Raw genomic sequence first — 112,906 nt, forward strand, 5'->3', positions numbered from 1 at the left:
GCATCCACGCCACGGGCGGGCTGTGGTGCCGTGCCGCCGTCTCCGCCGTGACCGCGATGACGGGGAGCTCGATGTCGGGATCGGAGCCGAGCTTGTTCGGATTGGCGTGGTGGCGGGTGTGCTTGTGCTGCCACCAGCCGTAGCTCATCCCCACCAGCAGGTCGCCGAGGACGATGCTGACCCAGTCGTTCCATCGTCCGGACACGAAGATCTGCCGATGCGCGGCGTCGTGTCCGAGGAACGCGATCTGCGTGAACACGATCGCCAGGACGGCGGCGGTGAACAGCTGCCACCACGTGTCGCCGATCCAGACGAAGGCGATGAGCGTGACCGCCACGGCGAGAGGAGCGGCCACGAGCTTCGTCCAGTAGTAGCCGTATCGGCGGCGCAGCAGACCGAGTCCGCGGATCTGCTGCGCCAGTTCGGTGAAGGTGCTCGTCGCACGCGGGGCGCTGTCGCGCGGGCGCGTGCGGACGATCGGACGGATGCCGTCCATGATGACCTCTTCTCGGGCGCCGCCCTATGCGCGGACGGCACCGCCCTCTTCGACCCAGTCGTCGATGCGCGCGTCGTCATCGAGGGCGACCTCCGCGGTGCGACGGGTGAATGCCACCGACTCGGCCAGGGCGGCGACGGATGCCGCGCGCTCCTGCTCGCGATCGGAGGCGTCCTGGAAACGGTGGGCCGCGATCTCATGCTCCGCCTGGAGGGCGGCGCTGATCTCGGCCAGTCGCTCGGCGATCACGGCAGCGAGGCCGTCGCGGAGCTCTTCCAGGTTGGTGTTCGCGATCTCCAGACGACGATCGGCGACATGCAGCTCGACGGTCGGGAATCCGTTCGCGGACAGGTGGGCGCGCGTCTCGCTGCCCTGGATCGCGGCGACCTCGTCGCGATCGGTCTTGCGCGTGAACACCGCTTCCACGGTGTAGTGGTCGGGAGCGTCATCCGTCATCAGCGTCGCGGGGAGCGAGCCGACGAGGACGGATTCCAGACCCAGCAGGTCGGGGCTGTGCCCCGCGATCTTCAATTGTGCGTTCATGTACCGACGTTACGCCCGGTTGCTGTGTGCGCTCACAGCAACCGGGCGTGGAACGGGAAGCCTCACCGTCTCTCCGAGCGGCCTACCCGTGCGCGAGGACCTGCGGCCCGATCACGGCCAGGCCCAGTGCCGCCTCCGCGCCCAGCGCGACCAGCCGCTGATACCAGGTGAGCGGGATGCGGCGCACGGCGATCCAGCCGATCACGACGAGCGACGCGACGAGGGCGATCGTGCCCGCGCGCAGCGCAGCCTCTGCGCTCCAGACGCCGAGCCCGGCGAGGCCGAGGAAGACGAACGGCAGGGCAACCGAGCTGAGCGCTCCGAAGCTGGAGCCGAGGGCGTGGCCGAGCTCCTGGCGGGTGAAGAACCTGCCGTGCACGACGACGTGGGAGACGGCATCCGCGGTGAACACGGCGAGCAGCGTGCCGAGAACGGTGACGATCAGGGTGGTGGCGGCCTCGCCGGCGGTGACGTGGCCATGACTGGACAGCGCGAGGACGACGGCGAGTGCGGCGAAGGTGAGGTAGATCCGCTCCTTCAGATGGGCGGCACGAGCGGCGCGCTCGGTCTCGTCGATCTCTTCCACCCTGCGTCTCCCGCTCCGTGCGTGCGTTGCCCTGAGCGCGGGCGGCGGCGAACCGTTCCGCGCGATCCCGCGATCATCTCATGAGCCGGGTTCTCTTCCCGCACGCCGTCAGATTCGCGGTCCGTTCTCGTTGTGTTCAGTGGGGGGCGTCGACGAGTCGGGGCGGTCGCGCAGCGAGGGGGTCTCAGCGGCCGCGCCGACTCGTTCCGAGGGCGCGGACACAATCCGACCAGGATGCGGTGATCAGCGCATCCGCATCGTAGTGTCGGCGTTATCGGGACGGCGCGTCATCGTCCCGTCGCGTGCCGTGCCCGACGGCGCGCGAAACGGGGGTGCAGCAGGGGAGAGGAAATGACGGACGGACCAGCGCCCGCTGATCGGCGTGCCCTCGACGACGCACGCGCCCGCGCGGCGAACGAGGGAGACCGCGGTGCCGCGGGAGAGTACCTCGCCGACAATCTGCCGCACCTGCTGTACATGGCCCGATGGATCGCGAACGGCGTCATCGACCACGAGGATCTGGCGTCCGAGGCGATCACCGCGCTGCTGGGCGTGTGGGCCCAGGGCACGGGCCCGACGACGAACCCGAACACGTACGTCGCCCGCTCGATGCGCAATCGGGTGATCGACGAGTACCGCTCGCCGCGATCCCGTGTGCGCGGAGTCATCGACGCGGATGCCGAGATGACGCCCCACGTCGATTCGACGAGGGACGCCGACCTCCACCGCGAGTACCGCTACGTCACGTCCGCGCTTCGTTCCCTACCGACCGACCAGCAGCAGGTGCTCGTCGGGGTCGTCATCGACGGCCGCAAGCCGGCGGAGCTCGAAGCCGAGCTGGGCAGGCCGGCGTCGGCGATCTACTCGCTCGTGCGGCGGGCGAAGGTGGGGCTGCGCAGGGCGACGCTGCGGGAGATCCTGGAGGACGGCGCCCCTGAAGAGTGCAGACGGGCAGCCCGACGGCTCCCCGAGACGGTGACCGAACTCGTCGACGACGCGCCGGACTCGCGTGGCATGTCGCACATCCGCACCTGCGCCCGGTGTCGCGCCGCATGGGCGCGGTTCGGTGCGTTGACGACGCTCTTCGGCGTGATCCCGCTCTTCGTCGTGGGGAGCGTGCTGGATGCTCAGAGCCCTGCCCAGGCCGACGAGGGGCGCGGTCCCGATGCCGGGAGATCTCCCGATGCGCCGAGTGAGCGTCGAACGCCCCGCATGCCGAGCGCGGTGTCGGGAGCGGCGGCCCGATGGTGGTCTCGGGTGCCTGCGTCGACCTCCCGTGCTCTCGCCATCCTGTCGATCGTCACCGGAGTGGGGCTACTCGTGCTCGCCGGAGTGCAGCAGTTCCTTCCGGCCGGGGCTGATCCGAGGGGGAGCTTCAGCGTGACCTCGCACGCGGTCGAGGAGGGGCGTGCCGAGATCGACGTCGCGCTGGATCTGGAGGCAGCGGAGGACGTCCGACTGGTTCTGATCCTGCCCGCCGGGATGGCCGTCGTGGAGGTTCCGGAGGGGTGGGACTGCACCACGGACCCGGCCGGGGCCGTGTGTCTGGCCGACGGCGGCGGTGACGGGCGGTTCGTCCTCTCCGACACCCGCCCTGATGACGAGGGGCGGTACTCGCTCTCGCTGTCGGGTCTGATGGACGATCGTGACGTGACGGGTCGCGCGCAGGGGGAACTGCGCTCGACCCCGCAGACGGTGCGGGCCTTCGTCGGCTGACGCCGTCAGATTCTCGCCGCTGCCTCGTTAACCCAGGAGAGGGTGCGCTCCGTCAGACGGGCGCGCTCTGTCGGAGAGCGAACGCGCTCCGACATACCGATCCGCGGTATTCGCGTAATGGATCGCCGGAGCGAGCATCTCTCTCCTCGGGCGCATTGCGGGGATGCCGCCGGAAGAACGCTGGGGAGCATTCATGTCTGAACGAAATCGTGCGCCGTTTCGGCGCCTGCTGGGTACGGGAGCGACGGTGGGAGTGGTCCTCGCGATCACCGCATCGGGCATCGGATGGGCGGCGCCGACTCCTGATGCAGGTCCCGTCGCCGGAGGGACGACCGTCTTCATCGACTGCGTCGAGGTGTCGCCGATCGACATGTTCGCCGCCGGCGGCATGAACGCGATGATCGTCACGAAGGACGACAGGGTCCTGACCTGGGGCGCCTGGCAGTACGGCGCCAACGGCAACGGCGGTGGTTCGGGTCCCGCGCAGATCTCGCAGGGCGAGATCCCCGCGGGCGCTGACATCGTGGATGCCGACTACGACCAGTACGCCGGGTATGTGCTCGCCGCTGACGGGGGCATCTACGCCTGGGGCATGAACTCGTCGGGTCAACTCGGCATCGGCGCCTTCAACCCGTCGGAGTCGGCGACGCCCGTCAAGGTGCACCAGGGGCAGATCCCCGCCGGTGTCACCCCGGTGTCGCTCGCGATCGGATCCGGACGCGCCTCCGTGCTCGCCGACAACGGCTGGGTCTACAGCTGGGGCGAGCCGTCCAACGGCGACGGCACCGCGAGCTGGCGTCCTGAGCCGGTGGCACTCGCGCAGGGGCAGATCCCCGCCGGCGTCACCATCACGCAGATCGCGAACGGCAACGGCAACACCTACGCTCTCGGCAGCGACGGCTGGATCTACTCGTGGGGCGGCAGCTTCATGGGCGGCAACGGCGACGGAAGCGTCGGCGGCCCAGACCGGCTCTCGCCGGTGAAGCTCGCGCAGGGCGCCGTCCCCGCGGGGGTCACGTTCACCCAGGTCGCGGCAGGATCGTACGTCGGCTACGCGCTCGGCACCGACGGCAAGATCTACTCGTGGGGCAACAACGGCAACGGCTCGCTCGGCATCGGCGACCCCGCCGCGCCCGCGTCGGGCGTGCCCGTAGCGGTCGCGCAGGGCGAGATGCCCGCAGGAATCGGCATCACGAAGATCGTCGCCAGCGAATTCCACACTCTCGTCCTCGCCGACGACGGCAGCATGTACAGCTGGGGGGCCAATCCCGACGGGCAGCTCGGCAACAACACGATGACCAACGCGGCCGCCCCGGTGAAGGTCGACACGAGCGACATCCCCGCCGGAGTCACGATCACGGACATCGAGGTCGGCCTCCAGGCGTCGTTCGGGCTGGGCTCGGACGGGCGGCTCTACAGCTGGGGCGGCATGCGGCCCGACTGGGGCGGGATCTCGGGCCCGGCGCAGCTGGGCAGCTACGCGTCCGAGGGTCGGATGCGGCCGGGACTGGCGCTGAGCTTCGGAGTGACCGAGGTCACCTTCGACGGGATCCCCGGAACCGACCTTGACGCATCGGGCTGCCCGATCAGCGTCGTGACCCCGCCGCACGTGCACGGGCCGGTCGACGTCGCCGTGACCACGGGGCTGATCGCCGGCACGACGCCGACGCCGTACCAGACGTCGACCGTCTATCCCGGCGGTTTCACCTACCTCGAGCCGCCCGTGATCGTCACTCCGACGCTGCCCGGCGGAACCGTCGGCACCGGTTACACGGCCACGGTCGAGGCGACGGGCCCCGGTCCGATCACCTTCGCCGTATCCGCGGGGGCTCTGCCGCCGGGGATCGTGTTCGACGGAGCGACCGGGGCGCTCAGCGGAACCCCGACGGCGGCCGGCACCTACACGTTCACCGTGACCGCGACGAACCAGTACGGCACCGACACCCAGGAGTACACGATCGTGATCGTCGACCGGACGGTGCAGCCGACGCCCAGCCCGACGCCGACCGATCCGTCTGATGGCGGGTCCGGAGGCACGGGCGGTGGCAGCGGGGCCGGTGGCGGCTCGCACGGCGGAAGCGCATCGCTGGCGATCACCGGAGGCACCGCGTCCTTCGCGATCGTCGCGGCGGCAGTGGGCAGCATCCTCACGCTCGCGGGCGGGGTGTACCTGATCGGGTCGCGTCGCCGACGCGCATCCTGAGGAATCTGCGCAAGGACCGACAGATTCCCTCCGGACATCCGTTGGTACTCATAGCCCGTCTCCCCGGGCTGACCGTGACCTCCCCGTCACGCGGTGCACAGCACCTCCCCTGAAGGGTGGCACCCCCCACGTGCCCCCTTCAACACCTCCCCGAGGGGCGGCGCTCTCCCCGAGCGCCGCCCCTCTTCTCTTCTCCGGGCAGCGTTCCTCTCCGGAGCGTCGCGGGCGCACAATGGGGAGCATGGATCCGACGTCGACACCCGATGCCCCGCGCGTGCGGGGAGCCGTCGTCGACGGGCAGACGCGATGCGTCCACTACCGGTCCGAGCTCGACGTCGTCGCCATCCGGTTCGCATGCTGCGGGGAGTTCTATCCGTGCCACCTCTGCCACGAAGAGGCCGCCGGGCATCCCTCGGCGGTGTGGCCGCTCGACGAACGCGGTGCCGAGGCAGTGCTGTGCGGCGTCTGCGGCTCCGTGCTCACCATCGCCGAGTATCTGGAGTCCTCCTCATGCCCGCGTTGCGCGTCGGGGTTCAACCCCGGGTGCTCCCTTCATGCGCATCTGTACTTCGAGGTGGCCCCGTAGACTCTGGGCACCGCAGGGCAGCAGGCAGGGGGCGACATCGTGGACGTGATCGAGCAGTGGAAGAGCGCCGGCGAGACGGCGGATGCCGCGCTCGCCGCGGAGGTCCTCTCCGACGACGCCGTGCTGATCTCTCCGCTCACGGACGGCTTCGCCTTCCGCGGGCGTGAGCAGATCCGCGAGCTCCTCGTCTCGGCGTTCGAGGTGCTCGACGGCATCCGCTTCGACGGCGAGGTGCGCGGCGACGATGAGGTCGTGCTTTTCGCGACGACCACGGTCCGCGGGCGCACGCTCAACGAGTGCCAGCGGCTTCGCCTCGACGACTCCGGGCTGATCCGAGAGCTGACGCTGTACATGCGGCCGCTTCCGGCGGTGACCGCCTTCACGCGCGCGCTCGGGCCGGTGATCGCCCGTGCGCAGGGGCATGCGGGAACCGCACGGGTGCTGACCGCCGCTGGCGCGCTGCTCGACGGTGTGGCCTCGTCGGGAGACCGGACGTTCATGCCGATGGCGGCGCCGGGGCGCTCCGGCTAGTCGACCGAGAACACGGATTGGGCGGCGGCCTCGCCGATCCGACCCTCTGCGTCGACGTAGTGCACCGATACCGTGTGCTCGCCCTCGGGCAGCGTCACCACGAACGCGTCGGACCAGCCGAGGGCGTCCGGGGCGATCCCGATCGTCTGCGCGTCCACGACGATGGCGAGGTCGGCGTCACCGGCGCCCCACACCGCGATGCTGGCCGTGTCCTTCTTCGCGTCGGTCGTCACCCGGACGACGACGGTCGACGACCACCAGGATGAGCCCCGCGGCCCGGTCGTGAGGGCGTCGACGCGCTCGTCGTCCTCGTCGGCGTCGTTGCGCGCGGGCGTCGCCTCATCCTTGTGATCGTTGCCGAAGGCGTTGCCGCTGCCGGGTTTCCTGACGATCTCCACGGGCTTCTCGGCGGCGGATGGCGGCGTCGTCTCGACGGGATCGAGCAGCGGTGCGGCCGGCGGCACGGCGGGCGGGGGAGGCGGGGCGGGCATCGTCGACGGGGCGGCCGGAGTCGGCTCGACGGGTTCGGCGGCGGAAGGCGATGCAGAGGGGGTCGGAGCGGATGCTGGGGGCGCGGAGGCCGACACCGTGGGCGTGAGCACACCGGTCGCGTCCGGCGCCGCATCTGGGCGCACGAACAGGCTGCCCCCGACGGACAGCGCCACCGCGGTCGCGGCGGCGACGGGCCACAGCAGGGCCGCCGAGTGGCCGGCTGCGTGGAGCACCGGCTGCGCGCCGGCGGATGCTCCCACCCACCCGGACGGTCCCGTCGTACCCACGACCGCGGCTGCGGCCTGCTCGGTGGGGAAGAGCGCGGGGGCGAGCACGAGACCTGCGCCACCGGCGAGGAGTGGGCCGATGGTCATCGCTCTGGCCAGCTTCCTGGCCTCGCCCGCGGCCGAGCGGCAGGTCGCGCATCCGTCGAGGTGCGCGGTGACGAAGCGCTCGGAGCGCGGAGAGAGATCGTCGTGCGCGTACGCTCCGAGCAGCTCGATCACGCGCGCGTGGTCGGTGCCGTCGGGCGCCGCTCGAAGATGGGCCCGGATCCAGGCCTTGCGAAGGGCATCGCGGGCGCGGTAGGTGAGCGCGGCCGCCGAGTTGGGGCGGATGCCGAGGAGTTCGGCGATCTGACGCGGGGGCAGCTGTTCCACCTCGCTCAGCCACAGAGCGTGCTGCCAGCGTTCGGGGAGCGAGTCGAACGCCTCCGCCAGAGCGGTCGAATTCACCATCGCCTCGACGTCGATCGCGCCGAGGACGGACGGAGGATGCTCGGTGTCGTCCAGGGAGCTCATCAGCGGCGTGCGGCGTGCGTGGCTCATCCACGTGTTCTTGACCGTCGTGAGCAGGTAGGGGCGGAAGCTGCGCTGCGGACCCTTGCCGGCCCTGAGCTGGCGGAGGATGCTGACGAACGCGTCGGACACCACGTCTTCGGGGTCGGGCGGCGACGAGCCGAGGCTTCGCGCGTAGGCGACGGCCACGGGTGCGTGTCGGCGCCAGAGTTCGGAGAAGGCATGGCGATCGCCGTCACGGCTGCGGAGCAGAAGCTGACCGTCTGTCTCCGCGTCTGTCGTGTCGCTGGGGTCGTCCATGGAACCTCGTCTTGCCGATCGGCTTCGGGCGCCGGTCGTGAAGCGAGACTACCTCACGCCGGTGAACGGGCCGGAGGAGGAGAAGGGGCGAGCGGGGCCATGGGAGGCGGCCCCGCTCGCCGGGCCGCGAAGTGAGGGGAGATGCGGCCCAGACGCAGATACGAAGGTTATCCCCAAGATCCGTTCTTCGTCACATGAGCAAGACGGTGCGAGGGGCGGATGATGACGCGAGTTCGGCAAAGTTTCTCCGAGTGCGTCGTTCAGTGCTCCGCGTGATCGTCCTCGAGGAGCATGCCCACCGACGTCGCGCAGGCGTCTCCCTTCCACGCCTCGAGCCCTTCGCGCACCGCGAAGACGGCGATCACGAGGCCGGCGACGGCATCCGCCCACCACCATCCGAACAGGCTGTTCAGAACGAGTCCGAGGAGCACGGCCGCCGAGAGGTACGTGCAGATCAGGGTCTGCATCGAGTCCGCGACGGCGGTGGCCGAACCGATCTCCCGACCGGCCCTCCGCTCAGCGAGAGAGAGGAACGGCATCACCACCACGCTCACGGCGGTGAGGATGATCCCGACCGTGCTGTGCTCCGGGCGGGTGCCGCCGAGGAGCGTGAGAGCCGATGACACCGTGACGTAGGCCGCCAGGGCGAAGAACGCGATCGCGATGACCCGCAGAGTGGGCTTCTCCCAGCGCTCGGGGTCGCGACGCGTGAACTGCCAGGCGACCGCCGCCGCGGACAGCACCTCGATCGTCGAGTCCAGACCGAAGCCGATCAGGGCCGTCGATGAGACGGCCGAGCCGGCCGCGATCGCGATGACGGCCTCGATCAGGTTGTAGCCGATGGTCACGGCGACGATGATCCGGATGCGCCTCTCCAGGGTCGCGCGCCGCTCCGGCGCGAGTGAGACCGACATCAGCAGGTGCACCCTTCGCCGTCGCAGCAGTCGGGTTCGACGATGAGCGCCACCCGCATCAGGTCGCCGAGGGCCGGGGCGAGATGCTCGTCGGCGAGGCGGTAGCGGCTGCGGCGTCCGTCGGGCACGCTCTCGACCAGGCCGCAGCCGCGGAGGCAGGCGAGGTGGTTGGACATCACCTGCCGTGTGACGTCGAGCGTCTCGGCGAGGTCGGACGGATATGCCGGCGCCTCCCGGAGGGCGAGCAGGATGCCGGCCCGCGTGGGGTCGGACAGCGCATGTCCCAGGCGCGACACGGCTGCGGTGTGGGTGAGGGAGGCGGTGGTCGTCACGTCCTCAATGTACATGAAAGTCTGAATTCAGATCCTGCTGAACTTACGCAACAGAACGGAAATCTGCGGTGGGTAGCGTGACGGCGTATGAGTGGAGGAGCGGCGATGACGGTGTCGATCGAGAGGGTCGAGTGGGAGCATCCGGATGCCGTGCACCTGCGCGCCGCACAGCGCGCAGAGCTGGACGAGCGCTACGGCAGCGACGACCACGAACCCGGTGTGGTCCCGACGGCGCACGATGTGCCGGTCTTCCTCGTCGCGAGGGATGCGGCGGGGCTCGCGATCGTGTGCGGCGGCCTGCGTCCGCTGGATGACGGTGTCCTCGGCCCGGGCGTCGCGGAGATCAAGCGCATGTACGCCGCGCCGTCGACCCGGGGCACGGGCGCGGCGGCGGCGCTTCTGCGGGCTTTGGAGCGCGAGGCGCTGGCGCTCGGCATCCGACGGCTGGTCCTCGAGACGGGCACCGCCCAACCCGATGCCGTGCGGTTCTATGAGCGCGAGGGGTACGCGCCGATCCCGCTCTTCGGGCACTACGTCGACAGTGCTCTGTCCCTCTGCTTCGCACGCGATCTCGGTGTCCACGACCCGGCGTAGAGTCGCAGCATGTCCTCTTTCGGAACGCTGCTGACCCCGGTCGGCGTGATCGGCGTCGAGAGCTCCGGCACGGCGATCACGCGGGTGACCTGGCGGTCAGTCGCACCGGTCGGAGCGGATGCCGGGCCCGACGCCCTCCTCGACGAGGCCCTCGCGCAGTTGGAGGCGTACTTCTCCGGCGACCGTGCCGACTTCGATCTGCCGATCGACCTCGGTGTGCAGACCGACGCCACTCGTGCGGTGCTGATGGCCCTCTACGAGACCGTCGGTTCGGGGGAGACCGTGACCTACGGCGAACTCGCCGCACGCAGCGGCACGAGCATTCCGGCTCGGGGGATCGGCGCGATCATGGGCGCGAACCCGGTTCCGCTGATCGTGCCGTGTCATCGCGTCGTCGCGGGGGACGGCCTCGGCGGCTACTCCGGCGGTGACCCGGGGCAGGGCCTGCAGACGAAGCGCTGGCTCCTGGAGCACGAGGGCGCGCTGCCGACGTCGCTGTTCTGAGCCGACAGCCGCGCGTGTCATGGGCTCTCCGCCACCTGCGAGAATGGGAGTCCCGCGCCGATTCCGATCAGAGGAGCCACCGTGCAGTACATCTCGACCCGAGGCGGCATGCAGCCGCTGCCGTACTGCGAGACCCTGCTCGAAGGGCTGGCGACAGACGGAGGTCTGGCGGTGCCCGAGGTCATGCCGGCCGTCGACGGGGAGACCTTGGAGCGGTGGCGGGCCCTCACCTACCCGCAGCTCGCGACCGAGGTGCTGGGGCTCTTCGCCACCGACATCCCGCGCGAGGACCTCGCGCGCATGACCGAGGCGGCGTACGCGCCGTTCCCCGGATCCGTCGTCCCGCTGCGCGAGATCGACGGCGGCCTCACGCTCGTCGGGCTCTCCGAGGGGCCGACGCTGGCCTTCAAGGACATGGCGATGCAGTTCCTCGGCCAGGTCGTGGAGTACGCGCTGGAGCGCAAGGGCTCCGTCCTCAACATCCTCGGCGCCACGTCGGGCGACACCGGCTCCGCCGCTGAGCACGCCCTCCGCGGCAAGGATCGCATCTCGGTCTTCATGCTCTCCCCGCAGGGGCGCATGAGCACGTTCCAGCGCGCGCAGATGTTCTCCCTCGACGACGCGAACGTGCACAACATCGCGATCGACGGGGTCTTCGACGACTGCCAGAACCTCGTCAAGGAGCTCGCGGGAGACCTCGACTTCAAGCGCACCCAGCACCTCGGCGCCGTGAACTCCATCAACCTCGCGCGCATCACCGCGCAGGTCGTCTACTACTTCTGGGCCTGGTTGCGGGCGACGGATGCCGGTGGCTGGACCGAGCTGTCGTTCACCGTGCCCTCGGGCAACTTCGGCAACATCCTCTCCGGCTTCTACGCCAAGCAGATGGGGCTGCCGATCCGCAGGCTCGTGCTCGCCGCCAACGAGAACAACGTCCTCGACGAGTTCTTCCGCACGGGCGTCTACCGCCCGCGCAACGCCGAGCAGACGCTCGCCACGTCGAGCCCGTCGATGGACATCTCGAAGGCCTCGAACCTCGAGCGCTTCATCTTCGAGCTGGTCGACCGCGACCCCGCCCGCGTGGTGGCCGCGTGGCGCGACCTCGATCAGCAGGGCTACTTCGACTTCACGGCCGACCTCGCGCGTTTCACCGAGGAGTTCGGCATCGTCAGCGGTACGTCGACCCATGCCGACCGGGTCGACACGATCCGTGCCGTCTACGAGGCGGCGGAGGACATCATCGACCCGCATACGGCCGACGGCGTCTTCGTCGCCCGTCAGCACGTCGAGTCCGGGGTTCCGATGCTCGTGCTGGAGACGGCTAAGCCCGAGAAGTTCGCCGAGACGATCCATGAGGCGATCGGGGTCGAGCTGGACTACTCGTCCGATCTGCGCGCGATGCTCGACGCCCCGCAGCACGTCACCGAGATGGCCGACGACGCCGCCGTGCTGCGCGCCTTCATCGAGGAGCACGCGCTGCGCTGATCCGTCCGCGCCGAGCTCGACAGGCCCCCGCGAGCGTTCGCATGATGCCTGTGCCTGCTTCGTGCCTGCGTCGAGTTCACGTGCAATCGTCGAGTGCACGCCATCCGTGCGTCGATTTCCCGTGCGTTCGGCGACTTCACGTGCAGTCGACGACACGGAGTCGGAGTCGGAGAGTAAGAGCCAGGATGTGCGCACTGCACATCGATGAGGCATTCTCGTGCGCAATGCACATGTCGCGAGGTCTTGTCGCGTCGCTACTGTGGCCGACAAAACCCGTCCCTCCTCTCGAAGGATCCTCATGGCACGCACGGCGCACGCAGATGACTTCGCGCTCTCCCGAGTGACTCCCGAGGCCCGCAAGCCCTGGTTCGGAATCGCCGTACAGCGGTTCGGTCAGGTCTCGGCCCTCTCGCAGTTCCTCCTCGGAGCGACCCTCGGCTACAGCATGACCTTCGGCGAGGCCGTCCTCGCCTTCCTCCTCGGCTCCCTCATCCTCGAGGTGATCATGTGCGTGGTCGGCTTCATCGGCCAGCGCGAGGGACTCAACACCGCTCTCCTGGCGCGGTGGACCGGTTTCGGTGAGATCGGCGCCTCCCTCGTCGGCCTCGCCATCGGCATCAGCCTCATCGGCTGGTTCGGCATCCAGTCCGCGATCTCGGCGCAGTCGCTCGACGCCCTCATGCCCGGTGCCCTGCCGGTGTGGGCGTGGAGCCTCATCTTCGGACTCGTCGTCACGGCGATCGTTGCCTTCGGGTTCGTCGGGATGCAGTGGCTGGCGAACATCACCGTGCCGCTGTTCCTGATCCTCGTCGGCTGGTCGGTCATCTCCGAACTGAGTCGTCACGACATCGGCGAGCTGCTCACCGGACCCGCGCCCGGCCCCGCCATGAGCGTGTGGGCGGGCACCGGGATCGTGGCCGGCGGTCTGATCGTCGGGGCGATCATCACCGGAGACATGACCCGCTTCAACCGCTCCCGCGCAGACGTCGTGAAGCAGACCGTGCTCGGCGTCTCCCTCGGCGAGTTCGTGATCGGCCTCGCCGGCGTGCTGCTCGCCCACGCGGCGGGCACCGGAGACATCGTGGCGATCGTGACCTCCTCGGTCGGCTTCATCGGCCTGTTCATCGTCCTCACCGGCACCCTGAAGATCAACGACTGGAACCTGTACTCCTCGACCCTGGGCCTGGTGAACTTCATCTCCACCGCGTTCGGGCGCAACCTCCACCGCGTCACCACGACGATCGTCCTCGGCGTCGTCGGCTCGGTGCTGGCCGCGGTCGGCATCCTCGGGCAGTTCACCGAGTTCCTCATCGTGCTGAGCGTCGCCTTCCCGCCCATCGCCGGCATCATGGTCGCCGAGTACTACATCGTGCGGCGCTGGCGACCCGACCTCGACGCCACCCGCGACGAGGGAACGCTCCCCGCCACCGCTCCCCGGATCGTCCCCGCGACCATCGTGGTGTGGCTGGTGTCGGCGCTCGTCGGCTACTTCGTCACCTGGGGCATCCCGTCGCTCATCAGCCTGTTCCTGTCGATGGCGCTCTACGTGATCGCGGGCAAGCTCGGCTGGGTGCGCGGCGTGGGCGTGGCGACGACACGCCAGTCCTCTCCGGTCGAGGCCACGGCCTGACCCGTCCACTCGACACCCACCACACGGAAGCGAGAATCATGCATATCGGCATCGACGTCGGCGGCACCAACACCGACGCAGTCCTCATGGACCGGACCCGCACGCTAGCGGGGGTGAAGCACTCCACGACCCCCGACGTCACGAGCGGCATCGTCCAGGCGATCGAGGATCTGCGAGCGGGGCACGCCTTCGAAGGATCCGACATCGAGGCCGTGATGATCGGCACCACGCACTTCATCAACGCGCTCGTGCAGGCGAGCAGGCTGGCGCCGGTCGCCGCCCTCCGGCTCGGGCTGCCGGCGACGCGGGCGCTGCCTCCGCTGATCGACTGGCCGGAGGCGCTGGTCGCGGCGACGCAGGCGCGCAGCTACCTCGCGCACGGCGGCTACGAGTTCGACGGTCGCCCGATCTCGCCGCTCGATCCCGACGAGATCCGCGCGCACGCGGAGGACATGAAGGCCCACGGCATCCGCTCTGTGGCGATCTCGTCGGTCTTCAGCCCGGTCAACCACGACCTCGAAGTGCAGGCTGCGGAGATCGTGTCGTCGGTGCTCGGGCCGGATGCCGCCATCTCGCTGTCCCACGAGATCGGCCGCATCGGCCTGCTCGAGCGCGAGAACGCGACCATCATCAACGCCGCGCTCCGCGAGCTCGCGTCGGAGATCGTCGACGGGCTCACCTCCGCCGTGCGCGCTCAGGGCATCGAGGCGCCGATCTTCCTCAGCCAGAACGACGGCACGCTGATGGACGAGGAGTACGTGCGTCGCTACCCCGTCGCGACCTTCGCGTCGGGTCCGACGAACTCGATGCGCGGAGCGGCGGCGACGAGCGGGCTCGACGACTGCGCCGTGATCGACGTGGGCGGCACCACCGCCGACATCGGACTCCTCATCAACGGCTTCCCGCGAGAGACCGCCAACGAAGTCAAGGTCGCCGGCATCCGCACCAACTTCCGGATGCCGGATGTGCTGTCGCTCGGCATCGGCGGCGGCAGCATCGTCGACGAGGAGACCGCGGAGGTCGGTCCGGCCTCGGTCGGCTATCGGCTCGCGACGGAGGCGCTCGTGTTCGGGGGATCGACGCTCACCGCGACCGACATCGCCGTGGCGGCCGGACGCGCATCCGTCGGCGATCCGTCGAAGGTCGCCCACCTCGACCCCGCCTTCGTCGCGCGAGTGCTCGATCGCATCGCCGAGCGCGTCTCCGAGGCGGTCGACCGCATGCGCACCTCACCGGAGCCGATCGCCGTGGTCGCGGTGGGCGGCGGATCGATCCTCCTGCCGGACGAGCTGCCGCTGTTCGGCACGGTGCATCGCCCGGAGAACTACGCGGTCGCGAACGCCATCGGCGCCTCGATCGCCCAGGTGGGCGGCGAGATCGACAAGGTCTACGCGATCGAACCGGGCCGCAGGGACGAGACGCTCGCCGAGGTGCGCGCGGAGGCCGTGGACAAGGCGATCGCCGCGGGTGCAAAGCCCTCGACGGTGGCGATCATCGACTTCGACGAGGTGCCGATCCCGTACCTCCCCGGCAACGCCACACGCATCCGCGTGAAGGCGGTCGGCGATCTCGACATGGGGGCCTGACATGAGGTGGTCGATCACCCCCGCCCACATCGAGGGTCTCGCCCGTGGCGCCGCCGTGCTCGGCACCGGCGGTGGCGGCGACCCGTACATCGGCGCGCTGCTCGCCCGTCAGGCGCTCGCCGCCGGCGGCGAGGTCACCGTCGTCGGCCTCGACGAGGTGCCCGACGACGCACTCGTCCTGTTCGTCGCCATGATGGGCGCGCCGACCGTGATGGTCGAGAAGCTCCCCAGCCTCGACGAGGTCATCGAGCCCGTGAAGGCCCTCGGCATCCACCTCGGCCGACCGGTCACGCACATCGCGTGCGCCGAGGTCGGGGGAGTGAACTCCACCATCCCGATCGCGGCGGCCGCCGCCCTCGGCCTCCCGCTCGTGGACGCTGACGGCATGGGGCGCGCCTTCCCCGAACTCCAGATGGTGCTGCCGACCCTCTACGGGGTGACCGCCTCGCCCCTCGCGTTCAGCGACGAGAAGGGCAACACCGGCGTGCTGCAGACGGTGGACAACTCCTGGACCGAGCGCATCGCCCGCGTCGCGTGCGTCGAGATGGGCTGCTCGGTCATGATCTCCGGATTCTCGATGACGGGCGCAGCGGCCAGGGAGTCGCTCGTCGGCGGCTCGCTCTCCCGCTGCATCGCCATCGGAGAGCGGATCGCCCGCGCCCGCGACGAGAAGTCCGACCCGGTGTCGGCGGCGGTCGACCTGCTCGGGGGCCGCGAGCTCTTCGACGGCAAGGTCGTCGACGTGCAGCGTGCGACCACCACCGGCTTCGCTCGTGGCCGCGCGCGCATCGACGCCGAAGGCGGATCGTCCCTGACGCTGCGGTTCCAGAACGAGCACCTGGTCGCCGAGAGCGACGGCGCCGTGCTCGCCACCACACCCGACCTCATCATGGTGCTCGACGGCGAGTCGGGTGAGCCCATCACCACCGAAGGGCTGCGCTACGGACAGCGCGTCCGTGTGATCGCGGCGCCGGCAGACGAGCGCTGGCATTCGGTGGAGGCGCTCGCGATGGTCGGTCCGGGGTACTTCGGCTACGACATCCCCGCCCACCGATTCGACGGCGCCGTGTCGACGGGCGCGGTCGCAGGCGATGCGCCCGGCGTGAGGAGCGAGGCGAGATGAGCTGGCAGCTCACGGCGGCCGATCTTCCCGACCTCGCGCGCGGCGCAACGCTGCTGGGCACGGGAGGCGGAGGCGATCCGTACATCGGCAAGATGCTCGTGGAACGCGTCCTCGGCGACGGCAGCATCACGATCCTCGACCCGGACGAGCTCGCCGACGACCTGTTCGTGATCCCCACGGCGCAGATGGGCGCGCCCACGGTGATGGTCGAGAAGATCCCCGCCGGCACCGAGCCGACCCTCGCACTGCGCACCCTCGAGGAGCACCTCGGCCGCATGGCGGATGCCACGATGCCGATCGAGTGCGGAGGGATCAACTCGATGATCCCTCTGGTCGTCGCGGCGGAGACCGGACTTCCCGTCGTGGACGCCGACGGCATGGGGCGCGCGTTCCCCGAGCTGTCCATGGAGACCTTCGCGGTCTACGGCGTGCACGGCTCGCCGCTCGCCCTCGCGGGGGAGCGCGGGGAGCGGGTCGTCATCGACACCGGCGCCGACGACCGGCAGATGGAGTGGCTGGCCCGCGGCATCACGATCCGTCTCGGCGGCGTCGGGCACATCGCCGAGTACGCGATGACCGGCGCCGACGTGCGACGGACCGCCGTGCCGCGCACGATCTCGATGGCGCTCGCGCTCGGCCGCGCGATCCGTCTGGCACGGGAGGAGCACCGTTCTCCGTTCGAGGCGATCGCCGACACACTCGCACCCACCCTCTATCCGCATGTGCGCGAGCTCTGCGTGGGCAAGGTCGTCGACGTCGAGCGGCGCACCACAGAGGGCTTCGCGAAGGGCAGAGCGATCATCGCCCCGCTCGGCGACGCGGATGAGCCGCCCTTCGAGATCTCCTTCCAGAACGAGAACCTCATCGCGCGCAGGGGCGGGGCCGTCGTCGCGATCGTGCCCGATCTCATCTGCGTCGTCGATCACGAGACCGCGGAGCCGATCACCACCGAAGGGCTCCGCTACGGGCAGCGCGTGCGGGTGCTCGGGATATCGACGCCCGACATGATGCGCACTCCGGAGGCGCTCGCCGCGTTCGGGCCGCCCGCCTTCGGCTTGACCGAGGGCTTCGTCCCGGTCGAGACTCTCGCGGCGTCCTAGGCTGGAGCGCATGGAGCTGGCGCGCGACGACCTCACCGCGCTCGCCCGCGGCTATGCGCTCCTCGGATCCGGCGGCGGCGGGTCCACCACGATGCTCGAACTCATGCTCGGCAGCTCTCCGGAGTGGCCGATGCGCATCGCGGCGGCATCCGACCTGGACCCGGCCACCCCGTGCCTCGGCGTCGCCTTCGTCGGATCGACCATGCTGCTGGGGGAGCGGATGCCGGGAGCCGATCCCTTCCTCCCGCTCCTCTCGGCGGTCGAGCGGTGGCTCGGCCATCCCGTGCCCGCGGTCTGCTCGCTCGAGGGCGGCGGTATGAACGGGCTCGCCCCGCTCACTCTCGCCGGGACCCACGTCGTCGTCGACGCCGATTGCACGGGGCGTGCCGTGCCAGGGCTCGATCAGATGTCGCTGTTCGTCGATCACGTGCCCGGGCTGGTCTTCGCGTGCGAGACAGGGGCCGACGGTGTGGCCCTGGTCGAAGCGAAGCGCCCGATCGACGCGGAGAGGGTGGTGCGCTCGGCGATCATCCAGGCCGGCGGCGTGGGCTGCGCCGTGCTCGGCGGGTTCACGGTCGGCGATCTCCGCGAGCACGCGATCGGGGGGCACCTCGCCTACGCGCTCGGTCTCGGGCGCGCATTCCTGGAGTTCGGGCGCGCACCGCTGCCCATCCTCGCGGAGGCGCTCGGCGGCGAGCTCCTCGCGGAGGGTCGGATCGTCTCCGCGGCTCCGTCTCCGACGGATCCTCACGCGAACGCGGTGGAGATCTCCGGGCTCGGCGGCGTCGTGCACAGGGTCGTCACGCACTCCGAGACCCTCGCCGTGCTCGCCGACGGGCGGCTGATCGCCTCGGCGCCGACGATCATCGTGATCCTCGATGCGGTGTCGCGGGAGATCCTCGAGGTGACCGATCTCGGCCTCGCCCGCACCGTCGCGGTGCTCGGCATCCCCGCGCCGGGCTGGTGGCGGGAGCGCCCGGAACGACTCGCGCGTGTGCTCCCCTCGGCATACGGTCTCCTCGGGCTGGATGCCGCATGAACGAGCTGCTGCTGAGCGCCCTCCTGGCGCACGCCGAGAACGGCGGCCTTCGCCTGGTCGCGGGCCCCTCCGATGCATCGTGGTCTGCGGTCTCCGTCGAGGCGGGAGAGGCCGACCTGCGGGAGCACGGTGACGGACGTCTCGCCGTGCTGACCTCTGCGGCGCCCGCCACGACCTGGCAGCAGGACGCGATGCTGCGCCGCGTGCGCGACCGCGGCTTCACCGGGCTCGCTCTTCCCGGAGCGGCCGGGATGGATGCCGGCGCCCTGCGTCTCGCCGATCGGCTCGGACTCACCCTGCTCGACGTCGTGCGTCCGGTGCAGCTCGCGAAGGCGTGCTGGATGCTCATCGAGGCTCGCGACGCGCTCACGCTGAGCCAGGTGCGCAAGGTGGCGCAGTCCTTCGAGTACTCGGCCGACGATCTGGCCGACCTCCTGCGGCACATCGCGGCGAACCTCGGACTCGGTGTCGCGCTCGTCGAGGCGGGCACCGTGATCCACGAGGCCGGAGATCACCTCGATGAGGGGCTCCTCGCCGCCATCGGCTACGACTCCTGGATCGATCGCACGCGCACGACGGCGTTCGCGGCGGCGTCGGTGCGCGTCGACAGCCCGGGGCGCAGCGGTCTTCGTCTGGTCCTGTTCGGTCACGGGCTCAGCGACGCGCAGCTGCTCGCGCTGTCCGTCGCCGCCGAGGTGGCCATGCCGGCCGTCGCGGCGAGACTCCTCATCGACGAGGTCGCGGCCGTCAACGACGTCGCCGTGTCCTCCGGGCTCCTGCGCGACTTCGTCGACATCCGCGGGGCGGCCGACATCGAGGTAGCCCGTCGCATGGCGGAGCGGGGATGGCGAACGTCCGGACACCATCTCGGATTCCGCATGGTCGCCAGAGGCAGGCTCGATCCGTTCTCCCTGTTGCGATCGATCAGCTCCGACCTGGCCGCGGTCGATGCCGAAGCCCATGCCACCACGACGGGCCGCGGCATCGGCGGGTGGCTGACCTTCGCCGACGCGCCGAGCCCTGAGCGGGTCGAGCGCGCCGTCGCGGCCCTGCGCGAGCTGCATGCCGCGGCCCTCCGCGACTTCACGATCGCGACCGGGGTGGGCTCATTGCAGAGCGGCCCGGAAGGTCTCGCGGCGACGTTGGACGAGGCAGCCGATGCGGCGCGCATCGCCGCGGCGCGGTCGGCGACCGGATGGTTCGTGCGCGTCGACAGTCTCGGCCTGGACCAGCTCCTTCTCGCCTGGACGGGCACCGACACCTTCGTGCCGGCCGCTCAGTCCCTGCTCGCTCCGCTGCAGGAAGGCGGCGGCGAACTCCTCTCGACGCTGTCGGCGTACCTGGACAACGAATCGGGCATCGCCGCGACGGCCGCGGCGCTCGGGCTGCATCGCAACACCGTCGCCGTGCGCATCCGCCGTGTCCAGGAGCTCCTCGGGATCGATATGGCCGATCCCGAGGCGCGCCTGGCACTGCATCTCGCATGTCGTGCGGTGCAGCCGCGCTGAGCTGCGCGGATCGTATGGGATGCGGATCGTCGGAAAGGCGCGGGCGACCGGACCGCTCTACGCGGGGTCGCCGTTGAGCATCCAGTTGACGCCGAAGCGGTCGACCAGCATTCCGAACAGGCCGCCCCACGGTGCGACGTCGAGCGGCATCGTGATCGTGGCGCCGTCGGCGAGTCCGTCCCAGACCGCCCGCGTCGCGTCGGCCGACGTTCCGCTCAGCGAGACGGAGAAGCCCTGCGGGGTGACGTAGGGCATGGCGCTCGGCGTGTCCGACGCCATGAGCACGAGACCGTCTGGCGTGGTCAGCTGCGCGTGCATCACGAGGTCCTTCTCGCTCGGATCCTGAAGCATGTCGGGGAACTCCGCGAAGACGTTGACGTCGAGATCACCGCCCAGCACGCCCTGGTAGAACTCCATCGCCTCGCGCGCGTTGTCGCGGAAGGAGAGATAGGGGTTGAGATTCGCCATTGTTGCTCCCAGAGTGAGGTGTTCGACTCGGCCGGCCCCGATGTGCACGCTCAGTCTGCGCCCGTCTCCGGGCGTCTCGCAAGAGGATCAGTCAGAACGAGGTGCGCTTGACGAGGCCGCGGTTCGTGCGGATGTTCTCGTAGTCCCACTGGACCTCGCGAGACGCCGCCAGCCAGCCCGCGAGCGCCGCCGTGTCGATCTCGGTGACGTCGGTGAAGCGCACCTCGGCAGCCTGGAAGGTGCCGGACGGAGCGAGGCCGTCGACGTCGAACGACTGACCCGACCAGAACATCAGCCGCACGGCATCCTTCAGGCGGCTGTACCCGACGATCGGGTTGCCGTCGAGGAACCAGACGGGATGCGCGTGCCACACCTTGCTCACGGCCTCGGGGAGCCCCTGTTCGATCTCGCGCGCGAGCAGCTCGCAGATCTCCCGGTCGCTCGGGGTCTGCCGCGCGTGGTAGGCGTCGATCTCCGCCGCGCGGGTCATTCGCGATCCAGCCCGAAGGTGCGCTTCACGAGCGCCTGTACGTCACGGTCGAGAGCGTCGATGCGGGTGTTCACCGAGTCGAGGCGGGCGTCGACGGCATCGAACTTCGCCTCGAACTTCGCGTCCATCGCCTCGAACCGCCGATCCACCGACTCGAACCGCACGACCATCTCGGTGCGCAGTCCGCCGACCTCCGCGCGCAGGACGCGCACGAACAGCGTCGACACGACCGTCAGCATGCCGAACATCAGGGCGATGAACGCCCCGATCATCGTCCACGTCTGCGGTTCGGTCATGCTGATCACGCTCCCATTCTGGTCGGTGGTCTTCATCCTGCCAATGCTCGGCGGGCGAACACGCGGACGGTGGAGAACTTTCCCTCACAAGCGGGTGTGGAGGAGGAGTGCGCATCGGCCGTGACCGACATCCACCCCGGGGATACGATGGCCCTCGTGACAGACGCACGCCCCGGCATCGCCGAACGCCTCTCGCAGATGATCCAGCTGCCGACGGTGTCGGCCGAGCTCGACCAGCGGGGGAGGGAGCCGTTCGAGGCGTTCGTCTCCCTCATCGCCACGCAGTATCCGCTCGTCCACGAGCGGCTGACTCTCGAGCGGCACACCGACTTCGGGCTCCTGTTCCACTGGAAGGGGAGGGGCGAGACCTCCGACGGACCTCTCGTGCTGATGGCGCACTACGACGTCGTGCCCGTCGACGAGAGCGATGCCTGGACCCATCCGCCCTTCGCCGGTGTGATCGACGGCGGCATCGTGTACGGACGAGGGGCGCTCGACGACAAGGGGCCGCTGATCGTGGTGCTCGAGGCCGTCGAGAACCTGCTCTCCTCGGATTTCACGCCCGCGCGCGACGTCTACCTCAGTTTCGGCGGCAACGAGGAGACCTTCGGGCACGCGGCCGAGGAGATCGCGCGGGTGCTCCGTGAACGAGGGATCGTGCCCTGGCTCGTCGTCGACGAGGGCGGTGCGGTCGTGGCGGCTCCGCTGCCCTTCGTCCCTGGGCGGGCCGCGATGATCGGCGTCGGCGAGAAGGGCGTGATGACCCTGACCCTCACGGCGCGCGGCGAGGGTGGGCACGCCTCCGCGCCCCCGGCGCTCACCGCCGTCCGCCGCGTCGCGAGGGCCGTCGACCGGCTCGGCCCGCGGACCTTCCGTCCGCGCGCATCCCGTGCGATCGGACGGATGCTGTCCCAGCTCGCCGACCAGACCCCCGGCCCCGCCCGGCATCTGCTTCGGCTCCTCGGGGGAGCACCGGTGCTCACGGCCCAGCTCTTCGCCGCCCTGGGTGGAGAACCCGCCGCGCTCGTCCGCACCACGGTCGCTCCGACGATGCAGTCCGGCGGCACCGCGGCGAACGTGCTGCCGTCGCAGGCGTCCGCGACGATCAACCTGCGCATCGCGCTGGGCGAGACGACGCAGCAGGCGGTGCTGCGTGTGCGTCGCCGCATCGCCGACCCTCTCGTGAAGGTCGCCGTCGTCGAGGCCAGCGAGCCCTCGCCCGAATCGCCGACCGACAACGAGCAGTTCGCCCTCCTCTCCGATGCCCTGGCCGCGTCGTATCCGGGCGTCGCCGCGGTGCCGTACGTGATGATGGCGGCCACCGATTCGCGTCATTTCCACCGCTTCTCCCCGGCCGTGTACCGCTTCGCGCCGCTCGACATGTCGAACGCGCAGCGGGCGTCGATCCACGGCGTCGACGAGAACGTCGAGATCGCCGCGCTCGAACGCGGGGAGCGGTTCCATCGTGCCCTCATCGAACGGCTAGGGTGATCTCACCCGCCCTTCTGCTCGCGTCCGTGTTCCGCTCGGGAACCGGCAGGAGCGGAGATCAGACGCCTGAACAGGAGCCGCGATGACGCGCACCCGGACTCTCGGCACCCTCGCGACGGTCGTCGGCTTCCTCGCTTTCGTCGAGTTCACCAGCGGTGTGCTGCAGGGGTACTACACGCCCATGCTCAGCGACATCGCACGCCACCTCGGCATCCACGACGCCGACGTCAACTGGCTCGAGGGCACGCAGCTCATGCTCTCGGCACTCGTCGTCCCGGCTTTCGCGAAGCTCGGCGACATGGTCGGGCACAAGCGGATGCTGCTCATCTCGACGGCTCTCACCGGTGCGGCCGCGCTCGTGCTCCCCTTCACGGACTCGTTCGCGGTGTTCCTCGTCGGGTGGGCGCTCATGGGGTTCTACGTCGTCTGGCTGCCCCTGGAGATCGCGCTGATCTGGTCTCGGTCCCGCCGCATGGAGGGACGCTCGTCCATCACCGCGAAGGCCGCGGGACTCCTCGTCGCCGCACTCGAAGGCGGCGCCATCATCGGTGCACTCGTCGGCGGCGCGCTCATCGACGTGCTGCCGCTGACCGTCGTGCTGCTGATCCCCGCGCTCCTCATCATCGTCTGCTTCTTCGTCGTCCTGTTCGGGGTCAAGGAGTCGCCCGAGCCCACCGGGGGCGTCTTCGACACGGTCGGCCTCGTGCTGATCTCCCTCGCGCTGATCTGCTTCACGGGCGGGCTCAGCCTCCTGCGTCTCGACGGCGGGCTCGCGAACCCCTGGTCGTGGGCGGTCGTTGCGCTCGGCATCCTGCTCGTGATCCCGTTCGCACTGTGGGAGCTGCGCTGCGGCGACCCGCTGATCGACGTGCGGATGTTCCGCTCCCCGGCGCTCGGCCCCGTGTTCCTCACCGCGGGGCTGTTCGGCGTCAGCGTGCTGGGTGCGCAGGCGCCGCTGTCGACCTTCGCCCGCACCGACCCCTCGGTGTACGGATACGGACTCGGGACGACCGGGTTCGCGACGTCGCTCATCATCGGGGTCTACCTGGTCGCGATGATCGGCGGAGCGCTCCTCTTCCCGGTGGTCGCTCGCCTCGTGACGCCGCGACTCACCCTGATGGGGGCCTCGGTGCTGGTCGGCATCGGATTCCTGCTGTTCCTGCCCTTCCACGACTCCTATGCGCAGGTCATCACCAACATGGTCGTCGTCGGGCTGGGGTCGGGAGCGCTCGTCGCGGCCCTTCCCGCTGCGGCGGCGTCGGCCGCGCCGGCCTCGCAGACGGGCGTCGCCACCGGGCTCACCAACTCGGTGAAGACGGTCGGCGGGGCGATCGCGTCGTGCGTGTTCGGCATCGCCCTGCTGCACGGCGCCGTCGGCGCCGCGTCGGAGGGGACGGCCGGCTCCTTCGCAGGCTACGTCACGGTCTGGGTGGTGTGCGGCGTGACGGCCCTCGCCGCCGCCGTGCTCCTGGTCTTCGTGCCGAAGGAGGCGTTCACCGACCGGGCGGTCGAGACCGAGGCCGCGCCCGCGGTGTGAGCGCCCCGGTTCAGTCGCGCGGGTTGTACATGAACTCCAGGCGGATGCCGTTGGCATCCTCCACGAACGACGCGTAATAGCGCGAGCTGAAGCGCGGATACTCCTTGGGCCCGCGCACGGGGGTCCAGCCCGCGGCCAGGGCGATGCCGTGCAGACGGTCGACCTCTTCGCGGGAGTCGACGGCGTACGCGAGGTGCTGCCAGCCGATGCGGCCGTGCTCGTGCGGACCCGTGGCGTTGTCGCGCGCCGGGTACAGCAGGATCTCGGGCTCGTCGGTCTTGCGCCAGTACGCCAGGTCGTCGGCGTCGTGCGCCCGCGTGTAGCCGAGGGCCTCGAAGACCGGATGGAACTGGGCGGATGCGGCGGGCACGTCGTCGACGGTGATGCCGAGGTGATCGAAGGAGGCCATGAGGACAGTCTGTCGGATGCCCCCGACATCCGGTCGTCGGGCGGGATCTCGAGAACCCCGGGGCTCGACGAGGGGAGAGGTGGGGTGTCGAGCCCCGGGGCGGTCTCTGTTCACGTCTCAGCCGTCGTGGCTCCCGGCGTGACGACGGGCGCGGATCAGAGCGATCCCGAGAGCCAGCAGCGCGAGAGCCGCGCCCCCGGCCACGAGCGGCCCGACCAGATCCAGTCCGGTGTCGGCGAGGCCGCCGGGGCCGGAGTTCTCACCCTTCTCGGCAGGGGGCGTCGGCTGTTCGGTTCCGCCCGTCTCGTCGTCGACGTGTCCGCCGTCGCCGCGCGGTGTGGTCGCGCTCGACGGCGCCGACTCGACCGGCTCGCCGCCCGGCGTGGTGCCCGCAGAGACCGCCGTGTTGTCGATCGTGTCGAGTGCGAGATCTGCGTCCTGCGTCGTGTAGCTCGCGGTGCAGGTGATCGACTGCCCTGGCCGGAGGGATGCCGCTTCGGGCGGGCATTCCACCGCGGACACCGATCCGGTGCCGCTGAACTCCGTCTCGTCGACCCGGACGTCCGTGAGCGTCACGGTTCCGGTGTTGGTGACGACGAAGGTGTAGTCGATCGTGCTGCCGCTCCAGAACCACGCGGCATCCGTCGACTTCACGATGGCGAGCCCGGGGGCCTGCTCCGAGGTGATCACCGCCGAAGACGGGAGCGAGGTCACCGGGGTTCCGGTGAGCGTCATGCCCGATGCGGTCGCGGTGTTCTCGACGGAGCCCCTGTCGACGTCATCCTGCTGCACCACGTAAGTCGCGGTGCATGTCACGGTCTCGTCGGGGTCGAGAGCGAGCGGTCGCGAGGGACACTCCACCGGCGAGAGCGTGCCGGTGCCGGTGAACGCGGTCTCGTCGACGGTCACATCGCTCAGCGGGCTGGTGCCGGAGTTGGTGACCTCGAACGAGTACGTGACACGGTCGCCGACCTGGGCCTGCGAGACGTCCGCCGACTTCGTCAGGAGGATCTCCGCCTCGACGCGCGGCGTGTTCGTGAACGTGCAGCGCACGCCCACGCCGTCGGGACGACCCTCGGGAATCGTGACGTCGGCACGAGTGCCTCGGCCGCTCGCGATCCGATCACTGCTGGCGCCATCCAGGCAGGTCCACGACGATCGGTAGCGCTCCGGATCGGTGCCGGTGCCGCTCTCCTCGATCGTGACGACGGAGCCGGGGAGCACCGGGACGAGCACTCGCTCGCGCTGCACGCCCCGCGCAGTGCCGGTCGTCTGCGTGGCGATGTCGCCGAGACCGCTGCCGGATGCCGCGAGGCGCACCTGGTCGGTGTCATCGTCGGATTCCCGGCCCTCGGGGAAGTCCTTCTCGAGCGTGAGGTGGCTCGGGGCGGTGCAGGATGCCAGGTCGACGACGCCGGGCTTCGAGAAGGTCACCGTGCTCGTGACCTCTCCCGACATCGGGTCGATCCGCAGCAGCTCGAGCTCAGTGCTCACGACGAGGAAGCCGTCGCGGTCGAAGGCGGCCCCGTTGATGCCGAGATTCCCGGGGTCTGCGACGGTGAAGCGATGGATCAGCGTGGAGCGCACTGCCGGGGCGGGGTTCCCCTGCCCGAGGATGATGTCTCGGGCGTCCACCACGTAGATCGCCGCTTCCTTCGCGTCACTCATGACGACGTAGAGGTTTCCCTCGTGATCGAAGGCCATGTCGCCGTTCGTTCCTGGAATGGTGGACGGAAACGTGATCCGGACTCGGCCTTCGCGGGCACCGGAGTCGAGCGCGCGTGCATCCAGGTTCAGGGAGCCGCCGTTCGTCGAGCCATGGAAGTACCGTGAGGTCTTCGGGTCCGTTGCGCCGTGCGTCTGGGTGCTCGTCCAGCCGGTGGGCAGATCGACGACATCGACACTCGTGGTCGTTCCGGTCGCGAAATCGTAGGTCTCCATCGCGCCCTTGTTCGTCGTCCAGTGGTCGGAACGCATCACATAGGCGAGTCCGCCCGGATGCTCGGGGGTGACGTGCACGCCGAGGGCGTTGAACGTCGAGCGGGCATCGGCCCCCGCGGCGATCTCGCCCACTTCGGTCTGCGCTCCCGTGGCCGTGTCGATGCTCCACAGCGTGCTGCCGGCGCCGTTGGTCGAGTTCATGGCGTAGATGGCGGAGCAGTCGATCGCATCCGCGGCGAAAGCCGGTGCGGGCGAGGCGAACCCTCCGGGAATCGCCACGGCGCCGACGGCGAGGGCGGCCGCCGCGAGACCGGCGGTCCTTCCTCGTCGTGAACGGAGGCCGGGTGGGGCCGCGTGTGTCGATCTGCGGGCTGAACGTGCCATGAGGCAGTCCTCTCTGAGAGTGGGTCGGAGTGCCTCCGGTGCGCGGGGCAACCTCTCAAGGGTGCGGACGCGCGGTGCCGCGTGCGGGTCGTGATCCGTAGTGGGCGAGCGGAACTCAGTAGGCGCGATGCGCGACCGGGTACGTCACACGTCGAACCCGGTGATGCTCAGCGGGAGCGCGGCGTCTGTCGCCGTGGCTCAGAGCCAGGAGAACGCGGAGAGCTCCGCGCGACCGGAGATGCGCAGCTTGCGGAACGCCTTGAGCAGGTGGCTCTCCACAGTGCGGGTGCTGATGTGCAGGTGCTCTGCGATCTCGTGATTGGACTGGCCGTGCGCGGCGAGACGGGCGACTTCGCGCTCGCGATTCGACAGCTGCGCCTGCGTGCTCGAACGGCCCGCTGCCGACACGGAATCGAGGGGATCGCGTCGACCCCGAAGGTCGGCGAGCGCATCGGACAGCTGTGCCGCCGCCACGTCGTCACCGTGCCGCACGGCGATGTCGCGTCCCCGCTCGTACGACGTCGCCGCGTGTTCGAGGCGCTTCTGCTCCTCGAACCACGCGCCCAGGCGCGCGAGCTCCGCATGGTCCTCGCGTGCGACGGCCGCGCGCACATCGAGGATCGGAGTGACGAGGGCGCCCTCGACGCGGATGGCGTCGTCGTCGGCGCTCGCCGTGGGCGGTGCCTGCACGCCGAGCCCCCAGGTCAGCACGCGCAGCATCCCGGCCGCGAGGAGGTAGCCGCGCCTCTCGAGCTCGCTCATCTGAGCGCGGATCTCCCGTTCCGCACCCTCGGCATCGCCGGCGAGGAGTCGGAAGGTGATGTCGGGAAGCGCTGCGACCATGCCGGGCCAGGGGCCGATCGTCACCCCGGTGGCAGTGGCCTGCGCAGCGAGCGATGTCGCCGTGCTGATCCGCCCCGACCTGGCAGCGAGCATCGCCGCCAGCGCCAGTGCTCCCATCTGGCTGCCCTCCTGGCCCAGCCCCGGCTCTCCCAGGGCGAGGAACCTGCCGAGGTGGATCTCGGCGGCGCGGAACCGCCCGAGGGTGATCCCGGAGACCGCGGCGAGATAGGTGTGCCCTCGCAGATTCTCGAGGTCGAGCTCGACCCGGCTCTGCTCGATGTGGGTGACCGCCCAGTCGTGCGCCTCGGCCACATCGCCCCTGCCCAGCAGGGACCAACCGTGCAGCAGGGTGAGCACGCGTCCGAGCTTCGTGGAGGTGTCGTCCGCGTCCACGAGGAGCTCGTGCGCCGATTCGGCGCGACCTCGAAGAAGCAGCGCCGTCGAGAGGACGGACCTGATCGAGTCGTCGGTGGTGGCATCCCGTCCTGACAACGTCGCGAGGCGGTCGATCTGCGCGCGCGTCGCGCCGTCGCCGACGATCTTCAGGTGGGTCGCCCAGACCTCCAGCATCGTCTCGTAGCGGGGCTGGTCGGCGGCGGCGGCCTCGAGGATGTCGAGTGCGGATGCCGTCTCGCCCGCAGCGAGCGCATGCCAGCGCGCCTGGAGGATGCGGAACATCGCCCGCGCTCCGCCGTCCCCGATGCTGGTGGGCGTGCGCTCGAACACCTGGAGCGCCACCGAGGAGTCGTGCTTCCCGTCGAAGAGCGTGAACAGGTAGTTCGTGGCCGTCTCCACGCTCGGGTCGCGCTCCCACGCGCGCCGTCGTGCCGAGAGCTGCGCCGCGTGCCGATCGCGGATGAGCCGCACCAGGGTCATCTCCGCGGCATCCGGTTCGAGCGAGGCGTCCGCAGCGCTTCCGGGGAGGAGCTCGATGCGCGCGGCGGCGTCGTCTGCGGGGCCGAAGCGCTCCTGGATCCTTCTCAGGATGCGGGTGCGCCGCACCGAGGTCGGGCGGTTCTGGAAGTAGTCGGCGACGAGCGGGGGAGTCACGGCGACCGACAGACGTCCGAACGGCTCGATGCTCAGCAGCAGGCTCGCCGATTCGAGCGACTCGATGGCGTGACGGCCGACGAGCTCCTCTGCGGTGTCGATGTCCAGGACGCCCGCGAGCGCGAGCGTCTCGATGGCTTCGAGGTCGTCGGCATCCAGGTGGGCGAGGAGGTGCTCGACCGCTCCGGACATCGAATCGTGCCAGAGCTCGCCGATCGTGGTCCAGGTGCCGTCCTCGAGCGCGATGTGGCCGAACGCGCGCGCCGCCGTGATCATCGCCACGGCCAGGCTGGGGATGCCGGCGGATCGGGTGTACACGCGTCCGACCAGGCCGGTGTCGACGGCGCTCCCGAGCTGCTCGTGGACGAGATCGGAGACGGCCTCGAAGGTCAGCGGACGCAGGCGGAGCTCCGCGGCCTGGCTCACGATCGCATGCAGTCTCTTCGCGGCTCCGTCTCGGGGCGCCGCCGATGTCGTGACGATCGTGGCGCCCGTACGGGCGTGCACGGCCGCGATGACTCCCCACGATTCCTCGTCGACGAACGGGGCGTCGTCGACGAGGAGCACTGCGCGCGTCCCCGCCGCGCGTTCGGCCAACGCGGCGACCAGCTGTCTGGCCTGGGGCGGTGACGATCCCGTCGGCGTCTCGCCGGCGAGATCCAGTGCGTCGAAGGGGCGGCCGCGAAGCGACTCGATGCCGAGGATCCGGATGGTCGGATAGCCGCGCTGCTCCAGGTGTCCGGCGATCTCGCGCAGCAGCATCGAGCGTCCGCTGCCGTCCGGCCCCACGATGCTGACGCAGGAACCCGCGGTGATCAGCCTCAGCGCCGATGCGAGATCGTCAGTCCTGACGAACATCGCTGCTCCGTTCGGCGCCGATGACCGGCGGGCGGAGTTCGGGTCGTGGCATGAGGGCATCTCCTGGTTCGGACGTCAGTGTAATCACCGCTCCCGTGACCGCGCAGTATGCTGCTCGGCCCCGAAGACGCAGAGGTGGGCGATGGCATCGCCACCGCCCACCTCTGTGCTCAATCGCCCTTCACGTTGACGAGCTGCCGGAGCGTGTGCCGGATCGTCACCAGATCGGCGGCATCCGCCATCACCGTGTCGATCGGCTTGTACGCCTGCGGGATCTCATCGATGAAGGCATCCGTGTCCCGGAACTCGATCCCGACCATGGCCTCCCGCAGCTGATCGTGGGTGAACGTCCGCCGCGCGGCCGACCGGGAGTACTCCCGCCCTGCACCGTGCGGAGACGAGTTCAACGACAGCGGGTTGCCGAGGCCCTCGACCACGTAGGACGCGGTCCCCATCGAGCCGGGGATGAGCCCCGGCCGTCCGGCATCCGCCTGGATCGCTCCCTTCCGGGAGACCCACACCTGCTTGCCGAAGTGCTTCTCCGACTCGGTGAAGTTGTGGTGGCAGTTGATCCGCTCCTGCTCGTCCACCGTCGTCCCGAGGAACTCCGACACCTGCCGGACCACCCTGTCCATCATCTCCTCCCGGTTGAGCAGAGCGAAGTGCTGCGCCCACCGGAGCTCCCTGATGTACCGCGTGAACTCGGGCGTGCCCTCGACCAGGTAGGCGAGGTCGGGGTCGGGAAGGTCAATCCACCACTGCTTCGCCAGCCGCTGCGCGACGGCGATGTGGTGGCCGGCGATCCGGTTGCCGACTCCCCGCGAACCCGAGTGCAGGAACAGCCACACCCGGTCGAGCTCGTCGACCGACACCTCGATGAAGTGGTTGCCCGAGCCGAGCGTGCCCAATTGCAGCCGCCAGTTCCCTGCGTAGGACTCCGGATCGAATCCGCTCTTCTCCGCCAGCGCCTCGAGCTCGTCGATCCTCGGCTGCGCCGTGGCGACGATCTTGTTGTTGTAGCGCCCGGCGGAGAGCGGGATGGCCCGCTCGATCTGCTCCCGCAGCTCGGCGAGGTCGCGACCGTCGAGGTCGCTCCTCGTGAACTGTGTGCGGACGGCGATCATCCCGCAGCCGATGTCGACGCCGACGGCGGCCGGGATGATCGCGCCGAGGGTCGGGATGACCGACCCGACGGTCGCCCCCTTGCCGAGGTGCGCATCCGGCATGAGCGCCAGGTGCGGGTGGATGAACGGCATGCGCGCCGTGGTCTTCGCCTGATCGAGTGTCTTCTCGTCGATCAGCGACGCCCACGACAGCAGCCGTGCGGAGAGCCTCTCCATGATTCCTTTCCTTCGTGATGGTCAGCCACAGGTCGGGAGGCACAGAAAAATGCCCCGGACCTGACGGTGCGGGGCATGAGAGCAGCGGATGCTGCTACACGGCGCGCGCCGGAGGGTACGACTCGTGGCGGTCGTTGCGCTTCTGCTGAAGGGCATCGACCGCGGCGAAGGGGAGTTTCCGCAGGGCGGGCATCCGTCGTCTCCTCGGCTGAGTGCTGCGCCGGTCGGCACAGCTTTGCAACATTAGGGGAGATTCGCTGCGTGCGTCAAGCGTCCCGCGGCGGATTGTGCATGAACTCGATGCGGATGCCGTTGTCCTCCTCGACGAAGGAGGCGTAGTACGTGTCGCTGAAGCGCTCGTAGATCTTCGGCTCGCGCACGACCGTCCACCCGGCGGCCACCGCGACGGCGTGCAGTCGATCGACGTCTTCGCGGGAGTCGACGGCGAAGGCGAGGTGCTGCCATCCGACGCGGCCGTGCACGTGAGGACCGGAGTCCGCCTCGCGCGGGGCGAACACGATGATCTCGGTGTCGTCGCCGTGGTGCCACGAGAACCCGCCCTCGGCCTCGACTCCGAGCTCGTAGCCCAGCGCCGTCAGCACAGGATGGAACTGCTCACGTCCTCGGGCGATGTCGTTGACGGTGATACCCAGGTGATCGACGAGTGCCATACGTCCATCGTCGCGCATCGTCGGGCTCTGCCGGAGAACCCGGAGCATCCGCTCGCGTCGCGGCGTGTCGCCGGGAGGCGCGCCGCACCGGCATCCGATGCTCCGGGCTCTCCCATGAGAGCGGGCGAGAGTCTTCCGGCGAGAGCGGGTGAGGTCAGTGCGGGGCGTGGTACTCCGCCTCGCCGCGCTTCCAGTAGCCCTTGACCACGGCGTGGGCGGTGTCGACGCCCCAGCGCTCGAGGAGCGCGCGACCGGGCTTCACGATGGACTGCTCGGCGGCGATGAAGACGAACGGGTCGGCGCCGACGGCATCCGTCAGCCCGTCGATGAGGGTCGTGAGCGCGGAGCCGGAGGGGGCGTCGCCACGGTGCACCCACTCGACGTCGACCGGGGCCTCGATCTCGACCTCGCGGCTCGCCGACACCGTCTCGATGACGATGCGCGCGGGCACGTCGGCGGGGAGCAGCGCGGCGAAGCGGCGGATGGCGGGGATGGCGGTCTCATCGCCGGCGAGGAACCAGGAACCGGGCTGTCCCGAGATGACGGCGGATCCACGGGGACCGCCGACGCCGATCGAGGATCCGAGCGGTGCGGTGGCCGCCCACGGCGCGGCCACGCCCTCGTCGCCGTGCACCGCGAACTCGACGTCGAGCCAGTCCTCACCCCACGCGAGCGGCGTGTACTCGCGGCTCGGGGAGGCGCGCAGCTCCTCGACGGTGTCGACGGGACCCGCAGGGAAGAACAGGCGCATGTGGTCGTCGGAGCCGAGGGAGTCGAAGCCGGCGAGGTCACTGCCGGAGAGGCGGACGCGCACGAAATCGGGGGCCAGCCACTCCCGAGCGGTCAGCGTGACGGTGCGGAAGCGCAGCTCGAGGCCGCGACGCTCGATGGAGAAGCCGGATTTCGTATCGCTCATGAAGTAAGGCTAACCTACATTCGAGGCGAGGATAGGCAACCCTAACTTCGCCCGATCCGGCGCCCTTCGCGCGAAAACCCCCGCAGAACAGGAGTCTCTCCATGTCCATGCCCAGAATCCTCACCGCCACGAGCCTCGGGCTCGTCGGTCTGCTCGCCCTCGCCGGCTGCGCCTCCCCGTCGGCGGAGGCCCCGAACACCGAGAAGCCCGCGGCTGCGGAGGACTACTATCCGGTGACCGTCACCGACCTCGCGGGCAACGAGGTGACCATCGAGAGCGCCGACAGCGTCGCGATCACCGACAACCGCTTCTTCCAGCTCGCCGCAGACTGGGATCTCCCCGTCTCCGTCGCCCCGCTCGACCTGTTCAGCCCGAAGAATCCGCTCAAGGACTCGACCGAGATCCTCAACATCGGCCTTCACACCGAGCCCGACTTCGAGCAGATCGTCGCGGCCGACCCCGACGTCGTGGTCAACGGCTACCGCTTCGGCGGCGAAGAGAACGCCCAGGGCGTGAAGGATGCCGCCCCCGACGCGGCGTTCATCGACATGACGGGTCCGGAGGGGCAGACGGCCGACGAGTTCGTCGTCGAGAGCGTCACCCTGATGGGGGAGGTCTTCAACAAGAAGGCCGAGGCCGAGGCGCTCGTCGAGGAGCTCCACACCGCCATCGAGAAGGCGAAGGACGCGTACGACCCCGAGAAGACGGTCATGGGCCTGGTCACCTCCGGCGGCGAGATCAACTACTCGAACCCCACCGACGGCCGCGGAGCGAGCATCTTCTTCAGCCTGCTCGGGCTCACCCCCGCCCTCGACGCCGCGGGGTCGTCGGACCACACCGGCGACAACGTCTCGCTCGAGGCGCTCGCCCAGGCGAACGCCGACTACCTCCTGGTCCTCGACCGCGACGCCGCGGTGTCGGAGGAAGGCCAGACCGTCGTCCCCGCGCTCGAGCTGATCACCGGTTCCGCCGCCCTCTCCAGCGTCCCGGCCGTGAAGAACGAGGCCATCACGGTGATGCCGGCGGACTACTACCTCACCGAGGACGTCTTCGCCTACATCGCGGTCCTGAACGGGCTCACGGAGATGTTCGACGCGAGCTGACGCGCCGACGCCGACCCGCGCGCCGCTGCCCGACCGCATTCCGGACGTGGCGGCGGCGCGCCCCACTGCCCCGGAGACCCCATGACCTCGACGCCCTCCGCGCCGGTGCCGCGACGGATCACGAACACCGACGCCGTCGCCGCCACCGCGTCACCCCGACGAGACCGCTCCCGCTGGTCCCGGACGTGGCCGCTGCTCCTCGCCGTCCTCCTGACGCTCGCCCTCGTGACCGTGTCGATCTTCACCGGCGTCGCCGACATCACCGCGGCGCAGGGCGATGGCCGGGAGTTCCTCTGGATCACCCGCATACCGCGCACCGCCTCCCTCGTCCTCGCCGGGGCGAGCATGGCGATGGCGGGTCTCGTGATGCAGCTGATGACGCAGAACCGCTTCGTGGAGCCGACGACGGTCGGCACCACGGAGTGGGCGGGGCTGGGGCTGCTCGTCACCTACATCGTGCTGCCGGCATCCGGAGTCTTCACGAAGATGGTGATCGCGATCGTCTTCGCCTTCGCCGGGACGCTCGTGTTCTTCGCGTTCCTCCGGCGGGTGACCCTGAAGTCGTCGCTCATCGTGCCGATCGTCGGCATCATGTTCGGCTCCGTCATCAGCGCCGTGTCGACGTTCCTTGCGCTGCGCTTCAATCTGCTGCAGGTGATCGGCGGGTGGTTCATGGGCCGGTTCACCGGGATCGAGATCGGTCGCTACGAGCCGCTCTGGATCGTGCTCTTCGTCGCGATCGTGGTCGTGATCGCCGCCGACCGCTTCACGGTCGCCGGCCTGGGGAAGGACATCGCCACGAACGTCGGTCTGCACTACGAGCGGGTCGTGCTCCTGGGCGTCGGTCTCGTCGCGATGACCACGGGAGTGGTCACGGTCATCATTGGCGCTCTGCCCTTCCTGGGGCTGATCGTGCCGAACCTCGTGTCGATGGTTCGCGGCGACGACCTGCGCTCGAACCTGCCGTGGGTGTTCCTCACCGGAATCTGGATCGTGACCATCTGCGACCTCATCGGACGCACGATCATCATGCCCTTCGAGGTGCCGATCTCGCTGGTGCTGGGCGTCGTCGGATCGATCGTGTTCATCCTCATGCTCCTTCGGACGAGGAGGACCGGTGTCCGCTGACCTCGTGAACCGCCCGTCCGTGCGGCGCTCCGGGTCCTTCGCCGACCCCGCGCACCGCCTCCGCTACCGGCTCGTGCTGATCGGCCTGATCGTCGGCGCAATCGTCATCACCGCCCTGCTGCTGTGCTGGAACAACCCCTACGCGCTGTTCAGCGAACGGTGGCTGCGCATCTCGGGCATGCGCGTCTCGGCCGTCGTCGTCATCGCGGTCGTCACCTTCTGCCAGGCGTACGCGACGATCGCCTTCCAGACCGCGACGAACAACCGCATCATCACGCCGTCGATCATGGGCTTCGAGTCCCTCTACGTGCTCATCCAGACGGTGATCGTGTTCTTCTTCGGCGTCGCGGGATTCAGCGGCGTCACGCCGTTCGCCCGGTTCCTGCTGCAGTCGGCGCTGATGGTGCTCTTCGCCGTGCTGCTCTACTCGTGGCTGCTCTCCGGGCGGTTCGGCAACCTGCACGTCATGCTGCTGATCGGCATCATCCTCGGCACGGGGATGGGAGCCCTCTCCACCTTCCTGCAGCAGATGCTCGAGCCGAACGAGTTTGACGTTCTCGCCGCTCGCCTCTTCGGCAGCATCACCAACGCCAACACCGACTTCCTGTGGTTCGTCATCCCGGTGTGCGCGATCGCCGGAGGGGCGATCTGGATGCTGTCGCGGCGACTGGACCTGCTGTCGCTGGGCAAGGACATCAGCACGAACCTCGGGCTGAACCACAAGCGCCAGGTGATGCTGGTGCTCACGCTGGTCTCGGTGCTGATGGCGATGAGCACGTCGCTGTTCGGGCCGATGACCTTCCTCGGCTTCCTCGTCGCCACGCTGGCCTACGCGATCGCCGACACCTACGACCACCGTCTCCTCCTGCCGATGGCGTGGCTGCTCGGCTACGTCGCGCTCGGGCTCGCCTACTTCCTGCTCAAGCACGTGTTCACTCTTGTCAACGCGGTCACGATCATCGTCGAGCTGCTCGGCGGTCTCCTCTTCCTCCTCGTCATCCTCCGAAAGGGGCGACTGTGATCCGCATCAGAGACCTCGTCCAGCGCTACAGCAGCGAGACCGAGATCGGCCCCGTCTCGATCGATCTTCCGGCTGGCGGCATCGTCGCCCTCATCGGGCCGAACGGCGCGGGCAAGTCCACCCTGCTCACCATGATGGGACGGCTGCTCGCCCCGGACGAGGGGACCGTCGAGATCGACGGTCTCGACGTGCACCGGACGCCGTCGAAGCAGGTGGCGAGGATCGTGTCGATCCTGCGACAGGAGAACCACTTCGTCACCAGGCTCACGGTGCGCCAGCTCGTGGGCTTCGGCCGCTACCCGCACTCCGGCGGGCGGCTCACCCAGCTCGACGAGGACAAGATCACCGAGGCGATCGACTTCCTCGGTCTCACGGATCTCGAGCAGAGGTTCATCGACGAGCTCTCCGGCGGTCAGCGACAGCGCGCCTACGTCGCCATGGTCCTCGCGCAGGACACCGAGTTCGTGCTGCTCGACGAGCCGCTGAACAACCTCGACATGAAGCACGCCGTGCAGATGATGAAGCACCTGCGCCGCGCCGCCGAGGAGCTGGGCCGCACGATCGTGATCGTGCTGCACGACATCAACTTCGCCGGCCACTACGCCGACCACATCTGTGCGATGAAGGACGGCGCGGTGGTCGAGTTCGGGACCCCGGAGGAGATCATGACCGACGAGGTGCTCACCCGCGTGTTCGACACCCCCGTGCGGGTGGTCGAGGGCCCCTCCGGCCCTCTTGCGGTCTACTACTGACGGCCGACGTCGTCGATCTCCCGTGATCTCGCCGGGTGCACGGGATGCCGTCGTCGAGGAGCCGTGCGCGGGGCGGGCTTCCGGTGCGCTCGGCGCGGGACGCCGCCGCCGGGGAGCGGGATCGGCGGCGGGTCAGAGCTCGATGCCGTGGTCCTCGTCGTTCACGCCCTCGTTGTGCCCGCGGCGGGACTCGAAGCCGAGGAACCAGCCGAACCACACGATGACCGCGAGCAGCACTCCGAGCCATACGTTCTCGAAGATGAGGCCGACGACGACGCCGATCACCAGGAGTCCGGCGGAGATGAGCAGGCGGAAGCCGGTGCGCGGGGGCGTCTTCATGCCCTCAGCCTAGGGGGCGATCAGCGACCGCGGTGGTCCTCCGGCGAGAGCCGAGGGCCCCGCCGCGGCTCTCGCACGCCGCTCGCGGAGATCAGCCGGATCACGCGCTGGCGGTGACCAGCCCAGGGGGCGAGCAGCTCCAGCATCCCGTCGTCGTCGGTCCGAGAGCCGGTCAGGGCGTAGCCGATCTCGTGGGCCAGATGATAGTCGCCCACGCTCACGGCATCCGGGTCGCCGAGGGCGCGGATGCGGGTTTCGGCCGAGGTCCAGAGGCCGATTCCGGGGAGGCTGGTGAGCACGCGATCACGGTCGGCCCCGGTCGCTGCGGCGATCAGCGCGCGACGGATGCTGTCGCCGCGCTCCGCCACGCGGACGAGCGTCTTCGACTGCGGCGGCTGCACGCCCGCGCTGTGCCAGGCCCACGACGGGATGCGGCGCCAGCCCTCCACCGAGGGGGCGGCGTGCATCGGCCGCGGCGTCGGACCAGGAGCGGGTTCGCCGAAGCGCGTCACCAGCACGCGCCACGCGCGGAACGCCTGCAGCCCCGTCACCTTCTGCTCGAGGATCGCGCAGGCCAATGCGTCGAAGACCTGGTCCGTCCTCGCGAGGCGCAGCGACGGATGGCGGCGGGCGGCCTCGGCGACGAGGGGATGATGCGACGCGTCGAAGCCGGAGTCGTCGTCATGGGCTCCGCAGAGCGCGGGCACGGTGTCGAGGGCGGCGGCGGCGCCAAGGCCCCACGCGGTGGCCCTGATCTCGCCGGAGGATGAGCGCAGCGCGAGAGTCGCTGTGCCCGTCGCCGTGCGCAGGGCGCGCCAGATCACCGGGCCGTCGTGCACCATGGTCGGGTCGCCCGGCCCGCGGCGGAGCACGCCGACGGTGGAGCGGAGGTCGACGGGGCGCGCGGGGCGGTAGACGGTCTCGAGCGGTGCGCCGGATGCCGCGGCATCCGATTCGGGAGCTGCCGTCACGGTCATGCGATCACCCTACGCGGCGGTTCCGACGTCGTGAGTCCCGACATCGTACGCCTCGAGCTCGTGCGCAGAACTCCGGAGAATCCCGGGAAAGCGACGCGTGAACCGAACGGACCCCCGGAAGGCCTGCGCCCCGACTCAGAAGCGGTCGGGCGAGGGGGTGCCGTGGCCGTAGCGGATGACGACGTCGGCGTGCCGGTCGAAGCGGTAGCCGATGCCGCGCACGGTGCGGACGATGTCCTCGTAGCGACCGAGCTTGGCGCGGAGGCGACGCACGTGCACGTCGATCGTGCGCTCGCCGGGGGTCTCGTCGTCCTGCGCCTGCCAGAGCGCGGAGACCAGCTCGCTGCGCTCGATCGTGCGGCCCTCGCGGAGGACGAGGTACTGCAGGAGCTCGAACTCCTTGTAGGTGAAGGACGCGGACTCGCCGTCGATGAGAACGCGCTTGCGGGAGATGTCGACGACGACTCCGCCCTCTTCGTCGGTCACGTCCTCCTCGGCGGCGGCCTTGGTGCGGGCGATCGCGCCGGGCTCCTGCAGGGCGAGGCGCACGACATCGAGGTCGCGGCCGCCGGAGCCGTGCGGGGCGAGCGCCACGGTGGCGTGCGTCTCGGCGCCGGGAGCGAGCTCGGCGAGGGTGCGACGGAGGGCGTCGACCAGGAGCGGAAGGCTGACCCCGGCCTCGGCGGCCTTGATCTCGTCGAGGCCGACGTACAGGGCGAAGCCACGGGGCGAGCGGACGGCGGGGAGGTCGGCGGCCAGCGGCGCGGTGGCGGCCTGCGGGCGGACGGATGCGGCGGGACGCTCGAGAAGGGCGGTGTTCGACATGATGATGAGTCCTCAGGACGTGAGCCGATGCGGCTCTGATGCGTTGCATGAATGACCGGCGGCGCCGGGAGAGCGAGCAAGGGTGGATGCTCGGAGACACCGACCTCGCAGATCGCGAAGGGTCAGGTCAGGCGGGGTGGCTGTTCGTTCAGCGACACATTCGGCAACACATGCCAACGCGACCGGGCATCATCATCCCGGCAGTCCTGTTCGCCTCCTGGGCGGACAAAGGGCGTGCGTTGGTGGTCATGGGGGGATTATGTCGGAAGAAGTCTGCGCGTGTCAAAACGACCACCGGCCCCCGGGGCGGGCGTAACGTTGCTCAGATGGTGCTCCCGCATGCGATAAAAGGCTTCAGCTTCACGGATGAGAAGGACGCGTCGCGCTACACGCTCCTGCACGACGGCGAGCTCGTGAGCGTGCTCGACTACCGCGACGACGGGCGCACGGTCGCGCTGACCAGAGCCTTCACGATCCCGACTTTCCGCGGAAAAGGCTACGCCGCAAAGGTCGTGGAGGGCGCTGTCGCCGACCTCGAGTCCCGGGGGGATCGCAAGGTCGATCCGGTCTGCTGGTACGTCGCGGACTGGTTCGCCGCGCACCCCGAGCACGCGGATCTGCTCCGTACACGATGATCCGGCTTCTGTGACACTGTGTTACGACGCCGTCTGCACGTGCACCCCGAGGAGATGACCGGATGAAACTCGCCGAAGCGCTCACCGCGAGAGCCGATCTGCAGCGCAGGATCGAGCAGCTCCGCTCCCGCATCACCGCGAACGCGCGCTATCAGGAGGGCGAGGAGCCGGCGGAGGACGCCGCGGCGCTCATCGTCGAGGCGGACGCCGCGCTGGAGCGCCTCCAGGAGCTGATCCGCCGCATCAACGCGACCAACTCCCGGCTCGATCTCGGCGCGGACGGCACGATGACAGACGCGCTCGCGGCTCGCGACGTGCTGCGCCTGCGGCATTCGCTGCTCGCGGACGCGGCGTCGGCGGCCTCCGGGTCCGCCGGGATGTTCCGGCAGATGCGCTCCGAGCTGCGGCAGGTGGCGGCTCTTCCCGTCGCGACGCTGCGCGAGAGGGCGGATGCCGTCGCCGTCGAGCTGCGGGAGCTGGACAACCGCATCCAGCAGGCGAACTGGACGAGCGACCTGGAGGAGTAGAGCGGAAGTCGGTAGCCACGACGAAGCGGGCACAACCCCTGCCGGTGGGGCAAGACCGGCCCTTGTCGGGCGGAGGGCAGCCCAGATCCCGTATCGCGCAGCCCCGCACCCCGCACAGGTGACAGCGCACAGCGCATCTCGCATCACCGCGTGCCGATCGTCATGGCGAGGGTGGGTCAGGGGACCTTTCGCTCTCTCATTCAGGATCGCGTCCGGCACGCCTCGGACGTGATGTCGGAGGCCCTCCGTACCGTGAGGGTATGCGAATCCTGCACACCTCCGACTGGCACATCGGCCGCACCTTCCATGGCAACTCGACCATGGATGCGCTGGCCGAGGTCTTCGGGGCGCTCACGGAGCAGGTTCGCGAGAACGACGTCGACGTCGTGGTGGTCGCAGGCGACGTGTTCGACTCGGCGACGCCGGCTGCGGCCGCGTACACGCTCCTCGGCGACGCGCTCGTCGCGCTGCACGAGACGGGAGCCCGCGTCATCGTGACGAGCGGCAACCACGACTCGGCCGCGCGGCTCGGGTTCCAGGCCAGGCTCCTGCGCGACGGCATCGACGTGCTCACCGATCCCCGTGCGATCGGTGACCCCGTCACGGTGCACGATGCCGACGGCCCCGTGCACTTCTTCGGCATCCCGTACCTCGAGCCGGCGATCGTCCGCCAGCACTGGCCGGAGGCGCAGCTGCGCACTCAGGCCCAGACGATGGCGCACGCCATGGGGCTGGTGCGCGAGGGCATCGACCGGCACGAAGGGCGCTCGGTCGCGATCGCGCACTGCTTCGCGGCGGGCGTCGACGTCACCGCCGGCCTCGAGCGCGAGGTCCGCCAGGGCGGTCTCGACGTGGTCCCGCTCGAGGTCTTCGACGGTCCCGACTACGTGGCGCTCGGGCACATCCACGGTCGTCAGCAGGTGAGCGAACGCGTGCGCTACTCGGGGGCGCCGCTGCACTACAGCTTCGGCGAGCAGCACAAGCCGCGCGGCTCCTGGCTGGTAGAGCTCGACGCCGACGGCCTGGCGTCCGCCGAGTGGCTCGATCTGCCCGTGCCCCGCGCACTCGTGACGCTCACCGGTACTCTCGACGAGATCCTGTCGGTCGAGAACGTCGCCGCGCACGCCGAAGACTGGGTGTGCGCGATCTACACCGACGCCGTCGCACAGGCAGAGCCGATGCGCCGTCTGCGTGAGCAGTATCCCTTCTGCGCGATGGTGCAGCATCAGCCCTCGGTGAGCGCCGAGGTCGATGAGCGCTCCTATTCCGAGCGCCTGCGGATGGCCGTCACCGACACCGACCGGATCGAGGCCTTCCTGCAGCACGTCCGGGCAGGGCAAGGGGCGTCTGAGCGAGAGAGCGAGCTGATCCGCGAGATCCTCGACGATCGTGCGCGGACCGAAGCACTGGTCTGAGCGGGTACTGATCCGATGCAGCTGCACCGCCTGGAGGTCGAGGGCTTCGGCCCGTTCCGTTCGCGTCAGATCGTGGATTTCGACGCGTTCGCTGACGACGGCATCTTCCTCATCGCCGGGCGGACGGGCGCGGGCAAGTCCAGCATCCTCGATGCGGTGTGCTTCGGCCTCTACGGAGGTGTTCCCCGCTACGACGGGAGCGAGAAGAGGCTGAGGAGCGACCACAGCGAACCCGACGAGGTGTCCGAGGTCGTCGTGGAGTTCAGCACGCCTTCCGGGCGGTTCCGGGTCACACGTTCGCCGGAGTATCTGCGGCCGGCGAAGCGAGGCGGCGGTCTCACGAAGCAGGCGGCCGCGGTCGCTCTCGACGAGTGGACGGATGCCGGCTGGGTCGGTCGCGCCGCCCGAGCGGTCGATGTCGCCGGTGAGCTCGACGAGATCCTGCAGCTCAGCAGGGAGCAGTTCCTGCAGGTGATCCTGCTGGCGCAGAACCGGTTCTCGGAGTTCCTGCTCGCGAACAGCAGAGACCGTCAGTCGCTCCTGCGCCGCCTCTTCGGCACGGAGCGCTTCGAGGACGTGCAGTCGCGGTTCGACGAGCGTCGGCGGGAGGCGGAGCTCCGGCTCGGCACGAGACTGGCCGCCGTGACAGCGCGACTCGACGAGGCCGATCGTCTGGTCGCGAGCGCGGAGCTCGAGGCCGACGGGGCAGAGGGCTCGTCGCGCGCTGAGCGCGAAGACGTGAGCGTTGCCGGGCTGACGTCGGCGGCCTCCACGGACGAGCGGCTCGACGACCTGCGCCGCGCCAAGGCCAGGGCGGACTACCGCGTCGAGCGGCGTGCGGCCGAGCGCGACGACGCCGAGACGCGCCTCACCGCGGCCGATGCGGCGCTGGCCGCGCTGCGAGAGGATCAGCGCGCGCAGAGCGAGCGTGATCGCGCCCGTGCGGCCCTCGATCGGCTCGATGCCGAACTCCCGCAGATCGCCGACGCCCGGGCAGAGCTCGATGCTGCCCGCGCTGCCGAGGCGCTGCGTGCGACGATCGCCGCGGCGACGCGCGCGCAGGTCGCGCTCACCGTCTCGACCGATGCCGAGCAGGAGGCCCGGAGCCGCTGGACCCGATTCGGCATCGCCCTTCCCTCCGAGAGCACGGAGGAGCTCGATGCCTGGGCCTCGGAGCAGACGAAGGAGACAGGCGCCTGGGAGCACGCGCGTGAGCTCGAGCGCCGGGCGCCGCAGCTGGCTGTCGATCTCCAGGCCGCCGAAGATCGTGTGGCGGCCGTGTCCGCACGGATCGACGCAGGGGACACGGAGCGGTCGACGATTCCTGAGCGGATCGCGGCGGCCACCCAGCGACGTGACGACGCGAGACGACGGGCCGATCGGGCCGCAGATCTCCTCGTCGCGCGCGAGGCTGCGGCAGCCCGGAATGCGGCGGCTGCCGAGCGTGAGCGGGTGGAAGCGCAGGAGGTCATCGACAACGCTGCCGTCGACGATGCGGCGGCAGCGTTCGCATCGGCGCAGGCGCGGTTCGCGCAGCTGCGCAAGCGCCGTTCCGACGGGATGGCGGGGGAACTCGCCTCCGCCCTGGTCGACGGAGAGGCCTGCCCGGTCTGCGGCGCGCACGAGCATCCCGCCCCCGCCGAGCATGTCGACCCGGTGTCGGCCGACGACGTGGCCGAGGCCGAGGCCGCGCGCGACGCCGCGGCCCAGCGCGAGCGCATGGCGTCGGAGAAGCTCGCGGCCACTGTCGCCGCACTCGCTGCGGCGACAGCCCGCGCCGATGGGCGCACGGTGGAGCAGGCGACCGCAGACCTCACCGCGGCCGAAGAGGAGTACGACACGAGTGTCGCGTCGGCGTCGGCCGTCGCGGAGCTCGAGCAGGAACTCGCCGCTCTGACGGCGAGAGCAGAGGCTCTCGAGAACGGTCGCGCGGACGACACTGCCGCCCTCTCCGCCGCTCGGGAAGAGCTCGCCGTGCTTCTTCAGCGCCGCGCAGACGCCGAGGCGCAGATCCTCTCGGCCCGCGGGGAACACGAGACGGTCGCCGCGCGCCTGGAGGAGGCCGGGGAGCGCATCTCCGCCGCCCGCTTACTGTCCGAAGCGATCGCGGAGCGGGAGCGTCACGAGAAGACGACTGCCGACGCTGTCGCGGAGCGGGATGCCGCGCTCGCCGCGTCGGCCTTCGACGATGTCGCAGCTGCCGAGGCGGCGCTGCGCTCGCCCGCGGCACAGGCGGCGCTGACGGCCCGCATCGACGAGCACACGGCGCAGCGGGGCAAGGAGAAGGCGATCCTGCTCGACCTGGAACTGCGCACTCTCCCCGAGGAGCCGATCGATCTCCTGCCTCAGGAGCAGGCATCCGTCGAGGCCAGGGCGCGCTGGACCGCAGCGGTGGATGCCGCCTCCCGCGCCGAGGGCACCGCTGAGAGGCTGGGAGGTCTGATCGAATCCGCGGCATCCGAGCAGGCGCGCGTCGGCGACGACGCCGCCGAGTTCGAGGTCCTGCGGGAGCTGGCAGACACCATCGCCGGCCGCGGGGCGAACAGCCGCAAGATGACCCTCGAGACCTTCGTGCTCGCCGCCGAACTCGAGGAGATCGTCAGGGCGGCGAACCGACGGCTGAGCGACATGTCGGCCGGACGCTATCAGCTGCAGCACTCCGACGCGCTGGCCGCCAGGGGCGCGGCCTCAGGCCTCGGCATCGTGGTGTTCGACGCCTTCACCGGCCAGAGCCGCCCTGCGCAGTCGCTCTCCGGGGGCGAGACCTTCCTCAGTTCTCTCGCGCTCGCGCTCGGGCTCGCCGAGGTCGTCACGGCGCGCGCGGGAGGCATCCGACTCGACACCCTGTTCATCGACGAGGGGTTCGGATCGCTCGATGGCGACACCCTGGAGGTCGCCATGCGCACGCTCGATGAGCTGCGTCAGGGCGGCCGCACGGTCGGCGTGATCAGTCACGTCGAGGCGATGCAGGAGCAGATCCCTGCTCAGCTCACCGTCAGGGCCACGGCCGAGGGGCCGAGCGTCATCGAGGCCCGCTGACGACGCGCGGCCACAGGACCGCCTCCGGCATCCGTTTCCGGACGCTGCTCGCCGGAACGGAGCCGATCAGACCCCGTACTCCTCGCGGATGAAGGTCCGCAGCTGGGCGCTGCAGCGTGCGACGGCCTCGCGCCAGTCGGTGAGCGCACCGTCTTCTGCGCTGTCGGAGACCGCACGGAAGACGCGGATCGGCACGCCGAACTGTGCGGCGACCCAGATGTAGGCGTAGGTCTCCATGTCGACCAGAGCGGCGCCGGTCGGACGGATCACGGCGGTGACCTCCGCGTCGTCGACGAAGTGATCGCCGGTCGCGATCAGGACCCCGTCACGGCCGGTCGAGACCCGCGCGGGCAGCGAGACGTGCTGTCCGGAGATGCCGTCGAGATCGGTGACGTCGTGCTGGAAGGCCTCGCCGACCTCGTGCACGCCGTCGGCGAGGTCGGGGTCGATCGCGCCGGCGGTGCCCACGACGACGATCTCGTCATAGCTGTTCGCGTCGAGCGCGCGGGTGAGGGCGTACGTCGCCTGCAGCTTTCCGGGGCCCGTCACGAGACGGTCGAAACCGGGGAGGGTGTCGGGGAAAGCGGCGAGTTCGGAGCTCAGGGCGGCGACGAGAAGTTTCACTGCCTCATCTTTTCAGGTCGCACCTGGTAGAAGCATGTGTCATCCCCTCGTAACACGCAGGGGGGATACTGGGTCGAGAACGAGTGAGGAGTCCCCGTGTCCCTGCAGCAGCAGATCTCTGAAGCCCTCGGCGTCAAGGCCGAGATCGATCCCGAGGCCGAGGTGGAGCGGCGGGTGCGGTTCCTCGTCGACTACCTGCGCACCACCGGAGCCCGCGGTTTCGTGCTGGGCATCTCGGGCGGCCAGGACTCGACGCTCGCCGGCAGGCTGGCGCAGCTCGCCGTGGAGCGCGTGCGGTCCGAGGGCGGTGACGCGAAGTTCCTCGCGGTGCGTCTGCCCTACCGCGTGCAGCAGGATGCGGCGGATGCCGAGGCTGCGCTGGAGTTCATCTCCGCGGACTCCTCGGTCGAGGTCAACATCCAGAACGGCGTCGACGGCGTCGAGGAGGACATCGAGTTCGCCGTCACCAGCGACATCAGCGACTTCAATCGCGGCAACATCAAGGCCCGCGTCCGGATGGTGACGCAGTACGCGCTCGCCGGTCACGACGGACTGCTCGTGATCGGCACCGACCACGCGGCGGAGGCGGTGACGGGCTTCTACACGAAGTTCGGAGACGGTGCGGCCGACATCCTGCCGCTCTCGGGCCTCACGAAGCGTCAGGGACGCTCGCTGCTGCAGGTGCTCGGAGCCCCCGACCGCCTCGCATTCAAGGTGCCGACGGCCGACCTGCTCGACGGGCAGCCCGGCCGTGCGGACGAGGACGAGCTGGGTCTCACCTACGAGCAGATCGACGACTTCCTGGAAGGCCGAGAGGTCGCTCCCGACGTCGCGGGGCGCATCGAGGCGAAGTACCTCGGCACCCAGCACAAGCGGCACCTTCCGGTGACCCCCGACGACACCTGGTGGCGCTGAGCGCGTCCTGTGATGTCGGATGCCGCGGCTAGTGTCGAAGCATCCGACAGAACGGGAGCATCGTGCGGATCGACACTCAGGCGCAGCGCGTCATCTGGAGCGCGAGCGACCTCAAGGCCGCGGCCGAGTGCGAGTTCGCGTGGTGCAGAGCGATCGACGCGAAGCTCGGCCGCGTTCCCGCGGTCGAGGAGCCCGAGGACGCGACGCTGGCCCGCGCCGCCCGTCTCGGAGACGTCCACGAGCAGAAGGTCCTCGCCGACTACGTGGCCGAGTTCGGGCAGGGCGTTCACGAGGTCGCGAAGGTGTCGTCGGTGGATGCCGACGCGCTCGCCGGCGTGGTCGCCGAGACGATCGTCGCGCTGTCCTCCGACGCCCGGGTGATCTTCCAGGCGGCGTTCGCGACCGAGGAGTTCGTCGGGTTCGCCGACTTCCTGCGGCGCGATCCCGACGGCCGGTGGCGGGTGGAGGACTCCAAGCTCGCCCGCAAGGCGCGGGTCACGGCGCTCATGCAGCTCGCGGCATACGTCGACCAGCTCGACCGCCTCGGCATCCCCCGATCCGACGAGGTCGATCTCATCCTCGGCGACGGCACGCGGAGCACGCACCGGGTCGATGACCTCCTCCCGCTGTTCCGCGTGCGGCGTGCGCGGCTGCGAGCCTTGATCGCCGATCGTCGGATCGCGGAGGGTTCGGCCGGGGCTCCGCTCGCGTGGGGAGACGACCGCGGCGATCTCGACGTCGTCGCGTGCGGCCGCTGCGCCACGTGCGAGGAACAGGTGCTGGCGCACAGGGATCTGCTCATGGTGGCACGCATGCGGCCGGTGCAGCGCGCTCGTCTGCGCTCAGCGGGCATCGAGACGATCGATCAGCTCGCCGCGGCATCCGATGCGCCGGAGGGCATGAATCCCGACACGTTCGCGACGCTCCGTGCGCAGGCCGAACTCCAGCTGCAGGCAGATGCGGCGGGGACTCCCACGTTCGACGTGCACTACGCGGCGGCGATCCACACGCTCCCTGTTCCGAGCCACGGCGACATCTTCTTCGACTTCGAGGGCGACCCGCTCTACACCGAGCCGGCGCCGGCGGGGGAGTCGGAGTGGGGGATCGACTACCTCTTCGGCTGGGTCGACAACCTCGATCAGTACACCGCGCTGTGGGCGCACGACTTCGCCGCGGAGAAGAGGGCTCTGGAGGACTTCCTCGATTTCGTGAAGGTGCGCAGAGCCGCCCACCCCGGCATGCACATCTACCACTACGCCCCGTACGAGACCTCGCACCTCGTCGCGATGGCGGCCAGGCACGGCGTGCGCGAGGGCGAGGTCGATCGGCTCCTCAGAGAGGGCGTGTTCGTCGACCTCTACCCGCTCGTGCTGCGCACGGTGCGCGTCGGGTCGCGCTCGTACTCGATCAAGAAGCTCGAACCGCTCTACATGGGCGCCGACGTGCGCACGAGCGACGTGCAGAAGGGCGACGACTCGATCGTCCAGTACGTCGCGGCGCGGGAGCTCGCGGCCGCGGGGGAGCAGGCCGAGGCGGATGCCGTGTTCGCCGACCTCGCCGACTACAACCGCTACGACTGCGTGTCGACGCGGCGTCTGCGCAATTGGCTGATCGACATCGCTCGGGAGAAGGGTGTGCACCCGGCGCCGCCCGACCAGGCCGACGAGGTCATGTACGAGCCGTCTCCGCGGTCAGTCGCCCTGCTCGGCGACGCGGAGCATGACGTCGAGGCGGGCGGCGACGGTCAGGTGCACCGGATCGCCGCCGCGGCCATCGACTACTTCCCCCGGGAGGCGAAGAGCTTCTGGGTCTCGCACTTCCAGAGGCTCCGTGAGCCGGTCACGATGTGGGACGGCATGAGAGACGTCATCCGCGTCGATCGGTTCTCGTCGACCGTGAGCCGTGACTGGAGCGTGGGCGAGGGGCGTCGGGTGATGTCGCGCGACATCGAGATCCGCGGCGAGGTGTCCCCGGGCACGACGCTCGGCGTCGGATCGCAGCCGTTCGCGCTGTACGAGGTCCCCGCGCCCTTCGACACCGAAGTGCCCTCACGCGTCGTGCACGTGCCGCACACGGTGACGATCGCCGAGGTGCTCGACGACGGATATCTCGTGACCGAGACCGCTGTTCAGGGGCAGACATGGGACGAGCTCCCGATCGCGCTGACTCCGGCCGCGCCGCCGAGAGTGGTCTCGCTGCAGGGGGCGATCGACGAGTGGGCCGATGCCGTGCACCTGGCCGCACCGGGCTTCCCCGACGACGCGGCGACCGACATCCTCCGGCGGATCCCTCCGCGCACGATATCGGGAGCCCCGCTTCCGGAAGCGGGGGGCGACACGATCGATGCGATCGTGCGCGGCATCCTCGATCTCGACCACAGCTACCTCGCGGTGCAGGGACCTCCCGGTACCGGCAAGACGTACACCGGGTCCCAGGTCATCGCGCGGCTGGTGAACGAGCACGGCTTCAAGGTCGGAGTCGTCGCACAGTCCCATGCGATCATCGAGACCCTGCTCGAGCGCGTTGTCGCCGACGGCGTGTCTCCTTCGCAGGTGGGCAAGGCGCCGAAGTCCGATGACGGCGATCCGTCGTACACGGTGATCCCGAAGAGCGGGATGGCGTCGTTCCTCGCCGAGCACAGCGGTGAGGGCGTCGTGGTCGGCGGTACCGCCTGGGATTTCAGCAACACTCAGCGGGTCGGCCGCGGGGGCCTCGACCTGCTGGTGATCGATGAGGCCGGACAGTTCTCGCTCGCGTCGACGATCGCGGTGGCCGCGGGGGCGAAGCGACTGCTGCTGCTCGGAGACCCCCAGCAGCTGCCCCAGGTGAGCCAGGGCGCTCATCCCGAACCGGTCGACACCTCCGCGCTCGGATGGGTCATGGACGGTGACGCGGTCGTGAAGCCCGAGTACGGGTACTTCCTCGCGAGGTCGTGGAGAATGCACCCGTTCGTCGCCGCCCCGGTCTCCACGCTCGCCTACGCAGGCAAGCTGGCTTCTGCTCCCGGCACCGAGAAGAGATCGCTCGCCGGCATCGATCCCGGCCTTCACGTCCTGCCCCTGCGCCACCGTGGCAACGCGACGCAGTCCGCTGAAGAGGCGGAGGCGGTCGTCGCACTCGTGGCCGATCTCCTCGGCCGCACGTTCACCGACAACGACGCGGACGCCACGGCGCGCCCTCTCGTACAGTCCGACATCATCGTCGTCACGCCCTACAACGCGCAACGTCAGCTCGTGCACGACGCGCTCTCCACCGCAGGCTTCCCCGATGTCCCTGTAGGCACGGTCGACAACTTCCAGGGCAAGGAGGCCGTCGTGTCGATCACCTCGCTCGCCGCATCCAGCGGGCGAGACGCTCCCCGCGGTCCGGAGTTCCTGCTCCTGCAGAACCGGCTGAACGTGGCGATCTCGCGCGCCCAGGTCGTCGCCTATCTGATCCACTCGCCCGCGCTTCTCGACGATCTGCCGTACACGCCGGAGGGCGTTGCACGGCTCAGCGCGTTCGCCCGACTGGTCGGCGCCGGAGAGGACTGAACGATGCACACGACGGACGACATCCTTCGCGCGGCCGCCGCCTGGGCCTGGCTGCCGCGCGACAGCGAGCACGTGCGGGAAGACCTGCTGCTGGTGAGGTACCCCGAACGGTTCGGAGGCGGTGTGCGCGGCTCCCAGGTCAGCTCGCCGTCGAGCGCCGCCGCGGTTCTCGATCGTGCTGTCGAGAAGACCCGAGCATGGGGCGAGTCGCAGTTGACCTTCTGGACGAATCCGTCCGACAGCCCTGATCTCGAGGAGGAGCTGCGCCGCCGCGGCGCCCTGCACGAGGATACGGTCGCCGTGTTCGCCCTCGCGATCGATCAGCTCGCGATCGACGTTCCGAGCGGAGTCACCGCCGAGGTGGTCCGCACGCTGGAGCAGGTGCGCGAAGTGGACGCGATCAACGTGCCGGTGTGGGAGCAGTCGCCGCTCGACGAGGACGGACTGCGCATCGAGCTGGCGGAGGTGGTCGCCGGGCTTGAAGCCGCAGAAGGCGTGCGCGTGCTCGGCCGACTCGACGACGAGGCCGTGAGCACCGGCGGCTGCACGATCGTCGAAGGCTTCACCCGCCTGTGGGGTGCCGCGACCCTGGAGCGGGCTCGAGGCCGCGGCGCGTATCGGGCGGTCCTGGCGGAGCGGCTCCGAGCGAGCGCCGAGCTCGGCGCGACGACCGCGCTCGTGAAGGGCAGGATCTCGACGTCCGCGCCGATCCTCGAACGAGCGGGATTCCGGCACTACGGAGACGAGCGCGCGTACCGGCTGAGCGTCTGACTCCGGCCCCGCCCGAGCGCAGCTCTGCTGCAACGCCTCCGCCCGCTCTCGGTGCCCAGCTCTGTGGGCGTGCCCGAGCGTCTGAACCGGGCGCCGCTCTGCAGCCCTGCCCGAGCGTCGGTCTCAGACCCGGCCCGTTGGTAGCTCCGCGGCGGCGCCTCCGCCTGCTCCCCAACGCAGCTCTGCTGCGACGCGGAAGCCGCAATTGGGCCCGAGGGTCAGACGGTGCCGTACAGGCGGTCTCCGGCGTCGCCGAGACCGGGGACGATGTAGCCCTTCTCGTTGAGCCGCTCGTCGAGAGCGCCCAGCACCAGGGTGACGTCGCGGTCACCGACGAGCGCCTCGATCGCGGCGACTCCCTCGGGGGTGCCGAGCAGGCAGATCGCGGTGACATCCTTGGCTCCGCGGTCGAAGAGGAACTGGATCGCCGCGGCGAGCGAGCCGCCGGTGGCGAGCATCGGGTCGATCGCGAAGCACTGGCGGTCGCTGAGGTCGTCGGGGAGACGCTCGGCGTAGGTCGTCGGCTCGAAGGTCTCCTCATCGCGGACCATGCCGAGGAACCCGACCTCGGCGGTCGGCAGCAGCGTGACGAGACCCTCCAGCATGCCGAGGCCGGCGCGCAGGATCGGCACCACGATGGGCCGGGGCTCGGAGATCTTGACGCCCATCGTCTTCGTCACCGGGGTGGTGATCTCGATGGGGCTGACCCGCACGTTGCGCGTCGCCTCGTAGGCGAGCAGCGTCACGAGCTCCTCCGTGAGCTGGCGGAACACCGGCGACGGGGTGCGCTCGTCGCGCAGCACCGAGAGCTTGTGGGTGATGAGAGGGTGGTCGGCAACGTGAACGCGCATGGATACAGGCTAATGCGCCGCACAGCCCCGCACGACATCGGATGCCGCGGCACCCGCGCCGCGCGCCGTAGGCTCATCCCATGACCTCCGCCGACGACCGTGCGATGACGCGTGCCCTGGAGCTCGCCGCCGAGGCCGCCGCAGCCGATGAGATCCCCGTCGGAGCCGTGGTCCTCGATGCGGAAGGACGCGTTCTCGCCGAAGGGCGCAACGACCGAGAGGCCACGCACGACCCCACCGGCCACGCGGAGGTGAACGCGCTCCGCGGAGCGGCGGCATCCATCGGCTCCTGGAATCTCGACGGATGCACCCTCGTCGTCACCCTCGAACCCTGTGTCATGTGCGCAGGGGCGATCCTGCAGTCGCGCATCTCGCGCGTCGTGTTCGGGGCCTGGGACGACAAGGCCGGAGCCGCCGGCTCCATGTACGACGTGCTGCGCGACCGCCGGCTGCCGCACCGGGCCGAGGTCGTCGGGGGCGTCGAGGCGGATGCCGCGACCGGTCTTCTCCGCTCCTTCTTCGAGCAGCGGCGCTGAGCGAAGCGACGCTGAGCGCAGTACCCGCAACCACGCCGAGCGATCTGATCCCCGTGCTCTGCCCCGGCACCCGCCCGGGCTCTGCCCCGGCACCCCGCGCCAGCGTCAGAGAGCGGTCGTGACGGCGTCCGCCAGGCGAGCGACCAGCGTCAGGTACGACTGCGCGCGCTCGTCGAAATAGCCGGGGTGTCGGATGCCTCGTTCGTCGACCGCGGTCTGGGAGGCGTGGCCCTCGACGGGGACCCCCGCGACCACACCGCCGTCGATGCCCGGTGCCTCGCCGCCGTCGGAGTCGTACACGATGACGCCGCGGATGTCGCGCGGATCGATCGGGTGGTTGCCGAGCCGTCCCATCGGCGCGACGCCGTCGCCGGCGCCCTCGGTGGCGTAGACCACGACCTCTTCTCGTTCGATCGCGTCCTCGATCGCCGTGCTCGCGGCGTGGGTGACGCCGGCCGAGGCGATGCAGAACGCCGTGTGGACCTCGTCGGCGATGTTCAGCGCGAACATCTCGCCGAGCAGGGTCGTCGAGTACGAGTAGGCGACGGCGGCGATGTGGGCGCCGGGATTCCGCACGATCAGCCGATCGATGTCGACCGACAGCCGGGCGGCGCCGATGGTCGCGTGCTTCGTCGCGAGCGCCGTGACGTGTGTTCCGGAGTCCCACGCGAACCAGGCGACGGTCGCGACCTTGCGCGGCTCGCCGCGCGCCACGCACGTGCGGATGATGTCGATGCACAGTCGCTGCGCGGCATCCGCCCACTCGGGGAAGGACGCGAGGTCCGTGTCGATGCCGTGCAGCAGGTACACGACGAGGTCGGCCGTGCTCGGATCGCCGAAGGAGACGACGGCGTAGGGTCGGCCGTCGAGGATCGTGAAGGACTCCAGCCGCGCCTGCGAGTCGGCGTCCAGCACGGATTGGACGTGCTGGATCTTCGTCCGCGTCTCGACCGGCAGGTCGGGGCGCGCGAGCGCGGACCTCAGCTCGTCCCGCACCGGCACGATCAGTCCGAGGACTTCAACACGAACACATCGGTCGACGGCTGCGGGTCGATCGCCGGACGGTACACGTCGGGCTCGATGTAGATCACGCGGGCGATCGGAAGCGCCGCACGGATGCGCGCCTCGATCTCGTCGATGTCGTCGGCGACCTCGCGCAGCGGCTTGTCGGCGCTCAGCGCGATCTTTGCCGCGACCATCAGCTCGTCAGGGCCGAGGTACAGGGTCTTCATGTGGATGATCTTCTCCACCTCGGGACCCTCGTTGACGGCGTCGACGATGCGGTCGTAGTCGGCGGGGTTCGCGCCCTCGCCGACCAGCAGGCTCTTGGTCTCGATGCCGAGCACGATCGCGATGGCCACGAGAAGCAGACCGATCATGACGGTGCCGAGGGCGTCGAAGAGCGGGTTGCCCGTGATGACGGTGAGGCCGACGCCGAGCAGCGCGAACGCCAGGCCGGTGAGGGCTCCGGTGTCTTCGAGCAGCACGACGGGGAGCTCGGGGGCCTTCGCGCGGCGCACGAACGACACCCACGACTGCCCCTTCTCGCGCACCAGGTTGCTCTCCTTCACCGCGGTGCGCAGGGAGACCGATTCGAGCACGATCGCGACGAGCAGCACCACGATCGGTAGCCACCACCACACCGGGTCGAGCTCGTGCGGGTGGCGCAGCTTGTCGACGCCCTCGTAGATCGCGAAGACGCCGCCGACCGAGAACAGGATGATCGACACCACGAACGCGGAGACGTAGCGCTCCCGGCCGTAGCCGAAGGGATGCTCGCGGTCGGCCTGGCGCTGAGCCTTGCGCCCGCCGAACATGAGGAGCAGCTGGTTGCCGGAGTCGGCGACGGAGTGGATCGCCTCGGCGAGCATCGAGGCCGAGCCCGACAGCGCCCACGCGATGAACTTCGCGAGCGCGATGCCCAGGTTCGCCAGGAACGCCGCGATGATTGCTCTGCTGCCGCCGGATGCACTCATGGGACGAGTCTAGATCTCCTCCCCGAGGGATCAGCGGCGAGCCGCCGTAGGATGACGACATGACTGACGCGCTTCCCTCGATCGCTTTTCTCGGTGCCGGTTCCATGGGAGGGGCGATCCTCCGCGGCGTCGTCGCCTCGGGCATCGCGGTCGACGGCGGGATCACCGCGACCAACCGCACCGCGCAGAGCGCGGCGACGCTGGAGGGGATGCCGGGCGTCACCAGCATCGCCCTCGACGGGCATCCGACCGGGAACCTCGACGCCGCGGCATCCGCCGGCATCGTCATCGTCGGCGTGAAGCCCGCGATGGTGCCGGACCTGCTCCGCGAGATCGGGCCGCACCTGAAGCCGGAGGCGATCGTCGTCAGCATCGCCGCCGGGGTCACCCTGGAGACCTTCGCCGATGTGCTCGGCGCCGAGGCGCGTGTCATCCGCTCGATGCCGAACACCCCCGCGACCGTCGGCAAGGCGGTCACCGGACTCGCCGCCGGGGCTGCGGTCACGGAGTCCGATCTCGCCGAGGTCCGTCGCATGTTCGAGACCGTCGGCGCCGTGATCGAGGTGCCGGAGTCGCAGATCGACGCGCTCTCCACCATCTCGGGCTCCGGACCCGCGTACGTGTTCCTGTTGATCGAGAAGCTGACAGCGGCGGCGGTCGATCTGGGTTTCGCAGAGGCCGACGCGCGCCTGATGGCGGAGCAGACCTTCATCGGGGCGACCGCGCTCCTCGACGCATCGGGGGAGGACCCCGCCGAGCTGCGCCGCCGGGTCACGAGCCCCAAGGGCACGACCGAGCGCGCGATCGCGGTGCTGCAGGATGCGCACCTCGACCGGACCTTCGCCGATGCTGCCGCGGCGGCGCTGGCCCGCGCCAAGGAGCTCGCGGCCGGAGCCTGATCCACGGCTCCCTGCGACGGAGGACCGCTCGAGATCAGGGCGGTGGCCGCCGCGGCTACGCCTCGCTCGACACCTCGGCGAGGACCTGCGGCCAGCGGCCGTCGAGCACTCGTCCGCCCAGGACGGCCCCGCCCCACACGGCGGCGGCGCCGATCACGAGTCCGCACACCAGGCTCACCCAGCCGAGCGGCGGCACCCAGAACGCGGCGATCGCGAACCCGAGCGCCGGAGCGCCGAGGATCAGCGTGATCGGCGACATCACCATCATCGCGATGAGCGACTGCACGCCGCCCGACGACCCGCGTCCGAACGGGTTGGCCTCCGGGGCCGGCGCACGCCCGGGCAGGAAGCTCCCCGCCCACGCGCCGGCGCCTGCCGACACCGCCCCCAGTCCGAGCGCAGCCCCCAGGCTTCCCGGCAGCAGGTCGATACGTCCTGCCAGCACGCAGCTGGCGACGCAGAGCACGAGAGTGAGCGGCACGGCGATGATCGCGAAGCCGAGCAGTCGCCCGAAGCGGTCGACGGTGCCGCTCACCCCGGTGAGGATGTGCATGGCGACCGCATCGTTGTCGTAGGCGATCGCCATCTGCATGATGGTGCCGATCATCAGCGCGTTGATCGCGGGGACCAGCGTGATCACCGGACCGAAGCCGATCTGCTCGTCCTGCAGGCCGTTCATGAAGACGACCCCGATCAGGATCGCCGGCAGGAGCAGCATCATGACCACGTTGATGACCTGACGAGGATCACGGCGGAAGTAGCGGAGCGTGCGCGCGGCGATCGCTCCCACCGCTGTGGCGGGCAGCATCCGGTCGACGAGGCCGCCCGAGCGCACCCGGCCGCCGCCGCTGCCCTGGATCGGGGCCACCAGCCGTGCCGCGAGCAGGGCCCGCGCCGCGAACCAGAACACGACGACCGTGGCGAGGGCGATCAGCATCCGCAGTCCCGCGGTGCCGATGTCGCCGTCGACGAGCGCCGCAGGCACGCCGAACACGGCGGCGAGCGGTGTCCAGGCGAGGGCGTCCGCGGCGCCGGAGAAGGCCGATCCCACATCGCCCATCTGCCGGAAGGCGCTGAGCGCGAGGTTGATCAGCAGCCCGGAGGATGCCGCGAGCAGCACGCCGAGCGTCACGACCAGGTCGCGGGTGCGGCGCCGGGCGAGCCACCCCGCGAGGAGCCCGCTGATGACGCGCGCGCCGAGCACGCAGGTCGCGAGGGCCAGGGGGATCGTGATGAGCCCGGCGATGAGGGCGAACGCGTTGACCGACCACCCCAGCAGCATGAGCACGAGGGCGATCGCGGTGCCGATTCCGCCGATCGTGGTGGCGCCGGCGACGACCATTCCGGGGAGGAGCGCGGAGGCGGTCACCGGCAGCAGTGCGAATCGCTCGGGAGCGAGGGAGTCGTCCGCGCTCACGAGCAGCGATCCGAGCCACCAGCCGGCGACGATGATCGCGCCGGTGATGACCATGACCGTGACGGCGGTATCGGGGGCAGCGATCCGCATCGCGACGAGACCGAACGCGAGCAGCGCGAGGAACCCGAGCGCCATCATCCCTGTGATGATCAGCGTCACGATCATCCACGGGTTGCGACGGAGCTGATGACCCAGCTGGCGCCACCGCAGGCTTACGAGGAGCGCAACCATGACAGCGTCTCCGATCCGAGCTCGTGCGCGCCGACCAGCGAAAGGAAGCGCTGCTGCAGGCTCATCCCCGCGCGGACCTCGTCGAGCGTGCCGTCCGCGAGCAGACGGCCCTCCGCGACGATCGCGACCCGGTCGCACATGGACTCGACGAGCTCCATCACGTGACTCGACAGCACCACCGTGCCGCCGCCGTCCACGAAGGCGCGGAGGATCTGCCTGATCGTCTCTCCTGACACCGGGTCCACCGCTTCGAGCGGCTCGTCCAGGATGAGGAGTCGAGGGGCGTGGATCAGCGCGCAGGCGAGCCCGATCTTCTTGCGCATGCCCGCGGAGTAGTCCACGACGAGGGTGTCGCCCGCATCCGTCAACCCCAGGGCATCCAGAAGCTCCGCGGCGCGCGACACGACCTCCGCCTCCGGCATCCCCCGGAGCAGTCCGCTGTAGCGCAGGAGCTCGGCGCCGGTGAGGCGGTCGAGCATCCGGATGCCGTCGGGCAGGACTCCCATGCGCGCCTTCGCCTCCGCGGGGTTCTGCCACACGTCGACCCCGAGGATCCAGGCGGTTCCGGCGTCAGGGCGCAGCAGACCCGTCGTCATCGAGAGCGTCGTGGTCTTGCCCGCGCCGTTGGGGCCGAGAAGGCCCAGCATGGTGCCGGCGGGCACATCGAGCGACAGATTGTCGACCGCTACCTTCTGGCCGAACTGCTTGCGCAGGCCGCGGAGGGCGAGGACGGGAGGGGCCGCTGTCTGGTCGGTCATGCCCCCATCCCACCACGGAGGCGGACACAGAGGCATCCGCCGAGCGGGGGATATCCGGACCGGGCGTTCCTCCGCGCCTCGGCATCCCGCGGTCGCGACGCGGCGATCGTCCCGTTTCCGGATGAACGGCCGGGTTCCGGGATGCCGGGTGGTCGGCCGGGTTCCGGATGATCTACCGGGTTCCGGTTGGCGGGTGCTGGAGTTTACGGGTCTCGGGCGGTCGGCCGGGTCTCGGGATGCCGGATGATCGGCCGGGTTCCGTTTCCGGATGATCGGCCGGGTTCTGGTTGGCGGGTGCTGGAGTTTCCGGATTTGGGGCGGTTGACCGGGTCCCGGGATGCTGGATGGTCGTCCCGTTTCCGGATGATCGACCGGGTTCCGGTTGGCGGGTGCTGGAGTTTCCGGATCTGGGGCGGTCGGCCGGAGTTCGGGATGCCGGGCGGTCGACCGGATCTCGGGGGCCAGGGGCTCGGAGGCCATCGCGCGCGCAGCGCGGAGACCCGCTCCGGAAGGATGCCGGGGCTCAGCGGTCGAGCGCGGCGAACCGTTCGATGTCGACGTTGGTTCCCGACACGATGATGAGGTCGTGGTTCGTGACGATCGTGTTCGCCTCGGCGTAGCGGAACGGCTTGCCGGGGCTCTTCACGCCGACCACGGTGACCTTGTACTTCGTGCGGACGCCCGACTCGTTCAGTCCGACGCCGCGGATGAACTTCGGCGGGTACATCTTGGCCAGCACGAAGTCGTCGTCGAATCGGATGAAGTCGAGCATGCGACCGGACACCAGGTGCGCGACGCGCTCGCCGGCCTCGCGCTCCGGGTAGATGACGTGGTTGGCGCCGACGCGGGCGAGGATCTTGCCGTGCGACTGTGAGACGGCCTTGGCCCAGATCTGCGGCACCTTGAGGTCGACGAGGTTGGCCGTGATCAGGACGGACGCCTCGATCGAGGAGCCGACCGCGACGACCGCGACCTGGAAGTCCTGGGCGCCGATCTGGCGCAGCGCGTCGATGTTCTTGGCGTCGGCCTGCACCGTGTGCGTGACCCGGTCGGACCACTTCTGCACGAGCTCGAGGTTGTCGTCGATCGCGAGCACCTCGCGGTCGAGGCGGTCGAGCTCACCGGCGCACGCGGCGCCGAACCGGCCGAGGCCGATGACGAGGACGGGAGCGTCGCCCCGGAGGACTTCAACCAACGATCGGCCTTTCCACGGGCAGCGAATAATACTGCGATCGCGACGTCGCGGCGACTGCCGCGGCGAGAGTCACTGTACCAACGCGGCCCATGAAGATGGTCGCCGCGAGAACGTAGGAGCCCGAGTCCGGCAGCGTCTCCGTGAGGCCTGACGACAGGCCGACGGTCGCGAACGCCGAGATCACGTCGAACAGGACGTGACTGATGTCGTCCTTCGTGATCTGCGCGATGATGATCGTCGAGAGCGCGACGATCGTGGCGCCCCAGGCGACGACGCTGAGCGCGACGCGCTGCACGTCGCTCGGGATGCGGCGGCCGAACGCCTCGACCGACTGCCGTCCCTTCGCCTCCGACCACACCGCGATGGCGAGGACCGCGAGAGTGGTCACCTTGATGCCGCCGGCCGTGGATGCCGAGCCGCCGCCGACGAACATCAGCATGGATGCCGCGAGCAGCGAGGATCCGTTGAGGTCGGCCATGTCGATCACATTGAAGCCGCCGGAGCGGGTCATGGCAGACAGGAAGAAGGCCTGGAAGGTGGTGTCGGCGGCATCCATCGACCCGAACGTCTTCGGGTTGTTGTACTCGAGGATGAGGAAGACGGCCGCGCCGAGGAAGAACAGCAGCACCGTGGTGACGAGCGTGAGCTTGGTGTGCAGCGACCACTTCTTCACGTGCCACACGTGCTTGGCCAGCGTGTAGATCACGGGGAAGCCGATGCTTCCGAGGAACACGCCGGTCATCAGCAGCGTGAGCACGAGGTAGTCGTCGGCGAACACCGCGACGCCGCCGGCGTTCGGCGCGAAACCGGTGTTCGTGAACGCCATGGCCGCGTAGTACGGCGCCTCCCACAGCGCGGCGATCGGATCGACCTCCGCCATGACGAGCGCGGGGTAGAGCAGGATCGCGAGGGAGCCCTCGATGACGAGCGCGGAGATAGCGACGGTCATCAGCAACTGGCCGACCTCGCCGAGACGCACGGTCTGGCTCTCGTTCACCACGCCGCCGTGCGCGCGCATCGGATTGGTGTCTCCCGCGGCCATGAGCTTGGCCCTGAGCCCGAGGCGCTTCGAGATGAGCATGCCCATGAGCGATGCGAGGGTCAGCACGCCGAGTGCGCCGACGTTCACGCCGATGAAGACGAGCACATGGCCGAACGGAGACCAGTGCGAGGCCATGTCGACGGTCGCGAGGCCGGTCACGCAGATGGTGGACACGGCGGTGAACAGCGCGTCGCTGAGCGGGGTGACCTCGCCCTTGGCCGAGGCGATCGGCAGCGACAGCAGCACCGTGAACACCAGGATGAGCAGTGCGAACACGACGATGGCGAAGCGCGACGGCGACGAGGTGATGATGTGGCGTGCGCGGCCTGCCAGGCCTTCGAGACGACGTCGCGGGGACGAACCCGATGCGATGCCCGACATCGCCTCCCCTTCCCGTGTTCGCCCTCACCGCCTCGTGCGGGTCGAGAGACCTGCTCGACAGGCCTTCGTCATGGTACTCCGTGCCGCGGACGACTAGCCTGAACTCATGACGGACATCTTCGACGTGATCGCAGACGGTACGAGGCGCGACATCCTCCAGCTCCTTCTGCGCCGCGGCGACGAGGGAGAATCCGGCATCAGCGTGAGCCAGATCGTCGCCGACCTCGGCATCAGTCAGCCCACCGTGTCGAAGCACCTGAAGGTGCTGAGGGACGCGGAGCTCGTGAACGTGCGTGAAGACGGCCAGCGCCGGTTCTACAGCCTGGCCGTCGAGCCGCTCGGAGCGGTCGACGACTGGCTGGTCCCGTTCCTGGTGGACGCCTACGGCGACGACGCGCCCGACATCGACTACCCCGGTCAGCCCCTTCCCGACGGGGCGGCGCATGCCGCCGAGGTCGTCGGACGAGCGGCCGCCTCCGCCAAGCACGTCGTCGCGAACGCCCTCAAGAGGCTCAGCGCCTGACGGCATCCGTCGTCCTCCGAACGGCGCCGCCGATCGGAGGACTCGCCGAGACGGCGACGCCCCTGACGACAGGGGGCTTGTCATCAGGGGCGTCGTGCGGACCCCATATCCGCGGCGGTCCGAGCAGTGCCCGGCTCGGACCGTGGTGTCAGGCTCCCAGAGCTGACTGTGCGGATCCGGGACGATTCCTATGCCTTTGCTGTGGCAGGCGCGAGTGAATCCTCACCGCCGCGCGGCCTTCCGGCGGAACAGCCAGGACCCCCACAGCACGGCCACGACGAGGATGAGCAGGCACCAGCCGATCGCCCACAGCGGCTCCGCGTGCAGGGGAGCGTGGGTGAGGAGCCCGCGGAGGGAGTCCACGATCGGGGTGATCGGCTGATGCGCCGCCACCGGCTGCAGCCACGACGGCATGCTCGCCACCGGGACGAACGCGCTGGAGAGATAGGGCAGGAACAGCAGGGCGAATCCGTAGCCGTTCGCGCCCTCGGGGCTTCCCGCCGCGAGTCCGATCGCGGCGAACAGATATGTGATCGCCAGGATGTACAGCGCGATGAGGGCGGCCGCCCCCGTCCACTCCGCGAACGAGGCCTCGGGCCTGAAGCCGACGAGGACCCCGACGCCGATCACGACCGCCGTCGCCAGCAGGTTGCGGAGCAGGCTGGCGACCACATGGCCGGTGAGCACGGCGCTGGCCCTCAGCGGCATGGTCCGGAATCTGTCGATGATGCCGCTGCGCATGTCGTTCGCGACGTAGACGGCGGTGGATGCCGCTCCATAGCCCGCGCAGGTCAGGATGATGCCGGGAACGACGTAGTCGACGTAGGCGCCGGACGGATCGATCGCCCCGCCGAACACCCACGTGAACATGAGCATGAGCGTCACGGGCAGCATGATCGCCATGAGCAGCGATTCGCCGTCGCGGAGGGAGTGACGCAGGCTCCTGCCGACGAAGACCGACTCGGCGGCGAAGCCGCGCAGGGGAGGACGGGGCGCGATGGCGGGGGATGCGGTGCTCATGCGTGCTCCTCCACGTTCGCGGCTCCGGAGGTGACGGCGAGGAAGACGTCGTCGAGGGTGGGGCGACGCAGGGTGACGACCCCGTCGGCCGCGGCGTCGGCGAGCTGGTCGAGCGCTCGCCGCAGGTCGGCGACGCTGCCGTCGGTGGGGATCGCGTTCAGCAGCTCTCCGCGCTCGTCGTGAAGTTCCACGGTGTCTCCGCCGATGCGCGCCTTGAGCGCGGAGGGCGTCCCGAGTGCGGCGATCCGACCGTCGTGCAGCACGGCGATGCGATCGGCGAGCTGGTCGGCCTCCTCCAGATACTGCGTGGTGAGGAAGACGGTGGTGCCTGCGGCGGCGAGGGAGCGGATGATGTCCCACAGGTCTCGTCGGCTGCGGGTGTCGAGGCCGGTGGTCGGCTCGTCGAGGAACAGCACCTCGGGGGTGACGACGAAGCTGAGGGCGAGATCGAGCCGTCTGCGCATCCCGCCGGAGAAGGTGCGGACGACACGATCGGCGGCGTCGACGAGGTCGAACCGCGCCAGCAGCTCCTCGGCGCGCAGCCGTGCCGCCGCACGGTCGAGACCGGCGAGGCGCGCGAACATCGCCACGTTCTCGGTCGCCGTGAGGGCATCGTCGACTGCGGCCGACTGCCCGGTGAGGCTGATGCGCTGCTGCACCTCGGTGCGCTGCGTGCCGACGTCGTAGCCGGCGACCGTCGCTGTTCCGGCATCCGGTGCGATGAGGGTGGTGAGGATGTTGATGGTGGTGGTCTTGCCCGCCCCGTTGGGGCCGAGCAGGGCGAACACCTCGCCGCGCTCTACCGAGAAGTCCAGGCCGTCGACGACGGTCCTGTCTCCGAAGGCGATGCGCAGCCCGTGCACGTCGATGGCGGTTGTCATCGTGTCTTCCCTTCCGTCTGTGATGGACTCCACGCCGGGCGGAAACTGTGTATGCCCAACGCAACTGTGTATGACCATAACACACTGTTTATTTAATAAACAGAAGTAGGATGGCTCCATGACCGAGAACGAAGCACCGGAGCTGCCGCGGGGCATCGCCCTCGCCTGGGGCGTCGCGGCGAATCCGCAGCGCGGCCCGAAGCGGGAGATGAGCGTCGAGCGCATCGTCGACGCGGCGGTCGACCTGGCGGACGCCGAGGGCATCGGCGCGGTCTCCATGGCCGCCGTGGCAGCGAAGCTCGGCTTCACGCCGATGTCGCTGTACCGCTACGTCAGCGCGAAGGACGACCTGCTGCTGCTCATGCAGGAGCAGGCCACCGGCCTCCCGCCCGAGTCGCATCTCGACCACGACGGCTGGCGGGATCGCCTGCGTGCGCTGTTCGAGGCCCAGGTGCTGCTCTACCTCCGGCATCCGTGGATGCTGTCGCTGCCGATCAACGGATCGCCGATCACCCCGAACAGCTCCGCCTGGCTCGACGCGAGTCTCGCGGCCCTCGGGCAGACGCCGCTGACAGCGGAGGAGCGGCTCGCCGTCGCTCTCGCGGTCACGGGCGACGCGCGGTGGTGCGGGATCGTGCAGGCGGGGTACACCGAGCAGGCTCGGGGCACGGGGCTCTCCGCAGACGAGGTCGCCGAGCGTGAGGCGGCGCTCTACGACCGGGTCATCGACGCCGAGGGTTTCCCTGCGCTCCGTCGCGCTATCGACGAGGGGATCTTCACCTCGACGGCCGACCCTTTCCGGTTCGGCGTCGAGAGGCTCCTCGATGGCGTGGCCGCTTACATCGCGGACCTCGATCGCGGCGAACCGCACGGGGAGGCACAGGACTGGATCCACCTCGATCCTGCAGAGCTCGCGGGTGACCGCCGCCTGAAGGAGGCGCAGAAGGCGGTCAGGGAGGCGGAGAAGGCACTGCGAGCGGCCCGCAAGACCGAACGCCAGGCGCTGCGCGAGGCGGGGGAGCGTCTGGCGAAGGCGAAGAAGGTCGGCTGATCGGCCCGTCCCGATTCCCGCCTTTGCCATGATGTGCTCATGGCCACCGCACCCGTCGAGCACCGCGCCCACTTCGACTTCTCGATCTCGTTCGCCAACGGCGGGGGGATGAGCGGGGAGGGCTTCCGGCTCGACCTGCCTGGTCCGGAACTGGCCGAGGCCGAGATCGCCGCGTTGCTGGTGAAGCACCTGGGCCTCGCGCTCGTGGGCGAGGTCGAGCTCAGCGGGGTGCGCATCGTCGAGGAGCCTCATCGCGGCAGCAGAGGAGTGGATGCCGTTCCGGTCGAGGAACTGAGGGTGATCGACCTCAGCCATCCCATCGAGGCCGGTGTCATCACCTATCCCGGCCTTCCGGCGCCGACGATCACCCCGCATCTGACCCGCGAGGACTCCAGAGCGAAGTACGCGCCGGGCACGGAGTTCGCCATGGACATCATCACGATGATCGGCAACACCGGCACGTACCTCGACTCCCCGTACCACCGCTACGCCGACGGCGGAGACCTCGCCTCGCTGGAGCTGAGCGGGCTCGTCGGACTCCGCGCCGAGGTCTTCCACCTGCGCGACGCCTGGACCGCCGACCGCCGAGGGATCGGCGCGGCCACCCTCGCCGACAGGGAGCTCTCCGGAAGCGCCGTGCTCCTCGACACCGGGTGGAGCCGCTTCTTCGGCGCCCCGGAGTACGGCGCGGGCTCTCCGTTCCTCACCGAGGAGGGCGCGCGGTTCCTCGTCGACGAGGGGGTCCGTCTCGTCGGGATCGACGCGGTCAACATCGACGACACGGAGAACGGAGGGGAGCGGCCCGCCCACAGCATCCTGCTCGCCGCCGGAGTCCACGTGGTGGAGCATCTGACGAACCTCAACGAGGTCCCGGCGCGGGGTGCGCGGTTCACGGCGGCTCCGCCGGCGGTGCGTGGGTTCGGCACATTCCCCGTGCGGGCGTTCGCGACCGTGGGACCGTCCCACTGATCACAGGGGCCACATGGGTTTACACACGTCCCAGGCAACACATAGAGTGTGCACATCGAGAAAGGGGTACGTGGGATGCCCGAAGTTCCTGACGTCAAGTTCCTGACGGTGGCCGAGGTCGCCGAACTCATGCGTGTGTCGAAGATGACCGTCTATCGGCTGGTGCATGCGGGGGAGCTGCCGGCGATCCGCTTCGGGCGCAGTTTCCGCGTCCCCGAGTCGGCTGTCGCAGAGGCTCTGCAGCGTCCGATCGCCGACGTCGGATAGCACTCCGCTGGTTTGCTAGACTGTTCCGAGGCATTTTTCCGTGCCCGTACCCGGGTGTCCGCCACGTGCGACGCCCAGCCCCTGACTTAGTGAGGTTTCCGTGGGTTCTGTCATTAAGAAGCGCCGCAAGCGCATGGCGAAGAAGAAGCACCGCAAGCTGCTTCGTAAGACTCGCCACCAGCGCCGCAACAAGAAGTAAGCGGCCAGACACCGAGCGCCTGTCTCCGGACGGGCGCTTTGTGTCTCTGCCCGCGTCTCGCCACACCGCCAGGAGGATGCCATGAAGTCGATCACCGTCGCCGAGCTCGCCGCCCGTGCGAACACCCCGCTCATCGATGTGCGCGAGGCGAATGAGTTCGCCGCAGGTCACGTCCCCGGGGCCGTGAACATCCCGATGTCCGAGATCGGCAACCGACTCGAGGAGCTTCCCGCTGAGGCGTTCGACGTGATCTGCCAGCTCGGCGGGCGCTCGGCTCGCGTCGTGGAGGCGCTTGAGGGCCGCGGCTACGACGTCACGAACGTCGACGGCGGCACGGCCGAGTGGATCGCGGAGGGCCGCGAGGTCGAGGTCCCGTCGGCGTGACGACGCTGACCCTGATCGGCAAGCCCGACTGCCACCTCTGCGACGTGGCATCCGAGATCATCGATGCGGTGGTCGCCGAGCTTCCGGATGCCGCGGCCGAGAGCATCGAGATCGTCGAGGCGTCCATCGCCGACGACCCCGCCCTGTATGAGCTGTGGTGGGAGAAGATCCCCGTCGTGCTGATCGACGGAGAGCTGCACGCCCACTGGCGGCTGTCGGCCGACCGGCTGCGCGCCGCGCTCGAAGAGGCAGTGACCCGTGACGCATCGAAGGAGTCGAAATGACGATCCGCCATGTCGTGAGCTGGAAGCTCGCCGCTGAAGACGGCGCCGCGCGCGCCGAGCAGGCCGCAGAGGTCGCCCGTCGGCTCAACGCGCTCGACGGCGTCGTGCCGCAGCTGCGTTCGATCTCGGCGGGAGCGAACGTCGCGTTCGCCGACGTGAACTGGGACGTGACGCTCGTCGCCGACTTCGACTCGGTCGAGGCGATCGAGCAGTACCAGGTGCACCCTGCGCACGAGGAGGTCGCCGTGTACATCCGCTCGGTGGTGTCGTCGCGCGTCGCCGTCGACTTCGAGGTCTGAGCGCTCGCGCACTTGCAACACAAATGTGATGCGCTGAGGCCCTCAGCCGTCGTGCGGTCCGCTGACCGCATGTCAAGATGAACTCCTACCCGTACGTGGGCGTGATCCGCCCCCGACTCACAGGAGCTGACATGCAGCGTCGCAACATCTTCGCCGGGCTCGCCCTCGTGGCGACCGCCACCCTCGCTCTCGCCGGCTGTGCCGGCGGATCCACCGGTGCGGGTTCTGGCGGCGACGCGGCCGACGACCCGTACGGCCTCGTCGACGCGGGCACGCTCACCGTCTGCTCCGACATCCCCTACGCTCCTTTCGAGTTCGAAGGAGACAACGGCGAGTACACCGGGTTCGATCTGGATCTTCTTGGCGCGATCGCCAAGAAGCTGGACCTCAAGATCTCGGTCCAGGACGTGGGCTTCGAGGCGCTTCAGTCGGGTGCGACCCTGGCGGCCGGCACCTGCGATGTGGGGGCGTCGGCGATGACCATCACGGACGACCGCAAGAAGAACATCGACTTCTCCGAGCCGTACTACGACTCTCTGCAGTCGCTGCTCGTTCGCACCGACTCGGGCATCAAGAGCATCAAGGACCTCGACGGCAAGAACGTCGGCGTCCAGCAGGGAACCACTGGAGAGGCCTACGCGAAAGAGAACGCCAAGGGTGCGCAAATCGTGCAGTACCAGGGCGACGGTGACCTCTGGCCGGCCATGCAGGCGGGGCAGATCGATGCGATCCTGCAGGACCAGCCGGTGAACCTCGAGCACGAGAAGGCCGACGGTGCGTACAAGATCGTCGAGACCTACATCACCAACGAGAGCTACGGATTCGCCTTCGAGAAGGGCACGAAGACCAAACTTGTTGAGGCGGTCAACGGCGCGCTGAAGGATCTCCGCGACAGCGGCGAGTACCAGACGATCTACGACACCTACTTCACCGCGAACTGAGCGGGCGAACAGGACACGAGAGGACCTTGACAATGGCGTTGAGGCGCGCTCAGAAGAAGAAGCTGTACCGATACACCGTTTACGCGGTGCTGATCGCCGTCGTGGTCTGGGCCGCGTTCAGCGCCGATTGGGCAAGGCTCGGACCGTTGTTCTTCAATCCGGAGATCGCGGCGAAGATGTTCCCCGAGATCATCACGATGGCCTTGGTGAACACCCTGTGGTTCACGGCGGCAGCCTTTGCCGGAGGATTGTTGCTGGGCGTCGTACTGGCGCTGTTGAAGATGTCGAGCATCGGCCCGTTCCGCTGGATCGCGACCGCATGGATCGAGCTGTTCCGAGGGCTTCCGGCTATCCTCACGATTTTCGCGATCGGCATCGTGTTGCCAATCGCCACCGGCGTGAGGGCGACGCAACTCGGCGGTCCAGTGGTTCTCGGACTGATTGGTCTCGTCCTCGTCGCCTCTGCGTACATGGCCGAGACGATCAGGGCGGGTCTCCAAGCAGTCCCGAAGGGGCAAACGGAAGCGGCGCGCTCTCTCGGCATGTCTCCGATGAAGACCACCTTCTGGATCGTCGTGCCGCAGGGCTTCCGGATCATCATCCCGCCGCTGACCAACGAGTTCGTGCTGCTCTTGAAGGACACCTCGCTACTCTTCGTCGTTGGAACGTTGCCATGGTCGAAGGAACTCACGAACTTTGCGAAGGACGCGACGAGCGCGAACCAGAACGCGACGCCACTCGTCATGGCGGCGATCCTGTATCTGATCGTGACGATCCCCCTCACGCGGTTCACCGCGTACCTGGAGCGACGGATGGCGAAGCAGCGATGATCACCGACCTGATTGATGTCCACGCGCCCGCGATCGATGTGCAGGGCCTCGTCAAGACCTACGGCGACAACGAGGTGCTCAAGGGCATCGATCTCACCGTCACCGCCGGAGAGGTCGTGTGCGTGATCGGCCCCTCGGGATCGGGTAAATCGACGCTGCTGCGCTCGGTGAACCTGCTCGAGGAGCCCACGGGCGGCAAGGTGCTCATCGAGGGCATCGACATCACCGACCCCGACATCGACATCGACCGGGTGCGCACCCGCATCGGCATGGTGTTCCAGAGCTTCAACCTCTTCCCGCACATGAGCGTGCTCGGCAACCTCACGATCGCCCAGCGGCGCGTGAAGAAGCGGGGCAAGGAGGAGGCCGAGAAGGTCGCGCATGAGATGCTCGCCCGCGTGGGCATGGGGCACAAGGCCGACGCCTACCCCGGGCATCTCTCGGGTGGTCAGCAGCAGCGTGTCGCGATCGCGCGGGCCCTCTGCATGAACCCCGACATGATGCTGTTCGACGAACCGACGTCGGCTCTCGACCCCGAGCTCGTGGGCGAGGTGCTGCAGGTCATGCGCACTCTGGCTGACGAGGGGATGACGATGCTCGTCGTCACCCACGAGATGGGCTTCGCGCGCGAGGTCGGCTCTCGGCTCATCTTCATGGACGGCGGGCACATCGTCGAAGAGGGCGATCCGCGCGAAGTGCTCGGCAACCCGCAGCACCAGCGCACGAAGGACTTCCTCTCGCGCGTCCTCTGACGAGCCTCAGCAGACTCCGAGCGGGCGCATAGCGCACGCCTAGGAGTCATGCGGGGGAGCGGTCCTACGATCAGGTCAGCACGACACGTGGTCGCGGGAATCGAGGGGGCATGCTTGCTGGGCTTCTGGGTCTCGACATCTCCGGGGGCACGCTCCCGTTGATCGTGTGGAGCGCCACCGCGCTTCTGCTCGCCGCTCTTCCGATGCGGAGGACGACCATCCGGCGCGTACGCCGGATGGTCGTCGCCGTCGCGGTCGGGGCACTTCTCGGGGCGGTCGTCTGCTGGGCGATCGACGCCTTCGATGTGTTCGGCACTCCGCTGCCGGACGCGGTTCCCTGGTGGGCCGCAGGAGGTTTCGCCGCGGTCGCGCTCGGGATAGTGCACCTGTGGGACTCGGGGCTGTGGCGGAAGGCGATCGCCACCCTTGCGATCCTCGGCTCTCTGCTGTCGACCGTGTTGGGCGTCAACGCCGCATTCGGCCTCGACCGCACGCTGGGCGACCTGCTCGAGCTGTCGGCGCTGCCCCCGGCGGGGACGTTCTCCACACCGCTCCCGACGCCCAGCTTCGACCCGCCGCTCGCTCAGACCTGGCGTCCGCCGGCCGACATGCCGGCGCACGGGGAGGTCCGACAGCTGTCGGGAGCCCAGCGCATCCCCTCGACCGCCGGCTTCGAACCCCGTGACGCCGCCATCTACCTTCCGCCCGCGGCGCTCGTGAAGGACCCGCCGGCGCTCCCCGTGATGGTGCAGATGATGGGGCTGCCGGGAAGCCCGTCGCCGACCGCGATCCAGACCGCCGTCGACGCCTTCGCGGCAGCGCACCAGGGACTCGGGCCTATCGTGATCGTGGCCGATCAGCTCGGGGCCTCCGACCAGAACCCCGGGTGCGCCGACTCCCGTGCGTACGGAGGCGTGGAGACGTACATCAACACCGACATCCCCGAGTGGATCCGCACCCACCTGCGCGTTCTGCCGGGACCCGCGAACTGGACCATCAGCGGATACTCCAACGGCGGCGCGTGCTCCTTCCTCTACGGCGCGACGCATCCCGAGATCTGGGGCTCCTTCGTGAGCATCTCCGGGGAGGAGTACCCAGGGATGGAGAACCCGACGCCGGTGCTCGAGAACGCGTTCGCCGGTGACCGGGCCGCGTTCGATGCGAACAAGCCCGAGACCGTGCTCGCGCAGCACCCCGGCGCCTATGCGGGCCGTTTCGCGCTGTTCACCGCGGGTGCGGACGATCACGTGTACAGTCCAGCGGCGCAGCGTGGGGCTGAAGCGGCGAGGTCTGCCGGATTCGAGACCCAGTTCTTCTCGATCCCCGGAGCCGGTCACGTCGGGCCCGCTCTCTCCGGCGGGCTCGACGAGGCGCTGCGGGTGCTCGCGCCGCGATGGGGGCTGGTGTCATGATCGCCCGCGCGCTGAGGCACCTGCGCGCCCATCCGGTGTCGTCGTCGTTCGCCGCGACCCTCGTACTGACATCGCTCGTCTGCGGCACGCTGTGGAGGGCTCATCCGCGCTGGCTCGCGGCGAGTCCGGCAGCGATCGCCGACGGGCGCTGGTGGACGCCGTTCACCGCGCTGCTGGTGCCGGACTCGCTGATCGAGCTGATCCTGACCCTGCTGCTGATCCTCACGGTCCTCGCGTATTCAGAGCGGCTGCTGGGGACCGTCACAAGCGTCCTCCTGATCGTGGGCACCGGAGTGCTCGGGACTCTCGCGGGCATCGGCACACAGGCTCTCGCGGCATCGCAGGGCGCGGTCTGGGCGCGAACGGCCGAGCCGGTGCTCGACCCCGCGATCGGCGTCGTGGGAGCGATCATGGCGGCCAGCGCCTTCGCCCCTGCGCTCTGGCGTCGGCGTATCCGACTGCTGGGATTCTCCCTGCTCCTGATGTTCGCGCTGTACGGAGGCGACGTCGACAGCGTGTACCGGCTGTTCTCGGCGGTGATCGGAGTCTTCGTCGGAATGGTGCTCGCGCGTCGGGTGCGGCATCCGCTGTGGCACCGCAGCTCTTATGGCGAGGTGCGGGCGCTCGTCGCCGCCGCGGTCGCCGTGACAGGACTCGGGCCGCTGATCGTCCTGATCACCGGGGTGGGGGTCGGGCCGCTCTCTCCGGTGATCGCGGGGTTCCGCGGCACCGGCGTCGACGCGATCCTGACCCGCTGCGCGGCGCAGCTCTCCGATCGCTGCGTGGCCGGGCTGGGCTTCGGGACCTGGTCGCTCCTGTCGAGTCTCGCGCCGGTTCTCCTCAGCCTGATCGCGGCCATGGGGGTGCGGGCCGGGAGGAGGGCGGGGTGGATCCTCGCGCTCTTCGTGAACGTCGGGAGTGCTGCGCTCATCGGCGTGAGCCTGGGCATGGACGATCTGCGGCATCCGGCGGAGATCGTCGCCATCGACCGGGCGTTCCCCGGCTTCGCCGTCGTCGCCCTTCTCGTCCCGATCGCGATGGCCGCCGTCCTGCTGGCGACACGTCGGCGGTTCGCGGTGAGGGCCGAGGGCAGTGCAGTGCGGCGCTTCGCCGTCACCCTCTCGGTCTCCGCGGCATCCGTCCTGGTCGTCGGGGTCGTCGTGGTGCTGCTGTCCGGCGGAGACATCGGCTTCGCGCTGCTGGACTCCCTGCGGCGTCTGCTGCCTGCGGGATTCACCCACGGGCACCCGCACACGCACTTCGGCGGTGTGGCCCCACTCGTGAGGCACTTGATCGGGGTGCTGTTCTGGATCGTGACGGCGTTCGCGCTGGTGCGGCTGCTGCGTGCGCCGGCGATCGGCGCGTCCGTCGATGAGAGTGATCGCCACCGTGCGCTCCTGCACGCGCACAGCGGCACGCTCGGGTTCCTCGGCACCTGGGAGGGCAGCCGGCACTGGTTCACACCGGATGGCGGCGGGGCGATGGCCTATCGGGTGATCTCGGGCATCGCGATCGCGGTCGCCGATCCGGTCGGCGCGGACGCCGCGGCGACCGTGCGCGGCTTCGTCGATTTCTGCGATCGGCAGGGGTGGATGCCGGTGCTCTACAGCGTGCACGACGAGACGCTTCCGGTGACGCGTGCACTGGGGTGGACGGAGATCCCCGTCGGTGAGGAGACCGTGGTGCCGCTGGAGGGCTTCGGGCTCGAAGGGCGCTCCTGGACGAAGGTGCGTCAGCCCTACCGGCGTGGGGAGCGCGACGGGCTGCGCGCCGAGTGGACCACGTGGCGCGACCTTCCCGCCGCGCTCTCGGCGCAGCTGGAGGCCCTCAGCGAGCACTGGATCGCGGAGAAGGCGCTGCCCGAGATGGGCTTCACCCTGGGCGGTCTCGACGAGCTGAAGGACCCGGACGTGGCGTTGATGCTCGCCATCGGAACCGACGGCGGCCTCCAGGCCGTGACCAGTTGGTTGCCGGTGTGGGAGGGCGGCGAGCGGGTGGGGTGGACCCTGGACTTCATGCGGCGTGCGGATGACGCGATGCCCGGCGTGATGGAGTTCCTGCTCGCGTCCGCCGCGCTGCGGATGCAGGGAGAGGGTCTCGCGGTGATGAGCCTCTCCGGGGCGCCGCTGGCGCAGACCGGGGAGATCGGCGACGGCACGATGTCGGAGCTGCTGTCGTGGCTGGGGCGGGTGCTGGAGCCGGCGTACGGGTTCCGCTCGCTGCTGCAGTTCAAAGCCAAGTTCAATCCGGAGTACCGGCCCCTGTACATGGCCTACCCGGATCCCGGTCGGCTGCCGGCGATCGGGCTGGCGCTCGCCAGGGCCTATCTCCCGCACGTCACGGCGTCGGAGTACCTGGCCCTGGCGAGGACTCTGCGGCGCTGAGTCATGGATAGCGAAGACCCTCCGCTGCCTTCATCGGCCGCGGAGGGTCTTCGTCGTGATGCGGAGTCCGACGGTCAGTCGGTCTCGACGATCTCGGAGTCGGCGTTCCGGCGGATCGAGTCGATGCCGTTGAGGGCTCCCGACTTCGAGGAGTAGCCCTCGCTGGACAGCGCGATGACCTCGCCGTTGCCCGCCTTCAGACGGAACCGGTACTCGCCGGACTTGTCGGTGTACAGCTCCCACTTGCCTGCCATGAGGCGTCCTTTCTCTTCGGATCGAGGGAACGACGCCCCTCCCGGGAACACGCTAGCCCCGGGAGGCAGCGGGGGGAAGGGCGTCGTCACGAATCGTCGCGGCGGCGTTCAACCGCGCGGATGCACCGCGACGGGTTCGGGGGACACGGCGATGCGCACGCGGTCTCCGAAGGCGGGGTGGATGCCGGGGGAGTGCTGCAGACGCACGAGCTCACCCGACTCCGTGCGCACCAGGGTGCGCCGCATGCTGCCGAGGAAGGTGCTCTCCTCGACGAGGGCGTCGGTGGCGGCATCCGCCTCCGATGCGAAGTACACGTTCTCCGGGCGCAGGTACACGTCGACGGGGCCGTCCGCGGGGTTCTGGAGCGGAAGCCGCTGCCCCCACACCGTGACGTGATCGCCCTCGGCCACTCCGGAGACGACGCTGGAGAGCCCGACGAACGCGGCCACCCCTGCCGTGGACGGAGTCGTGTACAGCTGCTCGGGAGAGCCGATCTGCTCGATCCGGCCGGAGTTCATCACCGCGATCCGATCGGACACCGCGAGGGCCTCCTCCTGATCGTGGGTGACGAACACCGTCGTGATGCCGAGCCGCAGCTGGATGCGGCGGATCTCGTCGCGCAGCTGCACCCTGACCTTCGCGTCGAGCGCGGAGAGCGGCTCGTCGAGCAGGAGCACCTTCGGCTCGGTGACGAGAGCCCTGGCGAGTGCCACGCGCTGCTGCTGGCCGCCGGAGAGCTGATGCGGGAAACGGTCGGCGAAGTCTGCGAGGCCGACGAGAGCGAGGGCGTCGAGGGCCCGCGCCGCGGCATCCGCCTTGCCTGTGCCACGACGACGCAGACCGAAGGCGGTGTTGTCGACCACCCTCAGATGCGGGAACAGCGAATACGACTGGAACACCATTCCGATGTCGCGCTTGTTCGTCGGCACGCGGGAGACGTCCCCTCCGCCGAGGAGCACGGCGCCCTGGTCGGCGCCCTCGAGGCCGGCGAGCACCCGCAGGAGCGTGGTCTTGCCGCAGCCCGACGGGCCCAGCAGCGAGACGAACTCGCCCGGAGCGATGTCGAGGTCGACGCCGTGCAGCACGGTGGTGCCGGCATAGCTCTTCACGATGCCCTGCAGCTGCACGCGGGTGCCCTCTCCCGCCTCGGCGAGGAGGATGTTGTCGGCAGTCCGGGGAAGAGTCATGAGCGGGCCTTTCGGGTGCCGCGCGCGAGGCGGCCGATGAGGAGGAGCAGGGCGAAGACGAGCAGCAGCGCCAGCAGCGTGAAGATCGCCGGGGCATACGGGTCCTGCTTTCCGACCACGACCATGGCGGTCTGGAACACGGGCCGGTTCAGCAGCGATGCGATCGTGAACTCGCCGAGGACCACGGCGATCGAGATGAGGGAAGCGGCGAGCAGCCCCTGGCGCAGGTTGGGTGCGAGCACCCGGAGGACGACGGTCGGCCAGCTGGCACCGAGCGAGCGCGCGGCCTCCGAGAGGGTGCGCAGATCGGCCGCGTCGATGGATGCCTGGATCGAGCGGTAGGCGAAGGGCAGAACCGTGATGCCGTATGCGAACGCGAGTGTCCAGGTCCCGGTGCCGAGTGCCCGCCCGATCTGCAGGTAGATCGGGGCGAGGCCGACGACGAGCACGATCGCGGGGATGGAGATCGGCAACAGGGCGACGAACTCGAACACCGGCTTGAGCCTCGTGAAACGAAGATTCACGAGGATCATGGTCGGTGCGAGGATCAGCAGCACGATCACGACCGTGACGAGGGCGAGCACCAGCGAATTGCCGAGACCGATCCAGATCGGCTTGATCGCGGCGGACTTCACCGGGTCGAACAGGGCGATCCAGCGCGCGAACGAGAGCCCGCCCTTCGGATCGCGCAGCGTGTACAGCAGCGTGGAGACCAACGGGATCGCGAAGAACGCACCGACGAGGATGCCGATGATCCAGCGGGTCAGTGGCGAGGGGCCGAGGCGGTTCATGCCTGCCACCTCGCAGCCCGACGCTGGACGGACGAGTACAGCGCCATCACGATGCCGACGATGACGATCATGCCGAGAGCGAGGGCCCCTGCGAGGTTCTCGCGGCCGAGCACGGTCTCGCTGGTCAGCGCCGTGCGGATCTGCAGGGGAACGATCTGCGACCCCTGGCTGGCGAGGGCCGCCGCGGTCGCGTACGACGAGAACGCGTTGGCGAACAGCAGCAGCAGGCTGGCGAGGAACGAGGGAGCGAGCACCGGGATGCCGATGCGCAGCCAGAAGCTCGTCCTGGTGCCGCCGAGCGTGAGGTTGGCCTCGGCCCACTGCGGCTTGAGAGCGGCGAGGGCGGGCATGAAGGTGATGACCATGAGCGGGACCTGGAAGTAGATGTAGGGCAGGATCAGCCCGGGCAGCTCGTACAGCCACGTGCCGTTCTCGTAGATGTTGAGACCGAACGTGTCCTTGAGGAGGAGCGTCATGACGCCCTGGATGCCGATCGTCGCGATGAAGGCGAAGGCGAGCATGACGCCGCCGAACTGGGCGAGCACGCCGGCCGCGGCATCCACCGTCTGACGGACGATGCCCTCGGGGTTCATGCCGAGGAGCGCGTAGCAGACGAGAGCGCCGACGACCGCTCCGACGGCGGCGGTCAGCAGCGACAGCCAGGCGGAGTTGGCGAAGGTCGTGAGCACGACCGGGTCGACGAGGGCGGTCAGGTTCGTCCAGGTGAAGCTGCCGTCCTTCGTGAAGAAGCCCGAGCCGATGGAGAGCACCGTCGGGACGGCGAGGAACAGGACCACGTAGACCGCGAAGGGGACGAGTCCCAGCCAGGAGAAGGAAGGGGCGAACCGCCGGACCCGCGAGGGTCCGGCGGTCGGGGTGGGGGCGGATGCCGCGGCATCCGCCCCCGTCAGCGCAGTCGAGGTCACTGGACCGCCGCTGCCCACTTCTCGCCGAGGAGCTTTCCGGCGTCGGCGGACTGCTTCTCGGTCGGGACGACCGTCTTCTCCGGGGCCTCGGGGAGCTTCGCGAGGAGGTCCTTGTCGATCGTGCCGGCCTCGGTCATCGCGTCGACGCGGGCCGGGCGTGCGCCGCCCTTGAGCCACAGGTTCTGCACGTCGTCGCTGTACAGGAACTCCTGCCACAGGCGCGCGGCCGCCGGGTGCGGGGCGTCGGCGTTGATCGCCTGGTTGTAGTAGCTGGAGTAGCCGGTGCCCGGGAGGACGACGACCTTCCAGTTCTCGTTGTCCTTCTGGTGCGACGTGTTCAGGTAGTCCCAGTCGAAGACGACGGGCGTCTCACCGCTCGCGACGGTCGAGGTGGTCACGTCGACCTTGAGCAGGTTGCCGGCCTTCTGCAGCTTCGAGAAGAAGTCGATGCCGGGCTCGAAGTCGTCGAGGGTGCCGTCGGACTGCACGGTGGCGAGGCCGACCGCCGCGAAGGCCGCTCCGGCCTGCGTCGGGTCGCCGTTCAGCGCCACGGCGCCCTTGTAGTCGGCGCCGAGCAGGTCGTCGAGGGTCTTCGGGGCGTCGTACTTCGACGAGTCGTAGCCGATCGACATGTACCCGCCGTAGTCGCCGACGAAGAGACCCGTGGACTCCTTGAGGTTGTCGGGGATCTCGTCCCACGTCTGCACCTTGTAGGGGGCGAAGCTCTTCGTGTTCTGCAGGGCGACCGCGATGCCGAGGTCGAACACGTCGGGCGCGGTGTCGAGGCCCTTGTTCGTCTCGGCGGCCTGGATCTCCTCGGCGCTGGACACGTCGGGGGAGGCCTCGTTGATGGTGATCTCCGGGTACTTCTTCGCGAAGAGATCGAGGATCTCGCCGTAGTTCGCCCAGTCGCGGGGGAGGGCGATGACGTTGAGCGCGCCCTCGGCCTTGGCTGCGGCCTCGAGGTCGGCGAACGTGCCGAAGTCGGAGACGGAGGTCGCGGATGCCGCGTCGACCTTGTCGCCATCAGCGGCGGGAGCGTCGCCGCCGGATGCGCATCCGGCCAGGACGAGCGCGGCCGTGGCGGCGAGGGCGATGCCGGCGCCGAAGCGGGCGCGGCGGGGGAAGTGTGCCATGAGGGTCCTCTCGGTGTCCGGCGCGGGTACGCCGGGTCGGGTTGCGAGTGGACGCTACGGGGTGGAGGTTGCCGATCGTCGCGGGTCCGGTGAACGACAGATGACCGGGTGGTGGCTGACGGATGCTGCGGGTCGGCTGACGCCCCGGGGAGAGGCGCCGGGAAGAGGCCCCGGGGAGAGGCGCCGGGTCAGTCGCCGGGGTCAGTCCTGAGGGATGCGGAGCTTGAAGCCCACGTGCGAGCCCGTGTAGCCCAGCCGCTCGTAGAAGCGGTGCGCGTCGACGCGGGCCGCATCCGAGGTGAGCTGGACCATCGCCGCATCCAGCGCGGGGGCCGCGGCATCCGCCACCCAGCGCATCATCGCCGACCCGATCCCCGATGAGCGCAGATCGCTCCGGACTCGGACGGCTTCGACGAGGAGCCGCCGTGCGCCGCGGCGGGCCATGCCGGGGATGGACGTCAGCTGCATCGTGCCGACGACGCGGCCGTCGAGCTCGACGACCACCAGGTCGTTCGACGCCTCGGCGAGGATCTCGGCGAGGGCGGTCTCGTACGCGGGACGGTCCTCGGCCGAGGCCACGTCGCCCCGCGCCGCGCTGATCGGGTCGTCGGAGAGCAGAGTGATGAGAGCATCCGCATCGTCAGCCGTCGCGCGCCTCAGCGTGGCCCGTCCGGCTCGGGATTCGAAGACGTGCGGCAGCGGCAGGGCGTCGAGCATGCTCCCAGTCTGACATCCTGGGCGGATGGACATCGGCGCTGTGCTCGGGCTGGAGCAGCTCACCTGGGGCACGCTGATCCTCGTCGTGATCGCCGCGTTCGCCGCCGGCTGGATCGACGCCGTCGTGGGTGGCGGCGGTCTGCTGCAGCTGCCCGCTCTGCTCCTGATCCCCGGGATGGCTCCGGTGCAGGCCCTCGCGACGAACAAGCTCGCCTCTGTCTTCGGCACGGCGACGAGCAGCATCACCTACTACCGCAGGGCCAAGCCCGACATCCGCACGGCGGTGCCGATGGCGGTGATCGCGCTCTTCGGGTCGTTCGGCGGGGCGGCCGTCGCGACGGTGCTCCCGTCCGCCGCATTCAAGCCGATCATCGTCGTCGCGCTTTTGGCCGTGGCGCTGTTCACGGCCTTCCGCCCGCAGATGGGGGCCGCGACGCAGCTGCGCTTCAGCGGCCACCGGCATCACATCGCGGCGGGGGCGGCCGGCCTCGGGATCGGCTTCTACGACGGCATGATCGGCCCCGGTACCGGCACGTTCCTCGTGATCACCCTGGTCGCTCTCCTGGGATACGACTTCCTGCAGGCGAGCGCCAAGGCGAAGATCGTGAACTTCGCGACCAACGCCGGGGCGCTGCTGCTGTTCATCCCGCACGGCTCGGTGCTGTGGCTGCTGGGCGGCATCCTCGCCGTCGCGAACGTGGCGGGGAGCTACCTCGGGTCGCGCATGGCGATCTCCCGCGGCACGACGTTCATCCGCGTCGTCTTCCTCATCGTGGTCATCGGCCTCATCGCGAAGCTCGGCCTCGACGTCTGGAACGAGAACATCGCCCCGGCGCTCGGCTTGCCCGGTCGTTGAGCGAGGGGCGAAGCGACGAGACGAAACGCCCCATGCTCCAGGGAACATGAGGCGTTTCGTCTCGCTTCGCTCGCTCAACGACCGGGAGGCTTCGCTCGCTCAGCAACCGCGTGGCTGAGGTCGCACAACGACCGGGTGGCTGGGGTCGCTCAGTGACCGCATGGTTTCGCTCGCTCAACGACCGGGAGGATGAGGTCGCTCAGCGAGCGGGTGGTCGGGCGCCGTGCGAGGGTCAGGCCTCGACGTCCTCCGGGACGAAGTCGACGCCGGCCTCGGCGCGCTGCTCGGGGCTGATGGGCGCCGGAGCTGAGGTGAGCGGGTCGAAGCCGCCGCCCGACTTCGGGAAGGCGATCACGTCGCGGATCGACTCGCTCTTCGACAGGTGCTGCAGCACGCGGTCCATGCCCAGCGCGATGCCTCCGTGCGGCGGTGCGCCGAACTTGAACGCGTCGAGCAGGAAGCCGAACTGCTCCTGTGCGACCTCGTCGCTGATGCCCATGACCTCGAACACGCGCTTCTGCACGTCTTCGCGGTGGATGCGGATCGATCCGCCGCCGAGCTCGGAGCCGTTGCACACGATGTCGTACGCGTAGGCGAGAGCCGAGCCGGGGTCGGTGTCGAAGGTGTCCTCGAACTCGGGCTTCGGGCCCGTGAAGGCGTGGTGCACAGCGGTCCATGCCCCTGCGCCCACGGCGACGTCGCCCGAGGCGACGGCATCCGCTGCGGACTCGAACATCGGAGCGTCGACGACCCAGGTGAACGCGAACTCGTCCGGGTTCAGGTAGCCGAGGCGGCGGCCGATCTCGACGCGCGCGGCGCCGAGGAGCGCGCGGCTCTCCTTCGCCGAACCCGCGGCGAAGAACACGCAGTCGCCGGACTCGGCGCCGACGAGCGCCGCGAGCCCTGCCTGCTCGGCCTCGGACAGGTTCTTGGCGGCGGGGCCGCCGAGCGAACCGTCCTCGTTGAAGAGCACGTAGGCGAGGCCGCGGGCGCCGCGCTGCTTGGCCCAGTCCTGCCAGGCGTCGAGCTGCTTGCGGGGCTGCGAGGCTCCGCCGGGCATGCGAACGGCGCCGACGTACTCCGCCTGGAACACGCGGAACGGCGTCTCAGCGAAGTACTCGGTGGCCTCGACGAGCTCCAGGCCGAAGCGCAGGTCGGGCTTGTCGGAGCCGTACTTCGCCATGGCGTCGGCGTACGTGATGCGCGGCAGCGGGGTCTGCACCTCGACGCCGATCGTCTTCCACATGGCGACGACGAGCGACTCCATGAGGGCGATGACGTCTTCCTGGTCGACGAAGCTCATCTCGATGTCGAGCTGCGTGAACTCCGGCTGACGGTCGGCGCGGAAGTCCTCGTCGCGGTAGCAGCGCGCGATCTGGAAGTACTTCTCCACGCCGCCGACCATGAGCAGCTGCTTGAACAGCTGCGGCGACTGGGGCAGTGCATACCAGCTGCCCGGGTGCAGGCGCGCGGGCACGACGAAGTCGCGGGCGCCCTCGGGGGTGGAGCGCGTGAGCGTCGGCGTCTCCACCTCGGTGAAGTCCTCCGCGTGCAGCACGTCGCGGATCGCCTTGTAGACGTTCGAGCGCAGACGGAGAGCGGATGCCGTCGCAGGACGCCGCAGGTCGAGGTAGCGGTACTTGAGGCGAGCCTCCTCGCCCACGTTCTCGGTCTCGGCGAGAGCCGTGGAGACCTGGAACGGCAGCGGGGCCGACTCGTTCAGCACGACGACGTCGCTCGCGATGAGCTCGATCTCGCCGGTCGGCAGGTTCGGGTTCTCGTTGCCGTCCGGGCGACGCGACACCTCTCCGGTGACCTTGAGGACGAACTCGTTGCGCAGCGGGTGGGCCACCTCTTCGTCGCGGATGACGACCTGGGCGATGCCCGAGGCATCCCGAAGATCGATGAACGCGACTCCTCCGTGATCACGACGACGATCGACCCAGCCCGTGAGGGTGACGGTCTGACCGATGTTCTCGGCTCGCAGGGAGCCTGCGGAGTGAGTGCGAAGCACGGAGGATTCCTCCTGATCTGGGAAATGATGAACCCGCCCATTCTACGTGGGCGCGGATCGCCTCCCCGCCGGTGTGGTGTCGATCAGTATGATCGCCTCGACACAGCCATCACACAGAAAGGGTGCATCGTGGACTCCAACGGCATCTCCGATCTCTACGCATCGATCTTCTCCGGCACGACCGGTCTGATCGCGCTCGTCTTCTACGTCCTGGTGGCCATCGGCCTGTGGAAGGTGTTCTCCAAGGCGGGGTACCCCGGCATCCTCGCGATCATCCCGATCGTGAACATCGTCATCCTGGTGCGCATCGCCGGGATGTCCGGATGGCTCGCACTGCTGTACCTCATCCCGATCGTCGGTTTCGTGTTCGGCATCATCGTGGCGATCAAGCTCGGTGAGCGCTTCGGCAAGGGCGGCGTCTTCTCGTTCTTCCTGCTGTTCCTGTTCCCCTACATCGGCTACCTGATCCTCGGTTTCGGCGAGTCCCGCTACAGCAAGGCCTGACGTGCCGGCGAAGCGACTGCACCTCGTCCGCCACGGCGAGGTGCACAATCCCGCGCGGGTGCTCTACGGGCGGCTGCCCGATTACCACCTGAGCACCGCGGGACGTCGCATGGCGCAGGCGGCGGCCGATCACGTGGCCTCCTTGGATCGGCCGGTCGCCGCCCTGTACTCCTCGCCGCTGGAGCGGGCGCAGGAGTCGTCGGAGCCCTTCGCGGTGCGGTTCGACCTGGTGCCGGAGATCGACATCCGCATCATCGAGCCGACCAACGTGTTCGAGGGCACTCGGATGCGCCGCTCTCTCATGAATCCGCTCAACTGGTGGCATCTGCGGCAGCCGTCGCTGCCGAGCTGGGGCGAGCCGTACACCTCGATCGCGGAGCGGATGCTGGGCGCCATGGGCGAGGCCTGGCAGGCAGCCGATGACGGCGACGTGGTGATGGTCTCGCACCAGGCGCCGATCTGGATCACGCATCTCCGCGTGGCAGGCCTGCCGTTGCGGCACGACCCGCGCACGCGGAGATGTGCGCTGTCGAGCGTCACGTCGTTCGAGCTCGTCGGCGACGTGTGGCGCGAGGTCGCCTATGCGGAACCGGCGACGACCGAGGGCGCCGTGGACGTCGGCGCCGTCTGACATCTGACGCCCTCGGCGCTCCGGGTCAGCGCTCGGCGGCCAGCAGCGACTGGATGATCCCCACCGCGGCGAGCTGGCCGGCCGTCGCCGCCAGCATCACGGCGGCCATCGGTCCCGGCAGCGTCGCGCGGTGCGCGAGATCGCCGGCCGCGAAGACGCCGGGCGCGGAGGTGCGTCCGAAGTCGTCGATCTCGATCGCGCCGGACTCGAGCATCCGCAGGTCGAGCTGCGCCGCGAACGGTGCGCGCTGACGCATCGTCCCCGAGGCGACGAAGACACCGGCGACGGTGTGCTCGGCGTCGGACGTGCGCACCACGACACCGGCGTCAGCGGCCGAGACCGCGACGACCGCCGAGCCGCTCACCCTGGCGCCGCGGGCCTCGAGGGCCACGGCCTCCTCGGTCGTGAAGGCGGTCCCCACGGGGAGGACCGAGATCTCGCTCACGATCCGTCGGAGCATGCTGATCAGGTGCTCGGCGCGCGCCGCTCCACCGAGGACCGCGATCGGCTTCCCCGCGTGCTCGTGGCCGTCGCAGAAGGGGCAGGAGAATGCTCGGGTGCCCCAGAGTTCCGACAGCCCGGCGATCTCGGGCAGGTCGTCGACCACCCCGGTCGCGAGGATGATGTTCCGCCCCGATGCCGTGGAGCCGTCGGCGAGCGCCACGGTGAAGTCTCCCTCGCCGCCGGACACGCTCTCGGCGCGGACATCGCGGACCTCCACGTCGTCGTAGGCGCCGAGCTGCGCGCGTGCGGTCGCCCGGAACTCGGCGGGAGGGGTGCCGTCGTTCGCGACGACGTTGTGCATGTGCAGCACCGTGCCGTTGCGGTATTCGCCCGAGTCCAGGAGCAGCACCGACCGGTGCATGCGTCCGAGCGTGAGTGCCGCCTGCAGGCCCGCGGGGCCTGCGCCGATGACGATCGCGTCGTACATGTGCGGGTGTCCTTCCGTGGATGGGGTTGCGTTCCCGCTCAGTCTGTGACTTCATGTCGACATGAAGTCAAGCGCCGAGCATCCGTGGTCCGTCGGCGAGGTCGCCGCCCGCTTCGACCTCCCCACCAACGTGCTGCGGCACTGGGAGGCGGTGGGCCTGCTGCGGCCCGAACGCGACATGGCCGACCGGCGCCGCTACGGGGAGGACGAGGTCGTCCGCATCGCCGTGATCCAGCGCAGCAAGGCGGCGGGGATGAGCCTCGAGCAGATCGGGGTGCTGCTCGACGACGGGAGCGCTGGTCGGCATCAGGTGCTGCAGGAGCACCTCGACGATCTGGACCGGCGCATGGAGGAGATGCGCCGGTCGAGAGAGATGACCGAGCACGCGATGCGCTGCCGGTCGCACGACATCGCCACCTGCCCGCGTTTCCGCGAGGGTGTCGCCGACGTCCTCGCCCGGTTCTGACGCCCTTCCAGGCGCTCCGAGAACGGTCTCACGCGGAGGCCCCACCCGTCCGGCTCACGCATAGGAACCCTTGCGTAGACTGGGAATCGTGCCACTCGCCTCGACGGTTCGCCCGATCCGCAGCGGCCGCCGCTCCCGCACTCGCGTCCTTCGTGGTGCGGTCGGAGCCGCGCTCGCCGCGGTGTTCGCCATCGGCCTCAGCGCCTGCGCCCCCGATGCCGTCAGCGACTCGTTCCTGAGCGGCGAGAACACCGGCTACGTGGCCGCCGACGGCGCGATCGTCGAGATCCCCGTCGCCGAGCGCGACGAACCCGTCGACTTCGCCGGTGTCACCGAGGCGGGGGAGAAGTTCTCCAGCGCCGACATCGCCGGCAAGGTCACTGTCGTGAACTTCTGGTACGCGGGCTGCGCTCCGTGCCGCGTCGAGGCGGGCGACCTCGAAGCGGTCTGGCAGAAGTTCGGAGACCAGGGCGTCTCCTTCATCGGCATCAACACGAGGGATCAGGCCGACACCGCCAAGGCCTTCTCCGACGAGTACGGCATCACCTACCCGAGCCTGATCGACGTCGACACCGCGGAGGCGAAGCTCGCGTTCGCCGAGGTCGTGCCGATCCAGGCCACGCCGACCACGCTGGTGCTCGACAAGCAGGGCCGCGTCGCCGCCCGCATCATCGGGCCGATCGACAGTCCGTCGATCCTCTCCACGCTCGTCAAGGACGCGCTCGCGGAGACCTCGTGAGCGCGCGGGGTGCGCTGTGAACCCCGAGGTCATCATCAACTCGGGTGCGCTCTGGTTGGCGATCCCTGTGGCGATGCTGGCGGGGCTCATCTCCTTCCTCTCTCCGTGCGTGCTCCCGCTCGTCCCCGGATACCTCGGCTTCCTCGGCGGTGCGGTGTCGCCGCGCGCTGCGCAGGGACGACCGAACGCCGTCGCCCCAGGGCGCGGTCGTCTCGTGCTGGGAGTGCTGCTCTTCATCCTCGGCTTCAGCGTCGTCTTCGTCGCCATCACGGCGCTCGGCGGCGTCGCGAACGTGTTCCTGATCCGGTGGGGCGATCTGATCACCCGCATCCTCGGCGTCGTGATCATCATCATGGGCCTGGTGTTCCTCGGGCTCTTCGGCTTCGCCCAGCGCGAGTTCCGATTCCACGTCGACTCGAAGCTCGGCGTCGCCGGAGCCCCGCTGCTCGGTGTCGCGCTCGGCATCGGGTGGGCGCCCTGTCTCGGGCCCACTCTCACGGCGATCTTCGCGCTCTCGTTCAATGCGGGCGACCCGGTGCGTGCAGGATTCCTCGGGCTCGCGTACTCGCTCGGCCTCGGCATCCCGTTCCTGCTCGTCGCCCTCGGGTTCGGCTGGGCGACGAGGGCCATCGGCTTCCTGCGCCGCCACATCCGCGTGGTGAACGTCATCGGCGGCGTCCTGCTCATCGTGCTCGGCATCCTCATGGTGACCGGGCTGTGGACCGACATCATGTCCCGGCTGACGGCGGTGATGAACAGTGTCATCCTCCCGCTCTGACCTGAACGACCAGAAGGACCCCGTGGACACCGACCCGCTGCGCCCGTCCGACCACATCGACGGCGACGACACGATCGTCCAGCCCAAGCTCGGTTTCGTCGGCTGGCTGCGGTGGGGATGGCGCCAGCTCACCTCGATGCGCACGGCCCTGATCCTGCTGCTCGTGCTCGCGATCGCGGCGATCCCCGGCTCGATCTTCCCCCAGCGCATGGCCGACCCCAACGGCGTGACGCAGTGGGAGCGCAACAACCCCGACATCTTCCCGGTGCTCGACTCGCTGAAGATGTTCGACGTCTACCTGTCGCCGTGGTTCTCGGCGATCTATCTGCTGCTGTTCACCTCTCTCGTCGGCTGCGTGATCCCGCGCATCAAGCACCACCTCAAGGCCCTGCAGGCGCGCCCGCCGCGCACCCCCGCCCGGCTGAAGAGGCTCGCCGACTTCCGTGCGGTGGAGCGCACGAGCACGGATGCCGCCGCCGACGCGGCCGCGTCCATCGACATCGCCCAGAAGCAGCTGAAGGCCCTCGGATACCGCGTCGAGCGCTACGACGCCGGGCGCACCTTCTCGGTCTCCGCCGAGCGCGGGTACTGGCGCGAGACGGGCAACCTGCTCTTCCACATCGCGCTGGTCGGCGTGCTCATCACGGTCGGCGTCGGCGGCGGCTTCGCCTACACCGGTCAGCGCGTGCTGGTCGAGGGGGAGACCTTCGCGAACACCCTTCTCGACTACGACTCCATGAACCGCGGCCGCTTCGTCGGCGACGGGGCTCTCACGCCCTACTCGATGCGGCTCGACAGCTTCGACGTCACCTACCAGCCGTTCGGAGAGCCGGGATCGGGGCAGGCCGGCGACTTCTCCGCCAACGTCACGCTCAAGGAGAACGGTGACACGCGCACCGGCTCGGTGAAGGTGAACCATCCGCTCGAGGTCGGCGGCGACCGGATCTACCTGCTCGGCAACGGCTACGCGCCGACCATCACGGTCCGCAACGCCGACGGCAAGGTCGTCTTCAAGAACAGCGTCCCCTTCCTCCCGCAGGACACGAGCATGACCTCGCTCGGCGTCGTCAAGGTCACCGACGGGATGCCGGAACAGCTCGGTCTCCTCGGGTTCTTCTACCCCACCACCGGCGTGCTCGACACGGGGGCCTTCTTCTCCGCGTACGGGGATCTGACCAACCCCACGCTCACCCTCGACGTGTACTCGGGTGACCTCGGGATCAACGAGGGCACGCCCCGCTCGGTCTACGTGCTCGACACCACGGGGATGACGAAGCTCACCGGCCGCACGACGGACGTCGAGTCGATCAAGCTGACCCCGGGCAAGACCGCAGATCTCCCGAACGGGCTCGGCACCGTGACGTTCGAAGACGAGTCCCCCGCAGGGGCGACCGACCTCACGCACTCGGTGAAGAGATTCGCGTCGCTGCAGATCCACCACGACGCGTCGTCGGTGTGGGTGCTCGTGTTCGCCCTCCTGGCCCTCGGCGGGCTGATGCTGGCGCTCTTCGTGCCGCGTCGTCGCGTGTGGGTCAAGGCGACCCACTCCGGTGACGGGGTCTCCCTGGAGTACGCCGGTCTGGCGCGAGGCGAGGACCCCACGCTCGGCGCCGCCGTCGACGACCTCGTGGCCGGGCACGCACGGCTGCTCGACGCCGCCGGTGTCACGGCCGCCCATGAGGCGGAAGACGAATCCGAGCCCCCGGCATCCGAGCCCCCGGCATCCGACACTCCGAAAGTAGACTGACAGCATGCTCGAGCTCACCGTGATCTCGCCCGTCCTCCTGTGGACCGCGATCGCGATCTACGCGGCCTCCTTCGTGGCGTACGCCTTCGACCTGGCGCGCCGCTCGCAGGCGACGGCCGATGCGAAGACCGTCCGCGAGGGCGAGCTCGTCGGCGTCGGCGCCCGCGGGGGAGCGCCGACGGTCACCGCGACCGGCGCCGCTGCGGATCCCGCGCCGCAGCGCTTCGTGATGGCGCGCATCGGCACCTCGCTGACGATCCTCGCATGGGTGTTCCACCTCGCCGCCGTCGTCACCCGCAGCATCGCGGCCGGACGCGTCCCGTGGGCGAACCTCTACGAGTTCGCGATGATCGGCACGCTCCTGATCGTCCTCGTCTACCTCGTCGTGCTCACCCGGATCGACCTCCGCTACCTCGGCACCTTCATCACCGGTCTCGTGGTGGTCCTGCTCGGACTCGCCGCGACGAACTTCTACGTCGCCGTCACGCCCCTGATGGACCCGCTGAAGAGCATCTGGCTGATCATCCACGTGTTCGTCGCGTCGCTCGCCACGGCGTTCTTCGCGCTCGCGTTCGCACTCTCGGTGATCCAGCTCATGCAGGCCCGCCGCGAGCGGCTGGTGCGCGAGGAGGCCGCGAAGACCGGCCCAGGATTCCTCCGCACGCTGCCGGGGTCCGACCGCCTCGAGAGCCTCGCCTACCGCTTCACGATCATCGGCTTCATCCTGTGGACGTTCACGCTGATCGCAGGGTCCATCTGGGCGCAGGACGCCTGGGGTCGCTACTGGGGCTTCGACGTCAAGGAGACCTGGACCTTCGTGATCTGGGTCGTGTACGCGGGCTACATCCACGCCAGGGCGACGCGCGGCTGGCGCGGCAACCCGTCGGCATGGCTGTCGATCGTCGGCTTCGCGTCGGTGATGTTCAACTTCACCATCGTGAACGTCTTCTTCAAGGGCCTGCACGCGTACTCGGGCCTCAGCTGAGCGCGGAGCCCCGCTCTCAGAACGGCCAGATCAGCGGCACGTAGAACACCGCCACCGCGAAGAACAGCGCCATCAGAGGCAGACCGAGCTTGGCGTAGTCGCCGAAGCGGTAGCCCCCGGGCTCCATCACCATCAGGTTCGCGGGGGTGGCGACCGGCGTGAGGAACGCCGCCGCCCCGGCCACCGTCAGCGCCATCATGAACGGCATCACGGACGCGTCCATGGCCGAGGAGAGGGCCACGGCCACCGGTGCGACGATGAGCACCGTGGCGGTGTTGCTGATGAGCTGGCCGAGCACGAGCGTGATCAGCACGATGACGGCGACCGCCGCATGAGGACCTGATTCTCCGAGGAACGAGCGCAGCCCGTCGGCGATCAGCTGCGCCGCGCCCGTCTCCTGGAAGGCGGTCGAGAGCGGGATCATCCCGGCGACGAGGATCACCGTGGTCCAGGAGATCGCGCGGTAGGCCCGGGTGATCGAGACGACTCCGGTGAGGATCAGGGCGCCGGCGGCGAGGAGCCCGGCGATCGCCGCGGGCACGATGCCCGTCGCGAGCAGCACGATCATCGCGAGCAGGATCACGGCCGTCCGCTTGGCTCCGGCCCCGAGCGGCACGGAGCGACGCAGGGTCAGCGGCGCGTCCACCACGAGCACCTCCTCGCGCTTCGCGGTGTGCCGCTGCAGATCGTCCCACGACCCGTCGAGCAGCAGGGCGTCTCCGGCGCTGAGCTCGGTGCCCGATTCGTCGAAGGCCTCCTCGCCGCGACGGACGCCCAGGATGACGAGGTCGCCGCTGGGCGTGCACATTCCGGGGAACACGTGCAGCCCGATCAGCGAGGACCGAGGAGGCACGACGACCTCGGCGACGCCGCGCGCCGGAGACATCAGAGCACGCTCGGGGGCGATCTCGTAGTCGGCCCGCAGCGCGGCGGCGAGCTGCTCCAGGTCGACCGGGGCCGACACCGGGCTGCGCGTCGGCAGCAGGCGCGAACCGAGCAGCAGGATGATCGCGAGAGTTCCGACGAGGAGGGGGAGGCCGGCCAGAGCGAACTCGAAGAACCCGAACTGCCTGCCCCCATTCTCGGCGGCGATGTCGGAGACGATGATGTTCACCGGGGTCCCGGTCAGGGCGAGCATCGAACCGGCGTGCGCGGAGAACGCCAGCGGCATCAGCATCTGCGAGGGCGCTATGCCCGCGCGCGCCGCCACCACGACCACCAGGGGCAGCAGCGAGGCGACCGACCCGTTCACGCTGATCACGGCGGTCAGCACGGCGGTGAGCAGCCCGATCGTCAGCAGCAGTCTCCGGCGCCGGGTGCCGGTCCTGGCGATGACCTCCTGCCCGGCCCAGGCGACGATGCCGGTGGCCTCCAGAGCCTCGCTCACGACGAAGAGCGAGGCGATGAACAGCACCGTCGGATCGCCGAATCCGGACAGCGCGGTGTTCAGATCGAGGACGCCGAAGAGGTACAGCGCGATCGAGACGCCCACGGCGACGACCCCGAGCGGGATCCGGTTCGAGACGAACGCGATCACCGCGCAGAGCAGGATGACGAGGGTGGAGGTGATCGGATCCATTGGTTCACACAATAGAAGGCCGCGACGTCAAGGGGACCCCCTAGTTCTAGGGGGTCAGCTTGCCCCGGCATCCCTCGCGCCAAGATCATGGGGCTATGGCTGGCGATATGACGCTGAGTGCCCCCGACGCCGATCGCAAGGGGTTCCTGAACTGGATCGAGAAGGTCGGTAACAAAGTCCCTGATCCGACGATCATGTTCGTCTATCTGATCGGGTTCATCGCCGTCCTCTCCTTCCTGCTCGCCTGGGCCGGAGTCTCCGTCACCGACGAGGTGGTCGTCCCCGGTCCGCAGAGCCAGCTGGACGAGCTCAACGAGCAGTTCGGCGGCGGCTGGCAGATCTACGACACCACCACCGGGCTGCCGGCCGAGACACCCGACTACACGATCGAGGAGCGCACCTTCGAGGTGCGCAACCTCCTCTCCATCGAGGGCGTTCGCTTCTTCTTCTCCTCCTTCGTCGACAACTTCGCCGGGTTCGGAGTCGTCGCCGTCGTGCTGATCGCGATGGCGGGCGTCGGCGTCGCCGAGCACGCCGGCCTCATGGGGGCGATGATCCGTCGCGTCGTGAAGGTCGCGCCGCGCCGCTGGATCGCCGCGATCCTCATCTTCGTTGGCGTGCTCTCCTCGGTCGCCACGGATGCCGGGTATCTGATCCTGGTCCCGCTCGCGGCCGCGGCCTTCCTCACCGTCGGGCGGCATCCGCTCGCGGGGCTCGCCGGGGCGTTCGCGGGCGTCGGAGCCGCGTTCGGCGCCAACATCCTGATCACCCCGAGCGACAGCATGCTCACCGAGATCACCAACGAGGTGCTCACCGCTGCGGGCATGCAGCCGATCGAGGTGACCCAGAACTGGTACTTCGGCATCGTGTCGACGCTGCTGCTGACCACGGTCGCCCTGCTCGTGACCATGTTCATCACCGAGAAGCGGCTCGGTTCGTACGACCGCTCGGAGATGACCGTCGCCGACGAGGCCGACGGCGTCGACCACGATGCCGAGGCCCGAGGGCTCCGCTTCTCCTTCTGGGCGCTGCTCGGCTATCTCGCCGTGATACTGCTGCTGACCCTTCCCCCTGGTGCTCCGCTGCGCGACCCTGAGACGGGCGACATCATCGGCACGACGCCGTTCATGGCGAGCCTGGTGTTCATCATCTCGCTCGCGTTCCTCGTGTGCGGTGTCGCCTACGGCGCCGGGGCGAGGACGCTCAGGGGAGGTTCGGCCGCGGTCGGAGCCATCGCGAAGACGTTCGCCAGCCTCGGCGGACTGCTGGTGATGTTCCTGATGATCGCCCAGTTCATCGCGCTGTTCAACTGGACCAACCTGCCCACCGTCGCCGCGGTGTCGGCCGCCGAGCTCCTGCAGCAGGCGAGCGTGCCGGCGATCGTGCTCCTGCTCGCGTTCATCCTCGTGATCGTGATCCTCGACTTCATCCTCCCGGGGCTCGTGCCCAAGTGGGTGATCTTCGCTCCGGTGTTCATCCCGATCTTCGCCTCGCTCGACGTCGCACCGCAGACTCTGCTGGCGGCGTACCGGGTGGGCGACTCCCCGGTCAACGTGCTCACCCCGTTGATGGTGTACCTGCCGTTCATGGTGACCGTCGCGCAGCGCTACAAGAAGGACGCGGGCATCGGCACGATCATCGCGCTGATGATCCCGTACGCGGTCTGGATGCTGATCTCCTGGGTGGCCCTCTACGTCGTGTGGTTCCTCCTCGGCATCCCGTGGGGACCCGGCTCACCGGTCGACGTCGTCGGCTGACCCTCCCCGCCGTCCGGCCTCACCCTCCCCCGGGACCGGGCGGCGGGCCTCGACATCACCACCGCACGCAAGGAGCCACCATGGAACGCAGACCGAACAAGCTGATCCCCGCCGACCTCCCGACCGTGCCGGGCCTCGACGCGCTCGACGCCGCGACGATCACGGTCGGGGTCGTGCCAGACGACGTCGAGGCGCTCGGCATCGGAGTGCACTCCGACGGCGACGTGCCGGCGGAGCTCGGCTTCGACAGATCGGCGCTCGAGGAGGCCGGCTTCACCGGCGCGGCGGGGTCGTCTCTCCTGCTCCCTCAGGCGGACGCGGCCGACATCGTCGCCGTGGGTCTCGGAGCACGGGACGAGACGACGGCGAATGCGTTGCGGGATGCCGCCGCGACGTTCGTGCGCGCGGCATCCCGCCGTTCGCGACTGGGTCTCCGCATCGACGACCTCGGCGACGTCGACGCGGACACCGCTGTTCGGATGCTGGCGGAGGGATCCCTGCTCGCCCGTTACCGGTACACCGTGCTGCGCGGCTCCTCGCCGCACGTCCCGCTCGCCTCGCTCGTGATCGATGTGCCAGGGGGCGCGGATGCCGCCATCGCTGAAGCACGCACGGGTGCGCGGGCGGCCGTGGTCGCGCGCGACCTCGCCAACACCCCGCCGGGGCACCTCACCGCCGTGAACCTCGGAGAGATCGCGACGGAGCTCGGAGAGCGATTCGGGTTCGAGGTGGAGCTGTTCGACAAGCAGGCGCTCATCGACCTCGGCTGCGGCGGCCTGCTCGGCGTCAACCAGGGTTCCGTGGAGGAGCCGCGGATGGTGAAGCTGAGCTACACCCCGTCGGGTGGAGCGACCGGCCACCTCGGACTGGTCGGCAAGGGCATCATGTATGACTCCGGAGGCATCAGCCTCAAGCCCAGCGACCCGATGCACCTGCTCATGAAGATGGACATGGGAGGAGCCGCGGCGGTGCTCGGGGCCTTCACCGGCCTCCGCGACGCGGGCGTGACCGCTCAGGTCACCGGGTGGCTGATGTGCACCGACAACATGCCCTCCGGCACCTCGTACAAGCTCGGCGACGTGCTGACCGCCCGAGGGGGGACGACCGTGGAGGTCAAGAACACCGACGCGGAAGGACGACTGGTGATGATGGACGCCCTCGTGCTCGCGAACGAGGACGGCGTGGACGCCATCATCGACATCGCGACGCTCACCGGCGCCGCGCTGGTGTCGCTCGGCCCCGCGACCGCGCCGGTGCTCGGCAACGACCAGAAGACGATCGACCTCGTCCGCACGGCATCCGCCGCGGTAGACGAATCCGTGTGGCAGCTGCCGCTGGAGCGCAAGTACCGGCCCCAGCTCGACTCGGAGATCGCGGACATCGCCAACCTCGGCGGGCCGTTCGCCGGGGCGACGACCGCGGCGCTCTTCCTCGCGCACTTCGTGGGGGAGACCCCGTGGGCGCACCTCGACATCGCCGGCACGATGCAGACCGAGAAGGACGACTCCTGGCGGACGGCGGGGGCGACGGGCTTCGGCGCGCGCATCCTGCTGGAGTCCGCGCGCGCGTTCCGGGCGGGGGAGTGACCATCATGACGACGTCGAACTACGTCGGACCGCTGAGCTTCGCGGTCTTCGCTGTGCCGGCTGACGCGGAGCTTGTCTCCGTCATCGACGAGCTGCAGAGCCTGCAGCTCTCGCACGCCGTCGAGGTGCTCGATCTCGAGCTGGTGGAGCTCTCCGACGACGGAACGGTGCGCCGGCTGACCTTCGCAGACGAGACCGCGGCCGCCGCGGAGACCGATCTGCTCGATGACGACGACCTCTCCGAGATCGGACGCGAACTGCGAGCGGGCGAGCGGGCGCTCGTCGTCGTCTACGAGGACCGCAGCCTTGCGACGGTCGCCGACCGCATCACGGCGATCGGCGGACGCGAGGCATGGGCGGGCGGCATCGACGCCGCCGATCTGGACGAGGGAGTCGCATCATGAGCCTGCTCCGCACGGCCGCACGCGCGGCGGTCGCCACCCGGGTGGTCGGCAACGTCCAGCGTCGGCAGCACCAGCAGTGGGCGGCCCAGGACGCCGCCGTGGCCGCGCAGCAGGCGCAGGCGGCGGATGACGCCGCTGCTCGCCTCGCGGCCGCCGCCGTTCCTGCACCCGCCGTTCCTGCACCGGCCGCTGCGCCGGACATGACCCAGGTGATCGCACAGCTCCAGCAGCTCGGCCAGCTGCGGGACGCCGGTGTGCTCACCGACGCGGAGTTCGAGGCGCAGAAGCAGCGGCTCCTCGGCGCCTGAGCCCGCCCCACGATCCCGGATGCCGCACCTGCGGCATCCGTCACGAACGCCGCAGACGCGGCAAGGAGTACAACAGCATGCATTTCTGGTCCTCGATCGTCGACATCCTCTGGTGGTCTCTCACGGTCTTCGTCTTCGTCGCCTATCTGATGGCGTTGTTCTCGATCATCAGCGATCTGTTCCGCGACCGCGCGCTCAACGGCTTCGCGAAGGCGGTCTGGCTGCTCTTCCTGGTGTTCCTGCCCTTCCTCACTGCGCTGGTGTACCTCATCGCGCGCGGCAAGGGCATGGGCGAGCGCGCTGCGCAGCAGTCCGCCGCCGCGCAGTCCGCTGCCGAGGACTACGTCCGCTCGGTTGCCGGGACGGCGGCGACGCCCACCGACGAGATCGAGCGGGCCAAGCGCCTGTTCGACGCCGGTGCGATCAGCGAGGCCGAGTTCGCCTCGCTGAAGCAGTCCGCGCTGCGTCGCGCCTCGGCGTGATGCGGTGCAGCGGCTGATCGGGCGGACGATGCACGATCACGACGAGGCTCCGGTCGGCGGCGCCCCCTTCTCCGGAAGGGGGATGCCGTCGGCCGGCGCCTCGTGGGCCGGCCGGCTGGCCACCTCCGCCGAGGGCATCTACGGACTGATCATCGTCGCCGGCATGATCGTCGTCAGCCGCAACCTCACCGCGAGCTCCGGAGACGCCCTGATCTCGGTCGTGACGACGCTGCTGGTGTTCTTCGCGGCGCACGTGTACTCCTCGGCGGTCTCCTGGATGGCCAGGGGGTCCGAGCGGCGATCGCTCGGCGAGGCGCTCGCGCACGGGGTCGGGGAGTCGTCCGGCATGATCGTCGTCGGTGCGGTTCCCGTCGTCATCCTGCTGCTCGGTGTGATCGGCGTGCTCCGCGATGCCGACGCCGTGTGGCTCGCCCTCGGCGCCGATGTGATGCTGCTCGGGCTGCTGGGCTGGTTCATCGCCGCTTCCCGCAGCGACAGCCTGTGGGTGCGCCTCGGGAGCATGCTCGTCACCGCCGCGTTCGGCGGGGTGCTCATCGCGCTGAAGGCGCTCGTCCATCATTGATGCCATGAAGGATTCGGACTCGCCCCGCCGTCGCTGGTGGCACGTCGACCCGGGCGGAGCGCTCGGCGGCCTGCTGCTGGCGGTGCTGTCGGCGACCCCGTCGCTGCTCCCTCGTGCGGCGCTGTTCCAGGGGCTCATCACGGCGGTCGCCTTCGCTGTGGGCTATGGCGTCGGCACGGCGGCGTGGCTCGGCCTCCGACGCCTCGTGCCGATGCGCAGCCGACCGATCCTCTGGGTCGCGTACGGGGTGCTCTGGCTCGTCGCGGTCGGAGCGCTGTCCGTGCTGGCCGTCGCCTGGCAGAACGAGGTGCGCAGAGCAGTGGAGATGCCTCCGCTGGACGCCGTGGACCTCGCCGGGTTCCTGCTCGGATTCCTCCCGGTCGTCGTCATCCTGATCGCGGTCGGAAAGCTCAGCCGACGCGTCTTCCGCGCGCTCCAGCGCACGTCGGGAACATCGGTGGCGCTGCTGGGCACCCTCACCGCGCTGGTCGCGGGCGTCGCCGCGACGGTGCTCGTCGTCATGTTCGGTGTCGACGCGGTGTACAAGGGACTCAACGGAGCCCCGGATGCCGAGGCCGTCGAACCGGCGAGCGAGTTCCGCTCCGCCGGGGCCGGGTCGGAAATCCGCTGGGAGGACCTGGGGCGGCACGGCAGCGCCTTCATCGGCGGCGGCCCAACGGCGTCGGAGATCACGGCGCTCACCGGAGCGGAGGCGAAGGACCCCATCCGCGTCTACGCGGGGCTGGAGTCCGCGGAGACCCCGGAGGCGAGGGCGCAGCTCGTCGTCGACGAGCTGGAGCGGACGGGCGCGTTCGACCGCTCGGTGCTCGTCGTCGCGACGACCACCGGGTCGGGCTGGCTGGAGGCGCAGACCGTCGACGCGATCGAGTACCTGCACGCCGGTGACACCGCGATCGCCGCGATGCAGTACGCCTACACCCCGAGCTGGGTGTCGTTCCTGTTCGATCCGGACGCTCCCGTCGAGTCGGCGCGGGCGCTGTTCGACGCGGTCGAGGAGCGGTGGTCCCGGCTCCCCGCCGATGACCGCCCCGAGCTGATCGTGTACGGTCTGAGCCTCGGCGCTCACGGCGGACAGGCGGTGTTCGACGGCCTCGGCGATCTGCGGTCTCGTGCGGACGGGGCGATGTTCGTCGGCAGCCCCAACGGATCAGCGCTGTGGCGCACCCTGCAGGGGGCGCGCGATCCGGGGAGTCCGGTGTGGCAGCCGGTGCTCGCAGACGGACGCGAGGTGCGATGGATCTCCCGCGCGGGGGACGAGAGCCTGCTGCCGGGGCCCTGGTCGGAGCCGCGCGTGCTGTACCTGCAGCACGCGACCGACCCGGTGACCTGGCTCGCTCCCGAGCTGATCTGGAGTCCGCCCGAGTGGCTGGATCCGTCGCAGCGGGCGGATGACGTCAGCCCGGAGATGCGGTGGATACCGGTCGTGACCGCCGTGCAGGTCGGCATCGACATGCTCGGCGGCGAGGCCGTGCCCGCACGGCACGGACACAACTTCGGCGATGTCGTCACGACGGGCTGGCGCGAGGTCGCCGGCGACGCGGGTCTCGACCAGGCGGCCGTGGACCGCATCCAGGAGGAGATCGAGGGCTACGCGCCCATCCAGCCCTACCTGGAGTGAGTCAGCCGCCGAGCGGGATGATCTCGGCGTGCTCCCCGTCCTCGTCGTACCAGACGAACTCGGCCTCGGTTATGGTCTCGGTCGGCGGGAGCTCGAGTGCGCGACCCGCCGCGCGCTCCAGAACCTCCCACTCCGCAGCGCCGAGGGAGCGGGCGTAGACGAGGGAGAGGTGGAAGGTCCAGTCGTCGACGCTCAGCTCATCGAGCCGTCGGTAGTCGGTCGGCTCGAGCCTGTCCGTGAGGCGGGAGTAGGCCTGGACCAGGGACGCGGACCGCGCCGCGCGGAGGATGACGACCTGCCAGGGAGACGGGAACGCGTCAACGGCATCCGCCGTCACCTCGATCGGAGGTTGTTCAGCAGCCCACCCGCGGATCAGGGCCGCGACCTCTTCTCGGCGCTCCGCCTCGAAGAACCCGCGCAGCGTCACATGTCCGGTGTGCGGATGCCGCAGGTCTCGTGCCGGCCCGTCGAGCAGCGCGCGCTGCGTGCTCTCGTACTCCCGCGCGACGGCTGCGGAAGGCCGCAGCACGAGGTACTGCTGGCCCTGCAGCGAGGCGAGCTGATCCGGGGTGTCCATGAACGGTCGTCGCATGGGTCGAGGGTACGTGAGTCCGGTCGCCCCCGTGCGTCACATGACGACGGACACGAGAATGCCTCCGCAGGTCTCTGTGCGGAGGCGTTCTCGGTCCCTCGGAGAGGCGATGGTGGATGGATGCTCAGGCGGTCGCGAGCACCGTCTTCGCAGACGTCGTCCGGCGGAGCGCGATCGCGAGGGTCGTGACGATCAGGGACAGGACGCCCCAGACGACGAGCCCCGCTGCGGCCCCGCCGTTCGCGGCGATGAGACCCGTGAACGCGGGCGCCGTGGGCAGGGAGGCCCCGATCGCCGAGAGCCACCCGGGAACGGTCGAGATGAGCCCGGTCGCGACGGCCAGCACACCGACCAGAGCGCCGATCCAGCGGCCGATCCCGCCGAAGACCGCGACGAGCGCCTGGTTCACCGCGGCGAACACGACGCCGGCGAGCACAGCCGTGCCGGCGAACGCCCACCAGGTCGCCGCGTCATAGCTCGCCACGATCTGCACGATGAGAGCCACGAGCACGCCCTGACCGGCGCCGATCAGGGCGGCCGGCGCGAAGGCGCGCAGAGCGAGACCGGCCGAGGAGCGGCGGGACGTGAGGGTGCGCGCCGTGTGCGCCCGCATCACGATGAACGAGGCGAGTCCGCCGAACCACAGCACGACGGCGGCGAGCAGCGGGATCGCGGTCGGGCCGAAGATCGTGTCCATCTTCGAGTTCGAGGTGACCGGGTCGGCCATCACCGTCGCCAGCGACTTCGACTCGCCGTCGGTGAACGACGGCAGGGAGTCGGAGGCCTTGCGCAGTCCACCGGCGAGATCACCGGTGCCCGTCGCCAGGGTGTCGAGCCCGGTGGCGAGCTCGGTCGCTCCGCTGGACAGCTGCGTGGCGCCGTCCGACAGCTGCGTCGCCCCGTCGGCGAGCTGGCGGGCGCCGCTCGCGGACTTGTCGATGCCGTCGGTGGCGAGCTGGTTGAGACCGGCAGCGAGCGAGGACGCACCGGTGCCCGCGTCGCGCATGCTCGTGGCGAGCGTGGTGAACGTTCCGGGGAGTGCGGCCACTCCGTCGGCGACCAGTGGATTGCTCAGGGTGCCGGCGGCGAGGAGGGCGGAGCTCTTCGCGTTGGTCGCAGAGCCGGACGCGGTGCCGGCACTCGATGCGGCGGCGGCGAGGTCGTTGCAGAAGGCGGCACCGGACACCGCGGGCACGCATTGTGCGGCGAGGCTGTCGAGTGTCGACTTGAGGTCGCTCGTCTGCGTTGCGGCCGTGCCGGCAGAAGCCGCGGCCGCGCCGGCTGACGTGGCAGCGTTCTTGATAGCGCCGACGAGCGCGGGCATCCCTGAGGACTGTTCTTCGAGGGTCTTCGCGCCTGTGAGCAAGCCGGAGCCGATCTGCGACGCTCCGCCTGCGGCCTCTCGTGTCTTGCCGGCGATCGTGCCGAGGCCGTTCGCGAGATCGGAGGCGCCGGATCCGAGACCGGACGCGCCGGTGGCCAGCTTCGCGGCGCCGTCCGGGATCGCGGCCGCACCGGTCGCGGCATCCCGTGCTCCGGAGGCGAGTTGCAGCGCGCCGTCCGCCGCTTCGCCGATCTGGTCGCCGAGGGTGGTGAAGCCGACCAGCACGTTGCTCATGGTCGCCTCGCTGAGCATCGAGCCCATCGTCGACGTCGCGACCGAGGCGATCTGGCTGGTGATGAGATCGTCGGCGACGAGGCCGTCTGGCGGAGTGGTGACGGTGATGGTCGCCTTCTCGGCCTTGTCGGAGGCGGCGCCGCCGCCGTCGGAGATCGCCTGGCCTGCGGAGGTCGCGGCGGCGGAGAAGTCCTCGGGGATCGTGATGACGGCCTGGTAGGTGCCGTCGGCGAGCCCGTCGGCGGCGTCGTCCTTGTTGGAGATCACCCAGGTGAGGTTGGAGTCGAGGTCGTCCGACCCCTCGACGAGCCCCGCGGAGAGCTGTCGGCCCAGCGGGGTCAGTTGTCCGTCGATCGTGACCGGGTCGTCGAGGTTCACGATCGCGGCGGTCATGGAGTCCAGCCGCTCGGTCGGGTTCTGCAGCGCCGCGACGAGGATGCCCCCGACGGCTGCGGGGAGCAGCAGGATGCCGAGGATCGTCAGCCATGTGATGGGCTTGCGGGAGCGTGCGCGCTCGATGGGGAGGGTCATGCGGTCACCTCGGTGGATTCTGCGGAGTCTTCGGCGTCGAGGCCGGCGGCATCCGTCGCGTCTGCGGCGGAGTCGGGGTGGGCGGCGGGCGCGTCGGCGAGGCGAGGAGCGGGTGCGCTCACGTCGACGAGGTCCGTGGTCTCGCGCCCGGCGGACGCGAGGATGTCGAGCGCCGCGGCGGGAGCAGCGGCGGTGAGGAGCACGGCCGTGGCGGCATCCGCGTCGCGCAGTCGCGCGGCGAGCTGATCGCGTGCCGCCTGCGGGAGCAGGTCGACGCCGTCGATCACGACGAGTGCGGGGCGGCCGCGCAGGGCTTCGGAGAGATCGGATGCTGTGGCTCCGGCATCCGTCGCGATCACCGTTCCGACGTGCGCCCTGACCCATGCCGCGCGTCCGGGGAGGAGGTGGCCGGCGACCCGCAGTCGACCGTCGTCGGGGGTGACGCGTCCGGCGATCGCGAGGGCGAGCGCGCGGAGTGCACCGGGGGCGGCTCCGGTGAGGACCGCCGATCCGCCTGGTGCGACGCGAAGGTGCACTCCGTCGATGCCGGTGTCGGCGAGCACGAGGCCGTCGGCGGCGACGACCGAGTCATCCCCGGGCCAGGAGGAGAGGTGCCGCTCACGCTCCACGGCCTCGCCCTCGATGTCGACGCTGGGCAGGATCCGCTCCAGCCACGCAGGGATCTGCCAGGCGCGCTCGCCGAGGATGGCCATGAGCGCCGGGATCAGCGTCATCCGCACGAGGAACGCGTCGATCGCGATGCCCGCGGCGAGACCCAGCGCGATCGGCTTGAGCGAGGAGTCGCCCTCGGGGACGAACGCGACGAACACCGCGAACATGATGAGTCCTGCGGCGGTGACGACCTTCGCCGAGCCCGTGAAGCCGCTGCGCACGGCTCGGAGGGCCGCGGCCCGGCGCGCCGCGCGGTCGGGGTTCTTCGAGTCCTTGTCGTGCACGAAGTCCTCGCGCATGCGGGAGACGAGGAACACCTGATAGTCCATCGCGAGTCCGAACAGCACGCCCATCAGGATGATCGGCATGAAGCTGATGATCGGGCCGACCTTCGCGACGTGCAGGAGGTCGGCGAACCAGCCCCACTCGAAGACGGCGCCGACGATGCCGAACGCGGCGACGATCGAGAGCAGGTAGCCGAGGGCGGCGGTGACGGGGACCCAGATCGAGCGGAACACGATGGTCAGCAGGATCAGCGAGAGGCCGATCACGAAGATGCCGAACGGCAGCAGCGCGTTGCCGAGCTGGTCGGAGATGTCGATCCCGACGGCGGTGAAGCCCGTGACCTTGAGGTCGATGCCGAACTCCTTCAGCCACTCGTCGTGGTGGGAGCGGAGCTCGCGCACGAGATCGGCTGTCGCGGGGGCGTCGGGCGCCGTCTCGGGGATGATCTGCACGATGCCGGTGTCGGCGGTCTCGTTGGGGGTCGAGAGGGCGACCTCCTTCACGCCGTCGACCTTCGCGACGGCGTCTCCGAGATCCTCCATGAGGCCCAGCGGATCGGTCGACGTGACGATCGTGCCGGTGAGGATCAGCGGACCGTTGAAGCCGGCGCCGAACTCCTCGCCCACGAGGTCGTAGGTCTGCCGCGCCTCGGAGTCCTTCGGCAGCACGCCCGCGTTCGGGAGCGCGAGGTTCAGGCTGAGCGCGGGCACCGCGACGATGCCGAGGCCGATCACGACCGCGAGCGACACGAGGATCGGGCGCTTCGTGACGCCGGAGACCCAGCGCTGGCTGAACGAGCGACGGCCTTCGGGGGCGGGGGAGCCCTTGCGTGCCTTGCGCTCGCGGCGCGGCCAGCCGGTGACCCGGCCCTTGACGAAGCCGAGGACGGCCGGGGTGAGGGTCACGGCGATCGCCACGGCGACGGCGACCGCGACGGATGCCGCGATGCCCATGGTCGTGAGGAAGGGGATGCCGGCGAATCCGAGGCCGATCAGCGCGATCAGCACGGTGACGCCGGCGAACACGACGGCCGATCCTGCGGTGCCCACCGCGCGCGACGCGGACTCCTCGGGGTCGACGCCCTCTCGGACCTGATCCTGGTGTCTCGCCATGATGAACAGGGCGTAGTCGATGCCGACGGCGAGCCCGAGCATGAGCGCCAGGAGCGGCGTGGTCGAGGAGACGGTCGCGAAGGCCGTGGCGGCGAAGATGCCGGCCATGGAGATGCCGACGCCGAGGATCGCGGTGAGCAGCGGGAGTCCTGCGACGACGAAGGAGCGGAACGTCACGATGAGGACGAGCAGGGCGATCAGCAGGCCGACGGCCTCGGTGAGGGTGACGCCCGGGATGGACATCGCGAAGAGGTCTCCGCCGAGGGAGGTCTGAGAGCCGTCGGGGAGCGCTGTGGAGAGCTCGTCGACGGTGCGGGTGAGAGCATCCTTCGTCTCGGCGGAGACGTCGGTCGCCTGCCCCTCGAACTGCAGGCGCACGATCGCGGCGGTCTTGTCGTCGTTGATCATGCCCTTGACCATCTCGTCATAGGGCGAGGTGACGGCGAGGACGCCCTTCATCGTCGACAGCTCGTCGACGGCGTGCTCCACGTCCGTCCGGTAGGCGTCATCCGTGATGTGGTCGCCGTCGGCCGCGACGACGATGAACTGCGCGTTGGTGCCGCTCACCTGGGGGAACGAGCGGGACAGCTGCTCGAGGCCGGCCTGTGATTCGGTCCCGGGGATCGAGAAGGTGTTGTCGGTGCCCTGCCCGAGAGCCAGCGCACCGGCGCCGGCGATGCCGAGCACGATGAGCCAGGAGACGAGCACGCGCCAGGGGTGCCGGAACGACCAGCGCCCGAGCGAGGACAGGAGAGTGGACACGACGTTCCTCCGAGGATCCCAGTTGGATACACAGGTGTATCCAATACATAGATGTATCGTAAAGGTGTCGGCCCGCGAAAGTCTGTGTGCCGGGTGTGAGAATGAGGGGGCAGGAGGATTCGATGACGACATCCACGACACGCAGTCGCGAGAACACGCGAGCCAGGCTGCTCGACGCCGCAGCCCAGGTGTTCGCCGAGGTGGGTCTCGACGGCGCATCGGTCGAGGCGGTGTGCGAGCGCGCAGGCTTCACCCGCGGAGCCTTCTACTCCAACTTCGAGTCCAAGGACGAGCTCTTCCTCACGCTCGCCGCCAGCGTCGGCGAGGTGCGCATGAAGGCGGTCCGCGCCCGCGTGGAGGAGATGACGGCCGATGGCGCGCTCGCCGAGGGGTGCGATCCCGTCGACCTCGTGCAAGACGTCATGGACTCGGGTGGCGACGACCGTCTCGGCGTGATGCTCCTGAGCGAGATCCGCATCAGAGCCCTTCGGGACGAGGCCTTCGGCGCCGCCTATCTCGCCCAGGAGCGTGAGATGGTCGCCAGCATCGCGCAGATCATCACCGACATCGTCGCCGCCGGTCTCCTGCGGCTGCGCGTGCCCGCCGAGGCCGCCGCGCGCATGCTCATGATCGTGTGGGAGGGAATGACCGTCCGCGGCGCGATGGACGGGCAGGATGCCGCGCAGCTGCGCCGCTCCGGCGGCGTCGAGCTCGGGCGCCTGGTGCAGCTGCTCATCGAGGAGTGAGGTCGCGGCGCGCGTCCGGACTCAGGATGCGGCGCGCGCTGCCCGCTTCTCCTGCTGGAACACGCGGATCGCCTCGTAGCGCTCGGCGGAGCGGGCCTGGCGCTTCGCCGCCTCCTCCGCACGGTTCTTCGGCGGCGCCGGGGTGACGAGCTCGTCGAGCAGACGACGCGTCGACTCCGCGATCTCGGCGACGGCGCGGTCGAACACCTCCTGATTCGCTCGCGAGGGCTTCGTCGTGCCCGCGATCTTGCGCACGAACTGGAGCGCGGCGTCGTGGCACTCCTCGTCGGTGGCGGCCGGTTCGAGGTTGTTCAGAGGGACGATGTTGCGGCACATGCAGCCAGGCTAGGACGCATCTCCGACGCCGCCAAGCACCTCGTGGCAGCGGCCGAGGCGGGCCAGCCACCAGTCGCGGCGCTCGTCGGAGGCCGCGAGCCGCGTGAGCGCCGCGGCATCCGGGGTCGCCCTGCCCACCGGGATCGAGCCGTCGACCGGACGGAGGTCGGCGACGTCGTCGAGGAACAGCGACGCCGTGCCGAGACCGCAGTCGAAGTCGAGCCGCGGCAGCGCGGCGGCGAGGGCGGCGCCCTGGGAGAGCCCGATCGCGGTGTCGAGGGCGCTCGACACGACGACGGGGAGTCCGGCGGCGGTCACGATCTGGAGCGCGTGCGTGACGCCGCCGAGCGGCTGCGCCTTCACGACGAGGAGGTCGGCCGCCTTCGCGCGGGCGACGGCGAGCGGGTCGGTCGACTTGCGGACGCTCTCGTCGGCGGCGACCGGGATGCCCATGTACTTCACCCGTCGGCGCAGCTCGGCGAGCTCGTCGACCGTCGCGCACGGCTGCTCGACGTACTCCAGGTCGAACTCGTTGAGAGCGTGCACGGCGTGCTCGGCCTCGTCGACGTTCCACAGGCCGTTCGCATCGACGCGGATGCGGCCCTCCGGACCCATGACCTCGCGCACGGCGCGCACGCGGGCCACGTCGTCGGCGAGCGTCTGACCGGGCTCGGCGACCTTGACCTTGGCGGTGCGGCATCCGGGGAACCGGGCGAGCACCTCGGCCACCTTCGACGCGTCGACCGCGGGGACGGTCGCGTTGACCGGGATGCGGTCGCGCAGCGGCTCCGGCTGGGCGTTCCAGGCGAAGTCGATCGCCGCGGCGAGCCAGGTCGAGGCCTCGGCATCCGCGTACTCCACGAAGGGGGAGAACTCCGCCCAGCCCTCGGGGCCCTCGAAGAGCAGGGCCTCTCTCGTGTCGACGCCGCGGAAGCGCGTGTGCATCGGGAGGGAGACGACCCGTGCCGAGTCGATCAGGTCTGCGAGCGGCGGGAGCGTCATAGGGTCCATCTTGCTCCGTCGCGGGCCGAAACACGGCGGGAACTCGCCCCTAGGCTGGGAGCATGTCGCACCCCCGTCACGCCCTCGACATCGAGGCCTTCGACCGCCCGGCCCGCTCGCAGGCGCTGCTGGATGCCGTGCACTCGCGCGTGGTCATCGCCGACGGCGCGATGGGCACCATGCTGCAGCAGCACGATCTGTCGATCGAGGCCGACTTCGAGGGGCTCGAGGGGTGCAACGAGATCCTCAACGTCACCCGCCCCGACGTGATCGGCGGCATCCACGACGCGTACTTCGCGACGGGCATCGACGCGGTCGAGACCAACACGTTCGGGGCGAACTGGTCGAACCTGTCGGACTACGGCATCGACGACCGCATCCACGAGCTCGCCGAGCGCGGCGCGCGCATCGCCCGCGAGCGCGCGGAGGCTGCCGAGGCCGTGGACGGCCGCGTGCGCTGGGTGCTGGGGTCGATGGGACCCGGCACCAAGCTGCCGACCCTCGGCCACACCACGTACGACCATCTCAAGCAGACCTTCGCGCTGCAGGCCGAGGGCCTGATCGACGGAGGCGCCGACGCGTTCCTCATCGAGACCAGCCAGGACCTGCTGCAGACGAAGGCCGCGGTGAACGGATGCCGACAGGCGATCGTGGCGCGCGGCATCCGTCTGCCGATCTTCGTCGAGGTGACCGTCGAGACCACCGGCACCATGCTGATGGGGTCGGAGATCGGCGCCGCGCTGACGGCGCTGGAACCGCTCGGGGTCGACGCGATCGGCCTGAACTGCGCCACCGGTCCCGCCGAGATGAGCGAGCACCTTCGTCACCTGTCGAAGCACTCCACGGTGCCGATCGCGTGCATGCCCAACGCGGGGCTGCCCGTGCTCGGCGCGAACGGCGCGCACTACCCGCTGACCCCCGCGGAGCTGGCGACCGCGCACGAGCAGTTCGTGCGCGAGTTCGGTCTGGGGCTGGTGGGCGGATGCTGCGGCACCACCCCCGAGCACCTCGCCGCCGTGGTCGAGCGGCTGGAGCCGTACCGTCCCCCCGGGTCGTTGAGCGATTCTCGGTCGTTGAGCGAGGAGCGTAGCGACGAGACGAAACGCGGCGAGGATGCGGACGGCGTGGGGCGTTTCGTCTCGGTCGCTGGCGCTCCCTCGCTCAACGACCGGGCGGCGCTCGGCGGGGCGGCGCTCGACCGGAGGGGGCGCGAGCGCGTGGTGGAGGTCGAGTCGGGCGTCGCGTCGCTCTACCAGCACGTGTCGTTCGATCAGGACGCCTCGTACCTCGCGATCGGCGAGCGGACGAACGCGAACGGCTCGAAGGCGTTCCGCGAGGCGATGCTGGAGGAGCGCTGGGACGACTGCGTCGAGATCGCCCGCAACCAGATCCGCGTCGGCGCGCACCTGCTCGACGTGTGCGTGGACTACGTGGGGCGTGACGGCGTCGCCGACATCCGCGAGGTCGTCTCGCGCTTCGCCTCGCAGTCGACGCTGCCGCTCGTGATCGACTCGACCGAGCCGCCCGTGATCCAGGCGGGACTGGAGCTCATCGGAGGGCGCCCTGTCGTCAACTCCGTGAACTACGAAGACGGCGACGGCGCCGACAGCCGGTTCGGCCGCATCATGCCGCTCGTGAAGGAGCACGGCACCGCGGTCGTCGCGCTCACGATCGACGAACAGGGACAGGCACGCACGACCGAGGGCAAGGTCGCGATCGCCTCGCGCCTGATCGACTCGCTGGTCGGGGAGTGGGGCATGCGCGTGGAGGACATCATCGTCGATGCGCTGACGTTCCCGATCGCCACCGGCCAGGAGGAGACCCGGCGCGACGGCATCGAGACGATCGAGGCCATCCGGCAGATCACGCAGAAGTACCCTGGCATCCACACCACCCTCGGTGTCTCGAACGTGTCGTTCGGGCTCAACCCCGCCGCGCGGATGGTGCTGAACTCGGTGTTCCTGCACGAGGCGTCGGAGGCCGGGCTGTCGAGCGGCATCATCGACGCCGCCAAGATCGTGCCGCTGGCCTCCCTGCCCGAGGAGCAGCGCAAGGTCGCGCTCGACCTGGTGTGGGACCGCCGAGAGTACGACGCCGACGGGAACGTCACCTACGACCCGCTGTCGACCATGCTCGACCTGTTCGCCGGAGTCGACACCGCGGCCCTGCGCGATCAGCGCGCCGCCGAGCTCGCGGCACTCCCCGTCGGCGAGCGGCTGGAGCGGCGCATCATCGACGGCGAGGGCAAGGGGCTCGAAGCCGACCTCGACCTCGCACGCGCCGAGGGCAAGACCGCGCTCGGCATCATCAACGACCACCTGCTCGAGGGCATGAAGATCGTGGGTGAGCGGTTCGGCGCGGGTGAGATGCAGCTGCCGTTCGTGCTGCAGTCGGCCGAGGTCATGAAGACCGCGGTCGCGCTGCTCGAACCGCACATGGAGAAGTCGGATGCCTCGGGCAAGGGCACCATGGTGATCGCGACCGTGCGCGGAGATGTGCACGACATCGGCAAGAACCTCGTCGACATCATCCTCACGAACAACGGCTACAGGGTGATCAACCTCGGCATCAAGCAGCCGATCGCTGACATCATCGCGGCGGCCGAGGAGCACGACGCCGACGTGATCGGCATGTCGGGCCTGCTCGTGAAGTCGACGGTCGTGATGAAGGAGAACCTGCTGGAGCTGCAGTCCCGCGGGCTCGCGAAGAAGTGGCCGGTCATCCTCGGCGGCGCCGCCCTCACTCGCGCGTACGTCGAGGACGATCTGGCGGGCATGTTCGACGGCGAGGTGCGCTACGCCAAGGACGCGTTCGAAGGGCTCGCGCTCATGGAGCCGCTCGTGCGGGTCGCGCGCGGCGAGGACCCCTCCGAAGTCGGACTGCCGGCGCTCAAGAAGCGCATCCATGCGCGCGGCGCCCAGCTCACGCTGACGGAGCCCGAGGCGATGCCCGGCCGCTCCGACGTGGCATCCGACAACGAGGTCCCTGCGCCGCCGTTCTGGGGCACCCGCATCGTGCGCGGCATCGCGCTCGCCGACTACGCTGCCTTTCTCGACGAGCGCGCCACCTTCATGGGGCAGTGGGGTCTCAAGCCCGGCCGCGGCGAAGACGGGGCGTCCTACGAGCAGCTCGTCGAGTCCGAGGGGCGCCCGCGCCTGCGGTACTGGCTCGACCGGATCCTCGGCGAGGGGATGCTCGACGCCTCCGTCGCCTACGGCTACTTCCCTGTGGTGTCGGAGGGGGATGACGTCGTGGTGCTGCACCACGGCGACGACCCGACCGGCACCCTGGGCGTGCCCGGACTGCTCGCACCCGACGGAGGTTCCGGCGGACCCGTCGGGACGGATCGGCTGCGGTTCACGTTCCCGCGGCAGCGTCGCGATCGACACCTGGACCTCGCCGACTTCGTGCGCTCGCGCGAGTCGGGGCAGGTCGATGTGCTCCCCGTGCAGCTCGTCACCGCCGGCGCCGCGATCGACAAGGTCACCGCGAAGCTGTTCGCCGAGGACCGGTACCGCGACTACTACGAGCTCAACGGCCTCGTGATGCAGCTCACGGAGGCGCTCGCCGAGTTCTGGCACGCGCGCATCCGCTCCGAACTCGGCTTCTCGGCCGAAGACCCCACCGACACGGCCGGTCTGTTCAAGCTCGAGTACCGTGGCGCCCGCTTCTCGCTGGGCTACCCCGCGTGCCCCGACATGGAGGACCGCCGCAAGGTCGTCGAGCTGCTGCGCCCCGAGCGCATGGGCGTCGAGCTCAGCGACGAGCTGCAGCTGCATCCGGAGCAGTCGACTGATGCGTTCGTGTTCCACCACCCCGAGGCGAAGTACTTCTCGGTCTGAGCAGGCTGTATCACTGATGCCCGTCTGAGTCTCGACGCCCGCTGGCAGACGTCAGCGAAGCGGGGCGTCGACGGCCAGGTGGGGCGTCGACCGGGTACGGCGGGCCGCCACGGGCTTCGCGCGGCGGAGGGCGGCGAGCACGGGGCGGCCGATCAGCGCGACGCCCACGATCGTCGTGATCGCGCGCAGGGTGTCCCAGCCCGCGCTCGAGGTGACGAGCGAGTACAGCAGGAAGCTGCCGAGGTTCTGCCCGATCGGCGCACCCGGCGCGTAGGAGATGGCCGTGCCCGATCCGATCGCGAAGGGCCAGAACCACAGGTTCAGCAGCAGGCCGAACAGGTAGGAGGCGAGGGCTCCGTACACGCACAGCATCACGATCTCGCCCCAGCCCCGGACTCTGCGGGGGAGGAGCCCTGCTCCCGCTCCCACCCAGGCGCACGCGAACATCTGGAAGGGCGTCCACGGGCCGAACCCGCCGAACACGGTCGACGACAGCAAGATGGTGGACACCCCGAGCAGCATGCCGAACCGGGGGCCGAACGCGCGACCGGCGAGCACGAGCAGGATGAACACGGCCTCGACGCCGCCCACACCGGTGCTCGCGATGCGCAGGGCCGTGCCGATCGCCGCGAGCACGCCGAGGTACGCGAGCACGTGCGCTGATCGCACGGTCTGGTCGAGGGCCGCGACGGCGACGACCACGGCGATCGGCGCCAGCGCGAGAGCGACCCACGGGACCGCCGCGTCGGCCTGCGCGGGCACCGCCGCGGCGACGAAAGGCCAGGTGAAGGATGCCAGGGCCACGAGGTTCGCGGCGAGAAGCGTGAGCGGTGTCCAGCGCGCGGCGGGACGAGGAGTGGCAGACCCCGCCACGCGCCCACCGGTCACGCGGGGTGAGCGAGCCGGAGCGGGGGAGCCGTCCACGGCATCCGCCGCTCGCGAATCCGTGCGCAGCGCCGCGTCGATCCGCGATGCACGGCTCGTGCCCTCCCGCTCGACGAGGCAGGGCCGAGACGGCGCTGCGACGGATGCCGGGACGATGCCCTCCCGCATCGGGAGCACCCGCGCACCGAGTGCCGCCGCGAAATCGGCGTCGTGCGTCGCCATGAGCACGGCGGCACCGGCATCCGCCGCCTGCTCCAACGCGGAGCGCACCTGCTCGCGGGCACGGGAGTCGAGTCCGCGCGTGGGCTCGTCGATCATCAGCGCCTCGGGGGAGCGCGCGAGCTGCAGGGCGATCGCCAGGCACCTGCGCTCGCCGAGGGAGAGATCGCGGGGATGCCGCGGCATCCGCTCTGCGAGACCTGCGGCGTCGAGGCTGAGGAATGCCGCGAATCGGTCAGCCGTGGACGTGGGGGAGTGGATGCCGCGCCGCGGCGCCGAGTGGTCGGCCCGCGCGCACTCGGCGGCGACGGTGTCGCGTGTGAACAGATCGTCGGAGGCGTCGGGGACGAGCACGGGGGCGCCGACGACCTCCAGGCCGCGCGGCGGCAGGGCGAGGGCCGTGAGCAGCGACGATTTGCCCGCGCCGTTCGGTCCGATCAGCGCGGCGATCTCGCCGTTCCCGAGAGCGAGGGAGGCGTCGTGCACCGCGAGGACGTCGCCGTGGGCGATGCGGACGTGCGACGCCGCGAGGACAGGCGACGGAGACGCCGCCGGAGGGAGAGGGTGCGGTGCGGTGCGGTGCGGTGCAGGTTCCGGAAGGATGACGTTCGGCGTCGTGGTGCGCTCGGTCGACCCCGTCGACACCGTGCCCTGCTCGATCGACCGCCACTCGTCGGCGACGCCGTCGAACGCGGCTGCCCTGTGCTCGGCGACGAGCACGCAGGTTCCGCCCTCGTGCGCCACGGCGTCCAGAGCGTCTACGACGCGCACGCGCGCCTCTGCGTCCAGATCGGCGAGCGGCTCATCCACGAGCAGCAGGATCGGCCGCTCGACCACCGCGGCGGCGATCGCGACCATCGTCGCCTCCCCCGCGGAGAGCGTGTGCACGGAGCGGTCCCTCAGGCCGGCGATGTCCAGGCGCTCCAGCACCTCATCGACGCGGGCCCTCACGATCACGGCGGCGACGCCGCGCAGCTGCAGCGACAGGCCGATCTCGTCGCGGACGAGCTCGCTGCAGAACGCCTCACGGGGGTTCTGCAGCACCACGCCGACCAGCCGCGAGGAGTCGCGCGGCGGCATCCGCCGTCGGTCGCGGCCTGCGACCTCGACGACGCCCGTCGACCAGCCCCCGTCGACGTGGTCCACGAGGCCGGCGAGCCCGCGCAGCAGCGTCGACTTGCCCGAGCCGGTCGTTCCGGTGACGACGGTGAGCGCTCCGGTGCCGAGGGTGAGCTCGGGCACGGTCAGCACCGCGTCGTCGCCGAACCCGAACGCCGCGTCCCGCAGGCGGACCGGGCTCGTGCACTCCCCGTCGACGGGATCGCCGCCGAAGCCGCGCAGCTCCAGCCCGTTCGCGACGGCGGCGGCGCGCTCCAGAGTGCGTTCGAGCACCGGCACCAGCATCCGCGGTCCCGGCTTCTCGCCGCGCAGCCGCTGGGCGGTGTGCACCGTCCGCACGGCCTGACCGAGCCCGGGGAGCGTGGACCAGGCGACGGCGAGAGCGCGGGCGATGCCGCGCAGCGGACCGCGCCTCGCGAGCAGCCCGAACGCCCTGGACACGTCGAAGATCGCGTTCAGCAGCCCGAACAGCAGGATGACGGCGGCGATCGGCAGTGCGGACAGCGCGGCATCCGCGAGTCCGTCGACCGTCACGGGGCCGAGGAGCGTCACCCAGCTGAACGGCGCGGGGAGGCGGATCGCGGGCAGAGGGAGCAGTACGGGGCCGCTGCCGGCGGCTCCGTTGAAGAGCACGCGGTAGAGGATGCGGGCGACGACGAACACCGCCGCCAGCCCCGCCGCCGCGCGCAGCGGGCCGGGTCTCAGTCTGAGCCGGCCCGCATCGCTCACGACGCGGGTGCGGCGGGAGCGCCGTTCAGCGTGAAGAGCAGCTCGACGCTGTCGCCGGGGTTGAGCTCGAGGGCGGAGAGACCGGTCTGCGCGTAGTCCCACGCGCCGCCGGCGGGCTTGACCCACAGGCCCCAGTAGGCGGCGGCCGGAGGCATGTCGGCGCAGGTCTCGTGGTAGGCGGCGCCGTCGTCGCCGGTCAGCTCGGTGTCTTCGGCGGGCACGCCGTTCACACGGCAGATCACGTCGTCGGGGTACGTCGTGGTGCCCACGGTGGTGAACCCGGCTTCGGACACGGCATCCGTCCCCAGGATCGTCCCGTCCGTGTCGACGCAGACCGAGGAGGAGGGATCGTCGGAGACGTCGAGGTCGCCCGTGTCGACGACCACGGTCACCCCGGCGCACGACTCAGCAGACGCGGTCGACGAGGACGACGGAGACGACGTGGGTTCGGAGGAGGGCGCCGGCGGCGTGCAGGCGGTCAACGCGAGTGTCAGGGCGGATGCCGCGACGAGGGACAGGGCGAGGTGGCGGGTCTTCGGGGTCACCGTTACACCCTACGGAATCGGGGACATCTCGCCCGTCCGTCGTGTCACATTCGGCCGCGCGCCCCGTCGCGCGGAGCTCTCAGCTCAGGCGCTTCTGCAGCTCGCCCATCCGCTCCCGAGGGCGGAAGCCGAGCAGGGTGTTCACGGCGAGCATGTGCGCATTGGACTCCGCGTTGTACGTGTACACGCAGGGGGTCCCCGGTGACTCGTGCTGCAGCATCCTGAGGTTCGCGACCTTGACGGCCGTTCCCAGCCGGTGCCCTCGATCCTCACGGCGCACGAGCGTGCCCCACTGGTAGGCGTTGCCGTCGTCGCCCGAGACCACGATCTGCGTGTAGGCGGCGACAGCGCCGTCCGAGGCCAGCGCGACGGTGCCGAAGGAGATGCGGTGCTGCAGCACGAGCAGGTCCTCGGTCTCGCGGATGCCGGCGATGTCCGGCGTCGCGGGCTCGATGTCGAGCTCGCCGCTGGGGGCCTCGGTCTCGATCGACGCGTCCAGCGACGCCCAGCCCTCGACCACGTCGTCGGGCACAGGGCCGATCCAGCTCCGCAGCGTGTAGCCCTCGTCGGGGACTCCGGCCTGCAGTCGGTCGAGCAGCGCGGGGTCGACGGGCAGGTCCAGCCGGTTCTGCACGTCGCCGAGGGCGAGGGAGTAGCCGTGACGGCGCGCGAACTCGCGCCCCGGTGAGCCGACGCCGTCGGGTCCGAGCTCGTACAGCCAGCTCGTCGTGGACTGCGCTGTGGTGCGTCCGGCAGCCACGGCCTCGCCTTCGAGGAAGGCAAGTGCGTGCGAGCCGTAGCCTCGACGGCGATGACGGGGCGGCACGCCGAGGCCGAGGTGCGCCACGTGCGTGTTGTCCTTGAGGGGCAGCGCGAGGCTCGCGGCGCCGATGCACTCGCCGTCCGAGCGCAGCAGGTAGGTCCGCCGCTCCACGGCCGACGAGTCCTGCTGCAGCTCTCGCCTGGTCTCCTCGCGGGTCCATACCGGGGTGCCCTTCGCGCGGTCGGCGCGCTCGGCCGCGGCGTACGCGTCCCACCACTCGTCGACCGTCGCATCGTCGAAAGGGTCGACCCGGCTGATCTCGAGACTCATCCCTCCACGCTACCCGGCGCCCTCTCCGGCCTCGGCAGGTGGGGAGCAGGGAAGGAATCTCATCAATGTGCGCTTGACTATAGTGTGTGACGCACAGTAATGTGATGAACATGAATGAGACGCTCGACACGCACCTGCAGGAACTGCGGCGCGGCACCGTCGTCCTGGCCTGCCTGCAGCTGCTGCGCACGCCCGGCTACGGCTACGGACTGCTCGAAGAGCTGGAGGCGCGCGGCTTCGCGACCGACGCGAACACGCTGTACCCGCTGCTCCGCAGGCTGGAGAAGCAGGAGTACCTCACCAGCGAGTGGAACACCGAAGAGGCCAGGCCCCGCAAGTTCTACCGCACCTCGGATGCCGGCATCCGGCTCGCCGACACCCTCACCGACGAATGGCGATCGCTCACCACAGCGATCTCCGCCCTCACCGCAGAGGAGAACTGACATGACCACGACAGCCACTCTCACCGAGCGCTACATCGCCGCCACGGTCAAGGGCCTGCGACCCGAGACGCAGGACGACGTGCGGGCGGAGCTCGAAGCCTCCATCGCGGACGCGATCGAGGCGCGTCTCGAGCAGGGCGAGGCGCCGGATGACGCAGAGCGCGCCGTCCTCACGGAGCTCGGCGACCCCGGCATCCTCGCCGCCGGGTACGCGGATCGTCCGCTGCACCTGATCGGTCCGCGCTTCTACCTCACGTGGTGGCGGCTGCTGAAGCTGCTGCTGGCGATCGTCCCGGTGTGCGTGCTCGGCGCCGTCGCCCTCGGGCAGACGATCTCGGGCGCGGCTGTGGGCGAGGTCATCTCGACCTCGCTCGTCGCGGCCGGTGGCGCGATCATGCACATCTGCTTCTGGACGACCCTCGTGTTCGTCATCCTCGAGCGCACCGGGAGCACGACGACGATCGACGAGTGGGATCTCGACAAGCTGCCCGAGATCACCGACGACGGGGTGGGGCGCAGCGAGCTGATCGCCTCGCTCGTCTTCCTCGGCATCGCGGCCGGCGCGCTGCTCTGGGACCGCTTCCGTGGCTTCGTCCCCGGTGAGGCGCTGCCGATCCTCGACCCGGCCCTGTGGCCGTGGGGCATCAGCGTCCTGTTCGCGCTCATCGTGGCCGAGGCCGTGTTCGCCGTCGTCGTGTTCCGCCGCGGCTGGAGCACCGGGCTGGCCGTCGTCAACACCGTCCTGGCGCTGGCCTTCCTCGCCTGGACGCTCGTCCTGCTGCTGGGCGGGCAGCTCGTCAACCCGGACTTCCTCTCGTACATCGTCGCCGCGGGCGGGGAGGGGTTCGCGGCCGGCGATGCCGGGGCCGCAGGCGAAGGCGGCGTCTTCCGCATCCTCGCCGTCCTCGTCGGGTTCGGCGTCGCGATCGGCGTCGGATGGGACATCGTCGACGGATGGCTCAAGACCGTCCGCCGCAGCCGCCGCTGACGGCATCCACGCAGAAGGCGCTGTTCCCCGGGGAGCAGCGCCTTCCGCATGTCCACGCGGCCACGGGAATAGGCTGGATGCCGTGACCACACCCTTCGTCTCCGACCTGTTCGATCCCGAGGAGTGGGTGCTCGCGCCCGGTGCCGAGGACTACACCGACATCACGGCGCACGTCACGCACGACGGCGGGGTCGCGCGCATCGCGTTCAACCGGCCGGAGGTGCGCAACGCGTTCCGTCCGCACACGGTCGACGAGCTGTACCGCGCCCTCGACATCGCCCGGCAGGATCCGCGCATCGGAGCCGTGCTGCTCACGGGCAACGGCCCCAGCCCGAAGGACGGCGGCTGGGCGTTCTGCTCCGGCGGCGACCAGCGCATCCGCGGACGCGACGGCTACAAGTACTCCGATTCAGAGACCACCGTGCACGACTCCGCACGAGGCGGGCGTCTGCACATCCTCGAGGTGCAGCGGCTCATCCGCTTCATGCCCAAGGTCGTCATCGCGGTCATCCCCGGGTGGGCCGCGGGGGGCGGGCACTCG

Annotated in this window: 106 protein-coding genes (2 of these 106 only partly in view); 61 read left to right on the top strand and 45 right to left on the bottom strand. The window is 69.8% G+C overall.

All coding sequences use genetic code 11. The annotated features are described in order from the left end of the window. From ACFY5A_RS08620 to ACFY5A_RS08630, 3 genes are all read right to left on the bottom strand, one after another. A protein-coding gene (locus ACFY5A_RS08620; protein WP_341940183.1) for an acyl-CoA desaturase crosses the window boundary here: on the bottom strand, positions 1-496 show its start. 608 nt of this gene lie to the left of the window's left edge; the window shows 496 of its 1,104 coding nt (coding positions 1-496); the start codon lies at positions 494-496; the stop codon falls past the left edge of the window. Between the two features lie 24 nt (positions 497-520). Further along, positions 521-1,039: a hypothetical protein gene (locus ACFY5A_RS08625; RefSeq protein ID WP_341940182.1), complete on the bottom strand. Its 519-nt coding sequence runs from the start codon at positions 1,037-1,039 to the stop codon at positions 521-523. 82 nt (positions 1,040-1,121) lie between these two features. Next, a complete protein-coding gene (locus ACFY5A_RS08630; protein WP_387233199.1) occupies positions 1,122-1,625 on the bottom strand; it encodes a hypothetical protein in 504 nt (167 codons plus the stop codon). Positions 1,626-1,976: 351 nt separating this feature from the next. On the opposite strand from ACFY5A_RS08630, the gene ACFY5A_RS08635 reads away from it, so the two are divergent. From ACFY5A_RS08635 to ACFY5A_RS08650, 4 genes are all read left to right on the top strand, one after another. Beyond that, the gene (locus tag ACFY5A_RS08635) at positions 1,977-3,341 is read left to right on the top strand and encodes a sigma-70 family RNA polymerase sigma factor (protein ID WP_341940180.1); all 1,365 of its coding nucleotides are present in this window, start codon (positions 1,977-1,979) and stop codon (positions 3,339-3,341) included. Positions 3,342-3,534: 193 nt separating this feature from the next. After that, positions 3,535-5,544: a putative Ig domain-containing protein gene (locus ACFY5A_RS08640; RefSeq protein ID WP_341940179.1), complete on the top strand. Its 2,010-nt coding sequence runs from the start codon at positions 3,535-3,537 to the stop codon at positions 5,542-5,544. A gap of 241 nt (positions 5,545-5,785) precedes the next feature. Continuing rightward, positions 5,786-6,130, top strand: coding sequence for a CHY zinc finger protein (locus ACFY5A_RS08645; RefSeq protein WP_341940178.1), 345 nt, complete (start codon positions 5,786-5,788; stop codon positions 6,128-6,130). Between the two features lie 39 nt (positions 6,131-6,169). Continuing rightward, the gene (locus ACFY5A_RS08650; protein WP_387233203.1) at positions 6,170-6,661 is read left to right on the top strand and encodes a nuclear transport factor 2 family protein; all 492 of its coding nucleotides are present in this window, start codon (positions 6,170-6,172) and stop codon (positions 6,659-6,661) included. Here ACFY5A_RS08650 and ACFY5A_RS08655 read toward each other — a convergent pair. The 3 genes from ACFY5A_RS08655 to ACFY5A_RS08665 all read right to left on the bottom strand — a co-directional run bounded on the left by ACFY5A_RS08655 (position 6,658) and on the right by ACFY5A_RS08665 (position 9,496). Continuing rightward, positions 6,658-8,250 carry a sigma-70 family RNA polymerase sigma factor gene (locus ACFY5A_RS08655; RefSeq protein WP_387233206.1) on the bottom strand — a complete coding sequence of 531 codons (1,593 nt, stop codon included), beginning with the start codon at positions 8,248-8,250 and terminating at the stop codon, positions 6,658-6,660. The two genes, ACFY5A_RS08650 and ACFY5A_RS08655, sit on opposite strands and share 4 nt — an antisense overlap. Before the next feature lie 260 nt (positions 8,251-8,510). Then, the gene (locus ACFY5A_RS08660; protein ID WP_341940175.1) at positions 8,511-9,164 is read right to left on the bottom strand and encodes a cation transporter; all 654 of its coding nucleotides are present in this window, start codon (positions 9,162-9,164) and stop codon (positions 8,511-8,513) included. Further along, entirely contained in the window at positions 9,164-9,496 is a 333-nt protein-coding gene (locus tag ACFY5A_RS08665; protein WP_341940174.1) for a metalloregulator ArsR/SmtB family transcription factor, read from the bottom strand. Before ACFY5A_RS08665 ends, ACFY5A_RS08660 begins: the two co-directional genes overlap by 1 nt. A gap of 105 nt (positions 9,497-9,601) precedes the next feature. Here ACFY5A_RS08665 and ACFY5A_RS08670 point away from each other — a divergent pair, with 105 nt between their 5' ends. The 9 genes from ACFY5A_RS08670 to ACFY5A_RS08710 all read left to right on the top strand — a co-directional run bounded on the left by ACFY5A_RS08670 (position 9,602) and on the right by ACFY5A_RS08710 (position 20,065). After that, the gene (locus tag ACFY5A_RS08670) at positions 9,602-10,090 is read left to right on the top strand and encodes a GNAT family N-acetyltransferase (RefSeq protein ID WP_387233209.1); all 489 of its coding nucleotides are present in this window, start codon (positions 9,602-9,604) and stop codon (positions 10,088-10,090) included. A gap of 9 nt (positions 10,091-10,099) precedes the next feature. After that, positions 10,100-10,594: a methylated-DNA--[protein]-cysteine S-methyltransferase gene (locus ACFY5A_RS08675; protein ID WP_341940172.1), complete on the top strand. Its 495-nt coding sequence runs from the start codon at positions 10,100-10,102 to the stop codon at positions 10,592-10,594. A gap of 81 nt (positions 10,595-10,675) precedes the next feature. Further along, positions 10,676-12,079 carry a threonine synthase gene (gene thrC / locus ACFY5A_RS08680; RefSeq protein ID WP_387233213.1) on the top strand — a complete coding sequence of 468 codons (1,404 nt, stop codon included), beginning with the start codon at positions 10,676-10,678 and terminating at the stop codon, positions 12,077-12,079. Between the two features lie 298 nt (positions 12,080-12,377). Further along, on the top strand, positions 12,378-13,709 hold the full coding sequence (locus ACFY5A_RS08685; RefSeq protein WP_341940170.1) for a cytosine permease: 1,332 nt from the start codon (positions 12,378-12,380) through the stop codon (positions 13,707-13,709). Between the two features lie 38 nt (positions 13,710-13,747). Beyond that, complete coding sequence (locus tag ACFY5A_RS08690; RefSeq protein ID WP_387233217.1) at positions 13,748-15,295, top strand: hydantoinase/oxoprolinase N-terminal domain-containing protein; 1,548 nt, start codon at positions 13,748-13,750, stop codon at positions 15,293-15,295. Position 15,296: 1 nt separating this feature from the next. Beyond that, positions 15,297-16,418 carry a DUF917 domain-containing protein gene (locus ACFY5A_RS08695; protein WP_387233220.1) on the top strand — a complete coding sequence of 374 codons (1,122 nt, stop codon included), beginning with the start codon at positions 15,297-15,299 and terminating at the stop codon, positions 16,416-16,418. Further along, positions 16,415-17,518: a DUF917 domain-containing protein gene (locus tag ACFY5A_RS08700; protein WP_341940167.1), complete on the top strand. Its 1,104-nt coding sequence runs from the start codon at positions 16,415-16,417 to the stop codon at positions 17,516-17,518. Before ACFY5A_RS08695 ends, ACFY5A_RS08700 begins: the two co-directional genes overlap by 4 nt. Positions 17,519-17,528: 10 nt before the next feature. Continuing rightward, positions 17,529-18,557: a DUF917 family protein gene (locus ACFY5A_RS08705; RefSeq protein ID WP_341940166.1), complete on the top strand. Its 1,029-nt coding sequence runs from the start codon at positions 17,529-17,531 to the stop codon at positions 18,555-18,557. Continuing rightward, positions 18,554-20,065 (top strand): helix-turn-helix domain-containing protein, encoded by a 1,512-nt coding sequence (locus ACFY5A_RS08710; RefSeq protein ID WP_341940165.1) that lies wholly within the window; start codon positions 18,554-18,556, stop codon positions 20,063-20,065. Before ACFY5A_RS08705 ends, ACFY5A_RS08710 begins: the two co-directional genes overlap by 4 nt. Before the next feature lie 57 nt (positions 20,066-20,122). Here the strand turns inward: ACFY5A_RS08710 and ACFY5A_RS08715 are convergent, their stop codons facing one another. The 3 genes from ACFY5A_RS08715 to ACFY5A_RS08725 form a co-directional block, all read right to left on the bottom strand. Further along, positions 20,123-20,533 carry a VOC family protein gene (locus ACFY5A_RS08715; RefSeq protein WP_341940164.1) on the bottom strand — a complete coding sequence of 137 codons (411 nt, stop codon included), beginning with the start codon at positions 20,531-20,533 and terminating at the stop codon, positions 20,123-20,125. Positions 20,534-20,624: 91 nt separating this feature from the next. After that, on the bottom strand, positions 20,625-21,023 hold the full coding sequence (locus ACFY5A_RS08720) for a DUF1801 domain-containing protein (RefSeq protein WP_341940163.1): 399 nt from the start codon (positions 21,021-21,023) through the stop codon (positions 20,625-20,627). Further along, positions 21,020-21,355: a hypothetical protein gene (locus ACFY5A_RS08725; RefSeq protein ID WP_387233224.1), complete on the bottom strand. Its 336-nt coding sequence runs from the start codon at positions 21,353-21,355 to the stop codon at positions 21,020-21,022. The genes ACFY5A_RS08720 and ACFY5A_RS08725 overlap by 4 nt, the downstream gene beginning before the upstream one ends. A 111-nt stretch (positions 21,356-21,466) precedes the next feature. Here ACFY5A_RS08725 and ACFY5A_RS08730 point away from each other — a divergent pair, with 111 nt between their 5' ends. After that, complete coding sequence (locus ACFY5A_RS08730; protein WP_387233227.1) at positions 21,467-22,810, top strand: M20/M25/M40 family metallo-hydrolase; 1,344 nt, start codon at positions 21,467-21,469, stop codon at positions 22,808-22,810. A gap of 82 nt (positions 22,811-22,892) precedes the next feature. Continuing rightward, positions 22,893-24,347 carry an MFS transporter gene (locus ACFY5A_RS08735; RefSeq protein WP_341940160.1) on the top strand — a complete coding sequence of 485 codons (1,455 nt, stop codon included), beginning with the start codon at positions 22,893-22,895 and terminating at the stop codon, positions 24,345-24,347. 10 nt (positions 24,348-24,357) lie between these two features. On the opposite strand, the gene ACFY5A_RS08740 is transcribed toward ACFY5A_RS08735, so the two are convergent. The 6 genes from ACFY5A_RS08740 to ACFY5A_RS08765 all read right to left on the bottom strand — a co-directional run bounded on the left by ACFY5A_RS08740 (position 24,358) and on the right by ACFY5A_RS08765 (position 32,759). After that, positions 24,358-24,756 (bottom strand): VOC family protein, encoded by a 399-nt coding sequence (locus ACFY5A_RS08740; RefSeq protein WP_341940159.1) that lies wholly within the window; start codon positions 24,754-24,756, stop codon positions 24,358-24,360. Between the two features lie 117 nt (positions 24,757-24,873). Beyond that, on the bottom strand, positions 24,874-27,081 hold the full coding sequence (locus tag ACFY5A_RS08745; protein ID WP_387233230.1) for a hypothetical protein: 2,208 nt from the start codon (positions 27,079-27,081) through the stop codon (positions 24,874-24,876). A 198-nt stretch (positions 27,082-27,279) separates the two neighbouring features. Next, positions 27,280-29,832: a LuxR C-terminal-related transcriptional regulator gene (locus tag ACFY5A_RS08750; protein ID WP_387233233.1), complete on the bottom strand. Its 2,553-nt coding sequence runs from the start codon at positions 29,830-29,832 to the stop codon at positions 27,280-27,282. A 170-nt stretch (positions 29,833-30,002) separates the two neighbouring features. Beyond that, a complete protein-coding gene (locus ACFY5A_RS08755) occupies positions 30,003-31,172 on the bottom strand; it encodes an RtcB family protein (RefSeq protein ID WP_223587063.1) in 1,170 nt (389 codons plus the stop codon). Between the two features lie 266 nt (positions 31,173-31,438). Next, a complete protein-coding gene (locus tag ACFY5A_RS08760; protein WP_341940155.1) occupies positions 31,439-31,843 on the bottom strand; it encodes a VOC family protein in 405 nt (134 codons plus the stop codon). A 154-nt stretch (positions 31,844-31,997) separates the two neighbouring features. Next, positions 31,998-32,759, bottom strand: coding sequence for a siderophore-interacting protein (locus tag ACFY5A_RS08765; protein WP_105675456.1), 762 nt, complete (start codon positions 32,757-32,759; stop codon positions 31,998-32,000). 101 nt (positions 32,760-32,860) lie between these two features. Between ACFY5A_RS08765 and ACFY5A_RS08770 the strand changes: the two genes are divergently transcribed. The 4 genes from ACFY5A_RS08770 (at position 32,861) to ACFY5A_RS08785 (ending at position 36,763) form a co-directional block, all read left to right on the top strand. Beyond that, entirely contained in the window at positions 32,861-33,862 is a 1,002-nt protein-coding gene (locus ACFY5A_RS08770) for an ABC transporter substrate-binding protein (protein ID WP_341940154.1), read from the top strand. Positions 33,863-33,943: 81 nt separating this feature from the next. Then, complete coding sequence (locus ACFY5A_RS08775; protein ID WP_387233238.1) at positions 33,944-34,990, top strand: ABC transporter permease; 1,047 nt, start codon at positions 33,944-33,946, stop codon at positions 34,988-34,990. Beyond that, positions 34,980-36,011 (top strand): iron chelate uptake ABC transporter family permease subunit, encoded by a 1,032-nt coding sequence (locus ACFY5A_RS08780; protein ID WP_387233241.1) that lies wholly within the window; start codon positions 34,980-34,982, stop codon positions 36,009-36,011. Before ACFY5A_RS08775 ends, ACFY5A_RS08780 begins: the two co-directional genes overlap by 11 nt. Next, on the top strand, positions 36,008-36,763 hold the full coding sequence (locus ACFY5A_RS08785) for an ABC transporter ATP-binding protein (RefSeq protein ID WP_387233244.1): 756 nt from the start codon (positions 36,008-36,010) through the stop codon (positions 36,761-36,763). Before ACFY5A_RS08780 ends, ACFY5A_RS08785 begins: the two co-directional genes overlap by 4 nt. Before the next feature lie 132 nt (positions 36,764-36,895). On the opposite strand, the gene ACFY5A_RS08790 is transcribed toward ACFY5A_RS08785, so the two are convergent. The 3 genes from ACFY5A_RS08790 to ACFY5A_RS08800 form a co-directional block, all read right to left on the bottom strand. After that, complete coding sequence (locus ACFY5A_RS08790) at positions 36,896-37,102, bottom strand: hypothetical protein (protein ID WP_105675463.1); 207 nt, start codon at positions 37,100-37,102, stop codon at positions 36,896-36,898. Positions 37,103-37,122: 20 nt separating this feature from the next. Next, positions 37,123-38,079, bottom strand: coding sequence for a DNA-3-methyladenine glycosylase family protein (locus tag ACFY5A_RS08795; protein WP_387233247.1), 957 nt, complete (start codon positions 38,077-38,079; stop codon positions 37,123-37,125). 135 nt (positions 38,080-38,214) lie between these two features. Continuing rightward, a complete protein-coding gene (locus tag ACFY5A_RS08800; protein WP_105675466.1) occupies positions 38,215-38,904 on the bottom strand; it encodes a winged helix-turn-helix domain-containing protein in 690 nt (229 codons plus the stop codon). Positions 38,905-39,230: 326 nt separating this feature from the next. Here ACFY5A_RS08800 and ACFY5A_RS08805 point away from each other — a divergent pair, with 326 nt between their 5' ends. The 4 genes from ACFY5A_RS08805 to ACFY5A_RS08820 all read left to right on the top strand — a co-directional run bounded on the left by ACFY5A_RS08805 (position 39,231) and on the right by ACFY5A_RS08820 (position 44,520). Beyond that, positions 39,231-39,539 carry a GNAT family N-acetyltransferase gene (locus ACFY5A_RS08805; RefSeq protein WP_105675468.1) on the top strand — a complete coding sequence of 103 codons (309 nt, stop codon included), beginning with the start codon at positions 39,231-39,233 and terminating at the stop codon, positions 39,537-39,539. Positions 39,540-39,601: 62 nt separating this feature from the next. After that, a complete protein-coding gene (locus ACFY5A_RS08810; protein WP_341940148.1) occupies positions 39,602-40,066 on the top strand; it encodes a DIP1984 family protein in 465 nt (154 codons plus the stop codon). A gap of 260 nt (positions 40,067-40,326) precedes the next feature. Then, entirely contained in the window at positions 40,327-41,481 is a 1,155-nt protein-coding gene (locus ACFY5A_RS08815) for an exonuclease SbcCD subunit D (protein WP_341940147.1), read from the top strand. Between the two features lie 15 nt (positions 41,482-41,496). Continuing rightward, positions 41,497-44,520 carry an SMC family ATPase gene (locus ACFY5A_RS08820; RefSeq protein WP_341940146.1) on the top strand — a complete coding sequence of 1,008 codons (3,024 nt, stop codon included), beginning with the start codon at positions 41,497-41,499 and terminating at the stop codon, positions 44,518-44,520. Positions 44,521-44,586: 66 nt separating this feature from the next. Here ACFY5A_RS08820 and ACFY5A_RS08825 read toward each other — a convergent pair whose 3' ends face one another. Next, positions 44,587-45,144 carry a nucleosidase gene (locus ACFY5A_RS08825; protein WP_105675477.1) on the bottom strand — a complete coding sequence of 186 codons (558 nt, stop codon included), beginning with the start codon at positions 45,142-45,144 and terminating at the stop codon, positions 44,587-44,589. Between the two features lie 96 nt (positions 45,145-45,240). Here ACFY5A_RS08825 and nadE point away from each other — a divergent pair, with 96 nt between their 5' ends. The 3 genes from nadE (at position 45,241) to ACFY5A_RS08840 (ending at position 50,363) form a co-directional block, all read left to right on the top strand. Then, a complete protein-coding gene (gene nadE / locus ACFY5A_RS08830; RefSeq protein ID WP_341940145.1) occupies positions 45,241-46,059 on the top strand; it encodes an ammonia-dependent NAD(+) synthetase in 819 nt (272 codons plus the stop codon). Between the two features lie 62 nt (positions 46,060-46,121). Then, positions 46,122-49,592, top strand: coding sequence for a TM0106 family RecB-like putative nuclease (locus ACFY5A_RS08835; protein ID WP_387233252.1), 3,471 nt, complete (start codon positions 46,122-46,124; stop codon positions 49,590-49,592). A 3-nt stretch (positions 49,593-49,595) separates the two neighbouring features. Continuing rightward, positions 49,596-50,363, top strand: coding sequence for a hypothetical protein (locus tag ACFY5A_RS08840; protein WP_387233255.1), 768 nt, complete (start codon positions 49,596-49,598; stop codon positions 50,361-50,363). A gap of 218 nt (positions 50,364-50,581) precedes the next feature. Here ACFY5A_RS08840 and upp read toward each other — a convergent pair whose 3' ends face one another. Beyond that, the gene (gene upp / locus ACFY5A_RS08845) at positions 50,582-51,214 is read right to left on the bottom strand and encodes a uracil phosphoribosyltransferase (RefSeq protein WP_341940142.1); all 633 of its coding nucleotides are present in this window, start codon (positions 51,212-51,214) and stop codon (positions 50,582-50,584) included. An 80-nt stretch (positions 51,215-51,294) separates the two neighbouring features. Here upp and tadA point away from each other — a divergent pair, with 80 nt between their 5' ends. Continuing rightward, the gene (tadA, locus tag ACFY5A_RS08850; RefSeq protein ID WP_387233258.1) at positions 51,295-51,750 is read left to right on the top strand and encodes a tRNA adenosine(34) deaminase TadA; all 456 of its coding nucleotides are present in this window, start codon (positions 51,295-51,297) and stop codon (positions 51,748-51,750) included. 105 nt (positions 51,751-51,855) lie between these two features. Here the strand turns inward: tadA and ACFY5A_RS08855 are convergent, their stop codons facing one another. Together ACFY5A_RS08855 and ACFY5A_RS08860 are read right to left on the bottom strand one after the other, a co-directional pair. Continuing rightward, the gene (locus ACFY5A_RS08855) at positions 51,856-52,752 is read right to left on the bottom strand and encodes an alpha/beta hydrolase (RefSeq protein WP_387233261.1); all 897 of its coding nucleotides are present in this window, start codon (positions 52,750-52,752) and stop codon (positions 51,856-51,858) included. Positions 52,753-52,754: 2 nt separating this feature from the next. Beyond that, a complete protein-coding gene (locus ACFY5A_RS08860) occupies positions 52,755-53,726 on the bottom strand; it encodes a cation diffusion facilitator family transporter (RefSeq protein ID WP_223587055.1) in 972 nt (323 codons plus the stop codon). Positions 53,727-53,785: 59 nt separating this feature from the next. Here ACFY5A_RS08860 and proC point away from each other — a divergent pair, with 59 nt between their 5' ends. Next, positions 53,786-54,625 (top strand): pyrroline-5-carboxylate reductase, encoded by an 840-nt coding sequence (gene proC, locus ACFY5A_RS08865; protein ID WP_341940138.1) that lies wholly within the window; start codon positions 53,786-53,788, stop codon positions 54,623-54,625. Between the two features lie 55 nt (positions 54,626-54,680). On the opposite strand, the gene ACFY5A_RS08870 is transcribed toward proC, so the two are convergent. The 4 genes from ACFY5A_RS08870 to ACFY5A_RS08885 form a co-directional block, all read right to left on the bottom strand. Next, positions 54,681-56,273, bottom strand: a complete 1,593-nt coding sequence (locus ACFY5A_RS08870) for a hypothetical protein (RefSeq protein WP_341940137.1) — start codon at positions 56,271-56,273, stop codon at positions 54,681-54,683. After that, positions 56,255-57,031 (bottom strand): ABC transporter ATP-binding protein, encoded by a 777-nt coding sequence (locus ACFY5A_RS08875; RefSeq protein ID WP_387233265.1) that lies wholly within the window; start codon positions 57,029-57,031, stop codon positions 56,255-56,257. The genes ACFY5A_RS08870 and ACFY5A_RS08875 overlap by 19 nt, the downstream gene beginning before the upstream one ends. Positions 57,032-57,554: 523 nt before the next feature. Continuing rightward, a complete protein-coding gene (locus ACFY5A_RS08880) occupies positions 57,555-58,226 on the bottom strand; it encodes a TrkA family potassium uptake protein (protein ID WP_105675499.1) in 672 nt (223 codons plus the stop codon). After that, positions 58,219-59,649, bottom strand: coding sequence for a TrkH family potassium uptake protein (locus tag ACFY5A_RS08885; RefSeq protein ID WP_105675501.1), 1,431 nt, complete (start codon positions 59,647-59,649; stop codon positions 58,219-58,221). Before ACFY5A_RS08885 ends, ACFY5A_RS08880 begins: the two co-directional genes overlap by 8 nt. 106 nt (positions 59,650-59,755) lie before the next feature. Here ACFY5A_RS08885 and ACFY5A_RS08890 point away from each other — a divergent pair, with 106 nt between their 5' ends. Then, a complete protein-coding gene (locus ACFY5A_RS08890) occupies positions 59,756-60,172 on the top strand; it encodes a helix-turn-helix transcriptional regulator (protein WP_105675503.1) in 417 nt (138 codons plus the stop codon). A gap of 222 nt (positions 60,173-60,394) precedes the next feature. Here the strand turns inward: ACFY5A_RS08890 and ACFY5A_RS08895 are convergent, their stop codons facing one another. Together ACFY5A_RS08895 and ACFY5A_RS08900 are read right to left on the bottom strand one after the other, a co-directional pair. After that, on the bottom strand, positions 60,395-61,192 hold the full coding sequence (locus ACFY5A_RS08895; RefSeq protein WP_387233268.1) for an ABC transporter permease: 798 nt from the start codon (positions 61,190-61,192) through the stop codon (positions 60,395-60,397). Then, complete coding sequence (locus ACFY5A_RS08900; protein ID WP_387233271.1) at positions 61,189-62,073, bottom strand: ATP-binding cassette domain-containing protein; 885 nt, start codon at positions 62,071-62,073, stop codon at positions 61,189-61,191. The genes ACFY5A_RS08895 and ACFY5A_RS08900 overlap by 4 nt, the downstream gene beginning before the upstream one ends. A gap of 118 nt (positions 62,074-62,191) precedes the next feature. Between ACFY5A_RS08900 and ACFY5A_RS08905 the strand changes: the two genes are divergently transcribed. The 12 genes from ACFY5A_RS08905 to ACFY5A_RS08960 all read left to right on the top strand — a co-directional run bounded on the left by ACFY5A_RS08905 (position 62,192) and on the right by ACFY5A_RS08960 (position 71,845). Then, positions 62,192-63,124, top strand: coding sequence for a TetR/AcrR family transcriptional regulator (locus ACFY5A_RS08905; RefSeq protein WP_387233274.1), 933 nt, complete (start codon positions 62,192-62,194; stop codon positions 63,122-63,124). Between the two features lie 39 nt (positions 63,125-63,163). Next, a complete protein-coding gene (locus tag ACFY5A_RS08910; protein WP_387233276.1) occupies positions 63,164-64,093 on the top strand; it encodes a cyclase family protein in 930 nt (309 codons plus the stop codon). 75 nt (positions 64,094-64,168) lie between these two features. Beyond that, on the top strand, positions 64,169-64,360 hold the full coding sequence (locus ACFY5A_RS08915; RefSeq protein ID WP_105675513.1) for a helix-turn-helix domain-containing protein: 192 nt from the start codon (positions 64,169-64,171) through the stop codon (positions 64,358-64,360). Positions 64,361-64,460: 100 nt separating this feature from the next. After that, positions 64,461-64,559 carry a 30S ribosomal protein bS22 gene (locus tag ACFY5A_RS08920; RefSeq protein ID WP_003792170.1) on the top strand — a complete coding sequence of 33 codons (99 nt, stop codon included), beginning with the start codon at positions 64,461-64,463 and terminating at the stop codon, positions 64,557-64,559. An 81-nt stretch (positions 64,560-64,640) separates the two neighbouring features. Then, positions 64,641-64,943 (top strand): rhodanese-like domain-containing protein, encoded by a 303-nt coding sequence (locus tag ACFY5A_RS08925; protein ID WP_105675515.1) that lies wholly within the window; start codon positions 64,641-64,643, stop codon positions 64,941-64,943. Then, positions 64,940-65,227 (top strand): glutaredoxin family protein, encoded by a 288-nt coding sequence (locus ACFY5A_RS08930; protein WP_105675517.1) that lies wholly within the window; start codon positions 64,940-64,942, stop codon positions 65,225-65,227. The genes ACFY5A_RS08925 and ACFY5A_RS08930 overlap by 4 nt, the downstream gene beginning before the upstream one ends. Continuing rightward, positions 65,224-65,526, top strand: coding sequence for a Dabb family protein (locus ACFY5A_RS08935; RefSeq protein WP_387233279.1), 303 nt, complete (start codon positions 65,224-65,226; stop codon positions 65,524-65,526). The genes ACFY5A_RS08930 and ACFY5A_RS08935 overlap by 4 nt, the downstream gene beginning before the upstream one ends. Positions 65,527-65,657: 131 nt before the next feature. Next, positions 65,658-66,467: a basic amino acid ABC transporter substrate-binding protein gene (locus ACFY5A_RS08940; RefSeq protein WP_387233282.1), complete on the top strand. Its 810-nt coding sequence runs from the start codon at positions 65,658-65,660 to the stop codon at positions 66,465-66,467. Positions 66,468-66,553: 86 nt separating this feature from the next. Beyond that, the gene (locus tag ACFY5A_RS08945; RefSeq protein WP_341940130.1) at positions 66,554-67,297 is read left to right on the top strand and encodes an amino acid ABC transporter permease; all 744 of its coding nucleotides are present in this window, start codon (positions 66,554-66,556) and stop codon (positions 67,295-67,297) included. Further along, positions 67,294-68,049, top strand: a complete 756-nt coding sequence (locus ACFY5A_RS08950) for an amino acid ABC transporter ATP-binding protein (protein ID WP_341940129.1) — start codon at positions 67,294-67,296, stop codon at positions 68,047-68,049. Before ACFY5A_RS08945 ends, ACFY5A_RS08950 begins: the two co-directional genes overlap by 4 nt. A gap of 110 nt (positions 68,050-68,159) precedes the next feature. Next, a complete protein-coding gene (locus tag ACFY5A_RS08955) occupies positions 68,160-69,461 on the top strand; it encodes an alpha/beta hydrolase (protein WP_387233286.1) in 1,302 nt (433 codons plus the stop codon). Further along, positions 69,458-71,845 carry a bifunctional lysylphosphatidylglycerol flippase/synthetase MprF gene (locus ACFY5A_RS08960; protein ID WP_387233288.1) on the top strand — a complete coding sequence of 796 codons (2,388 nt, stop codon included), beginning with the start codon at positions 69,458-69,460 and terminating at the stop codon, positions 71,843-71,845. The genes ACFY5A_RS08955 and ACFY5A_RS08960 overlap by 4 nt, the downstream gene beginning before the upstream one ends. 74 nt (positions 71,846-71,919) lie before the next feature. On the opposite strand, the gene ACFY5A_RS08965 is transcribed toward ACFY5A_RS08960, so the two are convergent. The 6 genes from ACFY5A_RS08965 to ACFY5A_RS08990 form a co-directional block, all read right to left on the bottom strand. Then, positions 71,920-72,099, bottom strand: coding sequence for a DUF1508 domain-containing protein (locus ACFY5A_RS08965; RefSeq protein WP_105675965.1), 180 nt, complete (start codon positions 72,097-72,099; stop codon positions 71,920-71,922). Between the two features lie 108 nt (positions 72,100-72,207). Then, on the bottom strand, positions 72,208-73,287 hold the full coding sequence (locus tag ACFY5A_RS08970) for an ABC transporter ATP-binding protein (protein WP_387233291.1): 1,080 nt from the start codon (positions 73,285-73,287) through the stop codon (positions 72,208-72,210). Beyond that, complete coding sequence (locus tag ACFY5A_RS08975; RefSeq protein WP_223587046.1) at positions 73,284-74,078, bottom strand: ABC transporter permease; 795 nt, start codon at positions 74,076-74,078, stop codon at positions 73,284-73,286. The genes ACFY5A_RS08970 and ACFY5A_RS08975 overlap by 4 nt, the downstream gene beginning before the upstream one ends. Beyond that, complete coding sequence (locus tag ACFY5A_RS08980; protein WP_387233294.1) at positions 74,075-75,004, bottom strand: ABC transporter permease; 930 nt, start codon at positions 75,002-75,004, stop codon at positions 74,075-74,077. Before ACFY5A_RS08980 ends, ACFY5A_RS08975 begins: the two co-directional genes overlap by 4 nt. Next, complete coding sequence (locus ACFY5A_RS08985; protein WP_105675974.1) at positions 75,001-76,140, bottom strand: ABC transporter substrate-binding protein; 1,140 nt, start codon at positions 76,138-76,140, stop codon at positions 75,001-75,003. The genes ACFY5A_RS08980 and ACFY5A_RS08985 overlap by 4 nt, the downstream gene beginning before the upstream one ends. Positions 76,141-76,341: 201 nt before the next feature. Further along, positions 76,342-76,857 (bottom strand): GNAT family N-acetyltransferase, encoded by a 516-nt coding sequence (locus ACFY5A_RS08990; protein WP_223587043.1) that lies wholly within the window; start codon positions 76,855-76,857, stop codon positions 76,342-76,344. A gap of 25 nt (positions 76,858-76,882) precedes the next feature. On the opposite strand from ACFY5A_RS08990, the gene ACFY5A_RS08995 reads away from it, so the two are divergent. Further along, positions 76,883-77,713: a sulfite exporter TauE/SafE family protein gene (locus ACFY5A_RS08995; protein ID WP_387233298.1), complete on the top strand. Its 831-nt coding sequence runs from the start codon at positions 76,883-76,885 to the stop codon at positions 77,711-77,713. A 232-nt stretch (positions 77,714-77,945) separates the two neighbouring features. On the opposite strand, the gene aspS is transcribed toward ACFY5A_RS08995, so the two are convergent. Then, a complete protein-coding gene (aspS, locus tag ACFY5A_RS09000; protein ID WP_387233301.1) occupies positions 77,946-79,727 on the bottom strand; it encodes an aspartate--tRNA ligase in 1,782 nt (593 codons plus the stop codon). A gap of 129 nt (positions 79,728-79,856) precedes the next feature. Between aspS and ACFY5A_RS09005 the strand changes: the two genes are divergently transcribed. Beyond that, positions 79,857-80,231, top strand: coding sequence for a DUF5684 domain-containing protein (locus ACFY5A_RS09005; protein ID WP_105675982.1), 375 nt, complete (start codon positions 79,857-79,859; stop codon positions 80,229-80,231). A 1-nt stretch (position 80,232) separates the two neighbouring features. Continuing rightward, entirely contained in the window at positions 80,233-80,862 is a 630-nt protein-coding gene (locus tag ACFY5A_RS09010) for a histidine phosphatase family protein (protein WP_105675984.1), read from the top strand. A 25-nt stretch (positions 80,863-80,887) separates the two neighbouring features. Here ACFY5A_RS09010 and ACFY5A_RS09015 read toward each other — a convergent pair whose 3' ends face one another. Then, on the bottom strand, positions 80,888-81,793 hold the full coding sequence (locus ACFY5A_RS09015; RefSeq protein ID WP_387233305.1) for an NAD(P)/FAD-dependent oxidoreductase: 906 nt from the start codon (positions 81,791-81,793) through the stop codon (positions 80,888-80,890). A 61-nt stretch (positions 81,794-81,854) separates the two neighbouring features. On the opposite strand from ACFY5A_RS09015, the gene ACFY5A_RS09020 reads away from it, so the two are divergent. The 5 genes from ACFY5A_RS09020 (at position 81,855) to ccsB (ending at position 86,508) form a co-directional block, all read left to right on the top strand. Beyond that, on the top strand, positions 81,855-82,259 hold the full coding sequence (locus ACFY5A_RS09020; RefSeq protein WP_341940121.1) for a MerR family transcriptional regulator: 405 nt from the start codon (positions 81,855-81,857) through the stop codon (positions 82,257-82,259). Positions 82,260-82,347: 88 nt separating this feature from the next. Next, positions 82,348-82,998: a TlpA family protein disulfide reductase gene (locus ACFY5A_RS09025; RefSeq protein WP_387233308.1), complete on the top strand. Its 651-nt coding sequence runs from the start codon at positions 82,348-82,350 to the stop codon at positions 82,996-82,998. A gap of 16 nt (positions 82,999-83,014) precedes the next feature. Beyond that, the gene (locus ACFY5A_RS09030) at positions 83,015-83,776 is read left to right on the top strand and encodes a cytochrome c biogenesis CcdA family protein (protein WP_223587038.1); all 762 of its coding nucleotides are present in this window, start codon (positions 83,015-83,017) and stop codon (positions 83,774-83,776) included. Between the two features lie 22 nt (positions 83,777-83,798). Beyond that, the gene (locus ACFY5A_RS09035) at positions 83,799-85,523 is read left to right on the top strand and encodes a cytochrome c biogenesis protein ResB (protein ID WP_387233313.1); all 1,725 of its coding nucleotides are present in this window, start codon (positions 83,799-83,801) and stop codon (positions 85,521-85,523) included. A gap of 4 nt (positions 85,524-85,527) precedes the next feature. After that, positions 85,528-86,508: a c-type cytochrome biogenesis protein CcsB gene (gene ccsB / locus ACFY5A_RS09040; RefSeq protein ID WP_105675994.1), complete on the top strand. Its 981-nt coding sequence runs from the start codon at positions 85,528-85,530 to the stop codon at positions 86,506-86,508. Between the two features lie 16 nt (positions 86,509-86,524). Here ccsB and ACFY5A_RS09045 read toward each other — a convergent pair whose 3' ends face one another. Then, entirely contained in the window at positions 86,525-88,087 is a 1,563-nt protein-coding gene (locus tag ACFY5A_RS09045; protein ID WP_387233316.1) for an SLC13 family permease, read from the bottom strand. A 95-nt stretch (positions 88,088-88,182) separates the two neighbouring features. On the opposite strand from ACFY5A_RS09045, the gene ACFY5A_RS09050 reads away from it, so the two are divergent. From ACFY5A_RS09050 to ACFY5A_RS09080, 7 genes are all read left to right on the top strand, one after another. Beyond that, complete coding sequence (locus ACFY5A_RS09050) at positions 88,183-89,844, top strand: AbgT family transporter (RefSeq protein ID WP_387233319.1); 1,662 nt, start codon at positions 88,183-88,185, stop codon at positions 89,842-89,844. Between the two features lie 80 nt (positions 89,845-89,924). Continuing rightward, entirely contained in the window at positions 89,925-91,430 is a 1,506-nt protein-coding gene (locus ACFY5A_RS09055) for a leucyl aminopeptidase family protein (RefSeq protein ID WP_387233321.1), read from the top strand. A gap of 5 nt (positions 91,431-91,435) precedes the next feature. Next, on the top strand, positions 91,436-91,834 hold the full coding sequence (locus ACFY5A_RS09060) for a hypothetical protein (RefSeq protein WP_387233324.1): 399 nt from the start codon (positions 91,436-91,438) through the stop codon (positions 91,832-91,834). After that, positions 91,831-92,142, top strand: a complete 312-nt coding sequence (locus ACFY5A_RS09065) for an SHOCT domain-containing protein (protein ID WP_387233327.1) — start codon at positions 91,831-91,833, stop codon at positions 92,140-92,142. The genes ACFY5A_RS09060 and ACFY5A_RS09065 overlap by 4 nt, the downstream gene beginning before the upstream one ends. Positions 92,143-92,219: 77 nt before the next feature. Then, positions 92,220-92,624: an SHOCT domain-containing protein gene (locus tag ACFY5A_RS09070; protein WP_341940113.1), complete on the top strand. Its 405-nt coding sequence runs from the start codon at positions 92,220-92,222 to the stop codon at positions 92,622-92,624. 28 nt (positions 92,625-92,652) lie between these two features. Next, a complete protein-coding gene (locus ACFY5A_RS09075) occupies positions 92,653-93,207 on the top strand; it encodes a hypothetical protein (RefSeq protein ID WP_387233331.1) in 555 nt (184 codons plus the stop codon). A 4-nt stretch (positions 93,208-93,211) separates the two neighbouring features. After that, positions 93,212-94,846 carry an alpha/beta hydrolase gene (locus tag ACFY5A_RS09080; RefSeq protein ID WP_387233334.1) on the top strand — a complete coding sequence of 545 codons (1,635 nt, stop codon included), beginning with the start codon at positions 93,212-93,214 and terminating at the stop codon, positions 94,844-94,846. A 1-nt stretch (position 94,847) separates the two neighbouring features. On the opposite strand, the gene ACFY5A_RS09085 is transcribed toward ACFY5A_RS09080, so the two are convergent. The 3 genes from ACFY5A_RS09085 to ACFY5A_RS09095 all read right to left on the bottom strand — a co-directional run bounded on the left by ACFY5A_RS09085 (position 94,848) and on the right by ACFY5A_RS09095 (position 100,418). Next, positions 94,848-95,438, bottom strand: coding sequence for a 2'-5' RNA ligase family protein (locus ACFY5A_RS09085; protein WP_341940110.1), 591 nt, complete (start codon positions 95,436-95,438; stop codon positions 94,848-94,850). Positions 95,439-95,562: 124 nt separating this feature from the next. Next, on the bottom strand, positions 95,563-97,587 hold the full coding sequence (locus tag ACFY5A_RS09090) for a YhgE/Pip domain-containing protein (RefSeq protein ID WP_387233337.1): 2,025 nt from the start codon (positions 97,585-97,587) through the stop codon (positions 95,563-95,565). After that, positions 97,584-100,418 carry an MMPL family transporter gene (locus tag ACFY5A_RS09095; RefSeq protein WP_387233341.1) on the bottom strand — a complete coding sequence of 945 codons (2,835 nt, stop codon included), beginning with the start codon at positions 100,416-100,418 and terminating at the stop codon, positions 97,584-97,586. Before ACFY5A_RS09095 ends, ACFY5A_RS09090 begins: the two co-directional genes overlap by 4 nt. 122 nt (positions 100,419-100,540) lie before the next feature. Between ACFY5A_RS09095 and ACFY5A_RS09100 the strand changes: the two genes are divergently transcribed. Further along, entirely contained in the window at positions 100,541-101,164 is a 624-nt protein-coding gene (locus ACFY5A_RS09100) for a helix-turn-helix domain-containing protein (protein WP_341940107.1), read from the top strand. 21 nt (positions 101,165-101,185) lie between these two features. Here the strand turns inward: ACFY5A_RS09100 and ACFY5A_RS09105 are convergent, their stop codons facing one another. Both ACFY5A_RS09105 and ACFY5A_RS09110 read right to left on the bottom strand, forming a co-directional pair. After that, positions 101,186-101,500, bottom strand: coding sequence for a DUF2277 domain-containing protein (locus tag ACFY5A_RS09105; protein ID WP_105676022.1), 315 nt, complete (start codon positions 101,498-101,500; stop codon positions 101,186-101,188). A gap of 9 nt (positions 101,501-101,509) precedes the next feature. After that, entirely contained in the window at positions 101,510-102,502 is a 993-nt protein-coding gene (locus ACFY5A_RS09110) for an o-succinylbenzoate synthase (RefSeq protein ID WP_341940106.1), read from the bottom strand. A gap of 62 nt (positions 102,503-102,564) precedes the next feature. Between ACFY5A_RS09110 and ACFY5A_RS09115 the strand changes: the two genes are divergently transcribed. Continuing rightward, positions 102,565-106,344 (top strand): homocysteine S-methyltransferase family protein, encoded by a 3,780-nt coding sequence (locus ACFY5A_RS09115; protein WP_387233346.1) that lies wholly within the window; start codon positions 102,565-102,567, stop codon positions 106,342-106,344. A 51-nt stretch (positions 106,345-106,395) separates the two neighbouring features. Here the strand turns inward: ACFY5A_RS09115 and ACFY5A_RS09120 are convergent, their stop codons facing one another. From ACFY5A_RS09120 to ACFY5A_RS09130, 3 genes are all read right to left on the bottom strand, one after another. After that, positions 106,396-109,296: an ATP-binding cassette domain-containing protein gene (locus tag ACFY5A_RS09120; RefSeq protein WP_387233349.1), complete on the bottom strand. Its 2,901-nt coding sequence runs from the start codon at positions 109,294-109,296 to the stop codon at positions 106,396-106,398. Then, entirely contained in the window at positions 109,293-109,841 is a 549-nt protein-coding gene (locus tag ACFY5A_RS09125) for a hypothetical protein (protein ID WP_387233352.1), read from the bottom strand. Before ACFY5A_RS09125 ends, ACFY5A_RS09120 begins: the two co-directional genes overlap by 4 nt. A gap of 79 nt (positions 109,842-109,920) precedes the next feature. Beyond that, positions 109,921-110,934, bottom strand: coding sequence for a GNAT family N-acetyltransferase (locus ACFY5A_RS09130; protein WP_387233354.1), 1,014 nt, complete (start codon positions 110,932-110,934; stop codon positions 109,921-109,923). 110 nt (positions 110,935-111,044) lie between these two features. Between ACFY5A_RS09130 and ACFY5A_RS09135 the strand changes: the two genes are divergently transcribed. From ACFY5A_RS09135 to ACFY5A_RS09145, 3 genes are all read left to right on the top strand, one after another. Further along, positions 111,045-111,377 carry a PadR family transcriptional regulator gene (locus ACFY5A_RS09135; protein ID WP_105676085.1) on the top strand — a complete coding sequence of 111 codons (333 nt, stop codon included), beginning with the start codon at positions 111,045-111,047 and terminating at the stop codon, positions 111,375-111,377. 1 nt (position 111,378) lies between these two features. Further along, positions 111,379-112,365 carry a permease prefix domain 1-containing protein gene (locus ACFY5A_RS09140; protein ID WP_387233357.1) on the top strand — a complete coding sequence of 329 codons (987 nt, stop codon included), beginning with the start codon at positions 111,379-111,381 and terminating at the stop codon, positions 112,363-112,365. An 82-nt stretch (positions 112,366-112,447) separates the two neighbouring features. Then, positions 112,448-112,906, top strand: the 5' portion of a protein-coding gene (locus tag ACFY5A_RS09145) for a 1,4-dihydroxy-2-naphthoyl-CoA synthase (RefSeq protein WP_105676036.1). 453 nt of this gene lie beyond the right edge of the window; only the first 459 of its 912 coding nucleotides appear in the window; its start codon is at positions 112,448-112,450; its stop codon lies beyond the right edge, outside the window.

Source organism: Microbacterium sp. NPDC012755, assembly GCF_042901325.1.
GTDB classification, from domain to species: Bacteria; Actinomycetota; Actinomycetes; order Actinomycetales; family Microbacteriaceae; genus Microbacterium; species Microbacterium natoriense.

Bases quoted from the DNA above. Each gene is read 5' to 3' on its own strand.
- ACFY5A_RS08625 (WP_341940182.1), bottom strand. From the start codon at position 1,039: ATGAACGCACAATTGAAGATCGCGGGGCACAGCCCCGACCTGCTGGGT.
- ACFY5A_RS08635 (WP_341940180.1), top strand. From the start codon at position 1,977: ATGACGGACGGACCAGCGCCCGCTGATCGGCGTGCCCTCGACGACGCA.
- ACFY5A_RS08640 (WP_341940179.1), top strand. From the start codon at position 3,535: ATGTCTGAACGAAATCGTGCGCCGTTTCGGCGCCTGCTGGGTACGGGA.
- ACFY5A_RS08645 (WP_341940178.1), top strand. From the start codon at position 5,786: ATGGATCCGACGTCGACACCCGATGCCCCGCGCGTGCGGGGAGCCGTC.
- ACFY5A_RS08655 (WP_387233206.1), bottom strand. From the start codon at position 8,250: ATGGACGACCCCAGCGACACGACAGACGCGGAGACAGACGGTCAGCTT.
- ACFY5A_RS08660 (WP_341940175.1), bottom strand. From the start codon at position 9,164: ATGTCGGTCTCACTCGCGCCGGAGCGGCGCGCGACCCTGGAGAGGCGC.
- ACFY5A_RS08670 (WP_387233209.1), top strand. From the start codon at position 9,602: ATGACGGTGTCGATCGAGAGGGTCGAGTGGGAGCATCCGGATGCCGTG.
- ACFY5A_RS08675 (WP_341940172.1), top strand. From the start codon at position 10,100: ATGTCCTCTTTCGGAACGCTGCTGACCCCGGTCGGCGTGATCGGCGTC.
- ACFY5A_RS08685 (WP_341940170.1), top strand. From the start codon at position 12,378: ATGGCACGCACGGCGCACGCAGATGACTTCGCGCTCTCCCGAGTGACT.
- ACFY5A_RS08690 (WP_387233217.1), top strand. From the start codon at position 13,748: ATGCATATCGGCATCGACGTCGGCGGCACCAACACCGACGCAGTCCTC.
- ACFY5A_RS08695 (WP_387233220.1), top strand. From the start codon at position 15,297: ATGAGGTGGTCGATCACCCCCGCCCACATCGAGGGTCTCGCCCGTGGC.
- ACFY5A_RS08700 (WP_341940167.1), top strand. From the start codon at position 16,415: ATGAGCTGGCAGCTCACGGCGGCCGATCTTCCCGACCTCGCGCGCGGC.
- ACFY5A_RS08705 (WP_341940166.1), top strand. From the start codon at position 17,529: ATGGAGCTGGCGCGCGACGACCTCACCGCGCTCGCCCGCGGCTATGCG.
- ACFY5A_RS08710 (WP_341940165.1), top strand. From the start codon at position 18,554: ATGAACGAGCTGCTGCTGAGCGCCCTCCTGGCGCACGCCGAGAACGGC.
- ACFY5A_RS08715 (WP_341940164.1), bottom strand. From the start codon at position 20,533: ATGGCGAATCTCAACCCCTATCTCTCCTTCCGCGACAACGCGCGCGAG.
- ACFY5A_RS08720 (WP_341940163.1), bottom strand. From the start codon at position 21,023: ATGACCCGCGCGGCGGAGATCGACGCCTACCACGCGCGGCAGACCCCG.
- ACFY5A_RS08725 (WP_387233224.1), bottom strand. From the start codon at position 21,355: ATGAAGACCACCGACCAGAATGGGAGCGTGATCAGCATGACCGAACCG.
- ACFY5A_RS08730 (WP_387233227.1), top strand. From the start codon at position 21,467: ATGGCCCTCGTGACAGACGCACGCCCCGGCATCGCCGAACGCCTCTCG.
- ACFY5A_RS08735 (WP_341940160.1), top strand. From the start codon at position 22,893: ATGACGCGCACCCGGACTCTCGGCACCCTCGCGACGGTCGTCGGCTTC.
- ACFY5A_RS08740 (WP_341940159.1), bottom strand. From the start codon at position 24,756: ATGGCCTCCTTCGATCACCTCGGCATCACCGTCGACGACGTGCCCGCC.
- ACFY5A_RS08745 (WP_387233230.1), bottom strand. From the start codon at position 27,081: ATGGCACGTTCAGCCCGCAGATCGACACACGCGGCCCCACCCGGCCTC.
- ACFY5A_RS08750 (WP_387233233.1), bottom strand. From the start codon at position 29,832: ATGTTCGTCAGGACTGACGATCTCGCATCGGCGCTGAGGCTGATCACC.
- ACFY5A_RS08755 (WP_223587063.1), bottom strand. From the start codon at position 31,172: ATGGAGAGGCTCTCCGCACGGCTGCTGTCGTGGGCGTCGCTGATCGAC.
- ACFY5A_RS08760 (WP_341940155.1), bottom strand. From the start codon at position 31,843: ATGGCACTCGTCGATCACCTGGGTATCACCGTCAACGACATCGCCCGA.
- ACFY5A_RS08765 (WP_105675456.1), bottom strand. From the start codon at position 32,759: ATGAGCGATACGAAATCCGGCTTCTCCATCGAGCGTCGCGGCCTCGAG.
- ACFY5A_RS08770 (WP_341940154.1), top strand. From the start codon at position 32,861: ATGTCCATGCCCAGAATCCTCACCGCCACGAGCCTCGGGCTCGTCGGT.
- ACFY5A_RS08775 (WP_387233238.1), top strand. From the start codon at position 33,944: ATGACCTCGACGCCCTCCGCGCCGGTGCCGCGACGGATCACGAACACC.
- ACFY5A_RS08790 (WP_105675463.1), bottom strand. From the start codon at position 37,102: ATGAAGACGCCCCCGCGCACCGGCTTCCGCCTGCTCATCTCCGCCGGA.
- ACFY5A_RS08795 (WP_387233247.1), bottom strand. From the start codon at position 38,079: ATGACCGTGACGGCAGCTCCCGAATCGGATGCCGCGGCATCCGGCGCA.
- ACFY5A_RS08800 (WP_105675466.1), bottom strand. From the start codon at position 38,904: ATGTCGAACACCGCCCTTCTCGAGCGTCCCGCCGCATCCGTCCGCCCG.
- ACFY5A_RS08805 (WP_105675468.1), top strand. From the start codon at position 39,231: ATGGTGCTCCCGCATGCGATAAAAGGCTTCAGCTTCACGGATGAGAAG.
- ACFY5A_RS08810 (WP_341940148.1), top strand. From the start codon at position 39,602: ATGAAACTCGCCGAAGCGCTCACCGCGAGAGCCGATCTGCAGCGCAGG.
- ACFY5A_RS08815 (WP_341940147.1), top strand. From the start codon at position 40,327: ATGCGAATCCTGCACACCTCCGACTGGCACATCGGCCGCACCTTCCAT.
- ACFY5A_RS08820 (WP_341940146.1), top strand. From the start codon at position 41,497: ATGCAGCTGCACCGCCTGGAGGTCGAGGGCTTCGGCCCGTTCCGTTCG.
- ACFY5A_RS08840 (WP_387233255.1), top strand. From the start codon at position 49,596: ATGCACACGACGGACGACATCCTTCGCGCGGCCGCCGCCTGGGCCTGG.
- upp (WP_341940142.1), bottom strand. From the start codon at position 51,214: ATGCGCGTTCACGTTGCCGACCACCCTCTCATCACCCACAAGCTCTCG.
- tadA (WP_387233258.1), top strand. From the start codon at position 51,295: ATGACCTCCGCCGACGACCGTGCGATGACGCGTGCCCTGGAGCTCGCC.
- ACFY5A_RS08860 (WP_223587055.1), bottom strand. From the start codon at position 53,726: ATGAGTGCATCCGGCGGCAGCAGAGCAATCATCGCGGCGTTCCTGGCG.
- proC (WP_341940138.1), top strand. From the start codon at position 53,786: ATGACTGACGCGCTTCCCTCGATCGCTTTTCTCGGTGCCGGTTCCATG.
- ACFY5A_RS08870 (WP_341940137.1), bottom strand. From the start codon at position 56,273: ATGGTTGCGCTCCTCGTAAGCCTGCGGTGGCGCCAGCTGGGTCATCAG.
- ACFY5A_RS08875 (WP_387233265.1), bottom strand. From the start codon at position 57,031: ATGACCGACCAGACAGCGGCCCCTCCCGTCCTCGCCCTCCGCGGCCTG.
- ACFY5A_RS08885 (WP_105675501.1), bottom strand. From the start codon at position 59,649: ATGTCGGGCATCGCATCGGGTTCGTCCCCGCGACGTCGTCTCGAAGGC.
- ACFY5A_RS08890 (WP_105675503.1), top strand. From the start codon at position 59,756: ATGACGGACATCTTCGACGTGATCGCAGACGGTACGAGGCGCGACATC.
- ACFY5A_RS08895 (WP_387233268.1), bottom strand. From the start codon at position 61,192: ATGAGCACCGCATCCCCCGCCATCGCGCCCCGTCCTCCCCTGCGCGGC.
- ACFY5A_RS08900 (WP_387233271.1), bottom strand. From the start codon at position 62,073: ATGACAACCGCCATCGACGTGCACGGGCTGCGCATCGCCTTCGGAGAC.
- ACFY5A_RS08905 (WP_387233274.1), top strand. From the start codon at position 62,192: ATGACCGAGAACGAAGCACCGGAGCTGCCGCGGGGCATCGCCCTCGCC.
- ACFY5A_RS08910 (WP_387233276.1), top strand. From the start codon at position 63,164: ATGGCCACCGCACCCGTCGAGCACCGCGCCCACTTCGACTTCTCGATC.
- ACFY5A_RS08915 (WP_105675513.1), top strand. From the start codon at position 64,169: ATGCCCGAAGTTCCTGACGTCAAGTTCCTGACGGTGGCCGAGGTCGCC.
- ACFY5A_RS08925 (WP_105675515.1), top strand. From the start codon at position 64,641: ATGAAGTCGATCACCGTCGCCGAGCTCGCCGCCCGTGCGAACACCCCG.
- ACFY5A_RS08935 (WP_387233279.1), top strand. From the start codon at position 65,224: ATGACGATCCGCCATGTCGTGAGCTGGAAGCTCGCCGCTGAAGACGGC.
- ACFY5A_RS08940 (WP_387233282.1), top strand. From the start codon at position 65,658: ATGCAGCGTCGCAACATCTTCGCCGGGCTCGCCCTCGTGGCGACCGCC.
- ACFY5A_RS08950 (WP_341940129.1), top strand. From the start codon at position 67,294: ATGATCACCGACCTGATTGATGTCCACGCGCCCGCGATCGATGTGCAG.
- ACFY5A_RS08955 (WP_387233286.1), top strand. From the start codon at position 68,160: ATGCTTGCTGGGCTTCTGGGTCTCGACATCTCCGGGGGCACGCTCCCG.
- ACFY5A_RS08960 (WP_387233288.1), top strand. From the start codon at position 69,458: ATGATCGCCCGCGCGCTGAGGCACCTGCGCGCCCATCCGGTGTCGTCG.
- ACFY5A_RS08965 (WP_105675965.1), bottom strand. From the start codon at position 72,099: ATGGCAGGCAAGTGGGAGCTGTACACCGACAAGTCCGGCGAGTACCGG.
- ACFY5A_RS08970 (WP_387233291.1), bottom strand. From the start codon at position 73,287: ATGACTCTTCCCCGGACTGCCGACAACATCCTCCTCGCCGAGGCGGGA.
- ACFY5A_RS08975 (WP_223587046.1), bottom strand. From the start codon at position 74,078: ATGAACCGCCTCGGCCCCTCGCCACTGACCCGCTGGATCATCGGCATC.
- ACFY5A_RS08985 (WP_105675974.1), bottom strand. From the start codon at position 76,140: ATGGCACACTTCCCCCGCCGCGCCCGCTTCGGCGCCGGCATCGCCCTC.
- ACFY5A_RS08990 (WP_223587043.1), bottom strand. From the start codon at position 76,857: ATGCTCGACGCCCTGCCGCTGCCGCACGTCTTCGAATCCCGAGCCGGA.
- ACFY5A_RS08995 (WP_387233298.1), top strand. From the start codon at position 76,883: ATGGACATCGGCGCTGTGCTCGGGCTGGAGCAGCTCACCTGGGGCACG.
- ACFY5A_RS09015 (WP_387233305.1), bottom strand. From the start codon at position 81,793: ATGTACGACGCGATCGTCATCGGCGCAGGCCCCGCGGGCCTGCAGGCG.
- ACFY5A_RS09020 (WP_341940121.1), top strand. From the start codon at position 81,855: ATGAAGTCAAGCGCCGAGCATCCGTGGTCCGTCGGCGAGGTCGCCGCC.
- ccsB (WP_105675994.1), top strand. From the start codon at position 85,528: ATGCTCGAGCTCACCGTGATCTCGCCCGTCCTCCTGTGGACCGCGATC.
- ACFY5A_RS09045 (WP_387233316.1), bottom strand. From the start codon at position 88,087: ATGGATCCGATCACCTCCACCCTCGTCATCCTGCTCTGCGCGGTGATC.
- ACFY5A_RS09050 (WP_387233319.1), top strand. From the start codon at position 88,183: ATGGCTGGCGATATGACGCTGAGTGCCCCCGACGCCGATCGCAAGGGG.
- ACFY5A_RS09055 (WP_387233321.1), top strand. From the start codon at position 89,925: ATGGAACGCAGACCGAACAAGCTGATCCCCGCCGACCTCCCGACCGTG.
- ACFY5A_RS09060 (WP_387233324.1), top strand. From the start codon at position 91,436: ATGACGACGTCGAACTACGTCGGACCGCTGAGCTTCGCGGTCTTCGCT.
- ACFY5A_RS09065 (WP_387233327.1), top strand. From the start codon at position 91,831: ATGAGCCTGCTCCGCACGGCCGCACGCGCGGCGGTCGCCACCCGGGTG.
- ACFY5A_RS09070 (WP_341940113.1), top strand. From the start codon at position 92,220: ATGCATTTCTGGTCCTCGATCGTCGACATCCTCTGGTGGTCTCTCACG.
- ACFY5A_RS09075 (WP_387233331.1), top strand. From the start codon at position 92,653: ATGCACGATCACGACGAGGCTCCGGTCGGCGGCGCCCCCTTCTCCGGA.
- ACFY5A_RS09080 (WP_387233334.1), top strand. From the start codon at position 93,212: ATGAAGGATTCGGACTCGCCCCGCCGTCGCTGGTGGCACGTCGACCCG.
- ACFY5A_RS09085 (WP_341940110.1), bottom strand. From the start codon at position 95,438: ATGCGACGACCGTTCATGGACACCCCGGATCAGCTCGCCTCGCTGCAG.
- ACFY5A_RS09090 (WP_387233337.1), bottom strand. From the start codon at position 97,587: ATGACCCTCCCCATCGAGCGCGCACGCTCCCGCAAGCCCATCACATGG.
- ACFY5A_RS09100 (WP_341940107.1), top strand. From the start codon at position 100,541: ATGACGACATCCACGACACGCAGTCGCGAGAACACGCGAGCCAGGCTG.
- ACFY5A_RS09105 (WP_105676022.1), bottom strand. From the start codon at position 101,500: ATGTGCCGCAACATCGTCCCTCTGAACAACCTCGAACCGGCCGCCACC.
- ACFY5A_RS09110 (WP_341940106.1), bottom strand. From the start codon at position 102,502: ATGACGCTCCCGCCGCTCGCAGACCTGATCGACTCGGCACGGGTCGTC.
- ACFY5A_RS09115 (WP_387233346.1), top strand. From the start codon at position 102,565: ATGTCGCACCCCCGTCACGCCCTCGACATCGAGGCCTTCGACCGCCCG.
- ACFY5A_RS09130 (WP_387233354.1), bottom strand. From the start codon at position 110,934: ATGAGTCTCGAGATCAGCCGGGTCGACCCTTTCGACGATGCGACGGTC.
- ACFY5A_RS09135 (WP_105676085.1), top strand. From the start codon at position 111,045: ATGAATGAGACGCTCGACACGCACCTGCAGGAACTGCGGCGCGGCACC.
- ACFY5A_RS09140 (WP_387233357.1), top strand. From the start codon at position 111,379: ATGACCACGACAGCCACTCTCACCGAGCGCTACATCGCCGCCACGGTC.